This is a genomic window from Rubrobacter aplysinae (assembly GCF_001029505.1).
In the GTDB taxonomy this organism is placed as follows: domain Bacteria; phylum Actinomycetota; class Rubrobacteria; order Rubrobacterales; family Rubrobacteraceae; genus Rubrobacter_A; species Rubrobacter_A aplysinae.
The window spans coordinates 173,015-288,357 of the sequence record NZ_LEKH01000002.1 but is presented as its reverse complement, the minus strand read 5'-3'; the positions used below and the strand labels follow the sequence as shown (position 1 = coordinate 288,357).

100 protein-coding genes and 1 pseudogene (1 of these 101 cut by a window edge) are annotated in these 115,343 nt (G+C 64.7%); 50 read left to right on the top strand and 51 right to left on the bottom strand.

Annotated elements, in window-relative coordinates:
- The first annotated feature begins 22 nt into the window (after positions 1 to 22).
- The gene (locus ABD53_RS03715) at positions 23 to 1,369 is read left to right on the top strand and encodes a PIN domain-containing protein (protein WP_047864371.1); all 1,347 of its coding nucleotides are present in this window, start codon (positions 23 to 25) and stop codon (positions 1,367 to 1,369) included.
- Positions 1,370 to 1,702: 333 nt separating this feature from the next.
- Here ABD53_RS03715 and ABD53_RS03710 read toward each other — a convergent pair whose 3' ends face one another.
- From ABD53_RS03710 to ABD53_RS03690, 5 genes are all read right to left on the bottom strand, one after another.
- A complete protein-coding gene (locus ABD53_RS03710; protein ID WP_084709260.1) occupies positions 1,703 to 3,445 on the bottom strand; it encodes a SpoIIE family protein phosphatase in 1,743 nt (580 codons plus the stop codon).
- Between the two features lie 143 nt (positions 3,446 to 3,588).
- Entirely contained in the window at positions 3,589 to 4,326 is a 738-nt protein-coding gene (locus ABD53_RS03705) for a hypothetical protein (RefSeq protein ID WP_047864369.1), read from the bottom strand.
- 198 nt (positions 4,327 to 4,524) lie between these two features.
- A complete protein-coding gene (locus ABD53_RS03700; protein ID WP_047864368.1) occupies positions 4,525 to 5,085 on the bottom strand; it encodes a DUF421 domain-containing protein in 561 nt (186 codons plus the stop codon).
- A gap of 135 nt (positions 5,086 to 5,220) precedes the next feature.
- A complete protein-coding gene (locus ABD53_RS03695; protein ID WP_047864367.1) occupies positions 5,221 to 6,159 on the bottom strand; it encodes a YihY/virulence factor BrkB family protein in 939 nt (312 codons plus the stop codon).
- A 10-nt stretch (positions 6,160 to 6,169) separates the two neighbouring features.
- On the bottom strand, positions 6,170 to 7,309 hold the full coding sequence (locus ABD53_RS03690; RefSeq protein ID WP_053057641.1) for an AI-2E family transporter: 1,140 nt from the start codon (positions 7,307 to 7,309) through the stop codon (positions 6,170 to 6,172).
- A 229-nt stretch (positions 7,310 to 7,538) separates the two neighbouring features.
- On the opposite strand from ABD53_RS03690, the gene ABD53_RS03685 reads away from it, so the two are divergent.
- Entirely contained in the window at positions 7,539 to 9,551 is a 2,013-nt protein-coding gene (locus tag ABD53_RS03685) for an ATP-dependent DNA helicase (RefSeq protein ID WP_160309615.1), read from the top strand.
- Positions 9,552 to 9,770: 219 nt separating this feature from the next.
- Here ABD53_RS03685 and lepB read toward each other — a convergent pair whose 3' ends face one another.
- From lepB to ABD53_RS15660, 3 genes are all read right to left on the bottom strand, one after another.
- A complete protein-coding gene (gene lepB / locus ABD53_RS03680; RefSeq protein ID WP_047864365.1) occupies positions 9,771 to 10,352 on the bottom strand; it encodes a signal peptidase I in 582 nt (193 codons plus the stop codon).
- A gap of 144 nt (positions 10,353 to 10,496) precedes the next feature.
- A complete protein-coding gene (locus ABD53_RS17905) occupies positions 10,497 to 11,354 on the bottom strand; it encodes a YDG/SRA domain-containing protein (RefSeq protein ID WP_407690101.1) in 858 nt (285 codons plus the stop codon).
- A gap of 25 nt (positions 11,355 to 11,379) precedes the next feature.
- On the bottom strand, positions 11,380 to 12,360 hold the full coding sequence (locus tag ABD53_RS15660) for a class I SAM-dependent methyltransferase (RefSeq protein WP_084709258.1): 981 nt from the start codon (positions 12,358 to 12,360) through the stop codon (positions 11,380 to 11,382).
- Between ABD53_RS15660 and mutS the strand changes: the two genes are divergently transcribed.
- Positions 12,359 to 14,713 (top strand): DNA mismatch repair protein MutS, encoded by a 2,355-nt coding sequence (gene mutS / locus ABD53_RS03670; protein WP_047864477.1) that lies wholly within the window; start codon positions 12,359 to 12,361, stop codon positions 14,711 to 14,713. The genes ABD53_RS15660 and mutS overlap by 2 nt on opposite strands.
- A gap of 21 nt (positions 14,714 to 14,734) precedes the next feature.
- On the opposite strand, the gene ABD53_RS03665 is transcribed toward mutS, so the two are convergent.
- Entirely contained in the window at positions 14,735 to 15,181 is a 447-nt protein-coding gene (locus tag ABD53_RS03665) for a DMT family transporter (RefSeq protein ID WP_047864364.1), read from the bottom strand.
- Positions 15,182 to 15,325: 144 nt separating this feature from the next.
- Here ABD53_RS03665 and mutL point away from each other — a divergent pair, with 144 nt between their 5' ends.
- A complete protein-coding gene (mutL, locus tag ABD53_RS03660; RefSeq protein ID WP_053057638.1) occupies positions 15,326 to 16,963 on the top strand; it encodes a DNA mismatch repair endonuclease MutL in 1,638 nt (545 codons plus the stop codon).
- Positions 16,964 to 16,985: 22 nt separating this feature from the next.
- Here mutL and ABD53_RS17160 read toward each other — a convergent pair whose 3' ends face one another.
- On the bottom strand, positions 16,986 to 17,150 hold the full coding sequence (locus ABD53_RS17160) for a hypothetical protein (RefSeq protein WP_160309614.1): 165 nt from the start codon (positions 17,148 to 17,150) through the stop codon (positions 16,986 to 16,988).
- A gap of 337 nt (positions 17,151 to 17,487) precedes the next feature.
- Between ABD53_RS17160 and queF the strand changes: the two genes are divergently transcribed.
- Positions 17,488 to 17,862: a preQ(1) synthase gene (gene queF / locus ABD53_RS03655; RefSeq protein ID WP_047864475.1), complete on the top strand. Its 375-nt coding sequence runs from the start codon at positions 17,488 to 17,490 to the stop codon at positions 17,860 to 17,862.
- A gap of 190 nt (positions 17,863 to 18,052) precedes the next feature.
- Here the strand turns inward: queF and ABD53_RS03650 are convergent, their stop codons facing one another.
- Positions 18,053 to 18,751 carry a PRC-barrel domain-containing protein gene (locus ABD53_RS03650; protein ID WP_152670555.1) on the bottom strand — a complete coding sequence of 233 codons (699 nt, stop codon included), beginning with the start codon at positions 18,749 to 18,751 and terminating at the stop codon, positions 18,053 to 18,055.
- Positions 18,752 to 19,177: 426 nt separating this feature from the next.
- Between ABD53_RS03650 and ABD53_RS03645 the strand changes: the two genes are divergently transcribed.
- Positions 19,178 to 21,910, top strand: a complete 2,733-nt coding sequence (locus ABD53_RS03645; RefSeq protein WP_235401287.1) for an ATP-dependent Clp protease ATP-binding subunit — start codon at positions 19,178 to 19,180, stop codon at positions 21,908 to 21,910.
- Between the two features lie 382 nt (positions 21,911 to 22,292).
- On the top strand, positions 22,293 to 22,520 hold the full coding sequence (locus ABD53_RS03640; protein ID WP_053057636.1) for a DUF2283 domain-containing protein: 228 nt from the start codon (positions 22,293 to 22,295) through the stop codon (positions 22,518 to 22,520).
- An 82-nt stretch (positions 22,521 to 22,602) separates the two neighbouring features.
- Here ABD53_RS03640 and ABD53_RS03635 read toward each other — a convergent pair whose 3' ends face one another.
- Entirely contained in the window at positions 22,603 to 23,043 is a 441-nt protein-coding gene (locus ABD53_RS03635) for a MarR family winged helix-turn-helix transcriptional regulator (protein ID WP_200900265.1), read from the bottom strand.
- A 94-nt stretch (positions 23,044 to 23,137) separates the two neighbouring features.
- On the opposite strand from ABD53_RS03635, the gene ABD53_RS03630 reads away from it, so the two are divergent.
- Positions 23,138 to 23,500 carry a VOC family protein gene (locus ABD53_RS03630; protein WP_047864360.1) on the top strand — a complete coding sequence of 121 codons (363 nt, stop codon included), beginning with the start codon at positions 23,138 to 23,140 and terminating at the stop codon, positions 23,498 to 23,500.
- Positions 23,501 to 23,927: 427 nt separating this feature from the next.
- Here ABD53_RS03630 and ABD53_RS03625 read toward each other — a convergent pair whose 3' ends face one another.
- Positions 23,928 to 25,325 (bottom strand): aminotransferase-like domain-containing protein, encoded by a 1,398-nt coding sequence (locus tag ABD53_RS03625; RefSeq protein WP_200900264.1) that lies wholly within the window; start codon positions 25,323 to 25,325, stop codon positions 23,928 to 23,930.
- Between ABD53_RS03625 and ABD53_RS03620 the strand changes: the two genes are divergently transcribed.
- The 3 genes from ABD53_RS03620 (at position 25,324) to ABD53_RS17900 (ending at position 27,495) form a co-directional block, all read left to right on the top strand.
- Positions 25,324 to 26,322, top strand: coding sequence for a DMT family transporter (locus ABD53_RS03620; protein ID WP_327286712.1), 999 nt, complete (start codon positions 25,324 to 25,326; stop codon positions 26,320 to 26,322). The two genes, ABD53_RS03625 and ABD53_RS03620, sit on opposite strands and share 2 nt — an antisense overlap.
- 56 nt (positions 26,323 to 26,378) lie before the next feature.
- The gene (locus ABD53_RS16785) at positions 26,379 to 27,188 is read left to right on the top strand and encodes an MOSC domain-containing protein (protein ID WP_327286722.1); all 810 of its coding nucleotides are present in this window, start codon (positions 26,379 to 26,381) and stop codon (positions 27,186 to 27,188) included.
- A gap of 64 nt (positions 27,189 to 27,252) precedes the next feature.
- Positions 27,253 to 27,495, top strand: a complete 243-nt coding sequence (locus ABD53_RS17900) for a DUF4158 domain-containing protein (RefSeq protein WP_084709254.1) — start codon at positions 27,253 to 27,255, stop codon at positions 27,493 to 27,495.
- On the opposite strand, the gene glgP is transcribed toward ABD53_RS17900, so the two are convergent.
- Together glgP and ABD53_RS03605 are read right to left on the bottom strand one after the other, a co-directional pair.
- Positions 27,450 to 29,624: an alpha-glucan family phosphorylase gene (glgP, locus tag ABD53_RS03610; RefSeq protein ID WP_047864358.1), complete on the bottom strand. Its 2,175-nt coding sequence runs from the start codon at positions 29,622 to 29,624 to the stop codon at positions 27,450 to 27,452. The two genes, ABD53_RS17900 and glgP, sit on opposite strands and share 46 nt — an antisense overlap.
- A gap of 131 nt (positions 29,625 to 29,755) precedes the next feature.
- Positions 29,756 to 30,589 (bottom strand): hypothetical protein, encoded by an 834-nt coding sequence (locus ABD53_RS03605; RefSeq protein WP_047864357.1) that lies wholly within the window; start codon positions 30,587 to 30,589, stop codon positions 29,756 to 29,758.
- 266 nt (positions 30,590 to 30,855) lie between these two features.
- Between ABD53_RS03605 and ABD53_RS03600 the strand changes: the two genes are divergently transcribed.
- The 6 genes from ABD53_RS03600 (at position 30,856) to ABD53_RS03575 (ending at position 37,589) form a co-directional block, all read left to right on the top strand.
- Complete coding sequence (locus ABD53_RS03600; protein WP_053057635.1) at positions 30,856 to 31,383, top strand: MarR family winged helix-turn-helix transcriptional regulator; 528 nt, start codon at positions 30,856 to 30,858, stop codon at positions 31,381 to 31,383.
- 8 nt (positions 31,384 to 31,391) lie between these two features.
- On the top strand, positions 31,392 to 34,625 hold the full coding sequence (locus tag ABD53_RS03595; protein WP_053057634.1) for an efflux RND transporter permease subunit: 3,234 nt from the start codon (positions 31,392 to 31,394) through the stop codon (positions 34,623 to 34,625).
- Position 34,626: 1 nt separating this feature from the next.
- The gene (locus ABD53_RS03590; RefSeq protein WP_047864356.1) at positions 34,627 to 35,130 is read left to right on the top strand and encodes a hypothetical protein; all 504 of its coding nucleotides are present in this window, start codon (positions 34,627 to 34,629) and stop codon (positions 35,128 to 35,130) included.
- A 91-nt stretch (positions 35,131 to 35,221) separates the two neighbouring features.
- On the top strand, positions 35,222 to 35,665 hold the full coding sequence (locus ABD53_RS15655) for a PRC-barrel domain-containing protein (protein WP_053057633.1): 444 nt from the start codon (positions 35,222 to 35,224) through the stop codon (positions 35,663 to 35,665).
- A 290-nt stretch (positions 35,666 to 35,955) separates the two neighbouring features.
- Entirely contained in the window at positions 35,956 to 36,840 is an 885-nt protein-coding gene (locus tag ABD53_RS03580; protein WP_047864355.1) for an EamA family transporter, read from the top strand.
- 110 nt (positions 36,841 to 36,950) lie between these two features.
- Positions 36,951 to 37,589 (top strand): class E sortase, encoded by a 639-nt coding sequence (locus ABD53_RS03575; protein ID WP_235401284.1) that lies wholly within the window; start codon positions 36,951 to 36,953, stop codon positions 37,587 to 37,589.
- A 34-nt stretch (positions 37,590 to 37,623) separates the two neighbouring features.
- Here the strand turns inward: ABD53_RS03575 and ABD53_RS03570 are convergent, their stop codons facing one another.
- Positions 37,624 to 38,412 (bottom strand): lipoate--protein ligase family protein, encoded by a 789-nt coding sequence (locus ABD53_RS03570; RefSeq protein WP_235401282.1) that lies wholly within the window; start codon positions 38,410 to 38,412, stop codon positions 37,624 to 37,626.
- On the bottom strand, positions 38,409 to 38,765 hold the full coding sequence (locus ABD53_RS03565; protein ID WP_047864353.1) for a hypothetical protein: 357 nt from the start codon (positions 38,763 to 38,765) through the stop codon (positions 38,409 to 38,411). Before ABD53_RS03565 ends, ABD53_RS03570 begins: the two co-directional genes overlap by 4 nt.
- Before the next feature lie 115 nt (positions 38,766 to 38,880).
- On the opposite strand from ABD53_RS03565, the gene ABD53_RS03560 reads away from it, so the two are divergent.
- From ABD53_RS03560 to ABD53_RS03540, 5 genes are all read left to right on the top strand, one after another.
- Positions 38,881 to 39,657 (top strand): lipoate--protein ligase family protein, encoded by a 777-nt coding sequence (locus ABD53_RS03560; protein WP_053057632.1) that lies wholly within the window; start codon positions 38,881 to 38,883, stop codon positions 39,655 to 39,657.
- A gap of 218 nt (positions 39,658 to 39,875) precedes the next feature.
- A complete protein-coding gene (locus tag ABD53_RS15650; protein WP_152670553.1) occupies positions 39,876 to 40,733 on the top strand; it encodes a golvesin C-terminal-like domain-containing protein in 858 nt (285 codons plus the stop codon).
- 111 nt (positions 40,734 to 40,844) lie between these two features.
- Entirely contained in the window at positions 40,845 to 41,459 is a 615-nt protein-coding gene (locus ABD53_RS03550; protein WP_047864352.1) for a class I SAM-dependent methyltransferase, read from the top strand.
- Complete coding sequence (locus ABD53_RS03545) at positions 41,459 to 42,196, top strand: TVP38/TMEM64 family protein (protein WP_047864351.1); 738 nt, start codon at positions 41,459 to 41,461, stop codon at positions 42,194 to 42,196. The genes ABD53_RS03550 and ABD53_RS03545 overlap by 1 nt, the downstream gene beginning before the upstream one ends.
- 463 nt (positions 42,197 to 42,659) lie before the next feature.
- Positions 42,660 to 44,144, top strand: coding sequence for a protein kinase domain-containing protein (locus tag ABD53_RS03540; protein WP_327286721.1), 1,485 nt, complete (start codon positions 42,660 to 42,662; stop codon positions 44,142 to 44,144).
- A gap of 85 nt (positions 44,145 to 44,229) precedes the next feature.
- Here the strand turns inward: ABD53_RS03540 and ABD53_RS03535 are convergent, their stop codons facing one another.
- Entirely contained in the window at positions 44,230 to 44,760 is a 531-nt protein-coding gene (locus ABD53_RS03535) for a DUF4870 domain-containing protein (RefSeq protein ID WP_047864350.1), read from the bottom strand.
- A gap of 206 nt (positions 44,761 to 44,966) precedes the next feature.
- Here ABD53_RS03535 and ABD53_RS03530 point away from each other — a divergent pair, with 206 nt between their 5' ends.
- On the top strand, positions 44,967 to 45,353 hold the full coding sequence (locus ABD53_RS03530) for a hypothetical protein (protein WP_047864349.1): 387 nt from the start codon (positions 44,967 to 44,969) through the stop codon (positions 45,351 to 45,353).
- A 20-nt stretch (positions 45,354 to 45,373) separates the two neighbouring features.
- On the opposite strand, the gene ABD53_RS03525 is transcribed toward ABD53_RS03530, so the two are convergent.
- Positions 45,374 to 45,589 carry a hypothetical protein gene (locus tag ABD53_RS03525; RefSeq protein ID WP_047864348.1) on the bottom strand — a complete coding sequence of 72 codons (216 nt, stop codon included), beginning with the start codon at positions 45,587 to 45,589 and terminating at the stop codon, positions 45,374 to 45,376.
- A gap of 675 nt (positions 45,590 to 46,264) precedes the next feature.
- On the opposite strand from ABD53_RS03525, the gene ABD53_RS03520 reads away from it, so the two are divergent.
- The gene (locus ABD53_RS03520) at positions 46,265 to 47,701 is read left to right on the top strand and encodes an MFS transporter (RefSeq protein WP_047864347.1); all 1,437 of its coding nucleotides are present in this window, start codon (positions 46,265 to 46,267) and stop codon (positions 47,699 to 47,701) included.
- A gap of 228 nt (positions 47,702 to 47,929) precedes the next feature.
- On the opposite strand, the gene ABD53_RS03515 is transcribed toward ABD53_RS03520, so the two are convergent.
- Genes ABD53_RS03515 through ABD53_RS03505 form a run of 3 tightly spaced genes read right to left on the bottom strand, consistent with a single transcriptional unit; the run spans position 47,930 to position 50,529 of the window.
- Positions 47,930 to 48,235 (bottom strand): hypothetical protein, encoded by a 306-nt coding sequence (locus ABD53_RS03515; protein ID WP_047864346.1) that lies wholly within the window; start codon positions 48,233 to 48,235, stop codon positions 47,930 to 47,932.
- Positions 48,232 to 49,221: a phosphotriesterase family protein gene (locus ABD53_RS03510; RefSeq protein ID WP_235401280.1), complete on the bottom strand. Its 990-nt coding sequence runs from the start codon at positions 49,219 to 49,221 to the stop codon at positions 48,232 to 48,234. Before ABD53_RS03510 ends, ABD53_RS03515 begins: the two co-directional genes overlap by 4 nt.
- A 42-nt stretch (positions 49,222 to 49,263) precedes the next feature.
- Positions 49,264 to 50,529 carry an acyl-CoA dehydrogenase family protein gene (locus tag ABD53_RS03505; protein WP_047864344.1) on the bottom strand — a complete coding sequence of 422 codons (1,266 nt, stop codon included), beginning with the start codon at positions 50,527 to 50,529 and terminating at the stop codon, positions 49,264 to 49,266.
- A gap of 226 nt (positions 50,530 to 50,755) precedes the next feature.
- Between ABD53_RS03505 and ABD53_RS03500 the strand changes: the two genes are divergently transcribed.
- The 6 genes from ABD53_RS03500 to ABD53_RS03475 all read left to right on the top strand — a co-directional run bounded on the left by ABD53_RS03500 (position 50,756) and on the right by ABD53_RS03475 (position 58,660).
- Positions 50,756 to 51,961 (top strand): MFS transporter, encoded by a 1,206-nt coding sequence (locus ABD53_RS03500; protein WP_053057629.1) that lies wholly within the window; start codon positions 50,756 to 50,758, stop codon positions 51,959 to 51,961.
- Positions 51,962 to 52,112: 151 nt separating this feature from the next.
- On the top strand, positions 52,113 to 52,715 hold the full coding sequence (locus ABD53_RS03495; protein WP_084709253.1) for a YciE/YciF ferroxidase family protein: 603 nt from the start codon (positions 52,113 to 52,115) through the stop codon (positions 52,713 to 52,715).
- A 655-nt stretch (positions 52,716 to 53,370) separates the two neighbouring features.
- The gene (locus ABD53_RS03490) at positions 53,371 to 55,983 is read left to right on the top strand and encodes a tetratricopeptide repeat protein (RefSeq protein WP_047864342.1); all 2,613 of its coding nucleotides are present in this window, start codon (positions 53,371 to 53,373) and stop codon (positions 55,981 to 55,983) included.
- A gap of 194 nt (positions 55,984 to 56,177) precedes the next feature.
- A complete protein-coding gene (locus ABD53_RS03485) occupies positions 56,178 to 56,480 on the top strand; it encodes a hypothetical protein (RefSeq protein WP_047864341.1) in 303 nt (100 codons plus the stop codon).
- The gene (locus tag ABD53_RS03480; protein ID WP_047864340.1) at positions 56,464 to 56,811 is read left to right on the top strand and encodes a type II toxin-antitoxin system PemK/MazF family toxin; all 348 of its coding nucleotides are present in this window, start codon (positions 56,464 to 56,466) and stop codon (positions 56,809 to 56,811) included. Before ABD53_RS03485 ends, ABD53_RS03480 begins: the two co-directional genes overlap by 17 nt.
- A gap of 442 nt (positions 56,812 to 57,253) precedes the next feature.
- A complete protein-coding gene (locus tag ABD53_RS03475) occupies positions 57,254 to 58,660 on the top strand; it encodes an APC family permease (protein ID WP_047864464.1) in 1,407 nt (468 codons plus the stop codon).
- Positions 58,661 to 58,863: 203 nt separating this feature from the next.
- Here ABD53_RS03475 and ABD53_RS03470 read toward each other — a convergent pair whose 3' ends face one another.
- The 14 genes and pseudogenes from ABD53_RS03470 to ABD53_RS16395 form a co-directional block, all read right to left on the bottom strand.
- A complete protein-coding gene (locus tag ABD53_RS03470; RefSeq protein WP_047864339.1) occupies positions 58,864 to 59,787 on the bottom strand; it encodes a Gfo/Idh/MocA family protein in 924 nt (307 codons plus the stop codon).
- Between the two features lie 10 nt (positions 59,788 to 59,797).
- Positions 59,798 to 61,906: an N-acetylglucosamine-6-phosphate deacetylase gene (gene nagA, locus ABD53_RS15645; RefSeq protein ID WP_152670552.1), complete on the bottom strand. Its 2,109-nt coding sequence runs from the start codon at positions 61,904 to 61,906 to the stop codon at positions 59,798 to 59,800.
- 8 nt (positions 61,907 to 61,914) lie between these two features.
- Entirely contained in the window at positions 61,915 to 62,652 is a 738-nt protein-coding gene (gene nagB / locus ABD53_RS03460) for a glucosamine-6-phosphate deaminase (protein WP_047864338.1), read from the bottom strand.
- Between the two features lie 27 nt (positions 62,653 to 62,679).
- Entirely contained in the window at positions 62,680 to 63,498 is an 819-nt protein-coding gene (locus ABD53_RS03455) for a DUF7916 family protein (RefSeq protein ID WP_200900261.1), read from the bottom strand.
- On the bottom strand, positions 63,495 to 63,953 hold the full coding sequence (locus ABD53_RS03450) for a PTS sugar transporter subunit IIA (protein ID WP_047864337.1): 459 nt from the start codon (positions 63,951 to 63,953) through the stop codon (positions 63,495 to 63,497). Before ABD53_RS03450 ends, ABD53_RS03455 begins: the two co-directional genes overlap by 4 nt.
- Before the next feature lies 1 nt (position 63,954).
- Positions 63,955 to 65,505, bottom strand: a complete 1,551-nt coding sequence (locus ABD53_RS03445; protein WP_047864336.1) for a PTS transporter subunit EIIC — start codon at positions 65,503 to 65,505, stop codon at positions 63,955 to 63,957.
- Positions 65,506 to 65,607: 102 nt separating this feature from the next.
- On the bottom strand, positions 65,608 to 66,336 hold the full coding sequence (locus ABD53_RS03440; RefSeq protein WP_053057627.1) for a GntR family transcriptional regulator: 729 nt from the start codon (positions 66,334 to 66,336) through the stop codon (positions 65,608 to 65,610).
- Between the two features lie 128 nt (positions 66,337 to 66,464).
- The gene (locus ABD53_RS03435) at positions 66,465 to 66,911 is read right to left on the bottom strand and encodes a hypothetical protein (RefSeq protein ID WP_047864335.1); all 447 of its coding nucleotides are present in this window, start codon (positions 66,909 to 66,911) and stop codon (positions 66,465 to 66,467) included.
- 115 nt (positions 66,912 to 67,026) lie between these two features.
- Positions 67,027 to 68,574 carry a hydantoinase B/oxoprolinase family protein gene (locus ABD53_RS03430; protein WP_047864334.1) on the bottom strand — a complete coding sequence of 516 codons (1,548 nt, stop codon included), beginning with the start codon at positions 68,572 to 68,574 and terminating at the stop codon, positions 67,027 to 67,029.
- Positions 68,567 to 70,558, bottom strand: a complete 1,992-nt coding sequence (locus tag ABD53_RS03425) for a hydantoinase/oxoprolinase family protein (protein WP_047864333.1) — start codon at positions 70,556 to 70,558, stop codon at positions 68,567 to 68,569. The genes ABD53_RS03430 and ABD53_RS03425 overlap by 8 nt, the downstream gene beginning before the upstream one ends.
- An 18-nt stretch (positions 70,559 to 70,576) precedes the next feature.
- Positions 70,577 to 71,800 (bottom strand): Nramp family divalent metal transporter, encoded by a 1,224-nt coding sequence (locus tag ABD53_RS03420; RefSeq protein WP_047864332.1) that lies wholly within the window; start codon positions 71,798 to 71,800, stop codon positions 70,577 to 70,579.
- Between the two features lie 59 nt (positions 71,801 to 71,859).
- On the bottom strand, positions 71,860 to 72,639 hold the full coding sequence (locus ABD53_RS03415) for a putative hydro-lyase (protein ID WP_047864331.1): 780 nt from the start codon (positions 72,637 to 72,639) through the stop codon (positions 71,860 to 71,862).
- Between the two features lie 342 nt (positions 72,640 to 72,981).
- Positions 72,982 to 73,491 (bottom strand): annotated as a pseudogene (locus tag ABD53_RS17895) (transposase); the annotation flags it as partial.
- 15 nt (positions 73,492 to 73,506) lie between these two features.
- Entirely contained in the window at positions 73,507 to 73,761 is a 255-nt protein-coding gene (locus ABD53_RS16395; protein WP_084709251.1) for a hypothetical protein, read from the bottom strand.
- A gap of 476 nt (positions 73,762 to 74,237) precedes the next feature.
- Here ABD53_RS16395 and ABD53_RS03400 point away from each other — a divergent pair, with 476 nt between their 5' ends.
- Positions 74,238 to 75,050, top strand: a complete 813-nt coding sequence (locus tag ABD53_RS03400) for an LLM class flavin-dependent oxidoreductase (protein WP_047864329.1) — start codon at positions 74,238 to 74,240, stop codon at positions 75,048 to 75,050.
- A 55-nt stretch (positions 75,051 to 75,105) separates the two neighbouring features.
- Positions 75,106 to 76,098 carry a zinc-dependent alcohol dehydrogenase family protein gene (locus tag ABD53_RS03395; protein WP_047864328.1) on the top strand — a complete coding sequence of 331 codons (993 nt, stop codon included), beginning with the start codon at positions 75,106 to 75,108 and terminating at the stop codon, positions 76,096 to 76,098.
- A gap of 139 nt (positions 76,099 to 76,237) precedes the next feature.
- Here the strand turns inward: ABD53_RS03395 and ABD53_RS03390 are convergent, their stop codons facing one another.
- Positions 76,238 to 76,852 carry a TetR/AcrR family transcriptional regulator gene (locus tag ABD53_RS03390; protein ID WP_047864327.1) on the bottom strand — a complete coding sequence of 205 codons (615 nt, stop codon included), beginning with the start codon at positions 76,850 to 76,852 and terminating at the stop codon, positions 76,238 to 76,240.
- 115 nt (positions 76,853 to 76,967) lie between these two features.
- Here ABD53_RS03390 and ABD53_RS03385 point away from each other — a divergent pair, with 115 nt between their 5' ends.
- Entirely contained in the window at positions 76,968 to 77,171 is a 204-nt protein-coding gene (locus tag ABD53_RS03385) for a hypothetical protein (protein ID WP_047864326.1), read from the top strand.
- The gene (locus tag ABD53_RS03380) at positions 77,168 to 78,136 is read left to right on the top strand and encodes a DMT family transporter (RefSeq protein ID WP_047864325.1); all 969 of its coding nucleotides are present in this window, start codon (positions 77,168 to 77,170) and stop codon (positions 78,134 to 78,136) included. Before ABD53_RS03385 ends, ABD53_RS03380 begins: the two co-directional genes overlap by 4 nt.
- Positions 78,137 to 78,526: 390 nt before the next feature.
- Here ABD53_RS03380 and thrB read toward each other — a convergent pair whose 3' ends face one another.
- Both thrB and thrC read right to left on the bottom strand, forming a co-directional pair.
- Positions 78,527 to 79,459 (bottom strand): homoserine kinase, encoded by a 933-nt coding sequence (gene thrB / locus ABD53_RS03375; RefSeq protein WP_047864324.1) that lies wholly within the window; start codon positions 79,457 to 79,459, stop codon positions 78,527 to 78,529.
- Between the two features lie 22 nt (positions 79,460 to 79,481).
- Entirely contained in the window at positions 79,482 to 80,573 is a 1,092-nt protein-coding gene (thrC, locus tag ABD53_RS03370; RefSeq protein ID WP_047864323.1) for a threonine synthase, read from the bottom strand.
- Positions 80,574 to 81,092: 519 nt separating this feature from the next.
- Here thrC and rfbA point away from each other — a divergent pair.
- Both rfbA and rfbC read left to right on the top strand, forming a co-directional pair.
- Positions 81,093 to 82,004, top strand: coding sequence for a glucose-1-phosphate thymidylyltransferase RfbA (rfbA, locus tag ABD53_RS03365; RefSeq protein WP_047864322.1), 912 nt, complete (start codon positions 81,093 to 81,095; stop codon positions 82,002 to 82,004).
- Entirely contained in the window at positions 82,001 to 82,561 is a 561-nt protein-coding gene (gene rfbC / locus ABD53_RS03360) for a dTDP-4-dehydrorhamnose 3,5-epimerase (RefSeq protein ID WP_047864321.1), read from the top strand. Before rfbA ends, rfbC begins: the two co-directional genes overlap by 4 nt.
- Here rfbC and ABD53_RS03355 read toward each other — a convergent pair.
- The 3 genes from ABD53_RS03355 to ABD53_RS15640 are packed head-to-tail and all read right to left on the bottom strand — an operon-like array spanning position 82,558 to position 88,600.
- The gene (locus ABD53_RS03355) at positions 82,558 to 83,421 is read right to left on the bottom strand and encodes a glycosyltransferase family 2 protein (protein ID WP_160309613.1); all 864 of its coding nucleotides are present in this window, start codon (positions 83,419 to 83,421) and stop codon (positions 82,558 to 82,560) included. The genes rfbC and ABD53_RS03355 overlap by 4 nt on opposite strands.
- Entirely contained in the window at positions 83,418 to 84,428 is a 1,011-nt protein-coding gene (locus tag ABD53_RS03350; protein WP_235401305.1) for a glycosyltransferase family 2 protein, read from the bottom strand. The genes ABD53_RS03355 and ABD53_RS03350 overlap by 4 nt, the downstream gene beginning before the upstream one ends.
- A gap of 44 nt (positions 84,429 to 84,472) precedes the next feature.
- On the bottom strand, positions 84,473 to 88,600 hold the full coding sequence (locus tag ABD53_RS15640) for a glycosyltransferase family protein (RefSeq protein WP_084709249.1): 4,128 nt from the start codon (positions 88,598 to 88,600) through the stop codon (positions 84,473 to 84,475).
- Positions 88,601 to 88,837: 237 nt separating this feature from the next.
- Between ABD53_RS15640 and ABD53_RS03340 the strand changes: the two genes are divergently transcribed.
- The 4 genes from ABD53_RS03340 (at position 88,838) to ABD53_RS03325 (ending at position 93,885) form a co-directional block, all read left to right on the top strand.
- Positions 88,838 to 89,803, top strand: coding sequence for a sulfotransferase domain-containing protein (locus ABD53_RS03340; RefSeq protein WP_084709248.1), 966 nt, complete (start codon positions 88,838 to 88,840; stop codon positions 89,801 to 89,803).
- Between the two features lie 275 nt (positions 89,804 to 90,078).
- The gene (locus tag ABD53_RS15635) at positions 90,079 to 91,638 is read left to right on the top strand and encodes a calcium-binding protein (protein WP_160309612.1); all 1,560 of its coding nucleotides are present in this window, start codon (positions 90,079 to 90,081) and stop codon (positions 91,636 to 91,638) included.
- A gap of 296 nt (positions 91,639 to 91,934) precedes the next feature.
- Positions 91,935 to 92,768, top strand: coding sequence for a dTDP-4-dehydrorhamnose reductase (rfbD, locus tag ABD53_RS16390; RefSeq protein WP_047864318.1), 834 nt, complete (start codon positions 91,935 to 91,937; stop codon positions 92,766 to 92,768).
- Positions 92,769 to 92,850: 82 nt separating this feature from the next.
- Entirely contained in the window at positions 92,851 to 93,885 is a 1,035-nt protein-coding gene (locus ABD53_RS03325; protein WP_084709246.1) for a class I SAM-dependent methyltransferase, read from the top strand.
- Positions 93,886 to 93,923: 38 nt separating this feature from the next.
- Here ABD53_RS03325 and ABD53_RS03320 read toward each other — a convergent pair whose 3' ends face one another.
- Positions 93,924 to 95,039, bottom strand: coding sequence for a sulfotransferase (locus ABD53_RS03320; RefSeq protein WP_047864316.1), 1,116 nt, complete (start codon positions 95,037 to 95,039; stop codon positions 93,924 to 93,926).
- Between the two features lie 278 nt (positions 95,040 to 95,317).
- On the opposite strand from ABD53_RS03320, the gene ABD53_RS03315 reads away from it, so the two are divergent.
- Positions 95,318 to 96,367: a sulfotransferase family protein gene (locus ABD53_RS03315; RefSeq protein WP_047864315.1), complete on the top strand. Its 1,050-nt coding sequence runs from the start codon at positions 95,318 to 95,320 to the stop codon at positions 96,365 to 96,367.
- 21 nt (positions 96,368 to 96,388) lie between these two features.
- On the opposite strand, the gene ABD53_RS03310 is transcribed toward ABD53_RS03315, so the two are convergent.
- Both ABD53_RS03310 and ABD53_RS03305 read right to left on the bottom strand, forming a co-directional pair.
- Positions 96,389 to 97,441: a DUF4915 domain-containing protein gene (locus tag ABD53_RS03310; RefSeq protein ID WP_152670551.1), complete on the bottom strand. Its 1,053-nt coding sequence runs from the start codon at positions 97,439 to 97,441 to the stop codon at positions 96,389 to 96,391.
- 21 nt (positions 97,442 to 97,462) lie between these two features.
- Entirely contained in the window at positions 97,463 to 98,308 is an 846-nt protein-coding gene (locus tag ABD53_RS03305) for a class I SAM-dependent methyltransferase (RefSeq protein ID WP_047864313.1), read from the bottom strand.
- Between the two features lie 313 nt (positions 98,309 to 98,621).
- Between ABD53_RS03305 and ABD53_RS03300 the strand changes: the two genes are divergently transcribed.
- Together ABD53_RS03300 and ABD53_RS03295 are read left to right on the top strand one after the other, a co-directional pair.
- Complete coding sequence (locus ABD53_RS03300; protein WP_160309611.1) at positions 98,622 to 99,650, top strand: sulfotransferase family protein; 1,029 nt, start codon at positions 98,622 to 98,624, stop codon at positions 99,648 to 99,650.
- A gap of 72 nt (positions 99,651 to 99,722) precedes the next feature.
- Positions 99,723 to 101,042 (top strand): nucleotide sugar dehydrogenase, encoded by a 1,320-nt coding sequence (locus tag ABD53_RS03295; protein ID WP_047864311.1) that lies wholly within the window; start codon positions 99,723 to 99,725, stop codon positions 101,040 to 101,042.
- 5 nt (positions 101,043 to 101,047) lie between these two features.
- Here the strand turns inward: ABD53_RS03295 and ABD53_RS03290 are convergent, their stop codons facing one another.
- The 4 genes from ABD53_RS03290 to ABD53_RS03275 all read right to left on the bottom strand — a co-directional run bounded on the left by ABD53_RS03290 (position 101,048) and on the right by ABD53_RS03275 (position 105,056).
- The gene (locus ABD53_RS03290) at positions 101,048 to 102,412 is read right to left on the bottom strand and encodes an ABC transporter ATP-binding protein (protein ID WP_053057622.1); all 1,365 of its coding nucleotides are present in this window, start codon (positions 102,410 to 102,412) and stop codon (positions 101,048 to 101,050) included.
- Positions 102,412 to 103,263: an ABC transporter permease gene (locus ABD53_RS03285; protein ID WP_084709242.1), complete on the bottom strand. Its 852-nt coding sequence runs from the start codon at positions 103,261 to 103,263 to the stop codon at positions 102,412 to 102,414. The genes ABD53_RS03290 and ABD53_RS03285 overlap by 1 nt, the downstream gene beginning before the upstream one ends.
- Positions 103,264 to 103,350: 87 nt before the next feature.
- Positions 103,351 to 104,271 carry an N-acetylmuramoyl-L-alanine amidase gene (locus ABD53_RS16385; RefSeq protein WP_084709241.1) on the bottom strand — a complete coding sequence of 307 codons (921 nt, stop codon included), beginning with the start codon at positions 104,269 to 104,271 and terminating at the stop codon, positions 103,351 to 103,353.
- A gap of 50 nt (positions 104,272 to 104,321) precedes the next feature.
- Entirely contained in the window at positions 104,322 to 105,056 is a 735-nt protein-coding gene (locus ABD53_RS03275; RefSeq protein WP_047864309.1) for a hypothetical protein, read from the bottom strand.
- A 231-nt stretch (positions 105,057 to 105,287) separates the two neighbouring features.
- Here ABD53_RS03275 and rfbB point away from each other — a divergent pair, with 231 nt between their 5' ends.
- The 6 genes from rfbB to ABD53_RS03245 all read left to right on the top strand — a co-directional run bounded on the left by rfbB (position 105,288) and on the right by ABD53_RS03245 (position 112,984).
- A complete protein-coding gene (gene rfbB / locus ABD53_RS03270) occupies positions 105,288 to 106,271 on the top strand; it encodes a dTDP-glucose 4,6-dehydratase (protein ID WP_047864308.1) in 984 nt (327 codons plus the stop codon).
- Positions 106,272 to 106,770: 499 nt separating this feature from the next.
- Complete coding sequence (locus ABD53_RS17890; RefSeq protein ID WP_160309610.1) at positions 106,771 to 107,052, top strand: FmdB family zinc ribbon protein; 282 nt, start codon at positions 106,771 to 106,773, stop codon at positions 107,050 to 107,052.
- A gap of 21 nt (positions 107,053 to 107,073) precedes the next feature.
- Positions 107,074 to 108,312 (top strand): formamidase, encoded by a 1,239-nt coding sequence (gene fmdA / locus ABD53_RS03265; RefSeq protein WP_047864307.1) that lies wholly within the window; start codon positions 107,074 to 107,076, stop codon positions 108,310 to 108,312.
- A 773-nt stretch (positions 108,313 to 109,085) separates the two neighbouring features.
- Positions 109,086 to 109,967: an NAD-dependent epimerase/dehydratase family protein gene (locus ABD53_RS03255; RefSeq protein ID WP_047864305.1), complete on the top strand. Its 882-nt coding sequence runs from the start codon at positions 109,086 to 109,088 to the stop codon at positions 109,965 to 109,967.
- A gap of 7 nt (positions 109,968 to 109,974) precedes the next feature.
- On the top strand, positions 109,975 to 110,970 hold the full coding sequence (locus tag ABD53_RS03250; protein WP_047864304.1) for an MraY family glycosyltransferase: 996 nt from the start codon (positions 109,975 to 109,977) through the stop codon (positions 110,968 to 110,970).
- Between the two features lie 79 nt (positions 110,971 to 111,049).
- Complete coding sequence (locus ABD53_RS03245) at positions 111,050 to 112,984, top strand: polysaccharide biosynthesis protein (protein WP_160309609.1); 1,935 nt, start codon at positions 111,050 to 111,052, stop codon at positions 112,982 to 112,984.
- An 18-nt stretch (positions 112,985 to 113,002) separates the two neighbouring features.
- On the opposite strand, the gene ABD53_RS03240 is transcribed toward ABD53_RS03245, so the two are convergent.
- The gene (locus tag ABD53_RS03240) at positions 113,003 to 113,236 is read right to left on the bottom strand and encodes a hypothetical protein (RefSeq protein WP_047864303.1); all 234 of its coding nucleotides are present in this window, start codon (positions 113,234 to 113,236) and stop codon (positions 113,003 to 113,005) included.
- Between the two features lie 197 nt (positions 113,237 to 113,433).
- On the opposite strand from ABD53_RS03240, the gene ABD53_RS03235 reads away from it, so the two are divergent.
- A complete protein-coding gene (locus ABD53_RS03235) occupies positions 113,434 to 114,537 on the top strand; it encodes a proton-conducting membrane transporter (RefSeq protein ID WP_235401302.1) in 1,104 nt (367 codons plus the stop codon).
- A gap of 135 nt (positions 114,538 to 114,672) precedes the next feature.
- On the opposite strand, the gene ABD53_RS03230 is transcribed toward ABD53_RS03235, so the two are convergent.
- Positions 114,673 to 115,343 carry the 3' portion of an ACP S-malonyltransferase gene (locus tag ABD53_RS03230; RefSeq protein WP_053057619.1) on the bottom strand. Its footprint extends 202 nt past the window's final position, so only the last 671 of its 873 coding nucleotides appear in the window; its start codon lies off the right edge, out of view; the stop codon is at positions 114,673 to 114,675.

Genomic DNA, 115,343 nt, shown 5'->3' with positions numbered 1-115,343 from the left:
ATATTAACTTTAGGGGAGTATCATGCAAGATAAGTTTCCAGAGCATTATCGGCTCAGTACGAATGAGTTTGAAAATTTGTGGCGTAACGCCCTCTTCGTACCAGATACTAATGTCCTGCTCGATCTATACAGATATTCAAAGAAATCTCATGACGAACTGTTAATGATCTTGCAACGGTTTCAGGATCAGCTATGGATACCTCATCAAGTTGCTTACGAGTTTCTGAACAACCGCATGGGTACTATTAACGAGGTTAGAGAGAAGCATAGAAAACTCAGGGAGACTTTAGAGGAAACAAAAAGCTCCATAAAAGAGGGTGCTGAGGATTTACATAGAGGAGCTCCCTTCGAATCGCCGGAGTTACTGGACAACATGTCGACTTCTTTGAATGCGCTGATAGCCGATATACAGACTAGGGAGAATATGCTTCCTGCTATTTCCAACTCTCCACAAGAGGACCGGATATGGAGAGAGGTAGAAGATCTGGCACGAGACAGACTCGGGGAACCTTATTCCGAAGAGAAATTGAGTAAGATCGAAGAGGAGGGGCAGCGCCGTACAGAGAAGCAGGTGCCCCCAGGGTATAAGGATGAGGGTCATGGAGATCTAGTAATTTGGCGTCAGATGGTGGATAAAGCATTAGAGACTAGCAAGCCCATTGCTTTTATCACCAAAGACGTTAAAGATGACTGGTGGTGGCGCGCCTATGGTCAAACCATCGGTGTTCGTAAGGAGCTAATTCAGGAGATTAAGGAGGATGCTGGGGTCATCTTCCACATATATACGACTGATAGATTTATTGAGTACGCAAAGCAGTATTTGCAGGCTGAAGTTAGTGAAGAAACGATAAGCGAAGCAGAGCAGTTATCAAGGCTGTCACGAAATACGCCCAGGGAACGCGAAATGCTCGATCACGCACTTCGGGATGATTCCATAATCTCTAAAGAGCAAAGAGACATTCTCAAAATTCACCTCTACGATGGCCTCTCCTTAGAAGAGATCGCAGATATGTTAGGTGTATCTCAGCACCAAGTATCCAAGATTCTTAAACGAGCTATATCTAACTTAGGTAAGAGATTACCCTCTGACTCTAGTCTGAGTTACGGAGAATTTGGGCGCTACATCGACAGTGACAAAGCAAATGAAAACGAGTACGGAGAGTTACTGAGAATTAATGAGGCAATGGAAATAGCCTATAGCGATAGTGACATAAGCACTCTTGCCAAGTTGCACAGGCAGGCGCTTGTTACGGGACGGAACGACAACTATGATATTACGCCTGAACTTCGTAGTGAGTATAAGCGCCTAGCAAACGAGATAAGTGTGCGGAGATCATTGTTGAAGCACAAGGAGAATTACCCTTATTAGTTGTTAGAAGATATCTCATAGACAAAAGAAGAAGGCTACAGGCCGAGCTAGAAAGCGGGAGTAGATTTTGGCTCTGATTCTGGAAGCCAACTCTTCTGGTTCTTCCGTTAGTCTAAAGAGAAACGCTAAATTTTTGGTAATGGTGCTCAGTGAGAATGTGAAAATGTAAAGAGAGGGAAACGAAGCTTATGCCCCGGCTCCCTCTGAAACTCTCGGTAGTCGCCTTTTTAGTTAGGCGGGCTTGTTGATCTTGCGGCCTATCTGTTCCATGAGGCTGTTCGCAGATGGTGATGCGAGCCGTGCAGCCTGGCCAAAGCTCGCCGAGATGGTTGGCTATACACCCGCCTCTGATATCACCCTCAACACCAGTATCGCAATGTCATCGCGGGCGCTCTGGTGGCCCTGAAACTGCGTCACTCCGTTTTCTATGGCGTCGGCGGTGGATTCGGCGTCTAACTCCGTGCAGGTGGAGAGTAGGTCTTTTAGCCGCGCGTCTCCGAAGAGCTCGCCGGAGGGGTTGCGGGCGTCGGTGACGCCGTCGGTGTAGAGGACCGCCGACTCTCCCGGGCCCAGGCGCAGGGTCCGGGTCTCGAATCTTGTGTCAGGGAAGGCGCCGGCGAGGTGGCCGGGGACCCCGGCCTCTTCCACGGTGGTGTCGTTGCGCAGGATAAGGGGCGGCGGGTGGCCGGCGCGGCAGACCTCCAGGCTCACGCCGCCGTCTTCGGCAGGGTTGAGCAGGGCGTAGGCGACGGTGCAGAATCTGCCGTCAGAGCTCTGCTCGTGCTGGTCCAGGATGGCGGTGTTCAGAATGCGCAGGACGCTGCACGGGTCGTTGCCCTGTAGGGCGGCCGTGCGGATGGTGTAGCGGGTCATGGCGGTGAAGGCCGCGGCCTCTACGCCCTTGCCCATGACGTCGCCCATCACCGCCGCCCAGCCGTTCGGGGTGCGGGAGAGATCGTAGAAGTCGCCGCCGACCTCGTAGTCCTCGCCTTCGAGGGCGTTGGCGGACTCGCCCGCGGGATGGTAGCGGGCTGCGGCCTCGACGCCCGGTATCTCGGGCATCGAGGGGGGGAGGAGGCTCTTTTGCAGGGTCCGGGCGGCGTGGCGCTGGCGGTCGTAGAGGCGGGCCTTCTCTATGGCCTGGGCGGCGCGGCGGGCTAGACCCTCGGCGAGCCGGAGATCCTCCTCGTCGTAGCGGCGGCCCGAGAGGCGGTCGGTGGCGAAGCTCAGCGCGCCGAAGATGCGGCCCCGGAAGGTGAGCGGTGAGATCAGGACGGAGCCGAGATCCAGCCGGTACAGCTCTTCGAGGTTGCCGTCGGCGCGGGCCATGTCCACGAGCCAGGAGTCCCCGACCTCGCGGACGAGCACGGGGGCTCCCGAGCGGACCGTCCCGGCGAGGCCGCCCGAGGGTATCTCGGCTCCCTGGTAGCGGCGCACGAGCTCCTGGGCCAGCTCCTCGCGTTCCGACCCGAGGCGAGAGACCACCAGGCGGTCGACCGGGCGCTCCGGGGTCACGACGTCTACGAGGCAAAGGTCGGCGAAGCGGGGCACGGCGAGGCGGGCGACCTGATCCAGGGTGCTCCCGTAGTCCAGTGAAGAGGCCAGCCTGCGGCTCGCCTCCCCGAGCAGCGAGAGCCGGTGCCGGGCCTGCTCGCGCTCGGCCTCGGCCTTCCGGCGGGCGGTGAGGTCGTCGGCGGTGCCCACCCACTCGCGGACGCCGCCGGACGGGTCCGGCACCGGCGCGCCGCGCACGAACACGCTGCGGTAGCCGCCTGTACCCGGATGCCACAGACGGCCCTCAACCGAGAAGGCCTCGCCCGCCGAGATGCTCGCACTCAGGTGCGCAACGATCCTCTCCCGATCCTCCGGGTGCAGCAGGCCGAGATACTCGGATAGCCGGGCCCCCCTGGGCTCTTCGGCGGCGAGCTCCTCCCAGCGGTGGGCCTCGACAACGACGCCCTCACCCGTCACCACCCAGGTGGGGGCGGGGTCCGCCTCCACCAGCGCGCGATAACGCTCTCCGTCGCTCGCGGGAGTGTGTCGGTGCTCTCTTGTCTCGCGGCTCTTGTCGGGCATGTGATCTATATTCTAAAGGCCAGATGGGAGCGGAACCGCCCATCGGGCCAGAGTATAAGACGAGCAGAGGGGCCGGGGCTCGCGCCCCGGCCCCTCTGAAACTTGCGAGAGTCGCTTTTAACTAGGTTAATTAACTAGGTTAACTAGGCGGACTTGATCTTGCGGTCTATCTGCTCCACGACGGTCGCCCGGTTCTTGTTCTGCTTCTCGTAGGAGCGGACCTTGTTGAGCTGCTCCTGGGAAAGACCCTCGAGCCGCCGGGAGGCCTCGCTCACGGAGAGGCTGTCATAGTCACTTATCGGCAGCTCGCCGTTACCGCCGTTACCATTGCCGTTGCCGGCGGCCTGGCGGGCCATCTGGTCGGCCTGCTCCGCGGTCTCCTGCACGGCCTGCAGTCCCTGGCGGGTGGCCTGCTGGGCGTTCTTCATGCCTTCCTCGGCGTAGGAGCGGGAGCTCTGGGCTACCTCCTCGTACAGACCGAAGTAGTCCTCACCCAGCTTGCGGAGGCCCTCCTGCTGGGAGCGGGCGCTCTTGGCGAAGGCCTCGGCGGTCTTCTGGTTGTGCTCGGCCTGGTTGCGCAGGTAGTTCACGCCACCGGTAAGCCAGTTCTGGAAGAACTGCGCGTTGCGCTGGCCGAGCTCCATGATCCGCGTGCCGTTGCTCATGAAGTTCGTGGTACCCATCGAGCCCATGAGATCGCGGGCCGTGCGGGCATTATCCTCCTGCAGGGAGGCGAGGTCCTTGCCGCTCTGGAAGAACTCCACGTTCCGCTTCTGGAACGCGATAAAGCTGTCGGTCATCGCCTCGTAGGTCCGGCGCTGGGCCTCGATCATGTCCTGCGTGGTGTTCGCTATCCGATCCATCTTCTGGCTGGTGGCCACTGTGATACCTCCAAGTTACTGGTCTACCGTTGCCTTCTTGTCCACTAGATGCAAACTGCATCTAGGGTCCCATTGTACATACGTGTAGCAAAAACGCAAACATTCCGGGCGAAAAATGTTTTCCCGGTTAGTACGGGGGCTTTTCCGGGATCGTGGTTGCCGTGGGTCGCTGCGGTTACCGGGGTTGCCGGGGCTATCCTAGCTCTCCCGGGCTCTGCGCCGGGAGACGCTGTCCAGGGTAGAGGGGTTGTAGCCCGTGGCGTCCGGGTCCCGCGGGTTTCCGGTGGCGTGTGGCGGGGAGGTCAGTACGCTGAAGCTGCTGTCGGTTTCGAGCACGAGGGCCTCGACCTGGGCGAGGTCGGGCACGCCCTCGGAGCGGAGGGCGGCCAGGATCTCGCCCTCCGTTACGCGCTCGCGGCGCATCGCGTCCCTGAGTAGACTGCCTTTATGGACGAGCATCGCGGGCTCGCCCTTGACGACGCCGTGGACGGCCGGGGATCTTACCGATAGCCAGGTAACGGCGTATTGCAGCCCGATCAGGAGCGCGAACGCCAGGAGCCCGGTGGCGAGCGAGACGCTCGAAGACAGCAGCACGGTCGCCAGCGTAGAGCCCAAGGCTACGGTCACGATCAGGTCGAACGCGTTCATCTTGGATAGGGTGCGCTTGCCCGAGACGCGCAGGAAGAGTACCAGCGCGGCGTATGCGAGTATCCCGACGATCGCCGTGCGGAGCAACGAGAGCCAGCCATCGAAGAGCACGTCAACTCCTTAGGAGACTAGAAAATTTACGTTACGGGGCGTATATGAGTCGTAGAGACGGATACTGCCCGAGAGCGTAGCAGGCTAAACGCGAGCGAGACGAGAGCTCGGAGGATCAGGAATCAGATAGGAGCTTCAGGATCTCCGGCCGGACTTCTCCGGGCGGCGCAGCGTCACGCGCTCCCGTTCCTCGGCCCGGAGGGCGAGCACGGCGTTTAGCTCCAGGCCGGATAGCACGGTGAGGCCGATGGTGTAGAGCCAGATCATGAACACTATAACCGTCGCCAGCTGGCCGTAGACCTGATCGTAGCTCCCGAGCCGGGAGACGTAGAAGCTGAAGACGATGCTCGCGGCGAACATCAGCCCGGTCGCGACGACCCCGCCGGGCGTGACCCAGCGAAAGGGTATCCGCACGTTCGGGGCCAGGTAGTAGAGCATGCCGAGAGCCAGGGTCGCCGCCAGGAACACGACCACCCAGCGGGCGGCGGTCCACAGGTAGGTGAATGTCTCCCCGTTGGCCGCGCCGCCGAGCCCCTGCACGTAGTTCTCCGCCTTCACGACCGAGAGGATCAGGACAGCCACCAGAAAGGTAAACCCGACCGCGAGCAGTATGGAGGTGCCCCGCAGCCGGAAAAACGACCTGCTCTCGTCCACCCTGTAGGCTCGGTTCGCCGCCTTGGAGATGGCGATGGCCGCGGCGGAGCCGAGCCAGAGGGTGCCCGCGATCCCGAAAAAGAGCACGGCCGGGCCCGTGTTGTCCAGCGTACGCCCGGTGTAGTTCGAGAGTATGCCGATAGCCTCCTGGGGCAGGAACCCCGAGGCGCGTTCGATCAGGCCCGTGATCACCGTCTGCGGGTCGCCGATCACCAGCCCGGCGAGCGCGACCACGGAGATCAAAAACGGAAAAGAGGAGAGCAAGAAGAAGTAGGCGAGCTGCCCCGCGAGCCCGAGGATGTCGTTGTCCCGCACCCGCAGCAGGAACTGCCGGATTACACCGGGGCCGAGCACGCCACCGAGCTCCAGGACGAACCCGCCCAGCCCCGAGACGAAAGCGCGTATGCCGCGTCCGATCATCTAGACGACTCTAGCCGTCTTTGCCGGACTCTCCGTACGGGGCCGCTTTTTCTCTGGCTCCGGCTTCTTTATCTCCGCTATCTTCGGTGCTTCCGTTGCCTGCATTATCTTCGTTATCTTCGTCACCGAGGAAAGGCTCCCTCTCGGTAAGCTCGTCTATCAGGACGCTGGCGACCACGGCCGCCGGCACGGCGAGGATAGCACCGACCACCGGACCGAGCAGCAGCCCGAGCGCCAGAAAAGAGACCAGTATGCCCGCCACGGGGACCTTGATCTCGTTCCCCATTATAAGAGGCTGGAGGATGTTGCCCTCTATCTGGTTGACGATGACGAAGAGCCCGACGACCAGGAGAGCCTTGACCGGCGAGATGGTCAGGGCGATCAGCGCCGGGAGCGCCCCGCCGGCGACCGAGCCGACGAACGGTACCACGTCCAGAATTCCTGCTATAAGGCCGAAGGTCAGCGGCAGGGGAATGTCGAGGAGCCACAGGCCCACGCCCCCGCTGACCCCGACGAACGAGGCCACCATGACCGTGCCCAGCACCCAGCCCCGCAGCCTCTTGCCCAGCCGGTCGATAAACTCCCTGACGGCCTCGCGCCGGTCCACGGGAACGAGGCGCAGCCCGCCGGAGATGTAGGTGCCGGGGCTCGCGGCGAAGTACACGGCGAGGATCAGCATCGTGAGTATCGCGCCGATCACCTCCGCCGCGGTAACGGCGAGCTGTGGCACGGAGCCTAGAAAGTCGAGCAGGAAGGACTCCAGACGCTGCAGGAGCTGATCCGCGCCCGGGGCCAGCGGCAGACCGCTCAAAAAGCTCGACAGCGCATCCAGAGACCCCGGACCCTCGGAGACCAGGGACCGTATCTCGTGCATGAGCCTCGGGATAACGACCAGCCACACGAAGGCCAGCAGCGCCAGTATGCCCGCGACCAGCGTGAGGACCGCCAGCCAGTTCGGTATCTTGAGCCGTCCCAGGCCGTTTACCACGGTCCTGAAGATCAGGGCCAGGAGCATGGCAAGAGCCACTATCTTCAGGACCGGCAGCAACTGGTAAGCGATCAGGGCGATCCCGACGAGGATGACCGCCAGCGGCGCTCCCCGGGTCAGCCGCTCGGATAACCTGAGCCGTTCGTCTCCCGCACGCCGCATCCTACCCCAGCCCTTTCTCACCGCGGGCTACGCGCCCCTGGCGCGTCCCTGCGCCCCTACGTTTTCTACCCAGGGTTTATGCCTGTCTCCTGCGAGCGCCAAACTTCACGCTGCTCGTATCGTCCGCGCTATTCTCGCCGTGTCCGCCGCGAGCGGGAAAGGAACACCTCATGGTGCCTCGCAGCTTTGCGGGTTGGGTTTTGGGCCGCAGTGGCGCACAATTGTCCCGGTGAGTGGCAGAAGATCACACGACGAAGGACGCGAGAGGGCCCCGGACGGCTCCCCGGCCGTGGCGGAGATATTCGCCGCCGGTGGCCCGCTCTCGCGGCTCGACGAGGGCTACGAGCGTCGCCCGGAGCAGGTCCGGCTCGCGGTGGAGGCCGCCCGCGCCCTGGAGGGGGATGACGTGCTGCTCGCCGACTGCCCGACCGGCACCGGGAAGTCGCTCGGCTACCTCGCCCCCGCCGTGCTCTCCGGCAAGAAGGTCGTCGTCTCGACCGCGACCATCGCGCTGCAGCACCAGCTACTCACCAAGGACCTGCCGCTGCTGAAGAAGGCCGTGTGCGACCTCGGCGGCTATCCCGAGGACGAGGGCTTTACCTTCGCCCTGATGAAGGGCCGGTCTAACTTCCTGTGCGAGAACCGCTACGACGAGACCCTGCGCGACGAGCGCACGCTGGAGGAGGGGCTGGACGAGACGGCGCTGGAGTGCATAGACGGCTGGCGCTACGAGACCGAGACCGGGGACCGGGAGGATCTGCCGTTCCCGGTACCGGCGGGGACCTGGCTGGAGGTCGCCTCGGACGGGGAGGACTGCGCCCCGAAGAGCTGCCGCTTCCGGGAAAGCTGCTTCTACTACGCCCACCGCGACCGCGCCGCCGAGGCCGATGTGCTGGTGGTGAACCACGCGCTGCTCCTGGCGAACGCGGCCTCCGCCGGCGGTATCTTCGACACGGATGGGCGTCATCTGGTGCTGGACGAGGCGCACCGGATAGAGGAGATCATGTCCTCCGCCTTCGGCGCCCGCGTCACCTATCCCCGCATCCGCTACGTCGCCCGCCAGGCCGCCAAGAAATCCGCCTCCGCCGCCGGGCACTCCGACCGGCTCCTCTCCGCCGCCGACCTCTTCTTCTCGGACCTCTCGGAGAATCAGAAGCTGGGCGAGGAGAGCGAGGCCCCGCGCGGCTACGGGACGCTCGTCTCCGGCCTCTCGGCGACGAGGACCGCGCTCGCGAACGACCCTTCAGAGGAAGCAAACAATCTGCAGGGCATGGTCGGGCGGCTGCGCCGGGATCTGGCGAGCTTCTACGAGGACTACGAGAGCCGGGCCGCCACCCACGCCCACGCCGTCGTGCCGGGCCGGAGCGGTAAGAAGGGCGGAGACCGGAACTTCAAGCCATACCCGGAGCTGCGGAGCTGGCTCGTGGAGACCGCCGACGTCTTCCGCGACGAGGTGCTCCCCCTCTTCGGGGACGGCGGCGTGGTGCTGGCCTCGGCAACCCTCGCCACCAGTGGCAGCGGCGGCCGTGTATCGGGCCGCTCCTTCGACTACCCGCGGCGCAGGCTCGGGCTCGAGGAGGGGTCGGTTGAGGACCGCGCGGTGCGAGAGCTCTCGGGGCCGGAGATCTTCGACTACGAGAGCCGGTGTCTGCTCTACACCACCCCGGACGGCTCCTCCGACGCCTCATACACGGAGTCGGCCATCCGGCGGGCCGAGGAGCTGGTGCGGATCTCCGGCGGGCGGGCTCTCGTGCTGCTCTCGACCGGCCGCGCCGTGCGCGCATTCCAGGACTCGTTCCACACGGAGCATCCGGTTCGCTACCAGGGCGAGGACTCGCCGTCGCGCCTGGTAGAGTGGCTGCGGCAGACCGAGGGCGCGGTGCTCGTCGGCACCCGCACCTTCTGGGAGGGGGTGGACGTGCCGGGCGAGGCGCTCTCGCTCGTCGTCATAGACAAGGTACCGTTCCCGCCGCCGGACGATCCCGTAATAGCCGCGCTAACGCGCAAGGCCGGCAAGAGCTGGTTCCGGGAGGTCTCCCTGCCGAAGGCCCAGGTGGCCATGCGCCAGGGCTCGGGCCGGCTGCTCAGAACCGCGACCGACCGCGGCGTGATCGCGCTCCTCGACCCCCGCCTCAACCACAAGAACTGGGCGGGCGCCATCCTGCACAGCCTCCCCCCGGCCCCCAGGACCGACTCGCTGTCCGAGGTCGAGCGTTTCTTCGGGCCGGATACTCCCTGGTAGAGTCGGGAGGCGGTCTACTCGTCCCCGCAGCCGCCGGCCGTTACCTTCCGAGCCTGCTCCGGGCCGCTCCGGCTGTACACGGCGCGTCTGGGGTCTGGGAGCTACCAGGGAGCTGATAGCCGGATGCGCCCTCACGAAGCCCCCGGCCCCGCCTCCTGCGCAGCATAGCTCTTCCTTCTCCTGCCGGTAGCCGCCCTTCGCGGCGCTTATCATGGTGCTTTATGGTGCCCCTACCCGGCCCGGCGGCCAGAACCTCACGAAAGGCTCGCCTATGAGGTTTCCATCCGGTACGGGCCCGAAGAACCGGGAGTCGTGGGACTCTGCCCGGTTGTCGCCCATTACGAAGACGTGGTCCGCAGGCACCTCGACCGGCCCGAACGAGCACGTCTTCGGCTTGTAGGCCACGCAGGGGTTGCGGTGGAGGTACGGCTCCTCCCGCTGCTCGCCGTTCACCGACAGGACGCCGCCTTCCAGGCCGACCGTGTCCCCGGGTAGGCCAACCACCCGTTTTACGAGGTCCTTGCCGGGGTTCTCCACGGACTCGAACACCACGACATCCCCGCGCTCCGGCTCGGCGTCGGAGAAGTTGTAGACAAACTTGTTCGCCAGCAGGCGGTCGTGTACCCGCAGGGTGGGCTCCATGCTCGGAGTGGGGATCTTGTACGGGGCGGCCACGGCGGGACGGACGACCCCGAAGACTACGACGAAAGCTATGCAAAAGATGACCGCAAGCTCGACGAGTTCCCTGCTGCGGCCTTTGCGGCTTTCGCCGACGCCTGTACGTGAGGGTTCTTCGTTCACCGGGCTCCCTTCCTGGACAACCGGGACGTGCGGGGGCTACCTGCACGTTACGCAGAGGACGGCTTCTGGTTGTACGCCGCATGGTCTGAAGGAGCCACCGACGGCACTACCTCCGAGGTGCTCTCTACGATCTGTATTTAATATTCAATACCTCCCGCGACTTCGGAGTCTGCGATGGTAGCGGAGGTGATAGGTGGAAGGCCCATATCCCGGTTTCGTGAATAGCTTACCCTCTATCGTATCTCCTACCAAGAGCGAGAGGTCCTCGGCTATGGCCACCCCGCCATTGTCGAAAAGTACGTGATGATTTGGGCACAGGCACAGAAGATTATCCAGGTCGTCGGGACCATTGTGAGGCGCGCCCAGAGGGCGTATGTGAGCGGCCTCGGCATAGGGTCCCGCAAGGCACAAGAGGCTCTCGCCGCACATCTGGCAGCGATAGCCGTAGATCCGTTTTACAGTCTCGGCTTTGCCTGCGTCTCGTACCATACGCGAGGTTGTCGTCTCCCGCCGTGGCGCAGGGAGGTATGCCGCAGAGGGCTCAGAGATTACCTCCTCAAAACCTCGCTTTTCGGGAAGCTTGAGGAGCTTAAAACGCCAGACTTGGAAGCCAGAGCTGCCGGTTTCACGCCAGAAGTCGTCTACCCGGTATAGACCGTCGTATCTGTAGCCGGTGGGTGGTGAATCTGGATGATCGTGTCGGGAACCGCGGATGACGCGCACCGGAAGCCCATGCTGCTTACTGTAGGCTAGTGCCCGGTTGCCTCGTGAGAATGGCTGATCCGATATCTGTCTGCCGGTTTGCTCGTTCCGGCCACCATGACCAGTGTAGAGAATTTCATCCCGCTCGTCGGCGTCGTCCTCATAGCCTCCGGATAGGACTACAGACTCGGCTCCCTCATACTGGCTGCCGCAGATACCGGCTTGTGGGTGACGGTGTACGCCTGCGTCGGCGAGCTCGGCGCGGTTCTCGAACAGGAAACCTGGCGGATAGCCGGGCACTTGTCCAAAGTAGGCCACGATAAGTTTAGCCTGGGGTCATCCCCACGGCGGCGACCGCTTCTCCGTCTATCTCTACCGGGCCGTCGGGGAACATCTCTCTCAAGGTGCGCATGGCGTCCTCGCGGATGGCCTGGCGCTGCTCCTCGGTGAGCGAGCTCAGGAGCGCGACGAGCGGGCCCGCGACGGTCTCTATGCTGCGCCAGTAGGACTCGGCGCTGTCGGCGCGGGCTATGGGGGTCGGGAAGACCTCGGTGCGTATCCCCGTGAGACCGGCTGTCTCGAAGAGGAGCTCCAGGTCCCCGGGTGTGGGGATGGCGAAGAGACCGGGGGCGTGTGGATCCTCCGCCGGGAGCTCGGCGTGGCGGGAGATTATCTCTTTTGGCAGGGTGAAGTTCGGGTTGCGGTCCGGCGTGGTCCAGGTGCTCGCCGCCACCCGGCCGCCCGTCTTTACCGCCTGGCTCAGCTCCTGGAGCGCGGCCATCGGGTCGGGCATGAACTGTAGACCGTGGCGGCAGGTCGCGGCGTCGAAGCTCCGGGGCTCCACGCCCGGCGCGAGCTCGCTGTTTATCAGCCGGAACTCGACGTTCTCCACGCCCTGGCTCTCCGCCCAGAACCTGGCCGCCTCTACCATCGCTTCGGAGAGGTCCAGGCCGAGCACGGAGCCCTCCGGGCCGACCGCCTCGGCGAGGGTGAACGCCGGGTCTCCGGTGCCGCAGGCCATGTCCAGGACGTGATCCCCGCGTTTCACACCGGAGAGCTTCAGGAGCCGCTCGGTGATCGGGCTCATGGTGACGCCGAGCTTCTCCCGGTTGCGCCGCCAGCCGGGGGCGACCGCCGCCCACTCCGACCTCTGGCGATCCCTTACCTCCGACTCTGACCCCGCTCCTCGTGACATGCCGGTAAGTCTAGCAGCCCGTGGCGGGTAGCCCGTCAGGTGGCCCGGCGAACCGGGGACCGGGGTTTTCGGGGCTGACGGCTCCGGGGTCGCGCCGTAGAATAGGCTCATGCTGGGACGCTACGCCGAGCTCAAGGCTCAAATTCCGCCGGAGACAGTGCTCTTCTACCAGGTCGGCACCTTCTTCGAGACCTTCGAGGAGGATGCCAAGAAGGTCGCGCGCGAGCTGTCCATCCGCCTCACCTCCAAGGAGGCGTCGGGGGCGGGCCGGGTGCCGCTCGCCGGGGTGCCGCAGCACGCGCTAGACGAGCACGTCGCCACGCTCTTGCGCAAGGGTCACTCGGTGGCGGTCGCCGGGCAACGGCCGCACCCGACGAAGCCAAAGCAGTTCACGCGGGATATAGATCAGATCCTCACTCCGGGCACCGTCATAGAGGACGGCGTGTTGCACGCCGGGGAGTCCAACTACATCGTCGCCGTCTCCGTCCGTGACGGGGCCGCCGGGGTGGCGGTCGCGGAGGCCTCGACGGGGGAGTTTACCGGCACCGAGGTCGCCGAGGAGGACCTGCCCGCCGAGCTCGAACGCTGGTCGCCGCGCGAGATCGTGGTCCCCGAGCGCACCCTGGCCGAGGACCTGCCGTCCGTGCGCGCCAGGATCAGCCCCGCGCCGCGCTGGACCTTCGAGCCCTCGGCCGGGGAGCAGACCGTGAGACGGCACTTCGGCGTGACGAGCCTCAAGGGCTACGGGCTGGAGGACGCTCCCGCGCTAGTCGGGGCCGCCGGAGCCCTTTTGCAGTATCTGGCCTCGCTACGCGGCGGGAGCCCGCCCGAGCAGGTGGTCGGGTTCAGGCCCTACGACCCGGGCTCGGGGATGGTGCTCGACGCGGCCACGCGGCGCAACCTCGGCCTCGAAGACCTTGTCTCCACGCTGGACCGGACCCGCACCCCGATGGGTAAGCGGGCGCTCTCGCGCTGGCTGGAGCGGCCGCTGCTACAGGTGGATCACGTCGAGCAACGGCTTTCGGCGGTGGACGCGCTCCACGGCGACTACATGCTGCGCGAGGAGACCCGCGAGCTTCTCGGACGCATCCCGGACATCGAGCGCATCGCAACCCGGATCGTGCGGCTCTCGGCCTCGCCGAACGACCTGATCTCCCTGCGCAAGGCGCTCGAAGCCGTCGGGCCCCTGCAGGAGACGCTCGCGCCGGCGTCCGAGAAGAGCGGTCTTTTGAACGGATCCCTCGGGGCGATGGGAGAGCCCGAGGGTGTGAGAGAGCTCATCGGGCAGGCCATAAGCGAGGAGGAGGGGGAGATCATCCGCGCCGGATACTCCTCTGAGCTCGACGAGGCCCGCGGGTTCCGTGACACGGCCCACGAGTGGCTCTCCCGCTTCGAGTCCGAGGAGCGTCTGAAGACCGGATTAAAAGGTCTTAAGGTCGGCTACCGTGACGGCGAGGGCTACTTTATAGAGATTCCCGGACGCGACGGCGGGGCGGTCCCCGACCACTACGAGCACCGCAAGGCCCTCAAGAACGCCGCCCGCTACGTAACCACGGCGCTCAAGGAGCACGAGTCGAAGATGCTCGGCGCCCGCGAGGAGGTCGAGGCGCTGGAGCGGCGGATACTCGGGGAGATAAGGGCCGCCGTGAAAGAGGCCGCGCCGCAGCTACAACGCATAGCACGCGCCGTGGCGGTGGTGGATGTCGTAGCCTCCTTCGCCGCCACCGCCGCGGAGCTGCGCTACTGTCGGCCCGAGGTCGTCCCGGAACGCGGCATCAACGTAACCGCCGGGCGGCACCCGGTCGTGGAGCACGGCCTTACCGAGCCATTCGTACCCAACGACACGGCCATAGAGGGCGAGACGCGGCTCCAGGTCCTGACCGGCCCGAACATGGCCGGGAAGTCCGTGTACCTGCGCCAGGTCGCCCTCATAACGCTGCTCGCCCAGACCGGCTCCTACGTGCCCGCCGAAGAGGCGCGGATCGGGGTCGTGGACCGCATCTTCACCCGCGTCGGAGCGGAGGATCGGCTTGCGAGCGGGGAGTCCACGTTCATGGTCGAGATGAACGAGGCGGCGGGCATCCTGAACGCGGCCACCGAGCGCAGCCTGGTAATACTGGATGAGCTCGGGCGCGGAACCTCGACCTACGACGGCATGAGCCTGGCCTGGGCGATAGCCGAGTACCTGCACGACGACGTGCAGTCGCTAACCTTTTTCGCCACCCACTACCACGAGCTTACCCGGCTCGCGGACACCCTCCCCGGAAGCCGAAACTACAAGGCCGCCGTCGAGGAGGTGGGAGAGGAGATCGTATTTTTGCACCGCATCGAGCCTGGCGCGGAGTCCTCGTCCTACGGCGTCCACGTGGCGCGGCTAGCGGGACTGCCGCGCAGCGTCACCGACCGGGCGGGCGAGATCCTCTCCCGCCTGGAGGCCGAGGGCGTGCAGAACTTCGCGGGCTGATTCAGCCTTGCCACGCCCGTCTTAGGTACGCTGAATGAGCACCGCTCCGACCACCAGCAGCGCCGCGCCGGTGATCCTCACGGCGTTTACCTCCTTTATAGGTAGGCCGACGAGCCCGAAGTGGTCCAGCACGAGCGAGGTCACGAGCAGCCCTCCCATCAGGAGGCCCATCAGCGCGGCGGCGCCGAGCCTCGGGGCGACGACCACCGTGCCCATCACGTACACCACGCCGAGCACGCCGCCGGTCCACACCCACCAGGGAGCCTTGCTCAGGGCCGCGAGATCCGGCATCCCCGCCCTCGCGGCGGCGGCGTAGACGAGGGCCACCGCCGTGCCGATGGCGAAGGAGATCGCGACGGCGTAGACGGGATGTGGCAGGTACTTTCCCAGCGTCGAGTTCACGCCGGACTGTATGGCCAGCGCGACGCCGCCCACGACCGCGAAGAGTGCGAAAAACCAGTAAGCCACCCGAAAACCTCCGCCAATGCTCTCTATAACGCTTCACGGCTCCATAACTTCTCAAGCCGGAATCGTCAGATTGTACCGGCTGTTCGTCCCGGGCTCCGCCGTAACGGGTGGCGCGCCGGATAACCGGCGTGACAGAATGGCCGCATGATACAGACCGTGGGCTACCGAATACGGGAAGAGAGCGCCGGGTACGGCAGTGATAGATACGGTGGGACGGACGAGGCCGGCCGGGTCCGGGTGCTCGATGAAGAGGTGGCGCGCGGGATAGCTGCCGGGGAGGTGATAGAGCGTCCCGCCGCGGCGGTAAAGGAGCTCGTGGAGAACTCCCTGGACGCCGGGGCCTCGCGGGTCGAGGTCGAGATAGCCGGCGGCGGGACGGACGTGATCCGGGTCCACGACGACGGCGTGGGGATGTTCGAGGAGGACGCCGCGCTCGCGGTTACCCGGCACGCCACGAGCAAGATCCGCACGGGCGAAGATCTCTCCCGGCTTTACTCTTTAGGCTTCCGAGGAGAGGCGCTCTACGCCATCGGGGCCGTGTCGGCCATGACCCTTACGACCGCCCGCCGGGATAATGGTACCGGGTTCCGGGTCGGGGTGCTCGCGGGGAGCCCGGACGGGGTGACGCCCGCGGCGCGCACTCCGGGTACCACCGTCGAGGTCCGTGACCTGTTCCTGAACCTCCCTCTCAGGCGCGGGTTTCTCGGGACGCCGCGCTCGGAGGCGAACGCCATCGCCCTCGCGGTGCAGTCGCTCGCGCTATCGCGCCCGGAGGTCGGGTTCTGGCTCCGCTCCGAGGGGCGCGGGGTGCTCGCACTGCCGCCCGCCAGGGGGGAGGGGCACGAGGCGCTGCGCGAGCGCGTCGCCCAGGTACACGGGCTGCCTCTGGCGAAGGCCCTGATACCGCTAGACGACCCGGTGGTTGGAGGCCTGATCTCACCCCTCTCCAGTAGCTTTCCGACGCGCCGCTACCTGCACGTGACGGTAAACGGCCGCCGGGTGGAAGCCGACGACTTCGCCCCGGCGGTCGCCCGAGCCTACGCCGACCTGCTCCCGAAGGGACGCCACCCGGCTGCCTTCCTCCGGCTGGACCCCGGCCCGGCCGAGGTGGACGTGAACGTCCATCCGGCGAAGAGTTCGGTTCGGCTGAGAGGCGGGCGCTCCGCCTACCCGCTGGTAGTCGGGGCCATCCGCGCCGCGCTCTCGTTGCAGCAGGAGGGCCGGCCAGCGCCGGACGAGGAAGCGGCTGATACCGGCATCTCGGCCATCGGCCAGTTCTCGGGCCGCGTCATCCTCGCCCAGCACGGCGAAGAGCTATTGCTGCTGGACCAGCATGGCGTCCACGAGCGAGTCCTGTACGAGCGGCTCTCGGCGGAGCCCCGCCGCAGCCCGGAACGGCTGCCCGAGCCACTTGCCGTGAGCCTGCCGCCGGAGCTCGCGCCGGAGGCCTGGTCCCATGAGGCGGAGCTGTACTCGCTGGGGTTCGAGTTCGAGCCTTTCGGGGAGACCACGGTGCGGCTGTCGGCGGCCCCGCAGGAGGCCACGGAGCCCGGAAGGGCGTTTCAGGCGGCGCTGGAGGCGCTCGCGGGCGGCGAGGACCTCGCTAAGGCCCTGGCGTGCAAGGGTTCTACCAAGTTCGGGGAGCGGCTATCCGGGGAGGAGATGGATCTCCTGATAAAAGAGTGGACGGCCTGCGAGTTCCCGATGGTCTGCCCGCACGGCCGTCCGATAATGAAGCGTATTTCGCTCGCGGAGCTCCTCCGCGAGTTTGGACGGGGCTAGCCGCCCCGTTACCGTACTCCGGCTAGCGCCGCTCCTCGTCTACCAGGGTCTGGCCGAGGTTCAGGATGGTCGGGGCCCACAGGCCGACGAAGATCCCGAGATCCCGCCTCTCCGCACGATACAGCGATATGGAGATCAGGATGGATATCAGCGTGGCCACCATGTAAACTATCTTGCTCGCACTCAATATTGCCTCCTTTTGGTTTCTACGAGTCTACTATAAAGTCAGAATGCCCGGCGAGAAGTAATAGTAAACCCAGAGCAAGAGACTACGCCGGCATCTTCCGCTCTTGCTCCCGTTCTTATCTACCATCACCCCCCGGTAATCCCGCCTATACACCCCGCTACGGTGAGATAATGTGCGGGAACGAGCGAACCTTAACACTATGTGGATCGCATGACACCATCTGTCTATCTGCCGGAGGGCTTCTATGTGGCGGGACGAAAATGTCGGGGCGGAAAGTGGCGGGGGTGCCGCCGGAGGTACCGCCGAAGACACTACCGGAGGCGACGCCGGAGGACGAGTGTTAGGTAGCGACGCGCGAGGCCCCATAGAGGCCGGGCAACTCGATACCGTGCCCTGGAATCATCCCGGCTCGGACGCCGTCGTCGAGTTCTCTACCGATGAACTGACGGCGTTCTGCCCGGTGACGGGCCAGCCCGACTTCTACGTGCTCAGGCTGAGCTATCGGCCCGCCGGACGCCTGCTGGAATCCAAGGCGCTCAAGCTCTACCTCTGGGGCTTCCGGGATAAGGGAGCGTTCGCCGAAGACCTCGCCGCGACCATGCTCGAAGACCTGGTGGCCGCCTGCGAGCCCCGGGGGATGACCGTGGATCTCACCCAGAAGGTGCGCGGCGGTCTGGAGCTTCGTACCGTCGTCCGCCACGGAGAGGGTTAGCCCGCCGGACCATCCAGCATGGAGGCGACGAGAGGCGGAGAGAAGCGGAGAACGCCGGTCACGCCCCGGAGCACCTCACCCGGGGCCGTCCGAGCCTACGATCTTATAATTGCTCCGCCGCCGGCCATCCAGGACCGTAGGGCGCTCCGTGTGGCGGACGTTCCCGGTCCGGGGCTCCGTCAGCCCACCGTTACCCTACCTTCACCCCGCTGGTATCCACCTCGAAGACCTCTTCGAGGGCCGTGACCCCGGCCGCCACACGGTCGAGCTCCGCGCCGTCCGGGGCGTTTCCCGCGAGCTCCACGACACCGTCCGAGATCGAGACGGCCTGGAGCCCGGTGTCTTCCAGCACCCCGGCCACCGCCTCCTCCAGACCCCGGGCGTCCGCGGCATCCGTTGCTTCGGCGTAGGCTTCGGTGGTCTCGCCGGTGTCCGGGTCTATGTACGCGTCGGTGCGCGGGTAGCCCGAGTCGGCCGGGGTGGACTCCTCGTCTTCCCAGCCGTCCGCCTCCCTGGACTCCCGGGCGAGCTCCTCCGGCCTCTCCGCCTCGGAGGGATCGTCCGGCTCAGTAACTAGCTGTCCCTCGTGCCGCTCGTCGTCCACGCCGGGCGGCGCTTCCGACGGGGCGTAGCCTTCCGGCTCGATCTCCTCCCCCGCGTGGTCGCCGGGCTCCTCGTCCGGGGCCTCGGCGTCTACCGTGGCGAAGTCCGCCTCCGGGTCCAGAACCAGCCGCGCGATAGGCACCTCGAAGCTCTCCTCATCGCGCTCGACCATCACGTGCGTTACCTCGCCACTCCTCTTGTCGGTAACGACCTCCGAGATGCGCCCGAGCTCCTCGCCCCCCGCATCCCGGGCCTCTATGCCTACCAGACCTCGCTCCTCCATCATGCAGCTCCTCTCCTACCAGAACGCTCGACTCTCCCGCCTGTGTACCACGCGAGCCGTGTATTAAGCAGGAACGGCGCCGGGTGCGTGGAGTCCGGTAGGTAAGGCGGGAGAGTCGGAATCTATCCCCTTTCCCGCCCTACCTATCGACCATACCAATCTTCTGGCGGGACTTCGATCGGAGAGTAGAGGTTGGCGACCGTGTAAAAATGTCGTTCCTCTGCCCCCAAGGAGCGCCGTCGAACCGGTGCTCACCGCCGGCCGCTTAAAACCTCGTATAGGTACACGCGCCGGTCTGAAACTCCTCTGCCTGGGGTAGGGTAGAGCCGAAAAGTGTAACGGAAGCCGCGCTTGATCTTCCCCCGAATGGTTATAAAATATGAGCGTTACGGACTTAGGTTTTTATATCAGGAGGAGGCGTTAGCCTTAATGGTTTGCGAGAATTGTGGTATACGGCCGGCGAGCGTACAGGTCTTCCGGCAGCAGGGCGATCAGCGCGCGCAGGCTTATCTGTGCCAGCAGTGCGCCCGGCAGTTGGGCATGATCGGTGGTTCGGGGGGCGGCTCCGGCGGCGGTAGTCCGTTCGAGATGCTCCAGAACCTCGTGCAGCAGCAGAGCCAGAGCTCTGGCGGGGTTCTGGACGCGCTGAACGACGAGGCGCGGGAGGCCGTGATGCGGGCCCGCGAGGCGTCGGCCGGTACGACCCGGACGGCGGCAATCGGTACGGATCACCTCCTCGCCGGGATCGTGACCGGGGACAACGTGGCGACCCAGGCCCTGCGGCGCGCCGGGGCGAACGTGGACGGGCTTCAGAGCCGGTTCCAGGAGTTCCGCGGCGAGCCCGGCGACGAGCTGTACACGTTTACGCCGAGTGCCAAGCGCGGCCTCCAGCTCTCGTTCGGGGCGGCGCGTCAGATGGGCTCCCAGGGCGTCGGCACCGAGCATCTGTTGCTCGGGCTGCTCGGCGAGGGCGACGGCAACGCGTACAGGGTGCTGTCGCAGTTCGGCGCCAACGACGCCGAGGCTATACAGCGCGAGATCGCCCGCCTCTCGCAGGAGCGCGGCGGCGCGGGAGCCGGTGGCATGGGCCCCGGCGGCATGGGCGGTACCGGCGGTTTCCCCGGCGGCCAGCAGCCCGGGTTCGGCGCAGCAGGCGGCATGGGCGGCCAGCAGGGTGACGGCGGTCAGAGCCGGACGCCGACCCTGGATCAGGTCAGCACCGACCTCACCGAGCGCGCCAATAACGGCGAGCTCGACCCGGTTATCGGCCGCGCCGAAGAGATAGCGCGCGTCATCCGTATCCTCTCCCGCCGTACCAAGAACAACCCCGTGCTCATCGGCGAGGCCGGCGTCGGCAAGACCGCCGTGGCCGAGGGTCTGGCCCAGCGCGTCGTCGGCGAGGACGTGCCCGAGTCCCTCAAGGGCAAGCGGGTGCTGTCCCTGGCCGTCGGCGACCTCGTGGCCGGGACCAAGTTCCGGGGCGAGTTCGAGGAGCGGATGCAGCAGATGCTCGCCGAGATACAGGCCGAGGAGCGCAACATCATCCTGTTCATCGACGAGCTGCACACCATCGTCGGCGCGGGCGGCGCAGAGGGCGCGGTAAACGCCTCGAACCTCATAAAGCCCGCTCTCGCCAGGGGCGATCTCCAGGTCGTCGGCGCCACCACGCTGGACGAGTACCGCAAGAACATAGAGAAGGACCCGGCGCTCGAGCGCCGCTTCCAGCCCGTCCTGGTCGACGAGCCTACGGTTGAGGAGACGACCCAGATCCTCTTCGGCCTGCGCGACCGTTACGAGGCCCACCACCGCGTGCGCGTCTCCGACGAGGCCATCCACGCCTCGGCCGAGCTCGCGGACCGCTACATCACGGACCGCTTCATGCCGGACAAGGCGATAGATCTCCTCGACGAGGCCGCCGCAGAGGTCAGGATGCGGTCCTCCATGCCGCCGGTCGACGTAAAGCGCATAGAGGAAGAGATAGCCGACCTCGAAAAGGAGAAAGAGGAAGCCGTGCGCCGCGAGGACTACGAGGAGGCCGCCGGGCACAAGCAGCGCGTCGAGCAGCTCAAGGTCGAGCTAGAGGAGCATGAGCAGGGCTGGGCCGGTCAGCGCGAGACAAACGCGCCGTGCGTGGAGCGCGAGGACATCGCCTCCATCCTGGAGGAGTGGACCGGCGTGCCGGCCACGAACATAGTCCAGGAAGAAGCCGAGCGGCTGATGAACCTGGAAGGCGTGCTGCACGAGCGGGTTATCGGTCAGGACAGGGCCGTGGAGTCCGTCGCCGAGGCCATTCGGCGCTCGCGGGCCGGTATCAAGGACCCGAACCGTCCGGTGGGGAGCTTTATCTTCCTCGGTCCGACCGGCGTGGGTAAGACCGAGCTCGCCCGGACTCTCGCCAGCTACCTCTTCGGCGAGGAGGACGCCATGATCCGGCTGGACATGAGCGAGTACCAGGAGAAGCACACGGTTAGCCGCCTGGTCGGCGCGCCCCCGGGCTACGTCGGCTACGAGGAGGCCGGGCAGCTCTCCGAGCAGGTCCGCCGGCGGCCGTACAGCGTCGTCCTCTTGGACGAGATCGAGAAGGCCCACCCGGACGTGTTCAACACGCTTCTACAGGTGCTGGACGACGGCAGGCTCACGGACGCCCAGGGCCGGACGGTCAGCTTCCAGAACACGGTCATTATCATGACCAGTAACGTCGGCAGCCAGCACCTGGTCTCCGAGCGGCAGTTTGGCTTTACCCAGAGCGAGGGTACGGACTTCGCAGACCTGGAGCGCCGGGCCCGCAACGCCCTGGAGCAGGCCTTCCGGCCCGAGTTCCTGAACCGGGTGGACGACATGATCGTCTTCCAGCCGCTCTCCAAGGAGGACGTGCTGCAGATCGTGGACATCATGCTCGCCAGGCTCAACAGGCACCTTGAGAGCCAGCAGATCCAGATCGAGGTCACGGACCGGGCAAAGGAGTTCCTGGCCGAGGAGGGCTACGACCCCAAGTTCGGCGGGCGCCCGCTCTCCCGCGCCATCCGGCGCTACATAGAGAACCCGCTCTCGAGCAGCATCATCGGCGGCGAGTTCAACGAGGGTGACGTGATCGAGGTCGACCGCGGCGAAGACGGCGAGGACGGCCTGACCTTCAACACGAAGACTGCGGCTACCTCGTAGCCCGGACGAACAAAGTAAGCAACCGAGGGGCTATCCGTGAAGCGGATAGCCCCTTTTCTTTCAGCCTCTCCAGAATAACCAAACATAAGCTACATTGAAGGAGAACCGTGCTTAGGCTACATTTAGCATGTGGAAGTCACCTCGTACTTTGTCAGGCGGGTGCTCGAGAACCCTGATAGAGAAGGTGTCACCAGGGAGTTGTGTGAGCAGATAGTGAGAGGTGCCTACACAGAGTGTTTTCAGCAACCTGATGGGCGTTGGCGTTATTACGGTCGTCCAGAGGGATACGCTTACTATCTGCGAGTGATCGTCACCGAAGATGGTACGGGTCTTTTCAACGCTTTCTTCGATGAGGGCTATACTCGCCAGAGGAGGAGCCAGCGTGGAGATTAGCTACTACCCAGATACCGATAGCCTGTTTATAAAGCTGCGGCCCGGTGCCGAAGCCACCGGTGAGGAGGTCGCTCCGGGTATCGTCTTCCACTACACTCCCGAGGGCGAAGTAACCGCTATTGAGATGGACTCCAGAGCCTCCCATCTGGCAGACGTTACGAAGCTCAAGGCTGAGGGGATGCCCACGGTATCGATATCACACTCCCAGGCTGGTTAGGGATTAAAGCCCCGAGAGCAAGCCTTGTTTCTTCAGTGTCTCTGCAGAGAAGAGATCGGATACTGTCTCGGTTGGTGGGTAGCTAACCAGCCTCCAACGCGACGGTGCAGCGTTTGAGCGCAGATAACAACCCCTTACGCTCCTCTCCCGAGAGACCGGAGACCATCCGCTCCTCCACCGCTGTAACGCGCTCGTGTGCCTGGGCAAGCAACTCCGCGCCGCTCTGTGTCAGGTGGGCCTGCACGATCCGACCGTGGGTGGGGTGGGCGTGACGCTCTATTAGCTTCGCCGACTCCAGGCCGGAGAGGATGCCGCTCATCGTCTGCGGGGTCACGAAGCACCGGCGCGCAAGCTCCGCCCCGAAGAGCTCCTCTCCGCGCTCCAGCACGCTCAGGGCAGCGTACTGTGGCGTCGTGAGCCCTAGCGCGCGCACCTCGGAGTCCATCGCCAGCCGCAGCGCGTGCTGCACCCGCTTCAGCTCGTAGCCGACGCTCGAGTCGAGATCCACTTTACTCAACGTCAACCTACCTCCTTGTAAATTATCAGGATACTGATATTTTCTCAGTGTCCTGATAAGTATAGCGCGGCGCGGGTAGCGTTGCGGAGAGGAGAGGAAGATGGCCAGGGTAGTCGGACCGGATTTCGTGGGGTTGCAGGTGTGGGATCTCGCCGCTTCGCGGCGGTTCTACGAGGAGAGATTGGGTCTTGAGGTGTCGCCGCAGGGGCCGCCGAATGCGGTCGTGTTCATGAGCCAGCCGATACCGTTCGCCGTGCGCGAGCCGGACGTGGACCTGGATTCCGTGGAGCGTCCCGGAGTGGGTGTAGCGCTCTGGATGCAGTGCGAAGACGCCGACGGATTGTGTGGCGGGCTGGAGAACGACGGTGTGGAGATAGCGCAGCCTCCGTTCGACGGACCGTTCGGTCGCACGTTCGCGTTCGTAGACCCGGACGGATATACGATCACCGCCCACGAGCAGTAGCTTAAGAAGGCACCCAAAAACCCTCTACAGCGCCTTGCTTCCTCCTATTAGAAGCGATTTGGTGAGCTTGGTGCTGTTAGTGACACGAATTATCGGAAGCTCGTGGGCACACAGCGGATTTAGGAGCGTCCTCACCGGGTCGTCTCCGTCACCAGCACCGCGTCGATATTCGAGACTAGGCGAGTGCCATTATCTTGCCCCGCCCAATTGACTGTTTGCCCTTCGCCTTACGGATGCCCGAGAAGCGTCTCCTTGAACACTTCGACCGCCTCGAGGTAAGCTTGCTCGGCGCACTCCAGGAGATCCCGTTCCTGCCCATCGCAGTCTTGGCCGATGGTGGACCCTCGGCGGTAAATTGCCACTCTCAAATGACCATCATCGTATGACAGAGAAAGTGGAGTCTAAAAGGTCCTCGGTACGTTGCAGCTCATGCCATCTTGTCTTCCTCTAGCACTCGCGCGAGAATCTCCACCCCCCTGGCAAGCTCCTCGGGCCCAGCGCCCACGTAGCTCAAGCGGAGAAATGGCCCGGTCGGCTCGGCCGGGAACCAGTGCCGACCCGGGCTCACCACTACACCCTCCCGCCTGGCGTTCGCGGCGACGAGCAGGTCGTCAGCCCCTTCCGGCAGCCCGACCCAGAGGTGCAACCCACTCTTGGGTACTGGGGGCATCCGTACTCCGGGCAAGCGGGTCCCCACGACGCTCACGAGCGCGTCGCGGCGCAGCCGGAGTTCTTTGCGCACCTTTCGGCGATGCTTCTCCCAGGCCGGAGAGGATAAGAGGTCGAGAGCCGCTTCCTGCAAGGGTCCGGCCACGAAGAGATCGCCGACCAGCCGGGCCGCCTTCAACCTCGCGCCCGCGGGTCCTTTAGCGCACAGGGCCGCCAATCTCATGCCCGGTGCCAGGATCTTGCTTAGCGAACGCACATACACCACGTGCCCGTCGGGGTCCCCGCTTGCCAGTGTTGGCGGCGGCTTGCCATCCAGAGCGAAGTCGCGCGCCCAGTCATCCTCTATCAGAAACGCCCCGGCTCCTCGCACCGCTCCCAGGACCGCCTCTCTACGTCTCAAGGAGAGCACGGCTCCGTGCGGGTTGGCGTAGAGCGGCTGGCAGTAGAACAGCCTGGAGCCCGTGGCCGCGAACGCCTCCTCCAGGAGCTCCGACCGTACCCCGTCCTTGTCCGTGGGCACGGGCACCGGCACTAGACCCGCGGCCTTCGCCGCCGCGATCGCGCCCACGTACGTCGGAGACTCGACGAGGACCGGTGAGCCTGGTGCCGCCAGTGCCTGGAACGCCGCCGAGAGAGCCGCCTGCCCGCCCGAAGCCACGACGGCGTCGTGTGCCCCGAAGCCACCTCCGGCCTCCCTCGCGAACCATGCCCTGAGCTGCTCCGAACCTTCGATCGGGGCCCTGCCCCATGCTCCCGGCCGGCGCGCGGCCCGTCCCATCGCCGCGGCCAACTGCGTTAGAGGCTGCAGGTCCTCGGAGAGGTACCCGCTCGTCAGAGGTATCGACCCGGGTCCTGGCACCGCCAAGAGCTCACCGAGGCCGTTGGCGGCCACCGTCCTCTCTCCGAGCGCCACGCTCTGCCACCCGTAGTCTGGCGCTGATCCACCCGAAGGTAGAGCCTCCCGCGCCGCGACGAAGCTGCCTCGTCCAGGCTTCGCTTCCACCAACCCCTCCGCCACGAGCCGCTGCACGGCCCTCTGCACCGTCACCGGTCCTGCCCGGTGGCGGGCCATCAGCTCTCGCACCGAAGGCAGCCTCTCCCCAGGCTGGCCGGCCTCGGCCTCCGACCTCAGGGCTTCAACTATTTGCGTTACCATGTTATCGTTATCCATGAATAATAATAGTAACGTTACAGCAACCAAGACGAAAACGCAAGCCCCGAGGACCCGGGGCTTCTTGTTCGGGTTCCTGGGAGTTTTGGCCTTCAGCTTCACCGTCCCCCTGACCCGGGTGGCGGTGGCGGACTTGGACCCGGCATTCGTGGGGCTGGCGAGAGCACTCGTCGCCGCGGTGCTCGCGGCACTGGTGCTGGCCCTGACGCGCCAACGTCTACCGGAGCGTCACCAGTGGACGAGGTTGGTGATCGTGGGCTCGGGCGTCATCGTTGGATTCCCACTCTTTACATCTCTGGCCTTGAGGGAGATGCTGGCGGCGGATGCGGCGGTGATCGTGGGGCTCTTGCCGGCGGCAACGGCGGTGATGGCCGTGTTACGGGGTGGAGAGCGGCCTTCTAGGGCGTTCTGGGGCGCTTGCGCGTTCGGGTTGTTCGCGGTGCTCTTGTTCGCGGTATCGCAGGGAGCAGGTTTGGTGCCGGAGCGAGGGCATCTTCTAGCCCTGATCGCGATCTTCGCATGCGCCCTGGGCTACGCGGAGGGTGGGGCACTCGCCCGGGAGATGGGCGGGTGGCGCGTGATCTCCTGGGCTCTGGTGATCTTCGCGCCCCTGCTTGCGCCCTTTGTGGCCTGGTCGGTTTTCGGAGAGGGCGGGGCGGGACTTTCCGAGGCCGGAGCCGCAGCCTGGGCGTGCTTCGCCTACGTCTCGGTGATAAGCATGTTCCTGGGATTCTTCGTCTGGTACAGGGGTCTGGCAGAGGGTGGCGTAGCGCGCGTTGGTCAGGTTCAACTCTCCCAGCCCGTGCTCACACTCGTGTGGTCCGCTCTGCTGCTCGGGGAGCGGGTCGGGTCCTTTACCGTCCTGTGCGTCGTGCTGGTCCTCGCAAGCGTCGCCGTGGGTCAGAGAACGAGGGTCAAGGGCGGTGCCGGGGGCAGAAAAGCAGAGTCCGTAAGCACGCAGCGGAAGAGGTGGGTCGGATAGGTCGTATAGGTCGCCGTGGGTAATCTATTGAAGAAAGGACCATCGCATTGAAGCAGATGCAGGAAAACGAAATCGTTTCGCTGACCGCCTGTGTGGCGTACATCTTGGGTGTCGGACCTTCGGAAGTTCCTGGCGATGGAGGGGTACGCTTGAACCAGTGGCTTGCCGTGCGTAATCTCGGGTTAGTTCCGGTCGAGTCACCTCAGAGTTTTGAGTGGCCCGGACGGTTTATCGGCCTCTGCGCTGACACTTCCTCTTGGGCCATTTTCTTTGGGGCGCCGCCAGGTGTCTTGCATGATCCGTTGGACCAGTCAACCAAAAGAGAGGGGGTGGCTTTCAAAGCTGCGTTCGTGCTTGCCGAGCATGATCCTCTTCGTAGAGCCGAGGTCGGTCAAGGATCTAAAGAAGTCGGCAGGATCGAATTGATCGGGGTTGCTGCTAAGGCCGAAGCCCCTATGAGGGTAGTCTCATCCGCTGAAGCCACCGTGTGTTGCGGGTTAGTGGGTGACCGCTACGAGAAGGGGGCCGGAACATTCTCGGACCCGGCTGGCCGCGGTTACGATCTGACCTTGGTGGAGGCCGAAGCCATTGAGGGACTGACTGCGAAGGGTGTGAAACTCGCGCCGGAGGAAGCCCGGCGGAACCTCGTAGTAAGAGGTATAGCTCTGGATGACCTGATCGGGCGTCGCTTTAAGGTCGGAGAGGTCGAATGCCTCGGCCAGAGACGATGCGAGCCATGTGCGCAGCTCGAAAAGCTAACCCGGCCAGGAGTGCTGCGCGGCTTGGTGCATAGAGGAGGGCTACGCGCCGACATACTCTCAAGCGGAGAGATTCATACCGGCGACCTTATCGAGGTATCGGAGTAGGCGCAAAGCTTACTAATGTCGCTCGGCTTCCTCACCGAAGAGCAGTGGTGCTCCTACGGACAGTATGCTGATTCCCCCCTCCTCCGAACAACTGGCCCGCTGTTTCCACCTGGATGACGAAGACAGGCTTCTGATCTCCAATCGCAGAAGAGACCGCAACCACCTGGGCTTCTGCCTGCAGCTAGTCACCGTTCGCTTCCTTGACACTTTTCTAGCTGGCACGAACAGCAGTGTAATCGAGCGCCGGGGTCCACCGGCATCTCAGCGAGGCTGGCGGGTGCGGGGCACGTATAGGCTGTGGACGTAGTCGCGGACCATGCGCTGGGTCGAGAAGCGGGGGGCGACCGTGGCTATCGCCTCGCGCATCACCGAGACCCACGCCTCTGGCACGCCGTCCGCGCCGCGCTCGTAGAAGGCGGGCAGGATCTCCTCTTCCAGCGTGGCGTATAGCGACTCGGCGTCGGCGGCGTCCTGCTCCTCGTTGGTGGCGTAACCGGAGCCGTTACCTATGTTCCAGCCGTTTCGTCCGTTGTAGGCCTCGGGCCACCAGCCGTCGGGGACACTGAAGTTCGGGGCGCCGTTCAGGGAAGCCTTCTGGCCCGAGGTTCCGCTGGCCTCCAGCGGACGGCGCGGGTTGTTCATCCACAGGTCCACGCCCTGCACCATGCGGCGGGCGAGGTCCATGTCGTAGTCCTCCAGGACGAAGAGGCTGCCGGCGAGCTCGCCTTCGGCGGCCTCGTGCAGGGCCTGGATGTACTCCTTGCCAGGGCTGTCAGCCGGGTGGGCCTTGCCCGCGAAGACGAACTGTACTGGGCGTCCGGCGTCGGTGGCTATCCTCTTTATGCGCGCTAGATCCGACAGGAGAAGCGTCGCCCGCTTGTAGGTTGCGAAGCGGCGGGCGAAGCCGATGGTCAGGGCCTCCGGGTCCAGCTCCTTCGCGGTCAGGCCGTCGCGTCCGGCGCGGGCCTTGAGGCGGGCGTTCACGTTCTCGACCATCTCCAGCTTCGAGGTCCGGTGGGCGTCCCAGAGCTCCCCCGAGGGCGCCTCGTAGGCGAAGGTCCACACTCCTGGGTCCTCGGCGGCGTTGCGCCAGGCCCGGCCGCCGGAGTAGGCGTCGTAGAGGTCGGCCATGTGCGACGAGAGCCAGCTCCAGGTGTGGACGCCGTTCGTGACGTGGGTTATGGACCGGCCCCCGTCGCCCGGGAGCGGGTCCGGGGAGCCTGGCTCTCCCTGCGTGAAGAGGTGGCTCCACATCTCCTCGGAGACGTCGCGGTGGATGGCGGAGACCGCGTTACGCCCGGAGGAGAGCCTCATGGCGAGCACGGTCATGTTGAAGACCTCGCCCCACTGCTCGGTCTTGCGCCCGAGCGCCCACAGCCCCGCATCGTCGGTGCCCAGGCGGGCCGCCCAGGAGTCTGTGAACTCCCCGAAAAGTTCCGGGGAGAACGCGTCGTGCCCGGCGGAGACGGGGGTGTGGGTGGTGAAGACCGTGCTGCGGGAGATACTCTTGCGCGCCTCGTCGAACGAGGAACCGGCGGCCACGAGCTCCCGGATGCGCTCCAGGCCGAGGAAGGCGGCATGGCCCTCGTTCATGTGATAGACGGGCGGCCGCAGCCCGACGGCGCGCAGAGCCCGGACGCCGCCGACGCCCAGGATCACCTCCTGGGCGATGCGGGTGCGGTTGTCGCCGCCGTAGAGCCGGGCGGTTATGTGACGGTCTTCGCCGGTGTTCTCGGGGATGTCGGCGTCCAGTAAGAGCACCTCCGAGCGCCCGACCTCGACCCGCCACACCTTGAGGTAGAGCTCCCTGCCGGGGAGCTCTACGGTCACGATCACCTCTCCGCCGTCGGGATCCAGCGCCGCCCTTACCGGCCTCCCTTCGGGGTGGAAGGGCTCGTAGTCCTCGCGCTGCCAGCCCTCGCCGTCTATGCGCTGGCGGAAGAAGCCCTGGGCGTACAAGAGCCCCACGCCGACGAGCGGCAGGCCGAGGTCCGAGGCGCTCTTTACGTGATCCCCGGCGAGTACGCCGAGGCCGCCGGAGTAGATCGGCAACGACTCGTGCAGCCCGAACTCGGCGGAGAAGTACGCGACCAGCGGCCCCCGCGAGCGGCCGTCCAGAAGCTCCGGGTAGGCGTAGCCCATCCAGGTCTCGCGCTCGTGCAGGTAATCGTCGAAGCCCTTGAGGACTTGGTGGTAGGCGTCCACGAAGTCGGCGTCCCGGGCGGCGGCTTCCAGGCCCCCGGTCTCCGAGAGTAGCCTGACCGGGTTGTGCTCGGTCCTCTCCCACAGCTCGGGGTCTAGGCGGGTGAAGAGCCTCCGGGCCCCCGGCTGCCAGGTCCAGAAAAGGTTGTAGGCCAGCTCCGGCAGCCGCCGTAGCCGCTGTGGCACGTCGATGTTCACGGTCTGGGCCGCCTCTCTAGGGTCGTGTTGGGTCATGCTGACGGGATACCGGGGAACTCCTCCGGCGCAACCCGCTCTACAAGCCCTGCAAGTGATCTACAGAGACGCATTGTAAGGGGGTTTCGTGGAGGTGCAAACGCCCCGATCTCCGGGACCGTGCCGCCCGCCTACGCCGAATCTTCCCCGAGCTCACGCAGCAGCCGCTTTATCCTCGGGGCGAGGGCGTCGAGCTCCTCTGGGGCGCAGTTGACGTGGACGTGGACGGTAACCCCGCTCCCGCCGACGCCCCCGGCGCCTGCGGACGAGCTCTCCGGGTCATCCGAGACCGCCGAGGCTGCCGAGGCGTTCGAGAAGGAGAGCTGGGTCTGATGGTCCGCCTCCGCCCCGGCGTCTTTGCCGGGCTCTTCCCGCCCGTTCTCACGCGGGTCCTCTCCGGCCGATCCCGGGCCGGGTTGTCCGGCGCCCGCCGCGGGGGGCGAGGAGTCTCCCGGCAGGGTCTCTGACGGATGATCGTCGTAGTTGGCAACGAGCATCCCGGCCTCCTCGCTCAGGAGGTTTGCGGCTTTGAGGATTCCGATAACTGCCAGCGCCCCGGTCATCACGGGCTTGTTGCGGGGCTGTCCGGCGTAGTGCGCGATGTAGGCCTGCAGGGTGGAGGGGAAGATGCCCTCGCGCAGCTTCACGGCGGAGAGCACGTTCTGCATGAACTCGTCCCGGGAGACCAGATCGCGCCACTTGCGCTGGATCGCCGCGCGGTCCTTGCGGGCCAGCGCCAGCGCCAGCGACCGTCCCTGCTCGGTGACGAACTTCTCCCGGTCGCCGGCGAGTATCCCGATGCTCGTGAGAAACGCGTTGTTGCGGCTGACGCTCGACTGGTGGACGATGTCCAGCTTGCTCACGTCCCCGGGGTTGGACGCCTCGTCCCGGGTGCCGTACGCGACGATTATGTTTGCGAGATCCTCGTAAGAGGAGCCCGGCAGCCTGAAGCCTTCTTCGGACATCTCACACCTCCTCTGCGCCGGTCCCCAGGAGACGACCCCGCTGCACGCCGCCGCGCGTTGCCGTACGTTACCCTACGTTGCTGCGCGGAATATTACATTAAAATCCCTCGTCCCGAAGCGGCCCGCGACGGATGAGGGCGCGGGCGGCACACGGACGACGAGTCAGAGCACCCGCCTCCCCGCCATCCTCTCGTTGACACCTCGCGCGCCGTGTAGTATTTACTTAAGCTACTTATTTAAGCTGCTTATTCTTGTGGAGGCCGGGTTTGGACGGACGGGAAGGCGCGGAAGGTACGGGAGGGACGCGGGAGGAGATCGTCGCCGGGATCATCGACGAGATGCTGCTCCTGCTGCCGGTTCTCGGGCGGGAGTTGGGCCGGCCCACGGCGGTGGAGCTGGAGGAGATCCCGGAGCACCGGCTGCCGGAGGACTCCCAGGTCTCTACCGGGCACGTCCAGATCATGATCGCACTAGCCCGGGGTCCGCACTCCGTGGGCGGGCTCGCGGAGGTGCTAGAGGTGTCGAGGCCGGCGGTGACGCAGCTCGTGGACCGGCTGGTTCGCTACGGGCTCGTGGAGCGCCGCCACGATACGGAGGACCGGCGGGTCGTGCTCGTGGACCTCGCCGCCGCGGACCGGGAGTCGGCGCGGAGGATCGTGGCCGCCCGCAGGAGGCCGCTGGAGCGGGCCGTGGACCGGATGGAGGAGGGTGAGGCGCGGATTTTCTCGCGGGGCCTCAAGCTCCTCGCGGAGGAACTCCACGCCGAGCACCACGTAGAGAGTCAGGGAAGTTAAGGAGCCGGATGAGTCGTATCGTAAGCTGGTGTCTTGGCAACAAGTCGGTCGTGATGCTCGCCGTCGTGCTCCTTATAGGAGGCGGCGGGTACGCCGCGACCCAGCTCAACCAGGAGCTGCTGCCCGACGTGGAGTTCCCGTTCGTCACCGTGCAGACCGCGGTGCCCGGGGCCGGGCCGGACGTGGTGGACGAGCAGGTCACCCAGAGCATCGAGGATGCGGTCGAGGGTGTAAGCGGGATCGAGGGCATAGAGTCCAACTCCACACAAGGGTTCTCCCTGGTAAACGTGGAGTTCGGGTTCGACACCACCCCGGAGGAGGCCGAGGAGGACCTGCAGTCCGCACTCGAAGGCGTAGAGCTCCCCGAGCAGGCCGCGTCCCCCGAGGTCGCGACCCAGTCCGCCGACAGCCTCCCGGTCGTAAACCTCTCGCTCGAAGCCGGGGACCGCTCCCTCACGGAGCTCACGCGGTACGCCGAGGACGAGGTAATACCGGGCCTCGAAGAGGTCGAGGGTGTGAGCAGCGCGAGCCTGCTCGGCGGCTCCGGAGAGCAGATAAGCGTCCGGCTCGACACCGAGAAGCTCGAAGAGAAAGGCGTGCCCCCGGAGGCCGTTGTCGGGGCGATAAGCGGGGCCGGCGGCTCTACCCCGGTCGGCGAGGTCGTGGTGGACGGCGCCTCCGCGCCCGTCGTAACGGAGACCGGGCTCGGCGGCATCGAGGCGCTACGAGAGCTGCCGGTAGGCGGCGCAGCGGCCGCCGCTCCCACGGGCGGAGCCCCGAGCGGGGCCAGTGGCTCCGGCGGCTCCCCCGAGGGGGCAACCGGGGGCGCGCCGCCGTCCGGAGGCTCGTCTGGTGGAGCGCCATCAGGTGCAGCGCCCAGCGGAGCGCCGTCGGGCGAGGCCCCGGAGCCGGTGCTTCTGGAGGACGTTGCGGAGGTAAGCCAGAGCGAGGAGAACCTGGCCGGCATCTCGCGCACCGACGGCGAGCCGAGCATCGGGCTGTCCGTGATCAAGGAGCAGGAGGCGAACACCGTCGAGGTCGCGGAGGGGGTCAGGGAAGAGCTCGGCGGGGTACGCGACGAGCTCGGCGACGACGGCGTGAACGTCGTCTTCGACACCTCCGAGGACGTCGAGGAGTCCGTGAGCGGGCTCGTGGAGAAGGCGCTGCTCGGCGCGGCGTTTGCGATAGCCGTGATCTTCATCTTTCTGCGCTCGGTGAGGGCGACGCTCGTGACGGCTGTCTCCCTGCCGACCTCGGTGCTCGCAGCCCTCCTGTTCTCGTGGGGTGAGGGGCTGACGCTGAACATCCTCACGCTCGCGGGGCTCACCATCGCCATCGGGCGGGTGGTGGACGACGCCATCGTGGTGCTCGAGAACGCCTACCGCTACATCCAGGAGGAAGGGCTCGACCCGGATGAGGCTGCACTGAGGGGCACGAGCGAGGTTGCGAGCGCAATCACCTCCTCGACGCTGTGTACCGTGGCCGTGTTCCTGCCGCTCGGGCTCGTCGGCGGCATCGTGAGCGAGTTCTTCCTGCCGCTGTCGCTAACGGTCGCGTTCGCCCTGATCGCGTCTCTCATAGTCTCCGTGACCATCATCCCGGTGCTCGTGAGCCTGTTCATAAAGCGCCGGGGCGTGCCCCAGAATACGGCCCAGGACCCACAGAACTCGGGGGAGCAGCGTCAGGGGCTCCTGGTCAGGCTCTACACCCCGGTGCTCCGCTGGGGCCTCGGGCACCGCGCCATCGTGCTCGTGGTGGCCGGCGTGCTCTTCGCGGGAGGCCTCGGGGCGGCGTTCCTGCTGCCGACGAGCTTCTTCCCGCCGAGCGAGTCCCAGACCGTAATAGCCGACGTGGAGCTCGAAGACGGGTCTTCGCTGCAGGAGAGCTCGGAGCAGGTCAGGCCCTTCGAGGACTTCCTGCTCGACGACGGGGGAGTGGAGAGCTACCAGCTCTCCGTGGGCGGCGAGAGTGCCCAGGGACAGCCGGGCGCGCGTCCCGACGACCAGGCCCAGGCGTTTATCTCCGTCGCGGAAGACGCGGACGTGGACTCGACCCTCGAACGGGTGCAGGAGCGAGGTGAGGAGCTGTTCGGCGGAGGCTTCCAGGCCCAGGTCCAGGAGCAGGGACCGCCGGCCGGCGGGCTCGCGGTCTCCGTAACCGGCGGCTCCGAAGAGGAGCGCGCCGTCGCCTCCGAAAAGATAGTGGACGAGATCTCCGGCGTCTCTGGCCTGGAGAACGTGCAGACCGACGCCACCGGTGGCGGACGGCAGATCTCGGTAGACGTGAACCCGCAAGACGCGGCCCGGGCCGGGGTCTCGCCGAGCGCGGTCTCCCAGTCGCTCGCGACCTACATAAGCGGGGGCGGCTCGGACCTGAGCATTACGGGCGACACGCCGGTCTCCGTGGGGGTGCCGGCCGACCGGGTAGACTCCGTGGACGACGTAGAGAGCCTGCCCGTCGGGGCGGCCGGGGCGAGCGTGGCGGACGTCGCCGACGTCGAGCAGTCCGAGGCTCCCTCTGCGATAAGCCGCACCGACGGCGAGGCGGGCGTGACCGTCTCCGGTGACATCTCCGGCGGCGACACGAACGCCGTCTCCACGGCGGTAGAGGAGCGGGTGGGTAACCTGGAGCTCGCAAACGGGGTAGAGGCGTCCGTCGGCGGCGAGTCCGAGGACATAGCAGAGAGCTTCAATCGCCTGTTCATCTCCATCGGGGTCGCGCTAGCGGCGGTGTTCCTGATCCTGGTCGTGTTCTTTAGCTCGCTGCTGTTGCCGCTCGTGATCCTGCTCGCCGTGCCGCTCACCACCATCGGGGCGTTCGGGGCGCTACTCATCACGGACACCGCGTTAAGCCTGCCGTCGCTTCTGGGCGTGCTGCTACTCATCGGGATCGTGGTAGCGAACTCCATCCTGCTCATAGACTTCGTCGTGAAGGCCCGTGGCCGCCACGACAACGTGACCGAGGCTATCGTGGAGGCCGGGCGGGCCCGGCTGCGGCCGATACTGATGACGGCGCTGGTGACGATCTTCGCGCTGTTGCCGCTTGCTTTAGGCTTCGGCGGCGGGGCGGTACTCATCTCCAACAGCCTGGCGATACCGGTGATCGGGGGCCTCTTGACCTCGACGTTCCTGACGCTCCTGGTGGTGCCGGTCGGCTACTCGGTGCTCGAAGGGGGCCGTGACCGCGCCCGCTGGCGGCGGGAGAAGCGCCGGCTCGCCAGGCTCCCGAAGGAGGAAGCCTAGCTTGGAGCCGCTCCGGGCCGGGGATCTGGCCCCGGCCACGCGCCTGTTCGCTATAGGCTCCGGGCGGGAGGTGGACCTGCGTAAGAGGGAGGGCGTGCCGCTGGTGCTCGTCTTCCATCTCCAGGGCACCGCCTCCGCGGCCGTGAATGTAAACCGGGCCGTGCGGGAGAGGTACGCCGCCGGCGAGGTAACGGTTGCGAGCGTCGTGGACCTCTCGCTGGTGCCGACTGTGTACTGGGGCACGGTGTGGATAGTGCTGCGGCAGGCCTACGAGCGCACGGCCTCTGATCTACCACCCGGCGCGGACCCCGAGGAGTACGTGATGATCCTGCCCGACTGGGCCGGACGCGTCACCCGGTCCTTCGGCCTTAGGGATACGGGCCGGGTGGCGGCCGTGGCCGCGGTAGACGGCGGTGGCCGGGTCGCGGGCGTCCGTCAGGGCGGAGACCCGGGGGATACGGCGCTCGCCTTCCTGCGGAGCCTCCCGGAGCAGGGTGGCGCGTAGCCGGCGGTTTGTGTTATGAGGTACGGGGGACAATATCCACACTACCCGCACCAGCAGATGACCTTGACGAGCGGCCGGAAGGAGGGCCCGCATGGGCGAGCAGGGACGCGGCGACCGTTTCCGGGAGCTTGAGGAGGCTTACTCCGGTTACTCGGTCTACGACCGGGACGGGGACAAGATCGGCAAGGTGGACGACCTGTTCGTGGACGAGTCCGGGCGCGAGGAGTATCTCGGCGTAAGGTTCGGGCTCTTCGGTAACAGGATCACGCTGGTACCGATGGAGATCGTGGCGGTAGACGAGGAGGAGGACTGCGCCGAGGTCACGATCGACCGGGAGGAGGTCAAGCACGGCCCCGCGTTCGGCCACGGTGGCGAGATAACCCCCGAGTTCGAGCAGAGGGTCCGGGCCCATTACGGCCTGCCTCCCCTGGAGGGCGGACGCTACGAGGAGCACCACTCGACGCCCCCGGCGGAGGACGGCGACGAGTATCGGGTCAGGATCCGACGCCGCACCCGCGAGGAGACCGATACGTAGAACTCCGGGTCCTGGTGTTTGTGAAAGCTCCTGAAAGCTCCTGGATCCCAGATGAGGGACACCGGGAGACCCTATAACCTCGGTAAGCGTTCCTGATAACAGAAAGCCGCCGGGGCTACGGGCGGGCGCGGCCGGAGAGCGGTTGCCTGTGCGAGAATGGTCGTCGTATGTATCGTGGGGGACAGCGAGCGGCGCACCGGCCGGGGCCGGGCGGACGCCTCCGGATATCCGGTAGGAGCCTGCTGAGGCATGGTACGGGGACCTTACGTACCTTACACGCCGTCTCGACGATGAAGGGGAGGCTGCGGCAGCGGGCGGGCTCCGTGCCGCCGACCTCGCTGGTGCTGTTCGCGATACTCTCGATGCAGCTCGGCTCTGCGACCGCCAAGGGTCTGTTCGAGGCCGTGGGGCCTTCGGGGGCGGTGTTCTTGAGGGTCGGGATCGCGGCCGCGCTGTGCGTGGCGGTGTGGCGGCTGCCGGCGCGGGGGTTGCCGGTATCGGATTACGCTGTCGTGGCGGCCTTCGGGCTAGTGCTCGGCGGCATGAACCTCTGCTTCTATCAGGCGCTGGACCGCATCCCGCTCGGGGTGGCGGTGACGCTGGAGTTTACCGGGCCCCTGGCGGTCGCGATCTTCGGCTCCCGCCGGCTGCTGGACCTCGTGTGGGGGTTTCTCGCGGCGGGCGGTATCTTCCTGCTCTCGCCGCTCGCCGCCTCCGGCTCCGGGGCCCCGGTGGATCTCGTCGGGGCGGGTTTCGCCCTGCTCGCGGGTATGTTCTGGGCCGGCTACATACTGCTCGGAGGCATGGTCGGACGCTCGCTGGGCAGCGGCGCCGGGCTCGCGCTCGCGACCTGCGTCGCCGCCGCCGCGCTCGCCCCGGTCGGGATAGCCGGGGCCGGCATGGATCTGCTGACGCCACAGGCGCTGCTCGGCGGCCTGGCGATAGCCCTGCTCTCCACGGCCATCCCGTACTCCCTGGAGCTGGAGGCGCTAAAGAACATACCGGCCAGGACTTTCGGGGTGCTTATGAGCCTGGAGCCCGCGGTTGCGGCGCTTATCGGGTTCGTGCTCCTCTCCGAAGAGCCCGGCGTGCTCCCGCTCGCCGCCATAGCCCTGGTGACCGTGGCCGCCGCCGGGAGCTCGGCCTCCAGAGAGGGACCGGGAGGCTCGGATTAAGGCCGGCCCCGGATAGGACACTCCCGTCACGAGCCGGTGCGGCGCGTTATGATAAGAGGTTCGGGCCCGTGGAAGGCCACGTCCGTTAGAGGCTCTCGTAGGAGGTGCGGGTGAGGATCAGGGGTATATTGACGGGCTTTCTGAGCCTGGGGCTGGTCGGGGCCGGGGTGGTCCTCATAGCCATGTTCGCCCTGAACTTCTTCCAGGGACCGGGCTCCTCGGGCTCCGACGGCTCCGGCGGCTCTGGTAGCGGGTTCAACGTGCCGGAGCTGAACGAGGGCACCTCGTCCGAGGTGGGCGGTCCCTCCGACAAGACCCTGAAGGTCACCGTCCCGGCCATGAGCCGCATAGAGGACGACAAGGTGCCCACGGCCGCCGGAGACAGCGAGAAGGCCCTCAAGGACAACGCCGCCATACACCTCAAAGGTACCGGCTACCCGTGGCAGCAAGAGGCCAACGTGTACCTCGCCGGTCACCGCCTCGGGTTCCCGAGAACCGAGAGCTTCCTGACCTTCTACGACCTCCAGAAGGTGGAGGACGGCGACAAGGTCTTCGTAGAGGATGCCGAGGGCACCGAGTACACCTACCGGGTCTTCAAGGAGTTCGTGGTAGGGCCCTCGGACCTCTCCGTTACAGAGCCCGTAAGCGGCAAGAACATCCTCACGTTGCAGACCTGCACCCTGCCGGACTACTCGGAGCGCCTGATCGTGCAGGCCGAGCTGGTAGAGACGGAGCCGGCAAACGCCTGACTTCTACAAGCTCTCCAGAGTTCTCCTGCCTGATCTACGGCAGGAGGTAGGTCCAGTCCGGGGAGCCGTAGTAGGCGGTTAGACTCTCGGCCTCCGAGAGCTCATCGTCGGTCAGCGAGTCCTCGGCCAGGTTGTTCCCGCCGGCGTAGTCGGTCTCGAAGGTCCGGATCATGCGCTCTATTACCTCTTCGCGCGGCAGCTCGGTCTGACGCCGGATAGGACCGACGCGCTTCTCGGCGCTCTCGACCGCCTTGTCGGAGAGCTTCTCCCGGCCGACGCGCAGGACGCGCAGCATCTTCTCGGCGTCTATGTCGTAGGCCATCGTCGTGTGGTGCAGGACCGCGCCGTGGCGGCGGGCCTGGGCCGCGCCCCCGATCTTGCCCGCCGCCGAGCTTATGTCGTTTATCGGCTCGTAGAAGGCCTCCACGCCCATCCCGCGCAGGGCGTCCACTACCCAGGCGTCCAGGAACTCGTAAGACTCGACCGTCGAGAGGCCCTCGACCAGCGAGACCGGGGCGTACATCGAGTAGGTGATTATGTTCGCCGGCTCGACGAACATCGCGCCCCCGCCGGTGGTGCGGCGCAGGATCTCGACGCCGTAGTCCCGCGCGGTCTCCTCGTCTAGCTCGTTGGATACCGCCTGGAAGCGGCCGATCACGACCTCCGGCAGGTAGCGCCCCCAGAACCGCAACGTCGGCGGCCGCTCTCCCTCCCCGACGCGCCGGGTCAGCACCTCGTCTACCGCGACGTTCATCGCCGGCTCGACGGGGCCGCCCCGGATCACACGCCACGAGTACTCAGACCACCTCGGGCCCACGCTCACGACTCGCTCCTCTCCGCGCTCTCCGCACTTTCAGTGCCGAGCGCCCGCCGGACGGCCTTCGCGATCGCCTCCGGGGAGAAGCCGATCATCTCGGTCCGCGGGTCGAGCGCCTCCCGCACCATCCCGGCGAGATCCTCCTCGGGTGCATCCTCCGGGGCTCCTTCGAGCGCCCGGACCAGCGCCGCGAGCTCCTCGGCGGGCTCCAGGAAGAAGTCTCCGGTGACCCCGACGCCGGAGAGCCTGCCGTCTTCTACCGTGAGGTCCACCGCGACCAGCTTACCCTGCGGCGTCTTGTACTCCCCGTGCGTGGCCCCTCCTCTCGCGTGAACTTCATAAACTACACAAGCCACCATCCAACCCGTCTAACTTCCCGATGAAACCAGAGAGCCGGGGCTTCCGCAACGGAGGCTGATAGACTCTTCCGGATATGCTAAGCGTGATCCACCAACCTGCGCCGGGGGAGCCGGGATGGAGCTGCTGACGCCGGAGAGGTTCGACGACCCTCGCACCCAGTACGGTTACGTCGGGGCGGTCTTCGATCAGGTCGCCTCGGGCGAGAGGCCGGCCACCGTCTCCATACTGCCCTCATCCCGGCACGTCGGGATGACGCGGCGCGACGCCCGGAGACCGGGTTTCGAGCAGGCCGTGCGGGAGTCGGAGGAGGAGGGCTATCCGGTGTTTCTCAGGGGCTCCGGCGGGGGCGCCACGGCCGCCGACTCCGGCACCTTCGGGTTCTCCATAGTCCGGCCCGCCGCCGAAGACGGCGCCAGGAGCATCGGGGAGCGTTACGACGAGGCCGCCGACCTGGTCCTCGCCGCCTTCGGCCGTCTCGGCGTCCGGGCCGAGGTCGGCGAGGTGCGGGCGGAGTTCTGCCCCGGCGACCACAGCATCCGGCACGGCGGCCCCGAAGACGGCATGAAGCTGGTCGGCATCGCCCAGCGCCTGACTCGCCGGGCCACGAGCGTCGGCGGCATAGTGCTCGTCAGCGGCGAAGAGCGGCTCGCCCGGGTACTGGGCCGGGTGTACTCCGCCCTCGAACTCCCTTTTCGCCCCGAAAGCGTCGGCAGCCTGCACCGGACCGGCTCCGGGGCCACCACCCAGGAGGCGGTACACGCCTTCGCGGAGGAGGCCCGCCTGCGCTACGGGGCCGTGCCCGCCGCCCTGGATAAGGCCACGCTGGATGTCGCGCGCTCGACCGGTCATCGTTTTCTCGCCCCCGAAAGTTCTGTTAGAGGCCGGGCCTGAGAGGCCGGATTCTTAATAAATCTTCCTCGGGGCTCTGCATGATGCTAAAGTTCCTTTACCGCCCGGCCGATAATACGAGGCGCTACACGAGACATGTGAGGTACGAGCCGCGCACCGCACGGTCGTAGTCTCGCGTAAAACCGGAGTCAGCGGAGTTTGAAAGTTTGAAAATTCGGGTCCGGCAGGGGGCCGGCCCGTAAATATACGGAGGGGGAAGATTGCTACGTTTGACCTTGGCCTTGACGGCCGCGCTGGTTGTATCCCTGATCTTTGCGCCGGCGGTCTCCGCCAGCCCTTACAAACAGGTGGTGGACAACGCCTCCAAGCGATTCTCCGCCTCCGGTAACTGGAAGGGCAGCTCCTGGAGCGACCAGAAGGTCGGCAGGAACTACCGCTACGCCAAGCCCCGGTCAATCCGGGACAATGCCTCGTACAAGGTCCGGGTGCCGAAGACCAAGAGGTACAGGGTCTTCGCCCGCTGGCCCGCGAGCAGAGGCTACAACAGCTCTACGCCTTTCGGGGTTCGCACCACCTCGGGGATTAAGTGGGACCGGGTGAATCAGACCAAGAACGGCGGTAAGTGGGTGCGGCTGGGCACCTTCAAGCTCAAGGCCGGAGACTCCAGGAAGGTCTTCGTAAGCCGGCGGGGTAAGGGCAAGGGGTATGTTATCGCCGACGCGGTGATGGTCAGGGAGGTGCAGAGGAAGAGGACCACCCTCACGCGGCGTCAGAAGGCTCTGCGGGAGGCGAAGACCTGGCTCGGGGTGCCGTACCGTTACGGCGGGACCTCACGCCAGGGGGTGGACTGCTCCGGCCTCACGATGCGGGTCTTCGATAAGGTCAACGTGTCCCTGCCGCGCACGGCGGCCTCACAGTACAGGAGCGGAGGCGCCACCCGCACGCCCCGGGTCGCGGACCTCGCCTTCGGGGACTACAACAACAGCGGCAGGATCGGACACGTCGGCATCTACTCCGGCAGGAAGAAGATGATCAACGCCCCCTATCCGGGCACCGTCGTGCGCTACGACCCGATACAGCCCCGCTACCACGTCGGGTACCGTAACCCGTTCCGCTAAAGAACCCTGAAGGACCCTGGCAGGCCCTGAAAGAGCGGAGCACGTCACATATTTCCCGGGAGGGGCGATAATCTTCGCTCTTCCCGGGCCTCCGGGTGGCATCATCGGGGTATGGACGGACCTAGCCACCCACGAACCGGCGTATTCGCCGGCATCTACGATCCCGTTATCGCGCCCTTCGAGCGGCTCGGGCTGGGGGGACTGCGGCGGGAGACGTTGCGGGGGCTCTCGGGGGCCGTGCTGGAGCTCGGGGTCGGCACCGGAAGGAGCCTCCGCTCCTACCCGGACTCCGTCTCGTCGGTGACCGGCGTAGATCCCGACGAGACGATGCTCGACCGGGCCGCCCGCCGCTTGCCGGAGGCCGGGATGCCGGTCCGGCTCCTGCGGGCCGCCGGCGAGGATCTACCCTTCCCTGACGGGAGCTTCGACGCCGTTACCGCTTTCTTGACCCTGTGTACGGTGCAGAGCCAGGAGGCCGCGTTGCGGGAGGCGTGGCGGGTGCTCGCGCCCGGCGGCGAGCTGCGGCTGCTGGAGCACGTGCGGGTCGAACGTAAGCCGCTCGGCCGCCTACAGGAAGCGCTGACGCCGGCCTGGAGCCGGCTCGCCGGAGGCTGCCACCTGGACCGGCGGACGCTGGAAGGGGTGAGCTCGGTGGGCTTCGAGGTCGAGCGGATCGGGCGTTATCTGGGCGGTGTGGTGCTCCGCATTCACGCCCGGCGGGCCTGATGAAGCCGGCCGGGGGCTCTGTTGACTCGATAAGGCTCGACACCCGCCGGGTGAGACGCATCAGGCTGGTTATCATCGTCGCGATGCTGGCGGCGTCGGGGCTCGCATACCTCCTTTCGCCGGCGTTCAGGACCGGGATCGAGTCCGTCATCCGCATACTCGCCCGGGGCGACGTCTCCGGGCTGCGGGACTACATCCTCTCCTTCGGGGCGTGGGCGCCCGTGGTCTCGACGCTCTTGATGGTGTTGCAGGCGATAGTTGCGCCGCTGCCGGCTTTCCTCATAACGTTCGCGAACGGCCTCGCCTTCGGGGCGTTCTGGGGCGGGCTGTTGAGCGTGTTCGGGGCCTCGGCGGCGGCCGTGGTGAGCTTCTGGATCTCACGCACCCTGGGCCGGGGGCCGGTGGAGGCGCTCGTCGGGAACACGAGCCTGGAGTCGGCGGACCACTGGTTTGCCCGCTACGGGGCCTACGCCGTTCTCGTCGGGCGGCTGGTCCCGGTATTGTCGTTCGACGTGATCTCCTTCGCCGCGGGACTCACACGCATGAGGTTCCCGGGCTTCCTGATCGCCACCGTGATCGGGGCCTCCCCGGCGACCTTCGTGTACGCCTACCTCGGGGGCCACGCCCCGCAGTACGTCGAGATCCTCTTCCTGGCCTTCGGCGTCATTATCGCCGTCGCCTTGGTGACCGTCTTTCTCCGCCGGCGCAGAGAAAAGAGCCGCAGCCGCGTCAAATGACCCCCAGAGCGGTCCGTGCCCAGGGGTGCGGACGTCGTAGATGCTCAGGGCGGGTAAAGCATGCAAGGTAGAAAGCCTCGCGGCGGGTGATACGGTTGGCACCACCACGATGCACGGGGTTAGAGCCGAGGTTAGCCCTGTCCCACCCGGACCCGCTCGGCTCCGAAATCCGGTAAAACGCCGCCGGTGGCCACCGCGCCGACAACCGTCGTACCGGCGGCCACCCACGCCCAGCTACATCCCGGTGCGGGTTACGCTAGCGGCCGGCCCCGGGGCCGGATGTGTGAAATATCCTGTTTACCGGCGCTCCCACTGGCGGTAAAGGCGAGCAAAAGGCAACAAAATGTGGCATATTATCGTGTCAGATTCCTCCATGTTGGGTAACCGGATGGTCCGCGGCCCGGACGGTATCCAGCATGAGACAAGCGATATATAATGCGCTGTCGAGGGAGGCGTCTAGAACATTTCGCAGAGGTTCGTAGTTCGTAAAGGCGGTGGAGCGCTGGAAGCCCCGGTAGGAAAAGTCCTTGGAGGGAGATACAGGGTAAAGGGCACGCTCGGGGCGGGCGGGATGGCCGTGGTGTATCGGGCCGAGGATGCCATCCTGGGCCGCGAGGTCGCCTTGAAGACCCTGAGACAGAGCTACGCCGAGGAGCGCGCCTTCCTGAGACGCTTCAAGCGGGAGGCCCGGGCGATGGCGTCCCTGGATCATCCCAAGATCGTCCGGGTATACGACATCTGCGAGGAGGGCGAGGCGCCCTTTATCGTGGCGGAGTGCGTCGAGGGCGAGGACGCGGGCCAGAGGCTGTCCCGGATCGGCAGCCTGGAGATAGGGGAGGCGGTCAGGATCGCCGGGCAGCTCCTCGAGGCCCTCTCCTACGCCCACGAGCAGGGGATAATCCACCGCGACGTCAAGCCCTCTAACGTGATGCTCACCGGCGGCTCCATAAAGGTCGCGGACTTCGGCATCGCGCGCATCGTCGAGGAGGCCCGCAACGGGGCCCCCGACAGACAGCACGATCAGGACGACCAGGACGACCAGGACGAGCTCCAGTCCGGCGAGGTCATAGGCAGCGCCCGCTACATGTCGCCGGAGCAGATCATGGGCCGCCAGGCGACGCCCCAGAGCGACATCTACTCCGTGGGGATACTCCTGTATCACTGTCTGACCGGCGAGCCGCCGTTCTCGGGCGACACCAGGAGCGTGGCCCGCCAGCAGATACACCGCGACCCGCTTCCGCCGCGCCGGCTGAACCGCAAGATCCCGCAGGGGCTCGAAGACGTGATCCTGAAGGCCCTTTCCAAGGACCCTTCGGCCCGTTACCCTTCCGCAGACGCCATGCTCTCGGCCCTGCGCAAGGAGGCCCCGGCAAAGCTCCTCTCACCGGCGACCTTCGGGCGTCTCCTCGGCGACCGCAAGAGATCGCTGGCGACCGCCGCGCTGGCCGCCGTCCTGCTCTCGGGGGTCGCGGCGGCGGGAGTCTCGGGCTACGTCGAAGGCCCGGAAGACCTGGCGGCCAGCCGCTCGTCCCAGCAGGGCGCCGGGATCACCGGCAAGTCCGGGGAGAGCGGCCAGGCGGGGCAGTCGGGAGAGGCGGAACAGAGCCGGGGACTCTCGGTCTTCGGCGGTCTCGGAGGCTCGGACGAGGACACCGGCTCCGGTGAAACGGCGGCCGGGGATACCGCCAGCGGTGATAATGGGTCCGGGAGTACCTCGGAGGGGGACCTCGTCGCCGTACCGGACGTGGACGCCTACTACGACTACTACGCCGAGGACGTGCTCGCCAGCCGGGGCTTCGAGACGAAGGTCGTCCACGAGTACCACGAGGGCTACAGCGACCGGGGCGTAACCTGGGGCACTGACCCGCTGTACGGGGAGCGGGTCCCGGAGGGCTCGACCGTTACGATCTACGCCACCCCCAAGGATCAGCCCCAGCCCCAGCTCTAGGAAGCTCTAGGAGACACCAAAAGAGGCCCCGGAACCCTCCAGAGCCTCTTTTCAGCCTGCTATGTTCTCCCGCCGACTACCGGTCCTACCGACCTTCGCCGCTGTCCAGCATGTTCGCGATAAACGGGTAGCGGTAGTCCACGCCCTGCCGCACCTTGTAGGCGGCGTAGAGCTGATGGACGAAAGGCACCAGCCCGAGCAGGAAGCCCAGCGGGGCCACCACGAAAGCTCCAAGACCGAAGGTTAGCACCACGAAAAGGGTGGCGACGAGGCTCCCGACCGCTCCGAGCAGCAGCCACGCCGCCTGATACCAGAACGACTGCAGGGCCTGGAATCCCACCGCCGGGGACTGGTTCTTGTAGACCAGCCAGATTATGAGGGGCGCCACCGGAAGAAACCCCGTCACGGGCCACACGAGCACGCTCAGGTGCGAGAGGGCCGACCACGAGCGCTCGTCGCTCGGGCTGAGGCTCTTACCGGTGTCGCGCATCGGGATGTAGCCGGCCCGCCCGCCGCGATCTCCGTACCCTTCGTAACTCTCGTAACTGCTGGAGCCGGTCTCCAGATCGTCGCCGGGCTCTCTGGGCCTGCCATAGTTGGCGCGGTCCTGCTGCATCTCCAACCTCCATCCGGGACACTTGTAGATACTTGTAGTGTTAGGTGCTATCTGTAGATTATATCTCCGTTTGCCCCGCTCGTAGCCACGGTATCCGCATATACGGAGCCCGGCCGGTAGAGTTTCGGCGCGGGAGAGGTTAGATTGGTGAGGAGTACAGAGAGCATGCAAGATACGCAAGGCGGCTACACGCAGAAAGGATAGCTTTGGAGCTAAAGACCAAGGATGAGATACGGAACGAGATCCTGCAGGAGTGGCTCAGGAACGCCTGGGTCTACCCTCAGCAGGGACCCGACGAGCAGCAGTATCTCCGGCTGACCCCCGGCGGCCGACTAAAGCTGCGGCGCAGGATCGGAGAGATGGAGTCCTCGCTCGGCGTCTCCGGCAGGGAGCTACTAGGGCAGGAGGAGACCGGTGAGCTACCCGCAGAGCGTGAGAAGCTGGAGCTCGCGATGGCCGTCCAGGCCTACACCTCCGAGCGCCAGCTAATACAGAGCCAGGGCGGGAGCCTCGGTTCCTCCGCTGTCTCGTCCGCACAGGAGACCGGCGAGGAGCCCGGAGGCTCCGGTGAGGAGACGCCTCCCGCGGAGTAGCTATCCCGGGTTACCTCGCATTATTCTGCGCCCAGATACTTCATGCTCACCTCCTGGTAGTGGCCGCACTCCGGGCAGGTGAAAGGGCGGCAGCTACGGACCCCGTAGGCGGGGACGATGGTGGTCTTGTTGTACGGGTAGGCGTGGCCGCAGACGCTGCACTTCTGCTTGTAGGTGACCACCGTCCCCCGCGTGTGCACGATCTCGCCGCCCTCTATCTCTATGGTCGTAGCCAACTCTTCTCCTCCGAATCTCTCGCCGGGCGCGGGTCTCTGGGAGGGCGTAAACCCCGAAAAAGCCCTGCGGCCTCACAGGGAGATTGTATCCGCCACGCCCCGGTACCGATGTTAAGCGCGCATAACAGAACGGGGTCAGGAGGGCGCGGCCGGGGTGGGGCAAAGAGGTTGGTTAGCGACGAGCTACGGGAAGCGGTAGAGTCTCCGCCGCCCCGAGCGCCGAACGAGACCTTTGGCTCCTTCGGCGGGACGATCGGACGATACCCACGGGCCTCGTCTTCGTCCTAAAGAGCGGCATACGGCCGGCGTGTGGGAAGAATTGCTAAGGTCCTGCTCTGCCGTCTGGCAGAAGCGAACCACATAGATTGACCCCGGGCCTCGGTAGGTTTTATAGCTTATGTACTACAGCTTCTGTAGCCGCTACCGGGGGGCTCCGGTACTGGACCAAATCCTACGGATGAGGGTAAGTCGGGTGCAAAGCGCCGGGTCCTCGTGGGCCGCCAGGGCTTACCGCGCGTTGACTTACGATCCGGGGCCAGCGTCCACGGTCGCCCGAGTCGGTGGTGTCCGAGGAGGTAGAGGCCGAGAAGACGAGCAAAATGGAGCTGAGAGTATCGTTCATCCAGTAATTCTTATGACGACTCGCGGCGGGTCGCCCGGTGTAAGGTTCGTCCGGTGAGCGACTCGCGGCAGCCCGACCCCGGACGGTGGCGTGCCCTGGTGGTGTGTCTGGTCGCGGGTTTTATGATCCTGCTCGACGTCAGCATCGTCAACGTCGCCCTGCCCTCCATACAGCGGGATCTCGACGCGTCGGCGGCCGAGCTGTCCTGGGTGGTCTCCGGGTATGCACTGACCTTCGGTCTCGTGCTGGTCCCGGCGGGCCGGCTCGGGGACGACTACGGCCGCAAGAAGATGTTCCTGATCGCGCTGGCGCTGTTCACGCTCACCAGCGCGCTGGCCGGCCTCGCGCCGAACGCGATCGTCCTGGTGATCCTCCGTCTTCTGCAGGGCGCGACGGCCGGGATGCTCAACCCACAGGTCCTCGGGTTTATCCAGCAGCTCTTTCGCGGCTCCGAGCGGGGCCGGGCGTTCGGGCTGTTCGGGGCCACCGTGGGCATCTCCACCGCTATAGGACCGCTGCTCGGCGGTCTGCTCTTGATGCTCGGGTCGGAGGGGAGCTGGCGCTACGTCTTCTGGGTAAACGTCCCCATCGGCTTCGCCGCGCTGGCGCTGGGCCTCCGGCTCCTGCCCCGGGACGAGGCCCCCGGCGGGCGCCAGCGGCTCGACGTGATCGGCGCGGCGCTGCTCGGCGGGGCTGTCGTGTCTTTGATGCTGCCGCTGGTGATCGCCGAGCAGAGCCCGGCGTCGGCGCCGTGGTGGCTGATCGGGGTCTTCGCGGTACTGCTCGGGGCGTTCGTGGCCTGGGAGCGGCGGGCCAAGCGCCGGCACGGCCAGCCGCTGGTGGACTTCGCCCTGCTGCGCACCCGCAGCTACGCCCTGGGCTCGACGCTCATCCTGCTGTACTTCGCCGGGTTCACCTCGATCTTCTTCGTCCTGAGCATCTACTACCAGCAGGGGCACTCGTACTCGCCACTGGCGGCCGGGCTCGCGCTAACGCCGTTCGCGGTCGGCTCCGCCGTGAACTCGGTGGTCGGCGGCCGACTGGTGCCGCGGTTCGGCAGGCCGCTGGTGGTCGCGGGCCTCGGGATCGTGGTCGTCGGGCTCGCCGCCACCGCCGTCGTGCTGCGTCTGGAGCCCGCCCACGTTGGCCTGGCCACCGCGCTGCCACTGTTGATCGCCGGCCTCGGCAGCGGGCTGGTGATCTCGCCCAACCAGACCATTACCCTCAGCGAGATCCCACCCTCCGAGGGCGGCACCGCCTCCGGGGTGCAGCAGACCGGCCAGAGGGTCGGGACCGCCATCGGGATCTCCGCGGTCGGGGCCATCTTCTTCAGCCGCCTCGGCGCTTCCGGCGGCGACTACGGCGACGCGATCAGCACCGGCCTTATCCTCACGCTTGCCTTCGTCGTCCTCGCGCTGATCGTCGGCCTCATAGACGTCTGGCTCGGACGCCGGGCCAAAAGCGCCAGCAAGGTCGAGCCTAACGGCTAGCCGGGTGTCTCATCCTCCCGTTCCGCCAGCGTCCGCTGGCGCGATGGCTCCAGTCTAGCCGTTTATCATCCCCTCGAGCACGAGGGCCGTCCACCCTCTCGGAGTCTCTCCGGAGGCCCGCGCGCGGCACCACACGAGGGTTCCCTTTACGTGACTCTCGACGTGACTCTCTACGTGGCGGTCCACGGTTCCGGCGTCGGGTCTCGAGGACGCCGACCAAAGCTCTGCTCAGCCGCCGAAGAGCCGTCTAACCCTCTCCCGCCAGGGCTTTTGCGCCGGGGCGGAGGCTGGGTCCGCTACTCCGCCGAGGCGGTCGAGGCCGTGCTCGGCGCGGACGGCGTTGCGGCCGGCCACGAAGCCCTCGTCAGACTCCCAGGCCGGGCCGATCTCGCCCCGCGCCTGCTCCTCTATGGCGGCCACGGTACCCTCGCCCGCGCCGCCGAGCCGGGCCGCCTCGTACTTTACGCCGAGGAGCAGCTCGTTCTTGTCGTTCTTGCTGCCGTTATCCGGGATGTGGTCTCCGGCCCGGCTCAACCGCCGAAAAGCCGCCGCACGTTGCCGGTGAAGATGTCGTCTATCCTCTTCTCGGGCACGCCGGCGTCCTTTAGCTTCGGCACGACGTTGTCGAAGAGGTGGGTGGTGTGCCAGTTCCTGAGTAGCTCCTGCACGGCGTCGGGGAAGTGCAGGGGGCGGCCGAGCCACACGTTTACCTTGTCGTGGGAGAGCAGCATGCTGTCACCGTAGCCCATGCCGAGCAGCCCTATGAGACAGGCGGTGCGCATCTCGTCCATCGGCGCGCCGACGATGCCCTGCACGCCGAAGCGGTCGAAGGCGATGTTCACGCCGTGGGCCAGGGTCGCCATGTGGTAGGCGACGTTGGTGTTGCCGTCCATGTGGCCGATGGCCACGCGGGAGGGGTCCGCTCCGGCCCCGATCAGGAACTCGGCCTGCTCGGGGCCCATCGTGCCCTCCTGGGTGTGGGTGATGATCGGGACGCCCGTATCGCGCTGGGCCTTGGCTCCGGCGCTGAAGAACATCTGCTCGTAGGGCGTCATCTCGCCCTTGCTCGTGGCGAGCTTTATGACGCCGGCCTTCACTCCGGTATCGCCGATGCCCTCTGTGATCTCACGCATCATCAGCTCGTAGATCTCGGTCTCCGCGTCGCCGAGAGAGGAGCGGAACTTGAAGTACGCCGGGGCGCCCTCTCCCTCGTAGTAGTAGCCGGTCGAGCAGACGATGTTTATCCCGCCGCGCTCCGAAGCCTCCTTTAGAAACTCCGCGTCGCGGCCGCAGTCGTTCGGGGTCGCGTCCACGATGGTCTGGACCCCGGCTCCCCTGGCCCGCTCGGCCACGTCCAGCGCCACGCGCATGTGCTCGTCGCGGTCGAAGCCGCCGAAGCCCACGTCCCCGTAATATCCCGGATAGCCGAAGATGAAGTGCTCGTGCATCAGGGTCTTGCCGAGGTCGTCCGGAGACACCCCGCCCGCTACCGTGTTTACCGTTTGCACAGACGCTGCCACGGCATCCTCCTTTTAGCCGATTCCCTTATCCCAGAGAGAATTCTATCGGGTGGCGCGCTCTGCCGCCGATTTCTGGTTTGCGGGCCGCCGCTTTTGCTCCTGCTTTTTAAGCTCTTGCTTGGCGACGGAGGCGCGGTGGACCTCGTCGGGGCCGTCGGCCAGGCGCAGGGTGCGGGAGTTCGCCCAGAAGCTCGCCAGCGGGAAGTCGTCGGAGACCCCGCCGCCGCCGTGAGCCTGTATGGCGCGGTCTATGACGCGCAGCGCCATGTTCGGGGCGACGACCTTTATCTGGGCGATCTCGCTTCTCGCCTCCTTGTTGCCGACCGTGTCCATCATGTGGGCGGCGTTCAGCGTCAGGAGGCGGGCCTGCTCTATCTCCATGCGGCTGTCGGCGATCCACTCCTGCACGACGCCCTGTTCGGCGACGGGCTTGCCGAAGGCGACGCGCTCGTTGGCCCGGTGGCACATCAGCTCCAGCGACCGCTCTGCGACCCCGATGAGGCGCATGCAGTGGTGTATCCTGCCCGGCCCGAGCCGGCCCTGGGCTATGGCGAAGCCCTTGCCCTCGTCCCAGAGCATGTTCTCCGCCGGGACGCGCACGTCCTCGAAGTCTATCTCCGCGTGGCCGTGGGGGGCGTCGTCGTAGCCGAAGACGGGCAGCACACGCCGGACGTGGACGCCGGGGAGATCCAGGGGCACCAGGATCATGGACTGCTGCTCGTGCTTCGCTGCATCGAAATCGGTCTTGCCCATGAAGATGGAGATCTCACACCGCGGGTCTCCGGCCCCCGAGGACCACCACTTGCGGCCGTTTATGACGTACTCGTCGCCGTCGCGGACTATGGAAGCCTCGATGTTGGTGGCGTCGGAGGAGGCGACGTCCGGCTCGGTCATGCAGAAGGCCGAGCGGATCTCACCTTCCAGAAGCGGCTTGAGCCACCGCTCTTTCTGCTTCTCGGTGCCGTAGCGGTCCAGGACCTCCATGTTACCCGTGTCCGGCGCGGAGCAGTTGAATGCTTCCGGGCCAATTGGGCTCCGACCCATGATCTCGCACAGGGGCGCGTACTCCAGGTTCGTTAGCCCCGCGCCTAGCTCGGAATCGGGCAAAAAGAGGTTCCATAGCCCCTCGGCCCTGGCCTGTGCCTTCATCTCCTCCATGACGGGCGGCACGCTCCAGCGCTCGCCACGCTCGGTGGCCTCCCGGAGCTGCCGGTGGAAGACCGGCTCGTTGGGGTAGACGTGCTCGTCCATGAACACGCCCACCCGCTCCTGTAGCTCCCGTACCTTCTCCGAGTAGTAGAAATCCACGCGCCACCTTCCCGTCGTTCCTGGTTGCCCCTCTTATAGCCCCCTCCCGAGGCGATTCTTGCACAGCCCCACACCGCCCGCAACGGAGCTTTCCCGAGCCGGCCCGGGAGGACCGGAGCGGGGGAGGGACGGCGAGACCGTGCTATCATCGTCGGGTGTACGCCTTCTGGAACGTTGCAGGGCCTTTAGAGCACGCCGGGGAGCCCATCGTGGGGCCCGGTAGGGCGTGAGCCAGGGGGCCTGGATCAGGGTAAGGTACCGGCCGGTACTGCTGGCGGTGGCGGTCGCCACCTGCGGCGTGTTGCCGGCATTTCTCACCGGGGGGCTCGCTTTTCAGGTGCGGGGGGAGCTCGGCTTCGGGGCCGCCTACCTCGGGCTCGCGGTTGCGGCGTTCTTCGCCTCCTCGGCGCTGTGGTCGGTGCTATCCGGAAGGGTGGTAGAGAGGATCGGCTACCACGGCGGGATGCGGCTCGCCGCGACGGTGAGCGCCGCATCTCTGCTTGCGGTCGCGGTGCTCGCCGGGTCCTGGGGCGCGCTCGTGGCCTGTCTGGTGGTCGGCGGGTTCGGCAACTCGCTCGCCCAACCGGCGGCGAACCTGTCGCTGGCCCGCGAGGTCCCGGCGCACCGCCAGGGGCTCACGTTCGGGATCAAGCAGTCCGCCATACCGACGGCGACCCTGCTGGCCGGGGCCGCGGTGCCGACCCTGGCGCTTACCGTCGGCTGGCGCTGGGCCTACGTCGGAGCGGCGGCGCTCGCGCTGTGCGTGGCGGCCCTGGTGCCCCGGGATGCCCCGGCGACGGCGCACGCCCCGGGGGCGCCCGGAGAGCGGGGAGCCAAGGGTAGAGGCGGGGACGTGCGCGCCGCGCCGATGGCGGTGCTCGCGCTCGGGGTCGGCCTCGGCTCCGCAGCCGCGACGCCGCTCGGGGGCTTCCTGGTGGAGGCCTCCGTAGCCTCCGGGATACGGGCCGAGAAGGCGGGGATACTGCTCGCGGTAGGCAGCGCGGCTGGTATCGGGGTCCGGGTGCTCTTCGGGCACCTCGCGGACGGGATGAGGAGCGGCCGGCTCCGGCTGGTCGCGGCGATGCTCGGGGTGGGGACGCTCGGGTTCGGGCTGCTCGCCGTCGGGAGCCCGGCGTCCATCTTGGCGGGGACCGTGATCTCCTTCGTCGCCGGCTGGGGCTGGCCCGGGATCTTCAACTTCGCCGTGGTAAAGACGAACCCGCAGGCTCCCGCCGCCGCGACCGGCGTCACCCAGACCGGGGCCTCCACCGGGGCCGCCGCCGGACCTCTCCTGTTCGGGGTAATGGTCGCGCTCTTCTCCTATGGTGCGGCCTGGATGACCTCGGCTCTGCTGGCCGTGGCCGCACTGACGGCGGTGCTCATCGGGCGGCAGATGCTCCTCCGCGACCGGGAGCAGGGCGCCGTGCGGTAAAGAAGCCGGAGAAGGTCGAGAAGCACCCTCGCCCGGGATATCTGCTCCCCGGGCCATGTTTCGAGCCGCCGATCCTCTGGGTAATGCTGGTAGAGGGTAAAATTACCGCGTAAACGCGGAAGAAGCGTAGAAGCTAGAAGAGAGGTAGAGGATGGCTGTCAGCAGCATGTACGAGGTATTCGTCCACGAGTTGGGTGACGTCTACGATGCCGAGCACCGGCTCCAGGAGGATCGGGAGAACAGGGCCGAGAGCGCCAACGACGGTAACCTCAAGAGCGCGCTGCAGGAGGACCACGAGGAGTCCCAGCGGCGGATACAGAACATCGAGAAGGTATTCGAGAAGCTCGGCGAGGAGCCGGAGCGCGAGACCTGCCAGGCCACGCAGGGCCTCATAAGCGAGGCCCAGTCCGGCATAGGAGAGGCCGAAGGCGGAGCCGTGCGCGACATCCTCATAAACGCGGCGATCATAAAAGAGGAGCTTTACAAGTCCGCCGCGTACCGCAGCATCATCAACAGCGTGCAGTCGCTGGAGAACGAGAACGACTCTCCGATGGAGGGGCGGGATGAGATCTCCTCCCTGCTACAGGAGAACCTGGACCACGCCGAGAAGGCCGCGAAGGCCGCCGAGGACAACGTCCCGGGCCTCTCCGACGTGGCGAAGAAGGCCGGGGCCTTCCGCAAGGTGCAGAAGTCGGACCAGGACGACGACCAGGGCGAGAAGAAGGGCCTCATGGACAAGCTGAAGGGCAACTAGAGGCAACTAGGGTAACCAGGAAGCCCGGCGTCCGGGCGACGGGTCCGAGCGCCCGCCCCCGCACCGGAAGCCTAGATACCCAGATCATCACGCGTGGCGCGCGGGCTTCGGTCCGGGCGCCACGCTTTTTCGTGCGTTTCGGGTGTTTCGGGTCTTTAGCGTGTCCGGGGCCGCGCTTGCGCACCCGCCCACGGGCCCGCCCACGGGCTCTGTAGTTTTGTAGAGGATAGAATCATAGACTTCTCAAACGCGGAGCGGCACGAGCGGATGGTCGGGCTGCACGAGAGGTTGGCGGAGGCGAAGATCGAGCGGGAGAGGAGGGTCGTCGGGCACCAGATCACGGCAACCGACCGTCAGATAGACTCCCCTCGTGTACGAGCTATACGGCCTCACTGACGAGGAGGTCCAGATAGTCGAGGCGGTGATGCATTAGATTTGGGGGTTCCCACATCAATACGCGTAATTATTAGGGAAAGTGCTTCAGTGGGCCGAGGGTGAGGTACTCTTGCAGTCGAAAGTAGATGCTTACATGAGTTTGTTGGTACACGAGAGAACGAGTGTCAAGATGGGTGGTTATGAATCAAAATCCACTTGAGTGTCTTCTTGCTGCCATCTTGTTGCATGGAGGTTAGGGCTGAACAGTAGACGAGCGGTAGTGCTTGCTGGCGCGGTGCTCGCCGCCGTTCTGTCGGTTATGGGAGTTACGGCTGAGGGATGGGTGCCAGCGGTTGTTCGCTCCGCCGGAGAGAACGAGGAGACCGTAAGGACGTTGAATGTTTATGGCGAATCCTTGTCTTACTTTGTCTTCGGGCCGCTGACCCTGATTCTCACCGCGTTGGGGTTACTATCAGGGCGTGGGAAGGACACTGGTAAAAGAAGCGTCGCGTTGGGTGAACGGAGCGTTAGTGCAGGCGGCGATATACGTGGGAACGTCGCGACCGGCAATCGCTACGAACTAAACTTCAAGTTCGGCGGGGAGCTCTATGAAGAGTCCGCGGCTAGGACATCCGTGCCTTCAATGTTCGGCATGGTTCCTGCCCTGCCTGAGACGTTCGTCGGCAGAGAGAACGATCTTGCCGAGTTGAAGGAAAACCTGAGAACGGGCGTCGAGGATGAGACGTCGGCACCAGTGCAGGTGCTTACCGTGGTTCATGGCTGGCCTGGGGTCGGAAAGACTACGGTCGCCGCAGCTCTCGCCTGTGACAGAGAGGTAGAGGAGATGTTCCCCGACGGGGTGCTCTTTGCCTCTCTCGGACAGGAGCCTGAGATCCTCTCTACTCTCGTTACCTGGGCTAGGGCTTTGGGCGCAGGAGACTTGTCGGATGCAGAGAGCGTATCGGAGGCTTCGGCGCGTCTGGCGGCTGCGATGCGCGAGAAGCGGGCGCTGCTAATACTAGATGATGTCTGGGAGTCTGCACACGCTGCCTCTCTAGCTGTAGGAAGCCGGCGCTGCGGCACGCTGGTCACCACCCGCCTCAGTCGGGTGGCGCAAGAGATCTCTCCGAGGACTGAAGGTATCTACAGACTCGGGGTGTTATCTAAGGAGGAGTCGCTAGAACTTTTGAGGCAACTCGCCCTAGACGTCGTAACAGAGCATCTGGAAGAGTCGGGCCAACTGGTGCAGGAACTCGACGGCTTACCGCTGGCTATCCGGGTCGCTGGTGGCCTTCTCGCCGCAGAGTCCTATCGAGGGCTGGACGTTCCGGAACTGCTCGAAGAACTGCGCGAGGGCAAGAGATTACTCGCGGCACAAGCCCCTCCTTCCTACGTGCAAGCCGCCGAGCAGGAGGTGCCGGTTACTGTCACCGCGTTGCTGCGTAGAAGCACCGAGCGGCTGAGACCACTATATCGCAAGAGGTTTGCCATGCTCGGCGTCTTCCCACCCCGGCCGATCTCGTTCGATATCCCGGCAGCGCAAGACGTGTGGGATATGCGATCCGGCCCACGCATGACCCTGCGAGCCCTCACGGATCGCGGCCTGATCGAACCGGACGGCAACGGACGATTCCAGATGCACTCACTGCTCTCCGCGTTCGCTGTTTCAATGATCGAAGACGATGCCGAACTACCAAACATTAGAGAGCTCCAACTGCGCCGCCTGAGATACTACGAGACCAAGATCTTCTACTTCAACGAGGCTTACAACCAGGGTGGGGATGAACAACGGCGTGCCCTGGAAGACCTGAACCAGGATTACGACTGTATTCGCGCCGCCCACGCCTGGGCGGTGGCCCACATGTGTGAGGACGAAGAGGCCGCGCGGATTGTCACGGCATACGCCAGCGCCGGTCCCAACATCTTTCTAATCCGGCTGCCGCCGCGGGAGCTCATTCGGTGGATAGAAAAGGCGATCGAGGCTGCCGGGATGCTCGGATTCGAGGAAGATGTGAAAGCTCACAAGGCTAATCTGGGGGCTGCGCACGCGATGGCCGGCGACCCGCGCAGTGCGCTTCCCTACTTTGAGCAAGCCCTCCGCAACGCCCGCAACAACGAGGATCGTCCCGCAGAGAGCGCGGCCCTGGGCAACCTCGGACGAGCCTACTACTCGTTCGGTGACTACGCGAGGGCCATTGAGTACACACAGGGCTGCTTGGAAGTAGCACGAGAAATCGAAGAGTGGCGCACCGAATCCCAGGCTCTCGGAACTTTAGGAGAAAGTTATGCGGCAACGGGCCAGCACCAGCAAGCTCTTCGGTGCTTCAAAGGCTCGCGAGACGTTTCCCGTGTAAATAGAGACTCGTACACCGAGGCTCGGACCTTGCGTAAGCTGGGTATTTTTTACCGGCAGTCAGGAAACACCTGGCGGGCGGGGGTATTTTTCAAGGCAGCGGCTTCTGTCTTTGGGGAACTTGGAGACGATCTGGAGTGCAACAGGACGCTCTTGAGCTTAGGCATTCTATGTATGAACGAAGAAGAGTACGAAGAGGCTATCGACTACTTTGAACGTGTAATCGCCTGGGCCGAAGAAAACAACGATGAGCAGTCGCTGGCCGTCGCGTTGATGGATAAGGGCAACGTTATGGATTGTCTTGGTCATCCGGATCGAGCCGAGGACCTTTATCGTCGCGCAGTCGTCTCTGCGCACAACGCCTGTGCACCTGAGGAAGAAGCAGACGCCTCGTTTAACTTGGCGCAATTAATCGAAGCGAGAAATTTTACCGAGGCCGTTGCCCTCGTCCGTCGGGCACGCTCGCTATATGAGACGGTCGGAGACCCCAAGCAACAGATGGTTATCACGTGGCTCAGAGAGCGTGGGGCACCTGAATAAATGACTGTTAGAGGGTAGATCGAGCCGAAGAGGACCGCGTGATCGGGCACCAGATCTCGGCCACCGACAAGCAGATAGACGCTCTCGTGTACGAGCTGTACGGCCTCACCAACGAGGAGATACGGATAGCCGAGTAGGCTACGACTCGCTAGACTAGAGTCAGCCGACTCAGAGATGGAAGACGAGAGACTATAATGCAGGCCAGAGAGCCGAAAAGGAGCACCGCCGTGGAGGGCGCTGTTAGAGCCATCGAGGTTACTGGGAGCATAGACGAGCAGCGGCGGCTGCATCTCGACGAGCCGCTGCCGTTCGGTGGCTCCGGCAAGGTGCGGGTGATCGTGCTGATCTCCGAGGAGGCATCGGAGAGCGCGGAAGTTTCTGAAGAGGGGGAGTGGCTCCGATCCGCCGCCAACAATCCCGCATTCGGCTTTCTGCACGACGCCGAAGAGGACATCTACACTCTGGAGGACGGGCGGCCTTTTGGCGACCAGGGGTAAGGTAGTCCTCCTACCATTCCCGTTTGACGATCTCTCCACCTCCAAGGTTCGGCCCGCGGTCTGCCTGACGGACCCCATCGGTCCTTACGATCACGTGGTCCTCGCTTTCATAACCAGCCGGATGCCGGATCAACCATTGGATACCGACGTGGTGCTGGACCCTGAACGTCAGGGTTACGGCGAGACGGGCTTGCGCGTGGTCTCCGTGCTGCGGCTGTACCGCCTGATGACGGTGGCGGCGCCCTTGATCCGGCGCGAACTGGGCTCACTGCCGCCCGACGTGTGGAACGAGGTACAAGAGAAGCTTTGCAGGCTGTTCGACCTCGGATGATGTGGTGGAGCGGATTCTCGGGCTGCACGAGAGATTGGCGGAGGCGAGGATCGAGCGGGAGCGGACCGTTATCGGGCACCAAATCACGGCGACTGACAGGCAGATAGACGCCCTCGTGTACGAGCCGGCCTCACCGACGAGGAGATACGGATAGTCGAGGAGCATTCCTAGAAGCAGGCTCGGGGGCCGTTAAGGCGAATCGTCCCGGCCCGCGTAGAGTCAGATGCCTGGCCGGGGTGGCGGCCATCCTCCTCTCGTGGGGCAAGCCGGTGGGCGCCGGGGACCGGGCGGGTAGGATTTTCGTATCCGTTGCGACTATGTGAGCCTTCGTGTACATTGGCGCGCATACGGGAGTCGGGTGGGGATGCTTTCGGGCTGTTCCTGATCGTCGGGGAGGTGGTACGTGGAGTCGGAGAGCAGGGATAACAGCCTTTCGCGGAGCATGGGGCCGGTGGGGGCCATCGCCACCGTGATCGCCGGTACGCTCGGGGCGGGGCTATTCGTTACGATAGGCACCGCCAGCAGCACTACGGGGCCGAGCGTGATCCTCGCGGTGGCGCTGCTGGGCGTCGTCGCGCTGGCCGTCGCCATAAACTACGGCTGGATGGCGACCATCTTCCCCGCGGCGGGCGGGGCGTACACCTTCGTTTCGCGGTCGTTCAACAGCCGCTTGTTAGGGTTCGTCGTTACCTGGACCAAGTGGCTGGGCTACATGGCGGCCGCCGCGGTCGTCGCCCTCGGGTTCGGCAGCTATCTCAACGTGTTCTTCCCCGGCGTCCCTCCCGTGCTCTCCGGGTTCGGGTTGCTGACGGTCCTCTTTGTTATCAATCTCATCGGGGTGAAAGGGTATAGCGTGGCGCAGAGCCTCCTGTTCTGGCTCCTCATCGCCACCCTCCTCTTGCTCGTGATACCGGGGATGTTCTCCATAGACACCGCGAGCTACCAGCCGTTCTTCACGGGTGGGCTAGGCGGGTTCACCACCGCCATCGTCCCGCTGTTTTTCGCGTTCCTCGGCATCGAGATCGCAGCACAGTTTGGAGCGGAGGTCAGAAATCCCGGGCGCAACCTACCGTTGGCGATGCTCGGCGGGACCGGCATCCTTATCGTCCTGTACATGCTGACGGCATTTGTCATCTACGGCGTCGTGAGCGATTACACCGTGCTGTCGGACTCCACGCAGCCGCTGGCGACCGCCGCCTCCACGTTCCTCGGCGGCTACGCCACCGCCGTCGTCGCCGTCGGAGGTCTGCTCGCCACCTCCTCCACCGTCCACGCGGTGATGGCCGCGGCCATCAAGATCCCGTACTCGTGGTCGTGGGACGAGGTGTTCCCCAAGCAGTTCTCGCGGGTTAGCGAGCGGTTCCGGACGCCTCACTGGTCGCTGCTCACGATGTACGTCGCCGCCTCCGCGCTCACGTTCTGGTCTAGTGGGGTCAACCAGATCATCGCCATCTCGACGTTCAGCTACCTGATCGCATACCTGGCCGTCTCGCTGGCGGCCGGCTACCTCTACCTGAAGCGGCGGGAGGCGAACTCGTTGGCCTCTCAGGCCGCTTTTCAGCCGGGGGCGTGGTTCTATCTAACCATCCCCGTCGCGATAATCGGGTCAGCCGGGACCATCACACAAGCGGCGAACTGGGGAGCGTTATTCACCGGAAACTTCGGGGAGCTCTCGACGCTCGCCATCTACATCCCGTGGCTGGCCGTCGGCCTCGTCATATTCGGCATCTACTGGTACAGGGGCAAGCAGCGCGACACCGACGTGGACGCCATCCTGGTCACGATCCCCGGTGTCTCCGAGGAGCCCACGGAAGATGAGCCGGAGAAAACCTTGACCGGGAGCCCGTGACGTACGACGAGGCGGGCCCTGCGTGGCGGTCTCCGGTGCCGGGCCCTAACCCAGGATAGGCCCTACCGAAGCTCCAGCCTCCCGCCACCCGTAGATTCCGCCCCGTGCCGGCTCCCTCACGTTGGTTACCCTGCATAACCGCGCGGAAGCTGTCCGGGATCGGCTCTGGCCGGTAAGACGTAAGACCTTTTTAGCCTCGCGGCTCAATGCCGTAAAAGGAGCTGTTCGCAGATGCGGTGCGTCGGGAGCACCTTCTCCGCTCCCACCTCGCAGGCTGTGGGTTCGGCGAGGCTCTGCAGCACGTGATCTATCATGCCGGTGAAGCCTCTGCGGTGGGCGACGGGGTCCCAGCCGCCGGGCACCCGGGTCAGCTCCGTGCCCTCTTTCCCGAGTACCCCGCGTTCGAGGCCGGTGACCCTGGCGTATCTGCCCCCGCCGTGCAGCTCCAGGCTCTCGCCGTTGCCCCCGGAGCTGCGCTGCATCCAGAACTGCGCCGCCGCCTCGCCCAGAGACAGCGTCCCGGTCGCGGTGAGGAGCCGTCCGGCGTCGTCCAGGCGTTGGGCGTAGTGCAGCGTCTCGGCGGCGGGGCCGCCGAGCCACACGAGCGTGTCTACAACGTGTATGAGGTCGTCGTAGACGGTCTGACGGGCCGGGGCGCGCTGGGAGGCGGTGCGGCTCTTGTGCGCCACCGCGAGCTCGAGGCCGCCTCCCGCTTCCATCCAGTCCCGGGCCTCGCGGTAGAGCGGCACGAACCGCCGGTTGAATCCGACCGCCAGCAGCAGCCCCCGCGCCTCCGCCAGCGCCGCCATCTCCTCGGCCTCGGCTAGATCGTAGGAGAGCGGCTTGTCCACGTATACGTTCACGCCCGCTCTGAGGCACTGCGTCACGATCTCGAAGTGGGTTTCGGTGGGGGAGCTGACGAACACGATCTCCGGCTCCAGGACCAGCAGTTGCCGCAGATCGGTAGAGCGGTGAGAAACGCCGTACTGCTCGCCGTACGACTGCACGGTTTCGGGTGAGCGGCTCACAAGCCCCGCGACCTCTACCCCGGGATGGTTGCAGAGTAGGGGCAGGTACATCTTCGACGCGATGCTCCCGAGCCCGACGATGCCCGCGCGATGCTTCATTGCCGCCCGCTCAATTGTTCGTGGTCTCGGATTGCGGGGCGTACTCCCGGGCTCTGCGTAAGTCTCCCTCCACCAGCCGGAGCAGACGGGCGGCTTCGTGGGCGGAAGTTACCCCGTCTACCAGCAGTACCGCCCCGCGGATATCGTACTCCGTGCTCTGGAGAGCCGAGGCGGCCTCGGGCTCGCTGCAGCCCGTGATCTCCCGGACCATGCTCTCCGCGCGCCCACGGAGCTTGTGGTTGTAGGGCCGCATGCCGACCATCATGTCGCCGTGGACGTAGCCGAGCCCCGCCAGGGTGGCGGTGGAGATCATGTTCAAGACCAGCTTCTGGGCGGTCCCGGCCTTTAGCCGGGTGGAGCCGGGCAGGATCTCCGCTCCCGTTGCTATCTCTACCGGGAGGTCGGCATTCCGGGCCATATCCGAGCCCGCCAGGTTCACTATGCAGGCCGTGGCGGCCCTGCGCTCCCGGGCCTCCAGCTGGGCCGCGAGGGTGAAAGGCGTGGCGCCGCTGGCCGACACCCCGACCACGAGGTCTCCGGCCCCGACATTCAGCTCCCGTATCGCCCGGCGGCCCTCCGCCGCGCCGTCCTCCGCCTCCGCCGCTTCCTCGTACAACGCTTCGAGGCCGCCGGCCATGACGCTGGTAAAGGTGCCCGGCGCGACGCCGAAGGTGGGGGAGCACTCGGCGGCGTCGGCAACGGCGAGCCGGCCGCTGGTCCCGGCTCCGGCGTAGATCACCCGCCCGCCCCCGGCCACCGTCTCCCGCGCGCGCTCCACGACGCGCTCGATATCCGGTACCGCCGCCTCTACCGCCGGGGCCACCGCCGCGTCCGCCCTGTTCATCGCCCGGAGCAGATCTCCGGTACCCATCTCGTCCAGTGCCGGGGGCTTTGATCCCTCCCGGATCACGACGGCCCTCTGGTCTCCGTCCCGCGTGCTCTGCACGTCTCTCTCGTACACGAGCCTGCCGCCGACCCAGGCTGCCTCCACCAGCAGATCGGGCGAGAGCGCGACCACGTCGGCGTCGGAGCCCGGCGTGAGGCGGCCCTTTTTGGCGGCCCCGATCAAGGCCGCCGGGGTGGCCGTCGCCATGCGTACCGCCTCCGGCAACGAGCAGCCGGCAAACTCCAGCGCGTTGCGTATCGCCTCGTCCATCGTGAGCACGCTACCGGCGAGCGTGCCGTCCTCCAGACGCGGGATGCCATCCCGCATGGAAACGGTGCGTCCGGCGAGCTCGTACTCGCCCGGTCCCATCCCGGCGGCTGCCATCGCGTCCGTGACCAGGTACATCCGGTCCGGCCCCAGCCGCTCGAAGGCGAGCCGGACCATCTCGGGGTGGACATGACGGCCGTCGGCGACCATGCCGCAGCGTGGCGCGGAGTCCGCCGTTTTTAGCATCGCCGCGCCGGGGAGACCGGGGTCGCGGTGGTGCAGCGGGCTCATGGCGTTGAACAGGTGCGTCACGCCCGCCGCTCCAGACTCGAATCCCGACAGAGCTTCCTCGAACGAGGCGGCCGAGTGGCCGAGGGAGGCGACGGTGCCCCGGCTCGCGGCGAGCTCGATCAGGGCTCCCGCGCCCGGCATCTCCGGGGCGAGCGTTACCATCTCTACCGGCCCGGCGTCCAGCAGCTCCGCGAGCGCGTCCGGGTCCGGCTCGGCGACCGCCTCCGCCGCGTGCGCGCCCCGCTTCTCGGGGCTTATGAACGGGCCTTCGAGATGAAGCCCGAGCGGGACCGCGCCTCTGTCCGGGTCCAGATCCAGACCGCCGATCACGGCCGGATAGCGCCCGAGCGGCAGCGTGACCAGCGTCGGGAGGTAGGAGGTGACGCCGGTCGCGGGCAGGGCGGCTGAGAGCTCTCCGAGACGCCCCGGCCGATCCACCGCGTCCACGCCGAACCCGCCGTTGACCTGCAGGTCCACGAAGCCGGGCACGAGATAATGGTCCGGCAGCTCGACCACGGCGTCCGCGGCGAGCGGCTCGCGGCTGACGGCCCTTATCTCGCCACTCTCGACGAGGATCGTGCCACCGTCCCACACCGCATCCGGGGTAACCACCCGGCCCCGGATCGCGAGGCTCCCCGCCTGATTTTGCGCGCCGTCCCTAACACTGCCCCTCATACCGCCCCTCACGCGACCTCCCTCCGTAGCGCCGAGGCGGCTTCGCGGTCTAGGAGGAAGGTGACGTCCGGGTGCTCCCGGAGCATCGAGGCCGGCGTCTGGGGGGAAACCTCGCCCTCGACGGCGGCGGCGACCGCCTCGGCCTTTTCGGGCCCGGAGGCGAGGAGCAGCACCTTCCGCGACTCGAAGATGGTCTGCATGCCGACCGTGATCGCCTGCTCCGGCGCCGCCCCGGCGTCGAAGCCCTCGGCGTTTGCGCGGCGGGTGGACTCGGCGAGCCCCATGACCCGCGTGCGCGAGGAGAAGGGGGAGCCCGGCTCGTTGAACCCGATGTGCCCGTTACGCCCGATGCCGAGCACGCACAGGTCGGCCCCGCCCGTCTCCTTTATCGCGGCGTCGTAGCGCAGGCATTCTTCCTCCGGGGCCGGGGTCTCGGCGTCCGGGATGTGTGTTCTGGCAGGGTCGGCGTCCACGTGGCGATAGAGGTTCTCCTGCATGTAGCGCCGGTAGCTCTCCGGGTGGTCGCGGGGGATGCCGAGGTACTCGTCCAGGTTGAAGATGGTCGTATCGGAGAGGCTCAGGCCGCCCTCCCGGTACAGGCGCACCAGCTCCCGGTACATGCCTCTGGGGGTCGAGCCCGTGGGCAGGAGCAGGTTCGCGCCGGGGTTTTCGGAAACGGTGTCACTTACCGTCTCGGCGGCGGTCCGGCTAACCCCTTCGTGGCTGTCGTGTACGTGGAGTTCCAACTCTACTGCTCCTTATCTTCCCTGTCTCTATCTCATCGCCATGCGCCGGTAGGTGTGGCGGCGGCCTCTAATAGCCAGGGAGGCCGACATCAGGTTCTCGGGCTCCGCGACGCCGGAGAGGCCCGCGTCTCCCAGGTGGAGCACGTCGGCCCCGGCACGTTTGGCGGAGAGCGAGATCCCCCGCACCGTCTCCCGGTCCGCGCCTTCCTGGGACGTGCCGACAGCCGCCACCGCCAGGGCTCCTCCTTCGTGAACCGCCTGCGCCAGCTCCGCGACGGCCGACTCCAGGCTGCCGGGCACCGTGCCCGGCGCCGGTATCAGCACGGCATCCGCCCCCTCGGCGAGGGTACCGATCTCGGACGCCTCGGGCATGCCCCGGCCACCGCTGCCATGCATCTTGCCGCACAATAGCGGGGTGTCGGGCAGCTCGTCTCTCGCCGTGTGGGCGGCGGAGACGAGGTCACCGGTCTCTATCCTTGCGTCGGGGTTGGCGGTTATCACGAGGAAGTCCGCATCCTCCAGCCGCGAGAGGTTCTCCCGGCTCGCCCGGCGGTGCTCCTCGACCTCTTCGGAGGGCTCGACGTTGACGCCCACGGGACGTCCGAGGGAGCGTTTGATTCCTGCGAGATCCTCGCCGCCGAACTTGTTGAGCAAGACGAGATCCGCGCCGAAAGCCACGGCGACGGCGGCGTTCGAGGCCCCGTCCACCAGCGGCGGGGAGGGGTGGAGGATCTCGGCCATCAGGGTGCGGCCCTCGGAGAGCCGGATGGACTGCAGCAGCTCCCCGCCGTCCATGCCGCGGAACTCCTCCGGGCCGCAGTCCAGGATCCGGGCTTTTCGGGTCAACCCTCGACCTCGAACAGCGGGTCTCCGGCCCCGACCTCGCCGGTCTGCTGGCCGGTTACGGCGTGCTCGTCGGAGTTGGTAACGACCACGGGGGTCGTGGGCTCGTAGCCGGCGGCGTTTATGGCCTCCAGGTCGAAGCGCACTATAGGCTGTCCGGCCTCCACCTCGTCCCCCTGGGTGGCGAGCTTCTCGAAGCCCCCGTCCTCCATCTCGATGGTGTCGAGGCCGAGGTGTACTATGAGCTCCACCCCGCCCGCGGCGGCGATGCCAAAGGCGTGGCCGCCCTCGAACAGCTTTGCCAGCGTGCCGGAGATGGGGGCGACCGCCTCGCCGCTCCCGGAGGGCACCACGGCGGCTCCTTCTCCGGCCATCCCCTCGGCGAACACCTCGTCCGGCACCTGGCTCATGGGGATGGCCTGACCGGCGATCGGCGCGAGTACCTGAATCTTGCTCACTCTATGCCTCCGTCTTTAGCTGGCGGTTCATGCGCTCGGCGATGCGGTCGGACTGGGTGCCCATGACCACCTGCACCACCTGGCCGCGCTTCACGACACCCGAGGCGCCCAGCCCCTTCAGCCGCGTCTCGTCCACGCTCTCCGGCTCGGAGACTACGCACCGCAGGCGGGTTATGCAGCCCTCGACGCTCTCGACGTTCTCCCGGCCACCGAGCGCCGCGAGCGCGTTCCCGGCCAGCACGTCGTCGGCGTCGCGCTCCTCCTCCGGCTTTTCGGAGGCTTCGCTTTCCTCGCCACCCTCCGTACCCTTTGCCGGGCCGCGCTGGCTCTCGGGCAGGATCCAATCCGCCCCGCCGGTGCCCTCGGCCCCGCCACGGCCCGGCGTCGCGAGGTCGAACCGCTTGATAAAGAAGCTGAACACGAAGTAGTAGACGCCGCCGTAGAGGATCCCGACCAGCAACAGCAGCAGCGGCTTGTCGGTGTTTTCCGCGAAGAAGTTGAGCACGTAGTCTATGGCCCCGGCGGAGAAGCCGAAGCCCATCTGAATGCCGAGCAGCGTGGTCACGACCATCGCGGAGGCCGTCAGTATGGCGTGGACCAGGAAGAGCACCGGCGCGACGAACAGGAACGCGAACTCTATGGGCTCCGTTATGCCCGTGAGGAACGAGGCGAAGGCCGCGGAGAGCAGGATACCCGAGGCGACCTTGGTCTGATGGGCGTGCCGGATCATGGCCAGGCAAGCCGCCGGGAGGCCGAACATCATTATGGGGAAGAACCCGGCGAGGAAGCTTCCGGCGTCCGGGTCCCCGGCGAAGTAGCGCGTGATCTCGCCGTGGACCACGCCGTCCGCCCCCTGGAACGAGCCGAGCTGGAACCAGATGTAGGTGTTCAGCACGTGGTGCAGCCCGAGCGGTATGAGCAGGCGGTTGAAGAAGCCGTAGATCCCGGTCCCCACGGCTCCGAGCCCGACGAGCCACTGCCCCATCGCCTCGATCCCGGAGCCCACCACGGGCCACACGAACCCGAAGACCGCGCCCAGCACGAGCGCCACCAGAGCCGTGACTATGGGGACGAACCGCTTGCCGCCGAAGAAGGCCAGGTAGTCCGGCAACCGGATGTCGTTGTAGCGCCGGTAGAGGCCGGCGGCCGTCAGCCCGATTATGATCCCGGAGAACACGCCCATGCTGTCCACGGCGCCCATGCTGGCCAGGGGATCAGCGCCCTCCTCGGCGAGCTGCGGGGCCAGGGAGTTGAACACCCCGGAAAAGACGAGGTAACCAACGATCGCGGCCACCGCCGCGGCCCCCGCGGAGCCGGTCAACCCTATCGCAATGCCTATCGCGAAGATCAACGAGAGGTTATCGAAGATCGCCCCGCCAGCCGCGGCCATCCACGGCAATCCCAGCAGGTCGTCCTGCCCGAGCCTGAGCAGCAACGCCGCCGCCGGTAACACCGCTATCGGCAGCATCAATGCTCGTCCGATGCTCTGCAAAGGGCCTAGAATGGAGCCCCAGCTAAACTTTCGCCCCTGCCCGCTCGTACTCGCGGCCATGCTTCCCCTTCCCTTCATGGTCATATTGACTATACCAATTACGATATTGACTAAGAACGGGGATGTCAAGAGCTTTTTTACGGGGGCTTGCCCGGACGACGCTCAGGGACGGAGGGTGGTGGTGATGCGGTAGCGGTCTCCGCGGTAGGTGCTTTTCACGTACTCGAAGGCGAGATCCCGGTCGTCGTGGGTGACGCGTTCTATGAGGAGCGCGGGGCTGCCGGTCGAGATCCCGAGGTGCTCCGCCTCGAGCTCGTTGATCACGGTCGCCTCGTAGCTCTGCTCGGCCCAGGCTATGCTCAGGCCGCCGGTGCGGAGCTCGTCGTAGATGGAGCGTGAGGAGAGGTCGAGCCTAAGCAGCCCCTCCGCCACCTCGTGCAAGAGGTGGCTGGTCTCAAGCGCCATCGGCTCCCCGTCCGCGTGGCGCACGCGCCGGATGCGGACCACCTTTTCGGTCTCCTCTATACCAAGCAGGCGCGCGACCACCGGCCCGGCCTCTACCGACTCCGCGTCCAGCACGGAGCTGGTCGTCTCGTGGCCCCGCCCGGCCATGTCCTCGGTAAAGCTCGCCAGACGCTCGGCCTCTTGCTTTACCTTCTCTCCGGCTACGAAGGTGCCCCGGCCCTGCTCCCGGTACAGGATGCCCTCGTTTACCAGCTCGACTATGGCCTGCCGCGCCGTCATGCGGCTTATGCCGTACTCCTCGCACAGCTCACGCTCCGGAGGGATGATCTCGCCCCGCTGCAGATCCTCGCGCTCGATCATGCCGCGCAGTATCTCCTTGAGCTGGTGGTACTTCGGCAGCGGGCTGCTCGTATCCAGACCGGACAAGATCCTCCGTTCGAATACAAAATTTGGTATGGACAACTATACGTGTAAGCGAGGATTATACAGTGTCGAGCCGGGCGCGTGAGGCGACGGGCGTCCGGGGGTCCGTTGTCGGAGCCGTCTGCCGGGAGTCATCCTCCGAGCTCTTGTTCCCTCCTGGTGGGGAGGGAGTAGTGGAGAGATCCCGACTGGCTCTCTAGCCGGAGGTGACCGCCGCTCGTTAGCTCCGAGAGCATCTCGTCGGCCTCGCGCACGGTTAGCGAGGTCTCCATCGCGGCCTCCGCCGGGGTAATGCTGCCACCGTTATCCCGGATTGCGGAGAGTAGCTCGCGCTCCTTGCTAACGGGGCCGGGGAGAGAATTTTTGTGCTTCAGGACCTGCGGAATCCCCCAGCCGAGGCATGCGGCGCCGCCTATAATAAGGCCCATACCGGCCACGGGCGTTCCGGTGGAGATTATCAGGAGGATCGCGCCGATCAGGAGCGCTACGCCCACCGCGGAGCTCGCGTATGCCGCAGTGGTGTCTACGCCACCCTCTGACGCGTCTGGTTCTTGCTCTCGCCGTTCCGGCTCGCTCACGACCGCTCCGTCCGCTAGCCAAGCCTCATTCTAATGCTGCTCCGTCTTCGCACAAGTGCCTCGCACACACTCCTCAAACCAGGCGTGAGATCAGGTTCGGGAAGATTGACCGATGCTATTCTCTCCCGTAACCTCCGCCGCCCGGTGTCTCGACCGTCACCTCGTCTCCCGGCCGTAGCTCGCGGCTCGCCTTCGGGGGTAGCTCCTCGTTATTGAGTAGATTCTTGCCGGTATCTCCGGGCTCTCCGCCGCCGAGGCCGTGCGTCCCGTGGCGGCGGCGGTCGGAGATCAGGGATAGCTGTGCCGGGGCGAGCAACCTGACGGAACGGGCAAGGCCGTCCCCGCCCGCGTATTTCCCGGCACCGCCGGAGCCGTAGCGTAGCTCGTAGCGGGTTACACGCATCGGGTACTCCAGCTCAAGCGCCTCTATGGGCGTGTTCAGGGTATTCGACATGCCGACGTGGACCCCGGATGGACCCGGACCTGTGGCGCTCGCGCCCTGGCCGCCGCCGATGGTCTCGTAGTAGGTCCAGCCCCCGTCCCCGGTGCCGCCGATTATGAGGTTGTTCATCGTGCCCTGCCCTCCGGCGATGAGGTCCGCCGCTCCTGAGAGGGCGAGCAGGAGCGTGTCGGCGACGCGCTGGCTGGTCTCTACGTTTCCGGCGACGACCGCCGATGGGCTCTGGGCGTTCACGAGGCTGCCCTCCGGGGCGTGTATGGAGAGCGGGGCGTAGGTCCCGGCGTTTGCGGGCACATCGTCCGGCAGCAGGACGCGTAGGGCGAAGTAGCAGGCCGAGCGGGTCACGGCGAGCGGGCAGTTCACGTTTCCGGCTACGGCGTCCGAGGTGCCGGAGAAGTCCACGCTCAGCTCGTCGCCGGATATGTTTATCTCTACCTGGAGCGGGATGTCGGAGTCGGTGACGCCGTCGCCCTCGATCTCGCTCCCCGCCGCGTACGTGCCGTCCGGCAGCTCCCGGATCGCCTCGCGGGTGCGGCGTTCGGCGTAGGAGATCACCTCGTCGAACGCCGCCCGTACGGTGTCTTTGCTACGGCGCTCGATCAACTCTACAACGCGCTCCTCGGCCAGACGATTCGCCGCGATCTGGGCTCGTAGGTCGCCTCTCCTGAGACGCGGGGTGCGCACGTTTGCGAGTATCAGGTCCAGCACGTCCGGGACGTACTCGCCGCCGCTCGCGCCGCTCACCAGCCGCACCGGCGGTATCACGGTACCCTCCTGGTAAACCTCGCGCGAGCCGACCGGCATCGAGCCCGGGCTCATGCCGCCGACGTCCGAGTGGTGCGCCCGACTGACGGCGTACCCGATTATCTCACCTCCGTGTGACACCGGAGAGACGAGCGTTATGTCCGGCAGGTGGGTGCCGCCGGAGTACGGGTCGTTGAGGGCGAACACGTCGCCGGGCTCGGGGTCCCGCTGCATGACCGCCGCAACCGCCTCTGGCATCGCGCCGAGGTGGACCGGGATGTGCTCTGCTTGCGAAACCGTCCTGCCCCGCGAGTCGAAGAGCGCGGTAGAGCAGTCGCGGCGCTCCTTGATGTTCGAGGAGTAGGAGCCCCTTATGAGCACGGCCCCCATCTCCTCCGCTATGCCCGAGAGCGCCCCGGAGAGCACCGAGAGGGTTACCGGGTCGAGCCGGTTACTCATCTCCGGCCTCCTTTATCAGTACCAGCGTACCGGCTGCGTCTACCGCACCGCTCCAGCCGGGCTGCACGACGCAGGTGGATTCCGCGAACTCGACCACCGCCGGCCCCTCGACAGGGGAGCCTCGGCCCATCTCCGAGCGGTCGAGCACGGGGACCTCCCGCCACCCGCCGCCGAAGTGGGCCTCCCTGGAGCCGGGCTCCGGCTCTCCGGTTGGCGGGCCTTCGGAGATAGGCGGCTTCTCTACCGGGACTGTCGCGACGAGCCGCAGGTTTACCAGCTCTACAGGCTCCTCCTGCATCCGGTAGCCGTAGCGCCGCTCGTGGGCTTCGTGGAATCGGGATGCGAGATCCCAAACCTCCCCGATGCCGTCCGCCCCGACCGGCAACTCGAACGACTGCCCGCCGTAGCGGAGATCCGCCCGCCGCTCGAAAACGGGCTCGCCCCGGGCGCGCAACTCTTCCGCCGCCGTACGCTCCAGCCCCTCGAAAGACTCCTGTACCTCCTGCGCGTCGGCCTCGGCGAGCGGGGAGAGGTAGGGGGTCAGGAGGTCGCGGCGCACGTCCGAGACGGCAAGCCCGAGCGCAGAGAGCACGCCGCTCGCTTTCGGGACGAGTACGGTGTCCGCCCCGAGCTCCTCGGCTATAGAACAGGCGTGGAGCGGCCCGGCCCCGCCGAAGGCGACGAGGGCGAACTCCCTGGGGTCCAGGCCCCGCTCCACGCTTATGACACGCAGCGCCCGGACCATCTCCGTGTCCGCCAGTTGCACGACGCCGAGCGCGGCCTGGAGGGGGCTCAGGCCAAGCTCCTCCCCGAGACGGGCGAGTGCCTCCTCCGAGCTCTTGCGGGAGAGCGTGACCTGTCCGCCGAGCTCCACGCCGTCCCGCAAGTACCCCAGGTACAGGTTCGCGTCCGTTACGGTTACCTGCTCGCCGCCGAGACCGTAGGCTGCCGGGCCGGGGTCCGCGCCGGCGGAATGAGGCCCGACGCGCAGGGCTCCCCCGGCGTCGGCCCAGGCGACGGAGCCGCCGCCCGCGCTCACCGTGTGGACGTCGGCCATCGGCAGCTTGATCGGCACACCGGAGACCTCGGCCTCGGTCGTGGTCAGGGCCTCGCCCCCGATAACGGGCGCGACGTCCGTGCTCGTGCCGCCCATGTCGAAGGTGAGCAGGTCTCGGTATTCTGAGGCCGCCGCGACGTAGGCCGCGCCAACGACGCCGCCCGCCGGACCGGAGAGGACGCAAGACGCCGCCGAGCGCGCCGCCGTCTCGAGCTCCACGACCCCGCCGGAGGACCGCATCACCAGCGGCTCCGGCATCCCGGCTGCCTCGACCTTATCCGCGAGGTTATTAAGATACGCGGCCAGCTTCGGTCCGAGGTAGGCGTCCGCGGCGGTCGTCGAGAACCTCTCGTACTCTCGGAACTCCGGCAGCACCTCGCTCGAAAGCGAGACGTGGGTCTCCGGCAGCGCCTCTCGCAGCCTCTCCCCGACCCGGCGCTCGTGCTCGGGGTGGAGAAACGAGAACAGGAGGCACACCGCGACCGCTTCGACCCCGGATTCTCGCAGCGCCTCGACTGTATCCTCCAGGCTATCCTCGTCCAGCGGTTCTACTTCGCCCTCCGGCCCCATCCTTTCCCCGACGGTAAAGCGTAGCCCGCGCGGCACCAGCGCCGGAGAGCGGCCCAGGGTAAGGTCGTAGAGCGAGGGCCTGTTCTGGCGGGAGATCTCGATAACGTCCCGGAAACCTTCCGTCGTTACGAGCGCCGTCCGCGCCCCACGCCGCTCCAAGAGCGCGTTCGTCGCGACCGTCATCCCGTGGGCGAAAGCAGATACCTCCTGAGCCTGTATCCCGGACGCCTCCACGCCAGACATAACGCCCTCGGACTGGTCGCGTGGGGTGGAAGGTACCTTCGCGGTTATGATCTTGCCGCCGCCGAGCGCGACCAGGTCCGTAAAGGTTCCCCCGACGTCTACCCCGAGCCTCATGTCGCCCCCCTGTATCGTTTATCCTCCAACCACTCCGAATACGCTAAGCAGCGTGTAACCGCCGAGAAATGTGGCGACCAGCACGACGATGCCGCCCAGGATATTTCCCAGAACCCCGTTACGATACTCGCCGAGAAGGTCGCTGCGGTTCATCACGACCAGCAGGACTATCGCGACCAGCGGCAGAAGGACACCGTTCGCCGCCTGGGCCACGAGGATCGCCTGCACCGGGTTGGTTCCGAAGAACGCGAGAACGGTGCCCACGAGCACCACTATCCCCCAGACGCCACGGAACTTCCAGCTCCGCAAGTTGCGCTCCCAGCCGAGCGCGCCCGTGGTCGCGTAGGCCGCCGCGAGCGGGGCGGTGACGGCGCTCGTCATGCCCGCTCCGAAGAGACCGATCGCAAAGAACCACTTAGCCGCCGGTCCGAGTAGAGGCTCTAGCTGCACGGCCATCTGCCCGGCGCCCGTGACCTCGGTGCCCGTGCCGGCGAAGGCCGCCGCCGCGGTGATGACTATCGCCAGCGTGATTATGCCCCCGAGAATGACCGAGGCCGTGGTGTCCGTTCGGGACAGACCGAGCGCCTCGTCGGTCGGGGTACTGACGGACCACTTATCCTGCACGGAGCTCGCGTGCAGAAAGAGGTTGTAGGTAACGACCGTCGTGCCGACCAGTGCGATCACCGTGAGTACCGAGCCCGAGGGTATCCCCGGCGCGAACAGCCCCCCGAGTATGTCCAGCGGGTTCGGCCGCACGATTACGGCCGTGACCAAGAACACCACGCTCATCACGATCACCAGCACGACCAGGGCCCGCTCTATGAGCTTGTATATTCCCGAGCCCAGGAGCGCGAAGGCGACCCCGCCGACCACGAGAGCCCATACCTGGGATGGGAGGCCGATAATGGTCTCTAGCCCGAGCGACGCGCCGGTTATGTTCCCGGTCTGGAAAGCGGCGGCCCCGAAGCCTATGGCCGTCACGACCAGGAGCACCACGAGTACCTTGACGACGACGTTGTCGAACGTGGTCCTCAGGGCCTCGCCGAGTCCTTCGCGGCTCACGATCCCGAGCCGGGCGCTCATTTCCTGCAGGATTATCGTGGCGAAGATGGAGAAAACCAGCGCCCACAACAAGGCGTACCCCGTGCTCGCCCCCGCCACACTGGCCGTCGTAACCGTCCCCGGCCCAATAAACGCCGCGGCGACCAGCAAGCCCGGCCCCAGATTTTTTAGTCTCTCCATCACGTCTTCGCCCGCCCCCTCTATTCTGTTACCGGCGTCCCGCCCTGCTCAGACTCTACTCAGATCTCGTACTCGGAATTCAGCCGGTCCGTGATGAACATGTGACCGGGGCTGTGCGTGATCATGAACGGTGGTCTGGCCCGCATCGCGACCGCCTGCGGCGTCACCCCGCACGCCCAGAAAACCGGTAACTGATCCTCTTCCACCTGGACGGGATCTCCGAACTCCGGCTCCTCCAGGCTTCGTATCCCGAGCGACTCCGGGCTCCCGACGTGTATCGGGGCTCCGTGCATACCCGGGTAGCGTCCCGACACCGCGACGGCGTGCGGTATCTCCTCCGCCCGGTATGGCCTCATGCTCACGACCATCGGACCCGAGAATGGCCCGGAAGCGGCGCACTCCCGGCTGGTCACGTACATCGGGACGTTCCGGCCCTGCTCCAGATGCGCCAGACCGAGCCCCGCGGACAGCAGCGCCGTCTCGAACGTGAAGCTACAACCCAGAAGAAATGAGACCAGGTCCTCACGCCAGTACGAGCTTATATCCGAAGGCTCGTCTACGAGCTCGCCACGTTCGTACACCCTGTACTCTGGCACGTCCGTCCGCAGGTCCGCTCCCGGAGCCATCACCGCAGGTGCCGTGGAGCCAGCGTCCATAACCTCTAGCACCGGGCAGGATCTCGGATTCCTGGTGCAGAACTTCAGAAAGTCGAAGGCGTACTCTTCTGGCAAGACCACCAGGTTGGTCTGCACGTACCCCGGTGCCAGGCCGGATGTGGGTCCGGTGTGATCCCCGGCCCGGATGCTGGATCTCGCCCGCTCTGCTCTCGACTCTTGCATGAGCTCCTCCCGGGGTTACACGGGCCTCGAACAGCCTGGATGTATCCGATGTCTCGAATGATCTCACAAAAGCCCTCTAACCAAAACAGCCTGGAGGCTTACTACCAACGCCGCTCGAAGAACCGCCGGGGCCATTGTGCCGTGCTCTGTTAGAAAGTCCCGTTCAACAAACCGCGCCGGGATGCTTGCCTCATAACTCCTTCGACATCTATAGTTAACCCGATGTGCAGGTTTTTAGTCGAGGAGTCGAGCTAGTTGCAGAGGACTATGACCAGACTTCTCGCCAAGAAGGAAGGCCAGCGTGTGACTCAAGACCTTCCTGAGCACTCTACTCGCCAGGTGTCAAGAGTCCCGCGCCCACAATTGCTTGATCGTGTAGCGACCGGTGAGTTGAGAGAAGACGGTATCTATACGGTAGCGGAGCTTACTCAAGAAGGCGCTCTTGCGCGGGTTGGGATCTTTGGACCTGCTCGCGTACGGAGCAACCAATTCGAGACCGCCCGCACGAAGTTCCTGCACCGTTTTGGGAGAGTGGTAGTTGCGATCTCCGACAACGATGCCACTGGTGCCCTCTACGATCTCGGGCGCCACCCACAGTTCGTGGACGTTTGCCGGAGCTATGGAGAAGTTCGTGATAACACCGGGCCACGAGACTCTCACGTGCATCCTGAAGCCGTAGAAGGTTTGCCTGAGCAGGGTATCCCGGCCAAAAGCAGCCTCTCCGCGAAAACGTCGGCACCTGGGGGCGCGAGCGAAAAGACACGCCGGAAGAGGAAAGGAGTCCACCAGCGCGAAGCTTTGATCGTGGTGAGTCCGGGCGAGCAGACGTTGCCAAAGACGCTCCTTGACCTTCCAGAGGTTGGCGGCCTACCTTGTGAAGGTAGTGCGGTGGACTTGCCCCAGAGCCGGGAAGAAGTGAGCGTAGTGACGCCGGAAGTAGCCAAACAGTTCCTTGCCCTGAGAGAGGCCGAGGTACTCACCCACCGCCTCGATGGTCAAGACCTCGGCGTCCGAGAGCGTGGGATTCGGACCTCGCTCCCTGAGAGTTTCGCCCGAGAGCCAGGCTTTGAGTTCATCGTCCAACAGACAGTAGACGCTTACAATGAGGTCGTCCAGGTCCATAGAGCACCTCCACGAGAGGAAAGTTCACGCTTCCACCGTAGAGGTACTCGGACCTGGACTTCAACGAACTTCAACTTCGGCAACTAAACTTGCACACGGGGTTAGTTAGCGGCCCGGTCGCATCCAGGCTTACCTGTATCCGGTCACCGGGGCCTAGCTCTATCTCCCGCTCCCCATCGAGCGCCAGACTCCCACCACCGGGCAACAGCTCCACCACTTCTCCTGGTTCTAGCCGGTAGTAATTGGCGACGCCGACTGTTGCTACCATCCCGGGTGCGAGCGGAGATCCCTGAGTTCCACCCGAGGTTGCTCTGTGGCCCTGTACCGTACAGGCCATGCAAAGGGGGGCTGTAGATGTTAAACGAACACTGCCTGGAGTCTAATAGAGCCGCTCCAGTGAAACGGGTATTGGATTTTCGTCGCTGCTGAATACGATACCTGAGGGTCTTAAGACGAAGAGGTTTGAGGAGGCGCGCTTGCGATGTGGTTTCGTGCTGCCGTTCGTGGAGGCGAGAGCGACGGCGGATCTTGCGCGGGAGGCCGAGGAGTACGGCTGGGACGGCGTGTTCGTGGCGGACACGGTGTGGGGGATAGACCCGTGGGTCACCCTCGCCGCCGCCGCGATGACCACCGAAAGCATCCGGCTCGGGACCATGCTCACGCCGCTTTCCCGCCGTAGGCCGTGGAAGCTCGCCTCGGAGACGGCGACGCTGGACAACCTCTCGGATGGGCGTGTGATCCTGGCTGCCGGGCTCGGCGCTCCGGATACCGGGTTCCACGAGTTTGGCGAGGAGACGGACCGCAAAAAACGCGCGGAGTTGCTGGATGAGGGGCTGGATGTGCTCACGGGGTTGTGGGCCGGACAGCCGTTCTCCTACGAGGGCGGGCATTACCGTGTACGCCCGACGGACTTCTTCCCGCCCCCGCCGCCGGTCCAGAGCCCGCGGATACCGATCTGGGCCGTGGGCGCGTGGTACCGGGAGCGGTCCATGCGCCGGGCGCTGCGCTACGATGGGCTGCTACCGAACGTACTGGATGCGACGGGAAAGATGACCGATCTCACGCCGGAGAAGGTGCGGGAGATGCGCCTCTACGCCGACGATCAGAAGCCGGACGAGCCCTTCGACATCGTCGTCGAGGGTACGACGGCCGGGGATGATGCCGGAGACGCCGCGCGGGTGGGAGCCTTTGCGGAGGCCGGGGCTTCGTGGTGGCTGGAGAGCATGTGGGAGGCGCCAAATGGCCCACGTGAGCTACGGCGGCGAATCCAGGCCGGACCGCCATGTTAGCGGACCGCCGCGTTAGAATCCGGCGCGGCGAGAAGCTACGGAGCCGGGAGGCTGCATGAGGGCGCAGGTAATAGAGCGGTACGGCGGGCCGGAGGTATTCGAGGAGCGGGACGTTGCGAAGCCCGGGGTGAAGGCCGGGCACGTCTTGATCCGGGTCGAGGCGAGCAGTGTGAACCCGGTGGATTACAAGATCCGGGCCGGCTCCGTGCCCGCCGCACCAGAGCCCCCCGCCGTCCTGCACGGCGACGTCGCGGGTGTGATCGAGGAGGTCGGCGAGGGCGTCGCCGGCTTCTCCTCCGGAGACGAGGTCTACGGCTGCGCCGGGGGATTCGCCGGTATGGAAGGCGGGGCCTCCGCCGAGTACCTGCTGGCCGACGCGGATCTTTTGGCCAAAAAACCAGAGACTCTCTCGATGCGCGAGGCCGCCGCCCTGCCGCTCGTGTCCATCACCGCGTGGGAGATCCTGATCACGCGCGCAAACGTCGGTCCCGGCCAGAACGTGCTCGTCCACGGCGCGACGGGCGGCGTTGGACACGTCGCAATCCAGATCGCCCGCGCCGCCGGCGCCACCGTCTTCACGACCGGCTCCTCTGACGAGAAGCTGCGCGTCGCGCGCGAGCTAGGTGCGGACGTGGGTATCAACTACCGCGAGCGTTCCGTCGAGGACTACGTCGGGGAGTACACGGGCGGCCGGGGCTTCGACGTGGTCTTCGACACCGTCGGCGGCGAGAACCTGACCCGGTCCTTCAAGGCCACCCGCCCCGAGGGCCAGGTTGCGTCCATTGCCACGCACGAGACCTACGACCTCTCGCCGCTGCACGACAAGAGCCTCTCGCTGCACGTCGTGCTGATGCTCATCCCGCTCGTAAGCGGCGAGGGCCGGGCGCACCACGGCGAGGTGCTCGGCCGCGTGACCCGGCTCGTCGAGTCGGGCCGGGTAAAGCCGCTGCTGGACGAGACGCGGTTCGGGCTCTTCGACGCCGCCGAAGCTCACGAGAGGCTTGAGTCCGGCGAGGCTCTGGGCAAGGTGACGATGGCCCGGGACTAACCCGTGGCAGGCGTCAGGGCATGTAGTAGAGCGGGCCTTAGGGCGTGTCCGCGAATTACAGAGCTGTTATAGAGCTGTTACAGAGCTGCCGTATGAAGATACCGGCAGGCGTGGTCGGCGTTCCGGGCGCTCCCGGAGTTTACGGGCTCTCTTTATCCTCCTGGTCCGCCGTGTCCGCGGCCTGCCCGATCATCCGCAGAGCTTCGGCGAGAACCTCTTCGCGGAACTCGCCTGAAGGCGGGGCCAGACCAAAGAGCTTGGAAAGCCACAGCCCATCTATGGCCAGCCGCATGAGGGTGGCGAACGCCGGGTCTAACCCGTCGTCCTCCATCTGGGCCTGCCAGAACGCGTAGCGCTCCCTGAGCGGCTCGGCCAGCGCCGGGTCGTTGGCCATGGCGGCCATCAGGGCGGCGGTGACCGAGAGCTCCCTCTCCTTGTCTCCCGACAGGGGAGAGGCGGCCTCGGCGTACGCTCCAACCCACCGGCCCGCCCCCTCCCCGGCCAGGTTGGCCTCTATGTCGCGCTCAAAACGCTCCACGAGACGCGAGATCATGCCGCTTATCAGGTCGTCCTTGCCCGAGAAATGGTAGAAAAGCCCGCCCTTGCTCATACCCGCCTCCTCGCAGACGGCGTCGAGGGTCATCTTCGAGACCCCCTCCCGCAAGGTGACCTTCTCGGCGGCCTCTAGTAGCCGCTGGCGGGTGTCGGATTCGACCTGCTCCTCTTCGTGCCCCTCACCATGCCTCTCTCTCATGTGAGCAGTTTAGCTCCTCGCTTTTTGTTTCGCCTTGAAAAACACCAGACCGTTCGGTATATTTGCCGACCAGTCGGTACAGTAGGTTGTTTATTAGAGGATGGGAGGCAGAGGTATGCGCGGTCGTTTTCAGAGGCTTGCGGGGTTTTTCGAGGAGTTGGACCGGGGTATGGCCACGATGCGGGGCGAGGTGGAGCCCGGCTCTTACCGGGGTGCGGAGCGGCCCGGGCTTTTCGGGGGCCGGGACGATAGCGGTGAGCCGGTCAAGTCGGCCGGCCCGGTAGTGCGGATCCAGATACGAGAGGGCCGCGGCAGATGACGGCCCTGATCGGACGCCTAAAGACCCGGCCTCCCGTGGGCGGCAGGCCCACGGCCGTTGCGGCGCTTTTGGTGGCGATGCTCTTGTGGGGCTCGGTGTTCGTGGGAACCGAGCAGCTTCTCAAGGACACGGGAGCCTTTACCCTGGCCGCGGGACGGTTCGCCGTCGGGCTCGCGGTGCTCCTGCCGCTGGCCTACCGGGAAGGCTTCAGGGCCAGGCTGGTATTCACCAGGAGGTACCTGTTGTTCGGCCTGACCGGGGTGTTCTTCTCCTACGGCCTGCAGAATGTCGCGCTGCAGTTCACCTCGGCGTCGAGCGCCGCCCTGATCGTCGCCGGGATGCCCGCCGCCATAGCCCTGATGGGCGTGTTGTTTCTGCGGGAGCGGCTGCCCCTGCCGCGGCTGGTAGGCATAGTCGTCTCCGTGGCGGGCGTGGTGCTGGTTAGCAGCACGATCTCCTCCAGCGGCGGGCATCACGTGCTGCTCGGCAACGCGCTGATGGTCGGCTCCATACTGGCCTACGGCGTGTACGCGGCGCAGGGCCGGGCACTCGGCACCAGCCAGCCCGCCGCCCTGGTCACCGCAGCGAGCTTCGGGGCCGGGCTGCTGTTCCTCCTGCCGCCGGCGGCCGGCGAAGTATACCTGCAGGGGCTTCCCCAGATCGGGGCGGGCCAGTGGCTGCTCCTCCTGTACCTCGGGGTCGGCACCACCGCCGCGACCATCTTCCTGTGGAACTACGCGCTGCGCTTTATCGAGGCGGGAGGCGCGGGACTGTACTTCAACCTCGTGCCGGTCAGTGGCCTCGTCATCGCGATCATAGCCGGGCAGAGCGTTGCCCCTGTTCAGCTACTCGGAGGAGCCCTGGCCATAGCCGGCCTGCTGGTTGGCGACCATCTGCTACGCGGCCGAGGGCGTCGAGCCGGCGCACACGACGATAGCCCGGAGGAGGCCGAATACGGCACGTAGCGCAGCCAGGACATTCCTATTCACGCGTCTACCCGAGCGTGGCTCGCGGCAGCGGGGGAGAGTCATAGGCGAAGACCGGACCCGCTTGACGGCGGCCACCCCGCAGTGGACCAGGTACACGGGCATAGTCATAGAGTCGTGACCAACGTTATCCTGCAGATGGATCTTGCAGAAACCGGATGGAGGGCCCCGACCGTTGACGCCGGCGTGCCGGCGGCGCAGCCCCTGGTGAAACCGCCGTTCAAGCGTCTAAAACAGTAACGACGCCTCGTCACCCGCCGCGAGAGGAGTGTCGTGAGCTACGGCGGGATGTAGCCGCCCGGCGGTTGTTGCTCTGGAGTACTCTTTGCTGCTCTGAATTGCTCTGTAGCGATGATTCGCGGCCGGACCCTAGAGCTCTGGCTCTAGATCCTCCAGGCCGCCCGCTCCCGGTGGCTCGGTCTGCGCGCCGCCGAGGTCTATGGTCAGCGCCCAGGCCCTCGTGCTGACTTTCTGCTTCTCGAAGGCGTCACGCATGGCCCGGGCGACCTTCTGCGCCCGGTCTTCCGGGGCGAAGGCGAGGACGGTCGGGCCGGAGCCCGATAGGCACGAGCCGTAGGCCCCGGTGTCGTGGGCGGCGGATATTACCTCCTCCAGACCCGGTATGAGGTGGGCGCGGTAGTTCTGGTGCAGCCTATCCTGCATCGCCACGTCCAGCAGACCATACTCGCCGGTTGCGAGCGCCCCGAGCAGCAGCCCGGCGCGACCGACGTTGAACGCGGCGTCGCGGTGGGATACCTCGGTCGGTAGAGCCTGGCGGGCGGCGGTGGTGGAGACGGCGAAGTCCGGCACGGCGACGACCGCCTTGAGGCCCTGAGGCTCGAGTCGCACGCTGCGGATGCCCTCCGGCGTAAGGGAGCCGATGACGAGCCCGCCGAGCAGGGCCGGGGCGGCGTTGTCCGGGTGGCCATCGAGCTCGCAGACGATGTTCAGGAGATCCGGCGCGGCTATCCCCCGGCCGAGCAGGTCGTTGGCGGCTACCGCCCCGCCGACTAGAGCGGCCGCCGACCCGCCTAGGCCACGGGCCGGGGGGATGGCGTTCTCCTGCACGAGGTGGAAGGCGACGTCCGGCTCGCCGATGTACTCGGCCACGAAGGCGGCGGCGCGGTAGGCCGGGTGTTCGGGGCCGCGCGGAATAAGGTCCGCCCCGGTCCCTTTCACCTCCACCAGCGGCTCCGGGGCGCGTTCGAGGCTTATGCGCATGTACAGCGACAGGGCGAGCCCGACCGCGTCGTAGCCCGGCCCCAGGTTCGCCGAGGTCGCCGGAACCCGGACGCTTATCATCTGTGCGCCCTTACGGGATGCCTCAACCGCCCTCCCGGCGCATGTAGTCCGCGACGGTGTCGAAGTCCGCTGGTAGCGGGTCTGGCAGGCGGTTTCGGGCCAGGATCACGTCCGGGTCCTTGAGCCCGTGGCCGGTCAGGACGCTTACCACCGTGCCCGTCGGGGCGCGGCCTTCGCCCGCGAGCTTGAGCAGCCCGGCGACACCCGCAGCCGAAGCGGGCTCGCAGAACACGCCCTCCTCGCGGGCGAGGAGTAGCTGTGCGTCCAGTATCTCCTCGTCCGTCACGCTCTCTATTAGACCGCCGGACTCCCGCATCGCCGCCAGCGCCCCCTCCTTGCTCGCCGGTGCGCCGATGCGGATCGCGCTGGCAACCGTCTCCGGGTTCTGTACGTCGTGCCCCTCCACGAGCGGGGCGGAGCCGGCGGCCTGGAAGCCGAGCATCCTGGGGGCGTGTTCCGAATATCCCGCGTCGCGCCACTCGGAGAAGCCGCGCCAGTAGGCCGTGATGTTGCCCGCATTGCCGACCGGCAGCGCCAGCGCCTCGGGCGGCGCGCCGAGTGACTCTGAGATCTCGAACGCGGAGGTCTTCTGGCCCTCGATGCGGTCGGGGTTCACGGAGTTCACCAGGGCGACGTCGTCCATCTCGGCGGCGGCCCGCTGTGAGATCCTCAAGGCGTCGTCGAAGTTGCCCTCGATCTGGACGACGCGCGCGCCGTGGGCCAGAATCTGGACCGCCTTGCCCATCGCTATCTTGCCGACCGGCACCACCACGAAGCACGTCATCCCGGCCCTCGCGGAGTACGCCGCCGCCGAGGCCGCCGTGTTCCCGGTAGAGGCGCAGATCGAGAGCCGCTCGCCCCGGGCCGCCGCCCGCGAGAGCGCCACGGTCATGCCCCGGTCCTTGAAAGAGGCTGTCGGGTTCAGCCCCTCGAACTTGAGGTGGACGCTTGCTCCCACCTTCTCCGAGACGCACGGGGCCTCGATGAGCGGCGTACCGCCCTCGCCGAGGGTGGCTACCGCGTGGTCCGGGATCCCGGGCAGCCAGCCCCGGTAGCGGTTTATTACGCCCCGATGTTGAGGGGCCTGGGCGATGGAAGACTCGGCTTGGCTCATGTGCGTGAAAGGCGCTTTCTCTCCGTGTTTCTCCGGTTACCCGTACTCCGTGGAGTATAGCTGGAAGTGGCTCCTCTACCACGGAGGCACCAGGGGGGTGCTCAGGGAATACGTATAACAGATAGTCGGCTAGCATTAGACGCCGGAGCTTGGCCGAGGCCTAGAAGAGAGGTAGAAGATGAGCGCAAAGAGCGCGACGCGTATGCTGAAAGGAGGGCCTCCGAAGCCGCCAGTGAGATGACACACGGCAAGTGGCGAGTGACCATCTCTACGGCCCTGCCTCTGGGAAAGCTCCTCGGTGCCACCCCGGTCCCGGCCATCTGGCGAGCACGCCGCAGATCTCTATTTTACAAGCCCTCCCACGACACCCGCGGGAGGGAAGAGCCGGCGCGCATAGAGCCGCTGGCGGGCTAATGGGTCAAGGCGTCAAGGCGTGGCGTCTTGAGAACCTGCCGTTATGATGAGAACCTGTGCCGTTGAAGGTCCTCCCCCGGAAAGAAGGCAGGTAGAGGCGCGTAGATGAAAGGGATAATCCTCGCCGGAGGCTCCGGCACGCGGTTGTATCCGCTTACCCACGTGGTCAGCAAGCAGCTCTTGCCGGTCTACGACAAGCCCTTGATCTACTACCCGTTATCCACCCTGATGCTCTCGGGGATACGAGAGATACTCCTGATCTCTACCCCGCAGGACATAGGCCGCTTCAGGGAGCTACTCGGCGACGGTTCCCGCTGGGGTCTGGATCTCAGCTACGCCGTGCAGCCGAGCCCAGACGGGCTGGCGCAGGCGTTCGTGATCGGGCGCGAGTTCGTCGGGGACAGCTCCGTCGCCCTCGTGCTCGGCGACAACGTCTTCTACGGCCAGGGCTTCGGCGACGCCGTCCGGCGGGCCGCGAGCCGGGAAGAGGGCGCGACGGTCTTCGGCTACTACGTCCGGGACCCCGAGCGCTACGGCGTCGTCGAGTTCGACTCCGCCGGGAGCGCCGTGAGCCTCGAAGAGAAGCCCGAAAAGCCGAAATCCCACTACGCCGTTACGGGTCTGTACTTCTACGACAATCGGGTGCTGGACATAGCGCAGGACCTTACGCCCTCGCCGAGGGGAGAACTCGAGATCACGGACGTCAACCTGAGGTATCTGGAGCGCGGTGAGCTCCAGGTCGAGCTGATGGGCCGGGGGATGGCCTGGCTCGACACGGGAACCCACGAGGCCTTACAGCAGGCCACGAGCTTCATAGAGACCATAGAGAATCGCCAGGGCCTGAAGATATGCTGTCCCGAGGAGATCGCGTACCGCATGGGCTACATCAGCGCCGGGCAGGTCGAGCGCCTCGCGGAGCCGATGAAGAAGAACGGCTACGGCCAGTACCTCCTGGAGATGATAAACAGCACGGAGCTAACGCCCGGCTCGCCCGCGACGGTGCGAGGTGCCGGATGAACGTAGAGGAGACCGGCCTGCCCGAGGTGCTCCTCGTCGAGCCGGACGTGTTCGGCGACGAGCGTGGGTTCTTCATGGAGACCTTCAACGCCGACCGCTACCGGGAGGCCGGCCTGCCCCACGAGTTCGTCCAGGACAATCTCTCCTTCTCTCAGCACGGCGTCCTGCGCGGCCTGCACTTCCAGAATCCGAACCAGCAGGGCAAGCTGGTCTACGTCTTGCAGGGCGAGGTGTTCGACGTGGCCGTAGACATCCGTGCCGGCTCGCCGAACTTCGGCGAGTGGACCGGTGCCACTCTCTCGGCCGAGAACAAACGCCAGCTTTGGGTGCCGGAAGGGTTTGCCCACGGCTTCGTGGTCACGAGCGACGCTGCCCTTTTCGCCTACAAGTGCACGGACCGCTACAACCGCGAGGCGGAGGGCTCGATCCTGTACGACGACCCGGAGATCGGAATACACTGGCCCGACGTCGAGCCCGTATTGTCGGAGAAGGACGCCGCCGCCCCACGGCTGGCCGAGGTCTCCACCGGGAGCCTGCCACGATACGAGACGGCCTAGGCAGTCTTCTTGCGGCTGGCGGCTATGGATACCGCCAGCTTCGCCAGCGCCCGGACGGCGAGCCCCACGAGAACCAGCAGGCTATACAGCTGTAGCGGGCCGGGAGGGTCGTGCTTGCGGTGGTAGAGGAACGCGCTTTTGTGCAGGCGCCAGATCGCCCGCGGCCTGTCCCCGGTGCTCCCGCCCGCCTCGTGCGTGACCTCGACCTCTGGCAGGTAGAAGACCCCCCATCCTGCGGCTCTGGCCCTGCGGCACAGGTCCGCGTCCTCGAAGTACATGAAAAAGCGCTCGTCCAGCCCGCCGAGCCTCTCCAGGGTCCGGCGGCGCGAGATCATGCACGCCCCGGACACCCAGTCCACGCTGGTTGGTCCGCCCAACTCTTCCAGAGCCGGGAACTGGCTCTTGACCATTGAGCTCTTCGGAAAGAGCCGGGTAAGCAGCGAGGTGCGGCCCAGAATGCCGGAGAGCAAGCCTATCTCCCTGCGGGCGGAGAGCTGGACCTCTCCGTCGCTATCCAGCACTCTCGGGCCGGCTACCCCCGCTCCGGGGCTCTCCGCGAAGAAAGCCTCCACGAGGTCGAAGAAGTCCTTCTCTACCCTCGCGTCCGGGTTTATGAAGACCACGAGCTCGCCGGCGGCGGCCGAGATACCCTGGTTGCAGGCGCGGGCGAAGCCCGCGTTTGCCGGGTTCCGGATCACCCGTACCCCAGAGGCCACAGAGGGGAGCTCCGGCGGCTCGCCCGGCCCGTTGGCTACGACGATGACCTCGAAGTCCTCGCGCCCGGTAGCCTGCAACGCCCCGATACACCGCAGGGACAGCGGCCAGGAGTCATAGTCCACGATAACCACCGAGAACTTCAACCGGGCCATCCCAAACGCCTCGACACCGCGTCGCGCAGTCTGCGAGCCATGCTGGCATTCGCCGCGCGGAAAGAGTTGCGTAACAGGCCACTTATGTACTCGTCCGGGGCCTTGCGCCCGGCCTGTATAGCTCGCCGCTTGCGGAGCATTACGGGGAGCAGCCGGAGCGCCCCGGCGTAGCCCGCCAGATTCGCCCGGAGCCCCGTAAAGTTCCTGGCGGTCATGGCGAGGCGGGAAAACTGGCCCGCGACCATAAACGGCGCAAGACGCGGAAACAGGGGCGCCGGCAGGTTCTTTACGAGAAGGTTGATCCCATTCTGTGTTCCGAGCCGGGTCGCGGTCGGGCTTCGTTTGCCCCCGCTGGAAGCGCCGCCGAGATGATAGACGACGGCCTCCGGGATGTACCGACAGGTATAACCCGCAAGCTGCGCCCGAAAAGAGAGGTCCGTATCCTCACAGTAGGCGAAAAAATCCTCGTCGAACGGGCCCACGCTCTCTAGCATGTCTCGCCGGTACAACGCCGCCGCCGCGCACGCCCCGAACACCGGGCGGGGTTTCTCGTAGTGACCCCGGTCGGTCTCGCCGTGTCCCAGCCTGTACGGTAAGCCGCTACGACGCAGGGCGTCGCCCGCTCCGTCCATCACGCCGTGCTTTTCGAGGTCGAGCATCTTGGTGGCGAAGGACCCAGCCTCCGGGTAAGCGTCTGCGGCCCTCACCAGGGCGGCGAGCCAGTCGGGGTCCTGCCGGGTGTCGTTGTTGAGCAGCGCGACGAGCTCGGAGTCAGACTCGGACACCCCCAGGTTCGCGGCCGCGCTGAAGCCCCGGTTATCTTTCAGGGCGACGACGCGAACCTCTGGAAACTCGGAGCCCAGCATCTCCACCGAGCCGTCGGTGGAGCCGTTGTCAACGACCAGCGTCTCGAAGTCCTCGAAAACCTGATCGAACAAGGACTCGAGGCAGCTTCTAAGAAGCCCTGCGCCATTCCAGTTCGGGACGACGACCGTCACCCGGTGCGAGCCAGTGTTACCGGGAGCCGTCACCCGTTGGAGCGTTACCGCCGGAGCGCCGCGCCCGGCGCTCGGCTGGCGGCTCTCGCGGGGAGTGTGAGGCGGGCCCGCTCCGGCTCCGGGAGCCTGCTCATCATCTCCAGGACCCTGTGCCCGAAGGTGTGCTTCTCCAGCACCAACTGCCGGCCGCGCTCGCCGCGGGCCTTGCGCTCGTCCGGGTGGTCGAGATAGTAGTCCACGAGCTCTTTTAGTTGCCCGGCATCTTCATAGGTCACGACAGCCTCCCCGAAACGCTCCTCCAGCTCTTCCAGGTGGTCGCTGATCACGAGCGCGCCGCAGGCCAGGGCGTCGTAGATGCGGTTCGAGACGAAGCCGTACTCGCGCATGTCGTCCCAGTGGTCGTTCAAGACTATCGCCGCGGAGGAGTAGGCCTTCCTGACCTCCTCGTTTGGAAGGTACTCGCCGACCACGTATCTCTCGTCTATGAGACCTTTCCAGTCTCCACCCCACACGGCGAGATCCCGGTTCGTGGGCAGGAGGTCCTTTAGTATCCTGCGCTCCACCCGCCGGGAGTTCCCGACGAATACGAGCTCCCGGGCGTGGGCGGCGTCGTGGTCGGGGTAGAAGACGCGGGGGTCCGTGGCCTGCTGTAGAGGATAGACCGGGGTATCCGTCCGGTCTTCTAGTATGCTAGCCCACCTCTCGGAGGCGACAAAGACCACGTCGTAAAGGCCGCACTCACCGGCGTCGAGCTTCTCGGGATGGCTTATATTCCACAGGACGTTTAGCTGGCCGGGTTTCGTGTTGTAGGGGGTGAGGCCCTTTAGGTGGACGGCGACGTCGTATCTCATACCGTCCAGAGAGTCCCACTCGTCCAGGGTCTGGATGGTGCAGGGATGACCGGCGGCCTCGAGCTGACGCTGCATGGCCGTCGCGTAGTGGGTGTCACCCCAGTTCGGGGCTTCTTTACGGCTCGGGGCTCCGATCTTTATGCAGAAGCTAGAGGCCTCGGCCTTCGTGCGCAATATCTCCGTGAGTTGCCCGGCCCTCTTCTCGTAGGTATGTTCCGCGAGAACCTTGTTCTTGTAGCGTTCGCCAAGCTCCCGTCTTCTCGTCTCGTCTCCTAAAAGCCGGTCGAGCTGCTCCCGCAGTTCCCGGCGGTTCGTGTAGGTCGGGAAGTCCTCGTCGAAGAGCTCCCGCGCTCCGGCCTCGCAGTTGGTTACTACCGGCGTGCCCGTGGCCAGGGCGTCGAAGACCCTGGAGTTTACGGCCCCGTACGGCAGCGTGGGGGAGGCCGTGTCGTCTATGACGAGCTTCGAGGAGGAGTAGACCTTCGGCATCTCGTCGTAGGGGAGCGTACCCCCCGCGTAGCGGGAGACCTGCGGGACGTTCTCCCAGCCCTTGCCGTAGATCTTGAACGCCTCGCCCTCTCTGACCTCCACGGCGTCTACCATGCCCCGCAGCTCGCCCCAGAAGTTGCCCGTGAAAACGTAATCCGCCTCGTAAGACGGCTCCGGGGCGGCAGGCGTGAAGCGGTTCGGGTTGGTGGCTATGGGGAAGAGGGCGTCAACCTTCTTCGCGCTCTGTTCCTCGATCATGTCCCTGGAGATGCCGGAGGATGCGAGCACCACGTCGTACTGCTCGAACCAGGGATGGGAGAGCCAGCGCTCGGTCCAGTTCCGGATCCAGGCTATCGTCGTCACGCCCTCCGGTACCCGGGAGATGTCGTACAGGTCTATAAGCACCATCAGGTAGTCGAGGTCGTCCGGCAGAGAGTACCACCGCTCGCCCTTGCGCTCCACGTAGGATACCCGCCAGCCGAGTTCTTCCAGGGCTCCGCCCATCTCGTGTGCGGTGTGCCAGTCGCCGTAGCCGTCTCTCTGGTCCTTGCTGGTGACCGTCAGGGCCACGTGCGGCGTACCCTCCGCGCTCCAGAAGCCTCTGCCGGAGAGCCTGTCCAGACGGCATCTCCGGTGTAGCTCGGGCCCCCAGCGTTCCCAGAACATCTTCCGGTTGCCGGTGCGGTTGATCCGCATGAACTCCCGGCCCGCCGCCTTCTGAGAGGGCGACTCGTCGTGAAAGAGCACGGCCCTGCCGCTGGAGATCACGCCGTGGCCCCCGGACAGCATCTTCAGGCACAGGTCCACGTCCTCGCTGCCGTAACGGTAGCCTCCAGTAAAGCCCCCGACACCCTCGAACGCGCCACGCTCTACCAGCATGCAGGCGGCCGTGACCGCCGGGCGCTCTTCGTCCACGCCCAGACGCTCGTCCAGGGCATCCTCGCCCATACCTTGGTTGCGGTGCCACTCCTCCCCGGCCTCTCTCCTGAAGCCCACGCCCCGGTGCTGCACGGCGTAGCCGCTGGACACTTCGTGCTCGGTGGCGCCCCGGTACAGGAGCCGGGCTCCCACCGCCGCGGCCTCCTGCCTCGTTTGCAGGGCCACCATCTCCTTTAGCCAGCCCGGCTCGAAAGGCTCTATGTCGTTGTTTGCGAAGAGGAGCAGACTGCCGGATGCGATCTCCGCCCCCTGATTGTTGCCTTCTGAGAAAGAGACGTTCTCGGAGTTCTGGATCACCCGCACGGCGAACGGAGTCTCGAAGGACTTGACGAACTCGACCGAGCCGTCGGTGGAAGCGTTATCCACAACCAGGACCTCAAGGCTCGAATCCGGGTAGTCCGTCTTGTCTTTGAGGCCAGAAAATAGCTTCTCCAGGTACGAGCTTCCATTCCGGTTCAGGATAATCACAGACACGAAGGGCCAGCTCGCCAGCCCGGGAGCCGGTCCCAGCCTCTCGCGTATCCTCTCTGCAAGCGTAGCTTCTTCTATCCGGGGCTTTAGCCTTCTATACTCCTGACGCGCCCGGCGCTTGCCGGAGGCTACGGTCTTACCTGGGAGAGAGCGCAGGGTCCCCGGAATGCTCCTGTTCGACTCTGCGATCTCCATCAGGTGCCGGGCTCTGGTCTCCAGAGAGCTCTCCGGGATCTCTACCGGCTTTGCGGACGAACCACCTTTCCAGGAGCGGTACTGTTGCAGCGTGCTGATCAGGTGGGTGGCGGCCGTAGGGACTCTGGGCTTACGGCGTACTCTGCGATACGCTTCGTGTAGCAGGCGTCCGGCCCGCCATTGTCTGGAACCGAGCAATGCCGGAATCAGCTCATTTACAGAGTCCATCCAGCCTTTTAGCTGCTCCACCGACTCGTCGCGGTGCGCTAATTGCTGTGCCGCTGTTTCTCTCACATCCCGAAGTTCCTGCTCGGCCCTTGCCTTTTCGGATTCTAGGAGCTCCTTCTGATGTTGCAGCGACTGCTGTAGCTCCTCGAAGTCTTGCTCGTATTTGGAGACTCGCCGGTTTAGCTCCTCGCGCTGTTTTTTAATCTCTCTAGCCCTGGTTTCGGCTTCTTGGCTATGGATCAGCGACTCTATCCGATACTTCTCGAGAGCCTCTAGGTGGCGTGCGGCGGGAGCGGCTAAACGCAAATTCTCCAGGTGCTCTCTGAGTCTCTCGTTTTGCTGCTCGGTTTCTAGCGACGTGAGTATGCCCAGACCATAGAGACCAGGAATCTTGATGAGATCCAGTTGTAAATTCGTATCTTCCAGAAAATCTTCTAATGCTGATAAAACGCCGTTCTGGAGGGCGTTTTCATAGATTGCGTGGTACAGGTGCGGATTTAGGCCACCTTCTTCGAGCAGCTCTCGCGAATCCGGGCTCAGACCCTTTTTCTTGTAAGGCTTCTGATACGCACCTGGTATGTTGTCCGGGTCATAGTAGAGGTCCCGACGCCCGTAGGGCCAGCCGATGTCGTGTAGCATCACTAGTGGAAAAGGGCTGGAGAGCTCCGCGCACCGTTTCTCGATCAGTTTCAGCTCGTTAAAGACCGTATACCAGTTGTGGTCGCCGTCTATGAGCACGACATCCATCTTGTCTATCTGGGGTAGCGCATTGAGGCTCAGCGAGAGATAAGGTCTAAAGGAGTCCCCATATTCTTCCTGCCAGGCCGAGACATCGTATTTCGGAAATGGGTCGATGGTATGAAGACTCGCCCCGGTCCGTCGACAAAATTCCAGTATATTCCGGGTGTTCTCTCCGTAGTCCGAGCCAATCTCCACCACTGAGGCTGGCTCCAGAGCCTCAAGAGCGGGTTCGATCACCGTTTCCCAGAACTGCAACATATCCCTACCTCATTCTCGGCACTTTGATATCCAGACGCTAGTACACCGCAACCGCGTAATCCGAAACCAGTTTAGGTGAGCTATGCGCGCCGCGCATAGCTCATTACTCTAACCTAATACTTTGCAGCCACACAAAGATTCGGGCTACCTAGAGTTTTCTCCTAATCTACAATTAGGCTGTCTCGCTACATGCTTTAGCGTTCAGATACTCTTTCTGGGCTCCGTTACACTGCACGCATGAGGATGCTCAAGAACGCTCTCGAAGAGGCAAAGTTCAGGATCAGTTCTGCGTGCCGCGCCCGAGAACTCGATCAGGAACTCGAATCACTACGAGTCAGCCTACAGCAGCGCGATTCTCATATCCGCAGGCTAGAGGGCACGGAACGTGTGGACCCAGGGAAGATAGTGTGGATTCTAGGAGCTCCGAGGACGGGCAGCACGTGGCTCGGGAGAATGCTCTCTCACCCTAAAGGGAGACATCTGTGGCGCGAGCCCTTGCTTGGAAGAGTGCTCGGACTGCGTTCCAGCATCGTGAATCAGGGATATTTGACGAACGAGCGGTTCGTTCTCGGAGACTCACACAAGGATATCTGGCTCTCTCACTACAGGCGTATGCTCTTAGAGGTGACCTCCACTCACCTGCCAGAGATAGATACAGAAGACTACCTCATAGCAAAAGAGCCGAATGCCGGAGACGGCGCATCGCTCTTGCTTGAAGCTTTCACCGAGAGCCGGGCGATCTTCCTCTACCGTGACCCGCGGGATGTGGTGGCCTCTCTTATGGACGCCGCAGCGCCGGGTAGTTGGTATCCATACGAAAGGTTTGAATGGTCAGAGAGCGCGAATCCCAAAACACTGGCAGAGAGCTGGGTTCACAGTATCTCGGCGGCGAAGGAAGCATACCAGGCACATCCGGGTCCCAAGGTAACGATGAGCTACGAGAGACTTCGAGAGCGCCCCGAAGAGTCTCTAGCGTTCGTGCAGGAGACGCTGAAGTTGCCGAATGACGAGAGTGAAAGGCGGGCGGCGATACAGGCAACCTCTTGGGAAGCATTGCGCGAGGATCAGAAAGGTACGGGAAAGTTCCACCGCAAAGGTATAGCTGGCGGCTGGGAGGAAGATCTTACAGAAGAGCAAGTAGAGCTTGTAGAGGCAGCGGCCGGTTTGCTTATGCGGGAGCTTGGTTACAAGCCAAGAGGGTAATCCGGATCAGCCCGTAGCACGGCTCGCACGAGTAGACGAAGGCCCGATCTGCTCCATACCTCAGATTCTACGTGATCCCATGATAATGCCGCGCTCATAGACCATACATCTAGCGTGGTTTTGGATATGTCATTTGATGGTACTCTCTTTACTGGAACTAGCAAGATGTGTTGCTCTGGCTAGCCTGTTAAGTCGAGTCGAAATTATAAGTTTAAGACTGCCCGGCTTCCGAATTGCTGGAAGTAGATGTTCCCCGTATAACAGGAGGTTTGAAGTTGGGAAAGTTGACATTAGTGACGTTGGCTTTATTCGCAACGACCTTACTAGCTGCAACTCCGGCTCTGGCACAGAATGGACCTACTACCGCCCCGGATCTTTTGAAAGTAGACAACTTCCGCACCGTCGGGGACGTAAACGGAGACGGGTTTACCGACACTGCTGTAGACTTTACCTTTGATCAGCCCGCCGACTTACAGGGCGGACCCGGAAACTTCCAACTAGTCCCTATAGACGCCTCTGAGTTCCAGAATCAGGAGCTCGACGGTATCGGAGAGCCGTTGGCCGGGGACGGCACTGAGACGATTACCATCGCTTTTACGGACAAGTCGAGTGAGTCTAGCAAGGTAGACCCCAGCAAGCTCGCCCGCGGCTACGTCGATCCGGGTACGGTACAGCTTGCTAGCTCGCAGGACGGCAAAGTAAACCCTCTTGAGTCGGCGGACATTAGCAATCAGGGAAACAGTGGCAAGCCGGATCTGGTCCAGGTCGTCCGGGGTAACGAGGTCGGTAACTTCCTGGTCTACGAGTTCGACGAGGAGATCACCGAGATAGGCGACACCAGCGGCTTCAACATTTACTTTGCGGACAGCACCGAGAGCAGCAACGTGAGTAGCGCGAACATACTAACGGGCGACCCCACGCGCGTGAGGGTTACCTTCGGAAGTGGCACCAACGTCGAGAATGCGGTCGGCGCCTCGATAGAGGCAAACGCCGTGGTTGGTGCCGGAGGTGGCTCGGGACCTCCCCAGTCACAGGACAAGAACCGATCCGACGAAGTCCTGGTGGCCGCGCCCGACTGTACGGTAGTCGGGACTCCATATGATGAGAGGCTCCAGGGAACCACTGGCGACGACGTGATCTGTGGTCTTGAAGGCGTCGACCGGATAAAGGGCCTTGGCGGAGACGACACCATCAGGGGTAGCTTCGGTAACGACACTCTCCGGGGCAATGCGGGTGAAGACCGGCTTGATGGCGGCACCGGCGATGACAACCTCGGCGGTGGCGACGGAGACGACAAGGTCGTCGGTCAGGATGGAGACGACCTGGTATACGGTCAGGATGGTAACGACCTCCTTCGGGGTAAAGAAGGCGAAGATCGAGTGGTCGGCGGTCTCGGCAACGACAACCTCGGTGGTGGGAGCGATAGGGACAGGATCTTTGGGCAAGAAGGTGATGATGACCTTTATGGTCAGGATGGTAACGACACTCTAAGGGGCGGTGCAGGAGCTGATCGGCTCTTCGGCGGCGCTGGTACAGACAATCTTGGCGGCGGCACCGGCGGCGACAAACTCCTGGGGAGTGTAGGAGATGACGTGCTCTATGGGCGTCAAGGAGAGGATGTCCTCCGGGGTGGCTCCGGCGACGACCGGCTTGTAGGCGGGGCCGACAACGACAACCTTGCCGGTAGAGCTGGCAGCGACCGTCACATTGGTAAAGGAGGTAGCGATTACCTGAGAAGCAAGGACGGAGTACGAGGTAACGACTTCATAAACGGCGGAGCCGGACGGGACGATTGCGTGGCGGACCCCAGAGATGGAACCACAAACTGCCCGTAGCTTTTGATCAAGTAACTCAAAGTCAGATCGCCCGATAGAGCAGTCTTAAAGAACAGGACGGGGCACAGAGGCCGTATAAAGCACCACGACTTATGGAGGGCCTCGTGTCTCGTCTGGACTGCGTTCTACTTTTGAAGACTCGTAGAGATTGTCTCCCTCTGGGCTCCAGGACGATAGCCCTGGCGCTTTATGTACTGGCTATCCGGGTATCAGTTCATTCAATGAGGGGTCATCGCATCAGCCGTCGTAGTCTTCCGGTAACCTTGCCTGACTGATGATCTAGTAGAGGGAGTTCCATGAGAGTGCTAATTGCAGGCTCTGGAGGACAGCTTGGCAGCGAGTTGGGGGAGCAGCTTTCCCAAAGAGGGCATGAGGTAATCGCGCTGGATCACGGAGGACTCGACGTAGCCAACGCTATGGCCGTCGAGCGAGTCTTATACGAACAACAACCAGATCTAATAGTCAACGCCGCAGCCTATACAGATGTAGACGGCTGCGAAACCGAGACAGAAACTGCATACTGGATCAACGCTCTGGGACCTCGCAATCTGGCTCAATATGGTGAGCGACTGGGCTGCGAAATCCTCCATGTTAGTACGAACTACGTATTCGACGGACTCTCCGAACACCCCTATAGTCCAGGCGATCTACCAAACCCGATAAGCGTGTACGGACGTACGAAGCTTGCCGGAGAGGAGTACGTAAAGACCCTATCGAACCGTTGGTACGTCGTGCGCTCCGCCGGGGTCTACGGTGAGGGGCGTAATTTTGTGAGGACCATGCTCCGTGTCGGCGCGGAGCGTGACTCTCTGAAGGTTAAAGACGATGAGTTTATCGCACCGACCTACGCCAGGGACCTGGGCGAAGGTATAGCGGAAGTAATAGAGGGCGGACTGTATGGTACGTACCACGTAACGAACGCAGGATCATGCTCTTGGTATGAGTTCGCTCAGGAAATCTTCCACCTCTCGGGCATCGAGGTCGAGGTAGAGCCCGTACCTGGATCGGAGTACCCGCTACCTGCTCCGAGACCCGCTAACGGACTACTCTCTTCCCTCGGCAGCCCAGAACTTCGCCACTGGCACGAGGCGCTTATCGAGTATCTCGGGAGATCCGGGCCACGCAAGTGAGCGCAAAACCGATTGGCTCGGTCTTTTATGGTTCCCCTTAGCCTTGGTGTACCGTTACGAACCATAATGCTAGGATTGCGGAATGCCTACTTACGATACCCACACGATATTCAACATAGCCCGCGGATTAAAAGCATTTCTGAGTCTGCGAACTGGTATTACTCGCGGCGAGGTACGAAACCCGGATGATACCCTTTTGCACAACCAAACTCTCAAACAGCAGATTGCAGAGCGGGACCAGAGGCTCCAGCGACTCAAACAGCAGGTCGCAGAGCGGGATCAACGTCTCCAACGCCTCAAGGAGCAACTGAAGCAGCGGGATCAGCGCATAGAGCAACTGAAGACCTCTGGTAAGGAAAAGTCTGGCAAGGAGAACACTGCAGGCTCAAAAAAGGCCCCCGGCCAACCTGGCAGGATACTGTACAACGGTATCGCACTACCGCCCAAAAACATCCGGCCCTGCGGCAAGAACCTCCAAGAAGACGAGTTCTACCTCTCTTCTGCCAAGAAGGAGGCGGATCATCTGGTGCGGAATCTCGGCCTGACAGCAGAGAGTGCGCTGCTTGATGTCGGATCGGGACCTGGAAGGCTCGCAATAGGGATACTCGAGAATGTCGGTGAGATCCGGGAGTATCGCGGCATGGACGTCAGCGAAAGGTCAATCCGTTGGGGCCAGCACTATGTAACCACTCGCAGCCCGAACTTCCAGTTCCTCCACGTAAATGCCGAGAATACTCGCTATAATCCACAGGGTGAGGCGATAGACGAAAAGTTTGAACTCCCTTTCAAGGACGGCGAGTTCGACATCATCTGTGTTTACTCGGTGTTTAGTCACATGCTCACGGAAGATGTAAGAGCATACCTGAAGGAGTTTCAGAGAATACTCCAACCCGGAGGTCGCGTATTCCTCACGGCTTTCCTGGAGGAGGGCGTCCCGGACGTTACCGAGAACCCGGAGGACTACAAAGGCAAAGACTGGAGCGGGCCGCTACACTGCGTCCGCTACAATAAAGACTTCTTCGAGGGGCTGCTGGAAGAGAACGGGTTCCAGCTAGACGGCTTCGACTCCGAAAGAGTAGGTTTCCAGCGCCGCGTGTACGTTTCTAGAAAAGACTAGCCACGGCAATTCTTCCCTGAGCCAACTTGCTAACTACTCTATCTCTCATAACCAAGCCTTGTCAGCAGGTCTCCGGCTTCCTCCTCGAAGATTTCACGGTCTCTTTCGGTAAAGACGTTCTTCCAGTCTCCGGCTATGCCCTTGCGGAAGAACGACGTTGCGTCTTCCTCGCCCGGCTTCCGGCCCCTGGATAGCTTCTCGAAGCTGGTCTTTTCGACGCACTGCTTGACGGTTTTCTCGTCGGATTTGGCTCCTAGGAGAGATAACAGGCGCTTCGTCTCTTCCTCGGGACGCTCTAGCAGATCCTCGTAGCGGACCTCGGTGTAGTTGTCGCCTAGCAAGGCCGGACCGTCCTCCGACGCGCGGCCCACGAAGTTTCTCCAAGCCCTGGCTCTGCCTCGCAGGTTGTCTTCGGAGAACATGCTCGTGGAGCTAGGGTCCTGACGATACGCCTCACGTCTCCTGGTAGCGTCCGGCGTCATTCTGAGGCTGCCGCCCTGGTCAGTTGCTTTGTTCCACTGATGATGTACCGCCGAGACGGTAACGTCCCTACCGTCCCGTACTATGTGGACGACCTTCGCATCTGGGTAGACTTCCGCAATATCCCGGACGAACTCCGGGGTGAGTAGCGGTGTCTTGTCTCCGACTATTCTCTTGCCGGACTCCGCGAGCTTCTGTTCCAGGAAGTAATCCGCCGCCGCGCGGGTGACCCCGGCGAGGTGCTCTTCCAGATCTCCTCCCCGGCTCCACACCGAGCGCTCGATCCAGTATCTCAGATACTCCGATTCCCGGATAGCGCCGTAGAGCGATCTCGGTGGGACGCCTACCTGCTCGCTTTTTAGATCCTCCCTTTTCCAGTCGCGTCCGAAGAACCGGCCTTCGCCCCTGCACAGTATGTCGGGGTGGGCGTCGAAGATCCTCATCAACCACGAGGTACCCGACTTGCCCCTCCCAACGACGAAGAACGCCGGAGCCTCGGAGCCGTCGTTGCCCAAGGAGGAGGATGCAGCTTTTCCTCCGTCTTTGAGCTGGGCGCGCAGGCTCTTGATCTCACGGTCTCTATGCCTTATCTGCTCATCCTTGGCCCGCAGCCGCTCGCGGGTTCGCTGTAACTCCTGCTCCTCTGCAATATTTCCTTGAGAGTCTTTATCCAAGAGGGGGAGCTGTTCCCGGGTAGCGCCAAATCTCAGATTCAAAAACACCTTTAGTTGACGGAAGAGCTGAAGGCTAGTTGAAGTCTCGAAATCGGGCATCTGTAAAACCTTTCAAGGGCTTTCAAGGGGCATGCGAGCCACAAAAGTCTACCAGCGGCGGACCCTGATTTTCAGCTCCAGCCGAACCTCCATCGTGCCTGGTGTCGGGTAGCGGGAACGTCAGGTAACATGTGCGCTGCAACCGACAGAGACCAGCACCGACGCGCGAGGTACAAAAGATGCCGCTCTTTGAGCACTTCTCATCAATGGAGATAGCCAGAAATCTAAAGGCCTTCCTGAGGCTCGAAGCCGGGGTGACTCGCGACGGAACGCCCCGGGCAAACAGCCGCCCGGATCAGAGCCGCGAGATCGAGCGTCTTCGCGGGGAGCTGGCAAGAAGAGGCGGAGAAAAGCCTGCTCTGGGCGGAGGCCCTGGCGGAGGACCGAGGCCGGAGAACATCGTCTGGATCTTCAGCAGCGGCCGATCCGGCACCACCTGGGTCAGGGACATGATGCGTGACCTGCCCGGTCACTGGGCCTGGGAAGAGCCTCGTGTCGGCAGCTTCGTCGGCAACTTCTACAACAACTCGGGACCAAACCAGCTCAAGGCGCGGAACTTCATCCTCAGCGAGACGCATCGCGGCGTGTGGATGAAAGCCATCCGCAGCCTCGTGCTCGACGGCGCGGCGGCGAGGTTCCCTGATATGGGTCCTGAGGACTACCTCGTTATAAAAGAACCGAATGGCTCCGAGGGCGCGCCGCTGCTAATGGAAGCCTTGCCGGAGAGCCGGATGCTGTTTATAGTGCGGGACCCCCGGGACGTCGTCTCCTCTACCCTCGACGGAGCGAGAGAGGGTAACTGGCTGTACGAGAGGAACAACAAGGGCAACTGGCGGAGTGCGCGCAAGGCCGATACCGAGCCGGACGAGTTCATAAAAGGCCCGGCCAGACGCTATCAGGAGAAGGTGAGTAAGGCCAAGGAAGCCTACGACGCCCACGAGGGACGCAAGGCGTTCGTAAGGTACGAGGAGCTGAACGCCGATGCCCTGGGCTCCATGAAGCGCATCTACTCCGAGCTAGGTCTGTACGTGGACGAGCGGAAGCTGGAGCAGGTCGTCAAGAAGCACTCCTGGGAAAACATACCCGACAAGAAGAAGGGCGACGGCAAGTTCTACCGCAAGGCGAGCCCGGGGGGATGGAAGGAGGATCTCACTCCGCAGCAGGTGGAGACGGTGGAGAAGATAACCGCCCCCCTGATCGAGGAGTACTACACGAGATCCACTAGCTAGGCGGTTCCGCTCTATCCTCGTCTAGTGCGGCCTGCGCGAGGGCGATGGGATGGGTAGCAGGTCGTAGATTTCATCCCTGTGTGTGGAGAAGTCAACGATTCTCTCGGCTGTCACGCCGTTCTTGTATCGCTTCCACAGAGAACACTCCCCGCTCGTCTTGCGTGAGACGCCAGTCTCCTCCCCGGTCGAGAGCGAATGAGTCCGGCGCTTTGAGGAGCCTGCGAACAGCTCATGATCATCCAGCGCGAAGCCGCGCAGGTAGGTGGTTGGGAAGTCAAACTCCTTCTGAGCTTCGCCCGCCGTGTTCATGCACAAAATCTGATTGGTCTGGGACGAGCAGGTCCAGATTCTCTCGCCCTCGGAGAGCATCGAGTGGGGGTGGAGTATCCCGTCGGCAAGCACCTCCTCGCGCTCCGCATTGTAGATGAAGCCTCTGCCGGTCTCCGCCCAGCTCCGGCCTCTTTTGCGGCCTATACCGCTCACACACAACTCGCCGCTTACGAAGCCCAAGCCGTTTATATGGCTCTCGTCCTCCCTACCCGTGGAGCCAGGGAGCGTCCAGTGCCTCTCCAGCCTCCAGGTGCCGCGTCTCTCCGGCACCGCTCTGTATATGGAGTCTTCTAGGCTTACCGAGAAGTAGATGCACTTTCCATCGGAGGTGGCGGAGTGTACGCCCGCCGGGACCGGGGTCCGCGAGAGGACCGTCCAATCATAGGGATCGAAAAGGGCGAACTCCGCTACCCTGGCGCTAGCCCTGTAGGCAGCGCAGACCAGATCACCATACCAGCACAACGCCCGTCCGCCGTGGTTTGGTGGTCCACTGTTCGTATTTGCGCCATCCAGGCTGAGCCACTCATACGAGGGGCCTGAGGTATCTAGCAAGTCCACCACCGCCATAGGCGACCTGCGGCTGCGAGGCATGTTGCAGAAGCTCACCAGTAGAGCTTCTACCGTACCATCCACCACACGGTCAGAAGACCGCAGACTCTGGTCTTTGTCTCGGAAGATTCCTTTCACCGTGTCGAACATGCCGCGCATTATAGGATGTCTAAAGTGGAGAACTTCAGTCTCCAAAATACGCACAGCTCCCCCGCTTTACGGATAGCAGACGTAGAAAGTCCTATACTTGCGGCGTGGAGGCCTCACCGGAGCTACTAGCGAGAAGCCCGCGTCGCGGGCCATCTTTATGAGCGAATCCTCCGTGGGCCAAAATGATTGGGCGTTACCCCAGGAAGCAGCGAGCCTCGTCTTGCGTTCCTCCTCCGTTTCACCCGGCTCCTTGTAGTACTCGCCTCTATAACCGTTCTCGGTGGCCCCTTGGTTGAGGCCGACCCTGGTGTCGAGGATCGTTAGCGTACCGGCGCACCTTTTGAGGAGGTCCATCTGGGCGGGCTGTTCGAGATGGTAGAGTAGCCCGAGCACAGAGATGCAGTCGAAGTCGTCTTTGTCAAAGGAGAACTCCCGCACGTCGCCCTGGAGCCACTCTATGTTCTGATCTGCACTAGTGGGCATCCTCTCGGTTCTCGCGTCAACCGCCGTAACCTTCCAGCCCAGGCTCGCGGCGGCAAGTGAGAACTTACCGTGGCCGCACCCCAAGTCGAGCAACCTGCCCTCTGGCAGAGGAGAAAGAAGGGTCTTGAATGTCTCAACTCTATCCTGTTCTGGATCAGGGCTCTCTAGCCGGAAACGCTGGCGCTTGAAATTCTGAAGTTGCTTTCTAGTGTCAGCGAGAACTTTCTCTGCGTCTTCTGCCCTGGATTTGAGCTTACCAGTCTCTGCGGTTAACGTAGCTTCGCGTCTCTCGGATGCTTCTCGTCGCTTACGCTCTGCTTCGAGGCGCATGTAGCTAGAAGAGGCAGTCTTTGAAAGTCCCACTTCCACGTTTGCGAAAGCGATCAACTTTCCAAAGCGTCCGTCGTTATTCCACTCGAACACCGGCATTTTAGCCCTCCACAAACAGCACACTGACAAATAACGACCACAAAAAAGGCTAACAGAAGTTCATAAAAGACTCGAACGGGCTTGCGGAGCCATAAGCCCGTGTTTGGAGTCATGCGAGTCACACTCTGTGGGTAACCAGGTTCCTGATACCTACTCGTCGGCCGGGGCCTCCGTATGCTGTATCGTGAGCGATTGGTTAGACTACCGGGCTGGTGCATGTTACGCGGTATGTCTTCTTGTTCTACCAGTAGACGGAGAGCGGGAGAAGGATGATACGCTTCAGGTTACCGCACGGAGACTTTTGGAGGCTGACTTGAACATCTTATTCGTCGCGGGACCGGGCCGGAGCGGTACGACGGCGTTCGCCAACTATCTCAATCAGCATCCAAGGCTCTTGATCTGCCGTGAGCGTTATAAGTTCCTGCAGCCCGAGATCACACCGGATCTATTCAGCTTCGATAGGATACTGGACTACAGAGAGGGCGAGACGAACCTGCCCAAAAGCTATCACGAGGAGCTGCTCGCCGGTAAGAGCCCGGACGAGCTAGCTTGGATCGGTGATAAGACCCCGTCCTACGTCAGAAACCTGGGGAAGCTGCATAAGAACAATCCTGGCTCCCGCTTTATAGTGCTCTACCGGCCTATAGAGGAGGTTGCGGAGTCGTACGATGCGAGGTCCAAGAACCCGGAGGATGCCTGGCTCGGGGGTAAGAACGGCTTCGAGCTAGGGGTACGGGACTGGAACATCGCCATGAAGAAGACCCGGCAGTTCGTGGAGGGGCCGCGAGATCCCGAGCTGCTCATCATCAGCTACCATGATTTCTTTTCCCGCAGCGAGTCCTGCATACCGCTCGTGTCCAGGTTTCTGGAGATCGAGTTCGATGATGAGGTCCGGCGAGCCTGGGAGAAGATGTCACGCTCCTTCGAGAACCGCCGTCGGCGGAAGGAGCCCCTGAGCCAGGAGCAAGCGCGCTACATCCAGGAGAACAAGGACCACGAGACGGAAGCCTGGGTGCTGGACCGCATCCAGCGCCAGTGGGACGATCCGGAGTTGCCTTTCAGGAGCACGCTGCCCGCCCAACAGGAACATCAGGGTAAAACGGAGGCGGGCACGGAGCAGACCACCTCACAGAAAGCGGCTCCCAGGGGCCCGAACCCGCAGCAGCTCAAGCAGCGGATCGTCACGCTGGAGCAGAGCCTCGAAAAGGAGCAAGATAAGACTCAGTATCTTGAGGCTCGCTTGAGAAGCCTTGAGATTCAGGTAAAGGAGATGAGAGGCTCCACGGGCTCCAGGCTTCTCAAAAGACTGGATAGCCTACGCGGTCGGTTGTTGGACAGGTAGCTCGGCGGGTAGCTGTCGCCGTAGAAGTTTCTCGTCGTTTCTCGTCGCTTTTCATTGTTGGAGGTTCCTGATATGTCCGACGCCCGTAACGCTCATAATATACGGACTGTAGAAACCGTAGGTATCGTAGGGCTTGGCTACGTGGGTTTGCCACTCGCCGCGACTTTCGCAGAGGCCGGTCTCTCCGTCGTGGGCGTGGATAATAGCGCGAGCAAGGTAGAGGCCCTGAACGCGGGTGAGTCGTACGTACAGGACGTATCGTCGGCGATGTTGTTAGATCTCGTTTCAAGCAGAAAGGCGAGGTTCTCGCAGGAATACGAGCCTTTACAGGAGGCGGAAGCGGTCCTTATATGTCTGCCGACACCGCTCGATGAGTATCGGGAGCCGGACCTCTCGATAGTCGTGGCCGGGGTAGAGGAGATCTCGGCTAACCTGCGTCCGGGCGCGCTCGTCGTGCTGGAGAGCACCACCTATCCCGGCACGACGCGGGAGGTGGTACAGCCCATTCTGGAACAGAATGGAAGACGCGAGATAGGAGACGATTTCCATCTGGCCTTTAGCCCCGAGCGGGTGGACCCGGGGAATATCGGCTACAACATCAAGAGCACGCCGAAGGTCGTGGGGGGCGTAACGGAAGGCTGCGCGGCGCTTGCGGAGGAGCTATACGCCAGGGTGGTAAACGAAGTTCACGTGGTCTCCAGCCCCGAGAGTGCGGAGATGTCCAAGCTGCTCGAGAACGTGTTCAGGGGGGTGAACATAGCCCTGGTAAACGAGCTCGCCATCCTCTGCCACAGGATGGGCATAGACGTGTGGGAGGTCGTGGACGCGGCCAAGACCAAGCCGTTCGGGTTCATGCCCTTCTATCCCGGCCCCGGGCTCGGCGGGCACTGCATCCCGGTAGACCCTTTCTATCTTTCCTGGCGCGCCCGCGCCTTCGACATGAGCACCGAGTTCATAGAGCTCGCCGGCCGGACCAACGTGAACATGCCCTACTACGCCGAGAGCCGCGTCACGTCGGCCCTGAACGCCGAGAAGAAGCCCGTGAACGGCAGCCGGATATTGATGCTCGGGGTCAGCTACAAGCCGAACGTCGGGGACCTCAGAGAGAGCCCGTCTCTAAAAATACTCGAACTGCTCGCCAGGGACGGCGCGGACGTCGCCTACCACGACCCGTACGTACCAGAGCTCCCGGATAACGGCCTGGAGTCCGTCGAGCTAACCGAGGGCCAGATAGAGGAGGCTGACTGCGTGGTGATAGCCACGGACCACAAGGTGGTGGATCTGGAGCCCGTGGTCGCCCGGGCGAGCAAGATCGTAGACCTGCGGAACGCCGTGCGTAATCGGCTCGGCGCGCATTCCCTGGAGGACCTTGAGAATGTGGAGATACTCTAGGTATTCTAGGTGCTCTGGGCCGACCGGCTGGAGTGCTCCACGTTCCCGGGCTCCTCTTCACTGTCCGGGCTGTGGAGCCTGGCCTGTGTCGCCAGATGTACCAGGCCCTTTATAGTCCCCCTTTCGGGGCGGGAGATCTTGAACGCCGCCGCCACGTCTACCCAGTCCAGATACACGTTGTCGCCGCCGGATGGGGATAGGGAGGCGGTTACACTGTACGGGCCGGGTTGCAGGGGAACCTCGAAGACGAAGTCAACGATCACCCGCTCGCCCCGCTCCCGCTTGCGCAGCGGGACCCCTTCCTGCTTCGTGTTCGTGGTGAAGATGTCGAGCCCGGTCCTGTTCCTGAGCGTGATGCCGAACACGCTGCCGCTGAACGTCTCCTCGTACTGCAGGTGCGCCCGGACGGTAACGCTCTCCCCGGCCCGGATCTCGTCTACGGGTTCCCCTTCCCGGTCCAGCACCTCCACCCCAGCGATGCGTCCCTCGCCCGTGCCGTGTCGCAGGCTGGCCCTCGCCCCTCGGGAAAGCTCTGGGTCCTCCTTGAAGTCCGGTTCCTCTTCGCCGAGTACCTCGGACTCCTCGTCCAGCTCGACGCCATAGTCCCAGCCGGAGCCCTCCTTCTTGGCCCGGTTACCCGCCTCCCTGCCGGAGAGTAGGGCCTGGTAGCGGTCGGCGGTCTCGCTGGTGCCGCCCCGGGCCACGATCTCGCCCTGGTGCAGCAGGACGGCCTCGGTGCAGAAGTTCCTAACCATGCCCATGCTGTGGGAGACGAAGAGGATGGTCGTGCCCCGGTCTCTGAGGTTCCGCATCTTCTGCAGGCCGACCTGCTTGAAGATCGCATCCCCGACGGAAAGAGTCTCGTCCAGGATCAGTATGTCCGGCTCGACGTTTACCGCCACGGCGAACCCGAGCCGGGCGCGCATCCCGCTGGAGTACGTCTTTACCGGACGGTCCATGAACTTCCCGAGGTCTGCGAACTCCTCGATCTCGTCGAAGCGCCGGAGCATCTCTTCCCGCCCTATGCCCAGGATCAGGCCATTGAGCAGCACGTTCTCCCGGCCCGTGAACTCGTTGTTGAACCCGGCCCCGAGCTGTAACAGCACCAGCCGCCCGTTTACCTCGACGCTGCCCTCGGTCGGGGTCAGGACACCGGAGACTATCTTTAGCAGCGTGCTCTTTCCGGCCCCATTGCGGCCCAGGATGCCCAGCGTGGTCCCCGGCTCTATCTCCAGATCAATGTCCTTTAGAGCCACGAACTCGTCGCCGTAGCTCTTACGGCCCAGGGTCAGAATCTCTTTTACCCGGGCCTGGGGGCTAGAGTAGATCCGGTACCGCTTGGAGACGCCTTTGAGAGAGATCGCGGACATCAGATCAGGTCCGCAAACCGCTTCTTGGAGCGGACGAACAGCCAGAACCCGACCACCAGGAGCACTACCGCGACCCCCGACCACCACAGGGCGGGCGCGAGCGCCGGCAGCTCGCCGGTTAGCACCAGGTCCCGGTACGACATCACCACGAAGGCTATCGGGTTGTAATCTACTACGAAGCCGTAGCCTCTATCGTAGGCGAGCGAGGCGGGCCAGATGATCGGGGTCAAGAAGAACATCGCCCGCGTCGTGGCATTGGTTACCTGTCCGAGGTCCGGCAGGTACGCGCCGAGCACCGAAATCAGGTAGCCGAGACCCAGGGTAAACACGAGCTGGAGCGCCATGATCGCGGGCAACAGCACGAGCGTCCAGTGTAGCTCTCTTTCGAGCGCGAAGACCACGGAGACCAGCACGATCAACCCCGAGCTCTGGGTTATGAAGTTCGTCAGGACTGTGCTCAGAGGCAATATCTCTACCGGAAAGACGACCCTCTGCACCAAATTCGAGTTGCTCTTTATGGTCTTCACCGACTGGTTGATCGAACCGGCGAACGCCAGGAACGGGATGAGCCCACAGTACAGGTACAGCCCGAAGTTCGCGACCCCTTGGCCCTCGACCTCCCTGAACCTTATCCCGACGATCTCGGAGAAGACCAGCGAGTACAGCGCGATCATCAACAGCGGCGTGAGCACTATCCACAGAAAGCCCAGGAAGCTCTTCCTATAGGTACTCGACAGGTCGCGCTGAATAAAGTAGAAGATCAGCCAACGATTGTCGTAGAGCCTTGTAAGCGCCTCTGGGACAGCTCTGAGCGGTCTCCGTTTAGCTTCAGGGGCATTAGTGACGGCCAAGAAGGTTCCTTACGCAGACGATGTCGATATGGCACGTCTAGTCTACAACACCTATCTTTAGCTTGTCCGTCAAGGGTGCAGGTAAGTCTATGCTTTCTTTACCATAACCGCGTCCGCTATAATATAGCCTGATGACTTGCTTCTCCTGTCTATCCTTACCCACCAACCGTCTCCTGCCCGCATGTGAAATTTGCCGAGCCCCACCCATCTTCCGCCGTTTCTGCGTTGACTGCGCAGCCTAGGTACCCAGCCGTTGGAGGTCCGGACTAGAAATCTCGTGCGCCCATTGTACCCGCTGTCAGCTGGCCACCACGCCCAAATTTTGTACACTCCTGTACTTGGTATTTTTATCTTGAACATTGCTCTATCAGCGTTCCAGCTCCGTACGGGTTTCGCGAACCTATAGTCACGACCTCGCCTCTGTGAGCTATAGTGACTGCCACGCCAATTCCTGGATGCTCTGAAACGTTGGGAACGGTTATCCACGATTTGGCGATAGGTATTGCTTCTGCTACCAGCGTACTTCCTCACGAGACTCATGTACCGGCCCCAGTCCCAGTGGCGGCCGGGGTCAGTGTGGCTTGCGCCGGGGACCTCGTTGTGGCCGACTATGTGGTTGCGGTCTATCGGGATGTTGTACTTGTCGCACAGGTGCGCGGTTAGCCTGGCAGAAGAGCGGTACATTGCGCCGGTGAACCAGGCCGGGTTGCTCACGTACCCTTCATGCTCGATGCCGATGCTGGTCTTGTTATAGGTCCAGTTACCGGCGTGGTAGGCGATATCATTTTCCTGTACGGATTGTCCGATAAAGCCGTCGTTGGATCGGACGGTATAGTGTGCCGAGACCCCGGCTCGTCCATCCCTGAACCAGTTTATCGCGCTCGACCAGGAGCCCTGGGTTACGTGTATAACGACCCTGCTTATCTGTGAGCGGCCCCGGCGCGCGTTAGAGTAGTTGTTGCCGTGTGCACCGTACCACCTTGCCCTACCGTAATCTGGTCTCGCCATTACCTAACCCCCAAGCGTTTTGAGCCGTCGTTCAAGTTCCCGCTGGTCGTCTATTCGGGCTGGAGCCGTATTTGCTCCCCGAACTCTGTCTTGCCGGAGGCTCCGGTCTTCAGGGTCTCCGAGACTTGTTCCTCGTAAATGTTGCCTCCGCCAACCCCTGCTGGCGCCGGGGCCTCTTCTTCGACTCCGAGTGCTCTGAAGGCTCCGCGTCCGGAGGTCGCCTGTACCCAGCCTTTCAGCTCCTCGCGGCCCAGTTTTCCCTGCTTGCGGGCCTTCTCCGGCTCCCGGCGCTCGATAGTGGGCCGACCTTGCTTCTTCTGGGATTCCGCCAGAAGCGCCGCGCCGCCCCGGATATTCGACTTCCGGTCGGTCTTCAGCTTTTCCTCGGAGATGCCGGTGAGCTGTGCGGCCTCGGAAAGGGTGTCCGTGGAGGGGTTCCTTACCAGGGCCATGATCCCGTACCCGCCCCAGCGGCCGGTCTCACCATCCTCGTAGTCGCTGGCGTCCGGCGGCGGCATTTCCCAGCGGGTGTTGACGTAGCCCATTGCGCTTAGGACCCCGACCGGCACGCCGAACTCCTCCGCCGCGTCCTCGAACTCCTGCTTTAGCTCCGAGTCCGGTTCCTTTGGGCCCTGGGCGAAGGCGGTGGATTGTCCGAGCGCCCCGAGAGTGAGGGCACTAAACACGCCGGTGGCGCCTATCTTTAGAAAGTGCCGCCGCGCGAAGTCCCGACCGGCGATACTCTGGGATGTCCGAGACGCGTCGTCGTATGTCTCTGGTTGCATCTTTCCCCCTCCGAGGAGTGTCTTCCGCTAGCACATGTTATTCGTATTGCTGTTGTCGTGCATCCTCCGGGGGAACTTTAGCCTCCGGGAAAAGTTTTCTGTGTAACCATTCCATGTTTCACAGAGGCCGCCGGAATACGGGTGTTGAGTCCGTATTGCTCCGATGCTTGAATACCGTTCGTATACCTTGCGGATTTCGTGGATGCTACGGATGGAGGCTCTTTGAGTCGGTTGAGGCGGGTTCTGGTTACGGGTGGGTGCGGGTTTATAGGGTGCAACTTCCTGCGGCAGGTGGTACCCGGTCGTCCCGAGACCGAGTGGATAAACCTGGACGCCCTGACCTACGCGGGCCGTCTGGAGAACACCGAGGACTTCGCCGGCGCGGAGAACTACAGATTCGTCCACGGTGCGATACAGGATAAAGAGCTCGTGGACGGGCTGGTCTCCGAAGGGGTGGACGCGATGGTGAACTTCGCCGCCGAGAGCCACGTGGACCGCAGCATCGCCGGTCCCGAGGTCTTTACCGCGACCAACGTGATGGGTACTCAGAACTTGCTGGAGGCTGCCCGGCGGCACGGGGTGGAGAGCTTCGTGCAGGTCTCCACCGACGAGGTGTACGGTTCGCTAGCTCCGGAGGAGCCGGCTTTCACCGAGGAAAGTCGCATAGAGCCGAACTCGCCGTACTCGGCCTCCAAGGCCTCGGCGGATCTCCTGTGCCGCGCCTACCACGAGACCTACGGGATGCCGATCACGGTCACCCGCTGCTCCAACAACTACGGTCCCTACCAGTACCCGGAGAAGCTAATACCCTCGTTTATCCGGCACGCGCTGGCCGATAGGCCCGTGCCGCTGTACGGCGACGGGATGAACGTGCGGGACTGGCTGCACGTCGAGGATCACTGCCGCGCCATCGCGCTGGTGCTGGATCGGGGCGAGCCCGGTCGCATCTACAACGTCGGCGGCGACAACGAGCGGACCAACCTGGAGATAACGGAGCTCATCCTGGAGCATCTCGGCAAATCTTGGGATCTCATCTCCTTCGTCACCGACCGTCTAGGCCACGACCGGCGCTACGCCATAGACTCGGCGCGCATACAGACCGAGCTCGGCTGGCGGCCCGAGCACACCTTCGAGACGGGTATCCGCCAGACCATTGACTGGTACACGGAGAACCTGGACTGGGCCTCGCGGGTGATGTCCGAAGCGGCCGGCTGAGGTGCGGCGCCGCAGCTAGAAAGCGAACCGAGGGCAGCGCCGGCCAGAGGGTCTGCGGACCGGATCGCAGCCGGACTCGCTTTCTGTTCCGTCTCTCGCGGAGCTTACTCGGAGCGCGCTGCGCCTTCTCACACGCCGGATCGGCCCTTCCGCTGCAAAAAGCGCATCGGTTTCCACGGGTTACCGCCACGCATAGAGTGGAACCGTGGCCGTCTCGCTAGCGCCCGATCAGGGAGCGAACCAGAGTTGTGGGGGCAGTGCGGACTTATTCCCGGAGATGATGAGCGTAGCCTATTGTGGGTGTTGTAGGTGGCTTCTGGGGTATGCCACAGAGCGTCTTACGTAAGGTGCAAATATAAGGTGTAGACGTAGTCTGCGATATTTGACCCCGTCTTCTGGTTACGTTTATGATGTTTGAAACGTCCAAAGTAGGATGTACGGTGGCTGACGGTGTTGGGGTAATGAGGATGCTCTACCAAAAGCTGTTTGGCGGATACTAGTGGCGCTGTACGATTATTATTGCGAGGATTGCGGGGCTTTTGAGCTTCGCCGGCCCATCGGGAGTGCGGGCCCGCATGAGAGCTGTCCGTCCTGCGGGAGCCTCGCGGAGCGCGTATATAGTCCCCCCGCCGTGACCTCGCCCAGGTCGGACGTGAACCGTGCCAGAGAGGCCGCCGACCGCAGCGCGCACGAGCCGCGCGTACTCAACGGGGCTCCACCACGCGGCGTGGGGCGTCCGCGCTCTACCAACCCGCTGCACGGCAGGTTGCCCAGACCCTGAACCACCGAGGAGGAGATACGAATGCCCGAGGTTCTGTTTAGTTTCGACCAGTCGAAGTCGTTCTTCGAGCAGCGGGTGGCTCCCCACAACCGCTGGCATCCGGACGTTCCGCCCGTTGCCACCGTATCGCCGGGCTCGGAGTTCAGGCTGGAGTGCCGCGAGTGGTTCGACGGGCTGGTACACAACGACGACTCGGCCGACGACATCCGCAACCTCGATCTCTCCATCGTCCACCCGCTCAGCGGTCCTATCTCCGTGGAGGGCGCGGAGCCCGGCGACCTGCTCGTGGTGGACATCCTGGACCTCGGGCCGGTGCCGCAGGAGAGCGGGCCGGTGGCGGGCCAGGGCTGGGGATACACGGGCGTCTTCGCCAGGGACAACGGCGGCGGGTTCCTGACCGACCACTTCCCGGACGCCCACAAGGCGGTGTGGGACTTCCACGGCCAGAAGGCCACCTCGCGTCATTTGCCCGGCGTGGGCTTTACCGGTATTACGCACCCCGGCCTGATCGGGACCGCGCCCTCTCACGACCTGCTCGGTAACTGGAACCGGCGCGAGGCCGAGCTCATAGCCACCGACCCGGACGCGGTGCCCCCGCTCGCGCTGCCACCAGAGCCAAATAACGCCCTGCTCGGCCACATGGAAGAGGAGCAGGCCGAGCAGGCGGCCCGGGAGGCCGCACGCACCGCCCCGCCGCGCGAGAACGGCGGCAACCAGGACATCAAGAACCTCACACGCGGGGCCAGGATCTTCATGCCGGTCTTCGTCGAGGGCGGAAAGCTCTCCGCCGGAGATCTGCACTTCTCGCAGGGGGACGGTGAGATCACGTTCTGCGGAGCCATCGAGATGGGCGGCTACCTGGACCTGGGCGTGGATTTGATCAAGGGCGGGATGGAAGCCTACGGCGTGACGAACAACCCCGTGTTCTTCCCGGGCAACGTCGAGCCGCGCTACAGCGAGTTCCTGACCTTCGTCGGCATCTCGGTTACCGAGGAGGGCCAGCAGCGCCACCTCGACTCGCAGCTCGCCTACAAGCGCGCCTGCCTGAACGCCATCGAGTACCTGACCAAGTTCGGCTACTCGCCCGAGCAGGCCTACCTGCTGCTGGGCGCCGCGCCCATCGAGGGCCGCTTCAGCGGCGTCGTGGACGTGCCGAACTCCTGCGCCACGCTCTACCTGCCCACCGAGATCTTCGACTTCGACATCCGCCCCTCGGCGGGCGGGCCGCAGCGGGCCGAGCGGGGGAGCGCCGCGAGCTGAGAGCCCGAAACCGCCGGTGAAGCGGCAACCAAGCGGCGTCGTGCCGAGAGGCGGAGGCCCCAACGGTCTCCGGCCCGTCGCGGGCCCATCCGCCTTGGCCCTGGTGGCGGCGTATAAAACATGGCTACTCTGACGCCGCCCGGACCGGCGGGAGCCGCGAGAGGCTCGATTAGCGGGCGCTTGGCCGGTTCACGGGCCCTGTGGAGCGCAGGGACGGCGCGTAGACGCCGGATGAGACCGGCGCCGGGTGGGCGTGAGCCTTTCCTATCCCGCGCGGCGCACCGCCTCCAGAGCTAGTAGAGTTGGACCATGACGCGCGTGTCGTGGGACGATGGAGGTGGCCCGGAGTCTTTGCCGGAGCGGCCCAGAGAGGCATTATCGGAGACGGCCGCCGTCTACCGCGGGAGCCTCTGGACGGAGTGCGAGCGGGCGGCGGGCGATCTCGACCTCGCCGTGTACGCGGGGGCCCTTCCGGTGTCTGAAACCTGGCATGCGGCGCAGGGTCTCACCTCTGAGCTGGCTCCAGATATGGCGGGGGCGTGGCTCCCCCTGGACCTCTCCTGCTGTATGCGGTCCGTGGTGGGATTCTGCAATGTAGCCTTACATGACTTAGGCGACTTATACGGCTACCAGCGCTTCCGCCTCGAAAACGTAAGGAGTGTTCTGGAGAGACATCTGGATGACTCCCGAAAGTTCTCTTCGGTGATGATCGAGCGCGGAGGCCGGGGGATGAGACCGGTGCCCGCGTCAGGCGAGCCTGCGCCTCCTCGACGATGAGCCGAATACTCCTCACCGGGGCGACCGGGCTGCTCGGAGGGGCGCTCATCGAGGCCTTGATCCCGGCAGGTCACGAGGTCCGCTGCCTGCTGCGCAACGGTAGCCCGAACAGCCACCGGCTGGACCCGGCGGAGGTAGAGATAGCAATCGGAGACGCGGACGACGCGGAGGCCGTCTCTCGCGCGGCATCCGGCGTGGACGCCGTAATCCACGCCGCCGGTATCGAGTACGCGCCGCCGCTGGTGGAGGGGATGCGGCGCGCCGGGGCGGGACGGCTCGTAGCGGTGAGCAGCACCAGTGCCCACTCGGCCTACGAGACTCGCTCCGGGCCCAAGCTCTCTATGGAGGCCGTCGTGCGGAAGAGCGGGCTCTCTTGGACCGTGGTTCGTCCGACCATGATCTACGGCTCCGAGCGGGACAAGAACATGCGCCGCCTGCTGCGCTTTCTGGACCGCTCCTTGGTGTTCCCGGTCTTCGGGTCCGGAGACAACCTGTGGCAGCCGGTGTACCACGAGGACCTCGCCCAGGGCATTCTGGCCGCCCTCGAAAACCCCGCCGCCGTGGGGGAGACCTACGACCTGCCCGGCGCGGCTTCCCTGGGCTACGGGGAGCTCGTGCGGACCGCGGCCCGTGCGCTGGAACGCGAGGTGCGGTTGTTGAGCATCCCGCTGCAGCCGGTGTACCGGGCCTCACGGCTGGCCGAGCGCGCCGGGCTGCGGCTGCCGGTTGGCTCCGATCAGGTCCAGCGCCTGCGGGAGGACAAGGCGTATCCTTACGAGAAGGCCCGGAGGGAGCTCGGCTACGCCCCCCGCACCTTCGAGGAGGGGATACAGCTTGAGGTGGAGCGGTTGCGGATGCTCGGGATGCTGAGGGGCTGAGCGCCGGTTGGACGGGGCTCTGACCATAGCGGGTGTCGCATTCCTCGTCTCGGCGGCGCTGGTGCCGCTCGTGGTGCGGTTCGCGGTCGGGAGGCAGATGCTCGACATGCCGAACCTGCGGAGCTCCCACGAGGTGCCCACGCCCCGGCTCGGCGGCATCGCCATCGTCTGCGGAGCCTGGCTCGGTATGGTGGCCGGTGCCGCCGTCCACGGCGCCGCCCACCCGCCGGCGCTGTGGCCGCTCTTGGTTGCCGCGACTGTGGTCGGGCTGGCCGGGCTCGCCGACGACCTCGCGGGACTCGGTCTCGGTCCCCGCGCCGGGGTGCAGACGCTGGCCGCGCTCTCGCTTCTCGTGTACCTCCCGCCGCCGATACTGGCGCAGTCGGCCGGTATCGCGCGGTACGCCTTGCTGGCGCTAGCCGTTTTCTGGGTGGTGGGGCTCGTCAACGCCTTCAACTTCATGGACGGGATAGACGGGATCGTCAGCGGGGTGGCGCTCGTGAACCTGGCATTTCTGATCGTGATCGTCGGCGGCTCCGGCGTGTTCTTCGCGCTGGCGGGCGGCGTGGCGGGGTTCCTGCTGTGGAACACGAGCCCGGCTTCCATCTTTCTGGGGGACGTGGGGAGCTACTTCGTGGGCTTCGCGCTGGCGGCGGGGGTGCTGTATCTGCCGGCGCCGGAGGCGGGTGCCCCTCTCGGCGTCGTGGTGTGCGCGGCGGTGTTCGCGCCGTTCTTGCTGGACACGGCTTATACCCTGATCTCACGCGCAAGGGCCGGCAAGAACGTCCTCTCCGCCCACCGCGAACACATCTACCAGCGGATAACCCCCACGGGCGCGATGCACCGGCGCACGAGCGCCCTGTACTACGGGGCGAGCGTGGCGTCCGGGCTGGCCGCGCTGCTGATGCTCGGCGGGCAGGTAGTCCTCGGCCTGGCCGTGATCTCACTGGTCTGCGCGGGGCTCCTGAGCCTGCCCCGGGCCTTCGGAGCGGCTCGGAGCTAGAGATGGTGTTGGAGATGGAACTTGTCGCAAAACTTGCCGGAAAGGGGCAGACGGGTGACACTGTGAGCCTATGATGAGATTGCAGAGAGCGTTTCTCCAGGTGACCGAGCGTCTGCAGCGCGTGTTCCAGCGGTCGCCTCCCGGCATGCGGCGCGGGGCGGCGATGCTGGTGGACGTCGCCATAGTGGTGGAGTCATTCGCCATCGCGTTGCTCTTCCGCTTCAACGGCGACGTGCCGCCGGATTTCTGGGCCTCGTTCTGGCCCTTCGCCTTTCTGAGCGCCGCCATCTTCGTCGCGCTGTTGTACGAGAGCGGCGTGTACCAGAGCGTGCTGCGCTACACCGGGATCTACCAGGGCGTGCGCGTGGCGAGCGCGACCTCCATAGCCGCCGGGATCATCTTTATCGTGGACGTGATATTGGGTGTGATCTTCGACCTGCGCCCGTTCCCGCTCAGCGTGGTGATCGTGGGGGCGCTGCTGGCCTACTTACAGCTCGTCGCCGTCAGGCTGTACCCGCGCTTTTTCTACGAGCTCTCCTTGCGCGAGATCGGCACCCGCACCCGCACGGTCATCGTGGGTACCGAGGAGCCCGGCGTCGCCCTCGCCAGCCACATCTGGCGCTCGACGGCGCTGAACCTGCAGGTGGTCGGCTTCGTGAGCGAGTCGCCCGCCGAGAAGGGCCGCCGCATAGAGGGCGCGCCGGTGCTCGGCGGCCTCGAGGACCTGGGCTCCATCGTCCCCGAACATGACGTGCAGCAGGTCATCATCGCCACCCCCTACGCGGACTGGGACCAGATGAACGCCATCTGGCGGGTCTGCACCGAGGCTTCGGTCGAGGTCAAGATCATGCCCGACCTGGACGAGGTGCTCTCCGAAAACGCCTTCAGGCTGCGCGAGCTCCAGATCGAGGACCTCCTCGGCCGGGAGCCGGTCAACATAGACCTCGCCGCCCTCTCCGAGCACATAAGCGGCAAGCGGGTGCTCGTAACGGGCGCGGGCGGCAGCATCGGGCGGGAGCTTTCACGCCAGATCTCGCGCCTCGCCCCGGAGCATCTCACGCTCATGGACCGCGACGAGAGCGGCCTCTACTACCTCAGCCAGGACCTCGCCCGCGAGGGCTTCTCCGAGGCCGAGTATCAGGTGGGTGACGTGACCTCGCCGGAGGGGATGGAGGATACCTTCGAAGGATCTGCCCCCCAGGTGGTCTTCCACGCCGCCGCCTACAAGCACGTCCCGCTCATGGAGGAGCGAGTCGCCGAGGCCGTACTCAACAACGTCTTCGGCACCCTGAACGTCGCCCGGATGGCCGGGGAGCATGGGGCCGAGAAGTTCGTCAACGTCTCGACCGACAAGGCGGTAAACCCGGCCAACGTTATGGGCGCGACCAAACGGCTCTCCGAGATGCTGGTCCAGAGCCTCTCGCGCCTGTACCCGGCCACGATCTACGCCTCGGTCCGCTTCGGAAACGTGCTCGGCAGCCGGGGATCGGTCGTACCGACCTTCCGCCAGCAGATAGAGGCCGGCGGCCCGGTAACGGTAACCCACCCCGAGATGATCCGGTACTTCATGACCATCCCCGAGGCGGTTTCCCTCATCCTGCAGGCGAGCGCGATGGCCGACTCCTACGGCACCTACGTCCTCGAGATGGGCCGTCCCGTCTCCATAACGGACCTCGCCAGAAAGATGATCGAGATAATGGGCGCCAGCGGAGTACAGATAAAGTACACCGGACTCCGGCCCGGAGAGAAGCTCCGGGAAGAGCTCCTGGAGCAGAGCGAGCACCAGAACGATACGGACCACCCGATGGTGCTGCGCGTAAGCCCCGGCAAGGGTCCGGACGGAGATGGCCACAACGGCGACGGCGGCGACAGGTTCCTGCAACTGGTGAACGAGATGGTCGCCCGCGCCCGCTGCCACGACTCCGAAGGCACCGCCGAGCTCCTACGCTCCATCACCCCGAACTACACCAGCGCCGACCTCTCCGGCAACGTCCGTCGGGGAAGGTCGTCCTAACGGTCTAATCTACCCGGGCTACTCCACCCGCTGGGTCATCGCCCCGGACGAGCGTCGTCCACTAATGCCGAGGTACGCGAGATACGCCCCTATAGCCAGGTTTATGATCACCATCGCCAGGTGAACCGCCGGCGCTGGCAGCGTCCCGGCCTGTAGCTCGCCGAAGAACACGAAGAGCCGCGTACCCCAGACGAGGAACAGGAAGATCGCAATCCCGAGCAGTATGTTGGCCGTGCGCTTTCCAAGTCCCATAACGAAACCGAGTCTACCAGAGCCGCCCGCGAACGGGGTGTGTGCGGACCGACAGCCGGCTCCGCAAGGGAATGAAAAGATACTGGCAACTAGCAACACAAAGATGCGTAGTCTATACTGGTTGTAATGAGGTGAGGGTGCTTTGTAACTAAAAGTACCTAAAGGTAACGAGAGGAAGAGGGCCTGAAGTGGTCGAGATGAAGCAGCGGACGCTGGAAGAGGTAAAGGCGCTCGGCAGGGACGAGGCGGTCGAGATCATCCGCCAGGCCGGCGTGGTAGGGGCCGGGGGCGGCGGCTTCCCGACGTATTTCAAGTACAAGAAGCCGCAGGCGCGCCTCATCGTCAACTGCACCGAGTCCGAGCCCGGTTACTGGGCGGACAAGATGATCCACCGGGTCTACTTCGAGGAGTTCCTGGAGCTGTACGAGGCGATGAAGACGATCTTCGGCTTCGAGAAGATCGTGATGGGCGTCCACTACAAGGACGAGGACTGGTTCTCGGCGTACGACGAGAACGCCAACGGCCTGTACGAGGTCTCCCACGTGCCGGACAAGTACGCCCTCGGCGAGGAGAAGACCCTCATAAAGAACGTCTTCGACAAGGACCTGTGGGTCCCGCGCCGCATAGAGAACCCGGATGGCTCAAAGCGCCCGGGCATCCCGCCGGACGCCGGGCACATCGTGAACAACTCCGAGTCCTTGCTGAACATCTACAACGCCCTCTTCCGGGGCAAGCCCGTCACCACCAAGCACATGCAGGTGTTCGGCCCGGAGCTGGACATAAGCCTGTACGAGGCTCCGTTGGGCGCGTCGGCCACCGAGCTCCTGCGGCTCTCCGGGGTGGACGTCGAGGATCAGGAAGGCAGCCTCTCCGTCATAGACGGCGGCCCGTACCTGAACGAGATGGGCATCGAGTCCCTCGGGGAGGGCGACGCCTTCGTGCGCCGCACCACCAACGGCTACCTCGTGATCCCGAAGGGCGTGGCGAGCAAGGAGTACGGCGACATCAAGACTCGCCAGCCCGCGGCGGAGTTCGAGTCGCTGGTGGACAAGGTCTCCGGGGTGAACCTGCCGCTCGGCGGGCGCTTCCTTAAGCCGGCGACCCCGCTCGTCTCCGACGGCGAGGAGGTCTCCTACGAGCAGAAGCTCGGCGAGCCGGTGGACGAGGGCTTCTCCATCGGCGTGTGGGCCAGCTCGTCCGGCACGGTCTCCATGCGGGATGAGGACATGATCGCCATCTCAAGCGGAGCGATCCCCGAGGAGCAGGCCAAGTCCGAGGAACGCGCAGAGGCCGCCCGCTAGCCTCTGGAGGGCAAACCGGCGGCGCGGCGTAACGAGGGCCGGGGCATATACCCCGGCCCTCGTCGTGTTGCAATCGTTCGTCGCGGCGTTTCGCGGGAAGCCGGAAAGTGCCCCGGAAGTTTGCTCCGGCGAGTTCTAGCGGTCGGCTCCTCCGTCTGCCGCGGGGTCCGGCGTTTCAGGAGTTTCAGGGGTGTCGTGGGAGCCGGGGAGGAGGTTGCGCGCCTGGGCGGGTAGATCCGCCACGCGGCTGCGCAGGTCCTCGAACGTTACTCCCTTGAGGGGCGATTCGAAGTCGCGGAGCATCCGGGTGAGCACCCCGCCGCCGCCGAGCTCGACCCACTCCTCGACCCGGAGCCGGGCCAGCGTGTCCACGACCCGCACCCAGCGCACGGGGGCGACCATCTGGCCCTTGAGCGCATCTTTTACCTCCTCCGCGCGGTGCAGGACGCTGCCGTCCATCGCGCTTACGAAAGGCACCTCGGGCGCGCGGAACTCGGCGGACTCCAGCGACTCCCGCATCCGGTCTGCGGCGGCCGACACGTACGGCGAGTGGGCGGCGAAGGAGACGTTCAGCATGATGGTGCGGCCCCGGATCTTCTCGACCGCGTCGTTCAGGGCGTCCTTGAGGCCCGAGATCACGGTCTGCCGCGGCGAGTTGTAGTTGGCGATAAAGGAGCCTTCGGTGTCTTCCAGCGCCCGCTCGACCTCCTCGGGGCTGGACTTGAGCACCGCGACCATGCCCCCCGGGGTGTGCTCGGCGGCCTCGGCCAGGAGGTGGTCCCGGCGGGCCACGAGCCTGAGGCCCG

Coding starts and splice junctions, on each gene's coding strand:
- ABD53_RS03545 (WP_047864351.1), top strand. CDS start 41,459: ATGAAGCCGGCCGGGGGCTCTGTTGACTCGATAAGGCTCGACACCCGC.
- ABD53_RS03550 (WP_047864352.1), top strand. CDS start 40,845: ATGGACGGACCTAGCCACCCACGAACCGGCGTATTCGCCGGCATCTAC.
- ABD53_RS03715 (WP_047864371.1), top strand. CDS start 23: ATGCAAGATAAGTTTCCAGAGCATTATCGGCTCAGTACGAATGAGTTT.
- ABD53_RS03255 (WP_047864305.1), top strand. CDS start 109,086: ATGAGCCGAATACTCCTCACCGGGGCGACCGGGCTGCTCGGAGGGGCG.
- ABD53_RS03535 (WP_047864350.1), bottom strand. CDS start 44,760: ATGCAGCAGGACCGCGCCAACTATGGCAGGCCCAGAGAGCCCGGCGAC.
- ABD53_RS03625 (WP_200900264.1), bottom strand. CDS start 25,325: ATGGTAACGCAAATAGTTGAAGCCCTGAGGTCGGAGGCCGAGGCCGGC.
- nagA (WP_152670552.1), bottom strand. CDS start 61,906: ATGAGGGGCAGTGTTAGGGACGGCGCGCAAAATCAGGCGGGGAGCCTC.
- thrC (WP_047864323.1), bottom strand. CDS start 80,573: ATGAGCCAAGCCGAGTCTTCCATCGCCCAGGCCCCTCAACATCGGGGC.
- ABD53_RS17900 (WP_084709254.1), top strand. CDS start 27,253: ATGCTGATTCCCCCCTCCTCCGAACAACTGGCCCGCTGTTTCCACCTG.
- ABD53_RS03690 (WP_053057641.1), bottom strand. CDS start 7,309: ATGCGGCGTGCGGGAGACGAACGGCTCAGGTTATCCGAGCGGCTGACC.
- ABD53_RS03645 (WP_235401287.1), top strand. CDS start 19,178: ATGGTTTGCGAGAATTGTGGTATACGGCCGGCGAGCGTACAGGTCTTC.
- ABD53_RS03415 (WP_047864331.1), bottom strand. CDS start 72,639: ATGCAAGAGTCGAGAGCAGAGCGGGCGAGATCCAGCATCCGGGCCGGG.
- ABD53_RS03240 (WP_047864303.1), bottom strand. CDS start 113,236: ATGGGACTTGGAAAGCGCACGGCCAACATACTGCTCGGGATTGCGATC.
- ABD53_RS03430 (WP_047864334.1), bottom strand. CDS start 68,574: ATGAGTAACCGGCTCGACCCGGTAACCCTCTCGGTGCTCTCCGGGGCG.
- rfbD (WP_047864318.1), top strand. CDS start 91,935: ATGAGAGTGCTAATTGCAGGCTCTGGAGGACAGCTTGGCAGCGAGTTG.
- ABD53_RS03275 (WP_047864309.1), bottom strand. CDS start 105,056: ATGCAACCAGAGACATACGACGACGCGTCTCGGACATCCCAGAGTATC.
- ABD53_RS03495 (WP_084709253.1), top strand. CDS start 52,113: ATGGCTGTCAGCAGCATGTACGAGGTATTCGTCCACGAGTTGGGTGAC.
- ABD53_RS15640 (WP_084709249.1), bottom strand. CDS start 88,600: ATGTTGCAGTTCTGGGAAACGGTGATCGAACCCGCTCTTGAGGCTCTG.
- ABD53_RS03710 (WP_084709260.1), bottom strand. CDS start 3,445: ATGCCCGACAAGAGCCGCGAGACAAGAGAGCACCGACACACTCCCGCG.
- ABD53_RS03565 (WP_047864353.1), bottom strand. CDS start 38,765: ATGGTGGCTTGTGTAGTTTATGAAGTTCACGCGAGAGGAGGGGCCACG.
- ABD53_RS03580 (WP_047864355.1), top strand. CDS start 35,956: ATGAAGGGGAGGCTGCGGCAGCGGGCGGGCTCCGTGCCGCCGACCTCG.
- ABD53_RS03620 (WP_327286712.1), top strand. CDS start 25,324: ATGTTATCGTTATCCATGAATAATAATAGTAACGTTACAGCAACCAAG.
- ABD53_RS03395 (WP_047864328.1), top strand. CDS start 75,106: ATGAGGGCGCAGGTAATAGAGCGGTACGGCGGGCCGGAGGTATTCGAG.
- ABD53_RS15660 (WP_084709258.1), bottom strand. CDS start 12,360: ATGAGCCTATTCTACGGCGCGACCCCGGAGCCGTCAGCCCCGAAAACC.
- ABD53_RS03325 (WP_084709246.1), top strand. CDS start 92,851: ATGCCTACTTACGATACCCACACGATATTCAACATAGCCCGCGGATTA.
- ABD53_RS03315 (WP_047864315.1), top strand. CDS start 95,318: ATGCCGCTCTTTGAGCACTTCTCATCAATGGAGATAGCCAGAAATCTA.
- ABD53_RS03420 (WP_047864332.1), bottom strand. CDS start 71,800: ATGGAGAGACTAAAAAATCTGGGGCCGGGCTTGCTGGTCGCCGCGGCG.
- ABD53_RS03695 (WP_047864367.1), bottom strand. CDS start 6,159: ATGATCGGACGCGGCATACGCGCTTTCGTCTCGGGGCTGGGCGGGTTC.
- ABD53_RS16385 (WP_084709241.1), bottom strand. CDS start 104,271: ATGGCGAGACCAGATTACGGTAGGGCAAGGTGGTACGGTGCACACGGC.
- ABD53_RS03290 (WP_053057622.1), bottom strand. CDS start 102,412: ATGTCCGCGATCTCTCTCAAAGGCGTCTCCAAGCGGTACCGGATCTAC.
- ABD53_RS03595 (WP_053057634.1), top strand. CDS start 31,392: ATGAGTCGTATCGTAAGCTGGTGTCTTGGCAACAAGTCGGTCGTGATG.
- ABD53_RS03605 (WP_047864357.1), bottom strand. CDS start 30,589: ATGTCCGAAGAAGGCTTCAGGCTGCCGGGCTCCTCTTACGAGGATCTC.
- ABD53_RS03385 (WP_047864326.1), top strand. CDS start 76,968: ATGCGCGGTCGTTTTCAGAGGCTTGCGGGGTTTTTCGAGGAGTTGGAC.
- mutS (WP_047864477.1), top strand. CDS start 12,359: ATGCTGGGACGCTACGCCGAGCTCAAGGCTCAAATTCCGCCGGAGACA.
- ABD53_RS03650 (WP_152670555.1), bottom strand. CDS start 18,751: ATGATGGAGGAGCGAGGTCTGGTAGGCATAGAGGCCCGGGATGCGGGG.
- rfbA (WP_047864322.1), top strand. CDS start 81,093: ATGAAAGGGATAATCCTCGCCGGAGGCTCCGGCACGCGGTTGTATCCG.
- ABD53_RS03380 (WP_047864325.1), top strand. CDS start 77,168: ATGACGGCCCTGATCGGACGCCTAAAGACCCGGCCTCCCGTGGGCGGC.
- ABD53_RS03390 (WP_047864327.1), bottom strand. CDS start 76,852: ATGAGAGAGAGGCATGGTGAGGGGCACGAAGAGGAGCAGGTCGAATCC.
- glgP (WP_047864358.1), bottom strand. CDS start 29,624: ATGACCCAACACGACCCTAGAGAGGCGGCCCAGACCGTGAACATCGAC.
- ABD53_RS03340 (WP_084709248.1), top strand. CDS start 88,838: ATGAGGATGCTCAAGAACGCTCTCGAAGAGGCAAAGTTCAGGATCAGT.
- ABD53_RS03560 (WP_053057632.1), top strand. CDS start 38,881: ATGGAGCTGCTGACGCCGGAGAGGTTCGACGACCCTCGCACCCAGTAC.
- ABD53_RS03305 (WP_047864313.1), bottom strand. CDS start 98,308: ATGCCGGTGTTCGAGTGGAATAACGACGGACGCTTTGGAAAGTTGATC.
- ABD53_RS16785 (WP_327286722.1), top strand. CDS start 26,379: ATGCAGGAAAACGAAATCGTTTCGCTGACCGCCTGTGTGGCGTACATC.
- ABD53_RS03630 (WP_047864360.1), top strand. CDS start 23,138: ATGGCCAGGGTAGTCGGACCGGATTTCGTGGGGTTGCAGGTGTGGGAT.
- ABD53_RS03295 (WP_047864311.1), top strand. CDS start 99,723: ATGTCCGACGCCCGTAACGCTCATAATATACGGACTGTAGAAACCGTA.
- ABD53_RS03470 (WP_047864339.1), bottom strand. CDS start 59,787: ATGAAGCATCGCGCGGGCATCGTCGGGCTCGGGAGCATCGCGTCGAAG.
- ABD53_RS03475 (WP_047864464.1), top strand. CDS start 57,254: ATGGGGCCGGTGGGGGCCATCGCCACCGTGATCGCCGGTACGCTCGGG.
- mutL (WP_053057638.1), top strand. CDS start 15,326: ATGATACAGACCGTGGGCTACCGAATACGGGAAGAGAGCGCCGGGTAC.
- ABD53_RS03445 (WP_047864336.1), bottom strand. CDS start 65,505: ATGGCCGCGAGTACGAGCGGGCAGGGGCGAAAGTTTAGCTGGGGCTCC.
- ABD53_RS03235 (WP_235401302.1), top strand. CDS start 113,434: ATGAAGCAGCGGACGCTGGAAGAGGTAAAGGCGCTCGGCAGGGACGAG.
- ABD53_RS03425 (WP_047864333.1), bottom strand. CDS start 70,558: ATGAGGCTCGGGGTAGACGTCGGGGGAACCTTTACGGACCTGGTCGCG.
- rfbC (WP_047864321.1), top strand. CDS start 82,001: ATGAACGTAGAGGAGACCGGCCTGCCCGAGGTGCTCCTCGTCGAGCCG.
- ABD53_RS03485 (WP_047864341.1), top strand. CDS start 56,178: ATGCAGGCCAGAGAGCCGAAAAGGAGCACCGCCGTGGAGGGCGCTGTT.
- ABD53_RS15655 (WP_053057633.1), top strand. CDS start 35,222: ATGGGCGAGCAGGGACGCGGCGACCGTTTCCGGGAGCTTGAGGAGGCT.
- ABD53_RS16395 (WP_084709251.1), bottom strand. CDS start 73,761: ATGGACCTGGACGACCTCATTGTAAGCGTCTACTGTCTGTTGGACGAT.
- thrB (WP_047864324.1), bottom strand. CDS start 79,459: ATGATAAGCGTCCGGGTTCCGGCGACCTCGGCGAACCTGGGGCCGGGC.
- fmdA (WP_047864307.1), top strand. CDS start 107,074: ATGCCCGAGGTTCTGTTTAGTTTCGACCAGTCGAAGTCGTTCTTCGAG.